This window comes from Plesiomonas sp. PI-19 (assembly GCF_021368255.1).
Classification (GTDB): Bacteria; Pseudomonadota; Gammaproteobacteria; order Enterobacterales; family CAMTGL01; genus Plesiomonas; species Plesiomonas shigelloides.
In genome coordinates this window covers 610,687-726,029 of sequence record NZ_JAJNMQ010000001.1, presented here as the reverse complement: position 1 = coordinate 726,029, position 115,343 = coordinate 610,687, and the positions used below count along the sequence as shown (strand labels likewise).

The following is a 115,343-nucleotide window of genomic DNA, read 5'->3' as shown; positions in this document are numbered from 1 at the left end:
ATCCCGCCGGCTTCCGCGCGTGAGATCCAGCAAAACGGCAAAACTGGCGCCAAAGGGGTGCGTACCGCGCTGACCAAGCATACCGATATCGGCCATCAGCGCAGTAACGGAGCCGGTAATAGCCAGCAACGCGGTAACCGCCAAGAGCAAGCCGGTAAAGGCCGTCCGGCCAATGGCGCATCTGCGTCCACGAAAGGTGCCGCCGCAGCCCCCAAAGGCGCGAACGGACGTAAACCGGTCGGACAGTCTGGCAAGCCAGCACCGCAAAGCAAAGGCGCGTCACACGGAAAAGGCGCGCCGTCTGCAGGCCAAGCACCACGCAATGCCAATGGCGCACGCGCCAATAGCAAGAATGGCAAGTCAGCACCGGCCAACCGTCAAGGTGGTAAGCCGGCCGCTAAAGGTGCCGCTGGTCAACGTCGTCAAGACCGCGCCTAAGCACAGATAAGCCGGAGTTAGCAACAAACTCAGTACACAAAAAAGCCCGCTGCTGCGGGCTTTTTTATTGTCGGCTAGCTTGCGGTTTAACCCGCATGACAGAACACACCGCCAGAGCTTAGGCTCGCACGCGGGTCTGTAATGTGCGTCCGGCAAAGGTGAAATTGAGCACATCCCCCACCAGCAATGGCCCCACCCCTTCAGGCGTGCCAGTTAAAATTACATCCCCCGCTTTGAGGGTAAAAAAACGGCTCATATAACTGATAAGCTCCGCCACTGGCGTGAGCATACGCGCGGTATTGCCTTGCTGACGCAGCTCGCCGTTAACCGTTAAGGAAAACGCCACGGCCATCGGCTCGCTGATATCTGAGGCGGGAATAAAACCCGATACAGGGCAAGAGCCATCAAAGGCTTTGGCCTTTTCCCACGGTCGGCCAGTGCGCTTACATTCGCTTTGCAGCTCGCGCAGCGTCAAATCCAGTGCCAACCCGTAACCAGCAACGCCTAACATTGCTTGCGCAGGAGTGACTTTCTGTAAAGTCGCGCCAATCAATACCGCCATTTCAGTTTCATGGTGCACCTCGCCATACCCTTGCAACAAGGTCAGCGGATGGCGCAAATCACACAGCGCGGTATCCGGCTTCAAAAACAAGACCGGCTCAGCTGCTGCAACACTGCCCATCTCCTGAATATGCGCAGCGTAGTTTTGCCCGACACAAACCACCTTGCCGACCGGAAAATCAATCGGATTTCCCTGCCAGTCCGTATGCTGATACATCATGCCTCCTTAAATGATGTGTCCGTTGCAACCTTACGCCGCATGCATGTCATGCCCACCATGCTTTAACGCTAACTGAACCGATAACAGCGCCGCTTAAGGCGCGACAATCGCATCGGCCAGCATGCCAACGCTGGTGGCAAAATAGTACGAGCGGTTCCAGTGCATCAATGTGCGATAATTGTTGTATACCAGCATTGCTTGGGCGCTGTCATCATCCGGGATCACTAACCACGCTTTTCGCTGTGGATGAGGCAAGGCAGCACCATCCGCTAAACGCACGCCGAGAGCCTGCCACTTGGCCACCGTTTTCCCCTGCTCGGTCTTGGTGCCTGCCAAGGCCGATGATAATCCCGCCGGTAAGCGCACTTTCATCCCCCAACTTTGCTGATCGTTCCAGCCCTCGGTGGCCAGATAGTTGGCGGTTGAGGCAAACACATCCGCCACATTGTTCCAGATATCTTTGTGACCATCGCCATCACCGTCAGCGGCATAGGTCAAAAAGGAGGTCGGCATAAACTGGCACTGCCCCATCGCCCCCGCCCATGAGCCTTTCATCAGCTCCGGTGCGATATGACCTTGTTGCTGAATTTTGAGCGCAGCCATCACCTGTTTGGTGAAAAACGCTTGGCGACGCCCTTCAAACGCCAGCGTAGAGAGCGCCGAAATCACATCTTCGTTGCCAGTATAACGGCCAAAACTGCTCTCTGAGCCCCACAACGCCACGATGTATTGCGGCTGTACACCATATTCACGGCCAATGCGCGTCAGCAGCGGTTGATACTGCTGATACATCTCACGGGCTTTTTTGATTTTGGCCGGGGTCAGGCTTTTTTGCAGGTATTGCGATAAGGTCAGCTTAAATTCTGGCTGGCCGCGATCAGATTGCACCGCACGCTCCAGAAAATACACGTCGGCAAACCCGCGCTCTACGGTCTCCGGCGCGAGCCCTTCGGCAATGGCTTGCTGTTTGAGTTGTTCAATAAAAGGGGCAAATCCTTCGGGAACGGGCATTTGTTCTGCCGATGAGGAATTGGCTTTATCGGCATTGGTGGTGGCCGGCGCGCGCTGTTGGGCCGTATTTTCAGCCGCCGTCGTCGTCGCACAGCCGGATAAGATCAGGCTCAATGCCATAACAGACAGAATCGTTCTTCTCATGTGCAGCCGTCCTCACAGCTCGATGGTGAGCAATATCCGCGGCCGCGAAGAGATCCGACTCCGGCACGCGGAGATTTATGCCTGAATGAATCAGTTCACTGAGTTTTTTCGGCGTCGTCTAGTCGTCGTTTTGTTTTTCAGTGTGATTATTTTCTAAACAATGCTGTTTTAATAAGTTTTCTTTTGGCGGCGGTAACTGTAAATAAAAACCCTGTTCAGTCAGACAGGTTTTCAATTTATTTAAATCGATATTAACAAGACGCTTTGATCCATCCAGAGGAAAAAGCATGACTAATTGCGGCTTTCCAAAACCTCGCAATAATTCCTCAGGAACACGAGAAAAGTCGTCTCTTTTCTCTACATATAAATAGGTTTCTTCGCGTCTTAAACTTTTGTAGATTGCGCACCACATCTCGACTGAATCCCTCATGTTCTCTTGCGTAAGCAGGGTTGTGACTATAACATGTTAAGGATAAATAAATTATATTCTTGTCGTGCCGAATATTGCCAGGACGCACCGGGGAAACGAATCCGACTTATGTCACAACACCTTGTCGATCTGAAGGGAAGCAACTTTACTCTTACGGTGGTTCATCCACACACTTCAGATCCGAATCAACTCAAACAAGCATTGTCTGCCAAAGTGCAGCAAGCCCCTGCTTTTTTTCAGGGCGCGCCAGTGGTGTTGAATGTCGCTGATCTGGCAGAGCAGGCAGACTTTCGTCGTTTAAAGCGAGTGATCCGAGAAGCCGGCTTATTTTTGGTGGGTGTCAGTGGCTGTATTAATGAAAAACAGCGCGAGACAGTCCGCAAAGCGGGTCTGCCTATTCTCACCGAAGGTAAAACCAAAGAGCCAAAGCCCGAAAGCAAACCGGCCCCGGAAGCTATCGAGCCCGAACCCGTGATGACGGCGGTTGCCACCAAGGTCATTAATACCCCGGTTCGCTCCGGACAACGTATCTATGCCAAGAATTGTGATTTGATCGTGAATAACCATGTCAGCGAGGGTGCCGAGCTGATAGCGGACGGTCATATCCATGTCTACGGAATCATGCGCGGACGCGCCGCTGCCGGCGCAGATGGTCGACCAGACAGCAGCATCTTCTGTCTCAATATGCAGGCCGAGTTGCTGTCGATTTCAGGACAATATGCTCTCAGTGAGCAAATTCCGACAGAAGTCTGGAAAAAAGCCACCCGCGTGGTATTACGAGATAATAACATTCATTTTGAAGCCCTTTGATATAGACCCTTTTTGACAAGGAACCCCCTCATGGCACGTATCATCGTTGTAACCTCTGGTAAAGGAGGCGTTGGCAAAACCACTTCAAGCGCAGCCATTGCCACCGGTTTAGCATTGAAGGGAAAGAAAACGGTCGTGATCGACTTTGATATCGGCCTGCGTAATCTGGACTTAATCATGGGCTGTGAGCGCCGCGTGGTGTATGACTTTGTAAACGTCATCCATGGCGATGCCAGCTTGAACCAAGCTCTGATTAAGGATAAGCGCGTCGACAATCTCTACATCCTGCCCGCATCCCAAACCCGTGATAAAGAAGCACTGACCCGTGAAGGCGTCGAAAAAGTGCTGGAAGAGCTGGATAAAATGGAGTTCGAATACGTGCTGTGTGACTCACCGGCAGGTATCGAAACCGGCGCCCTGATGGCACTCTATTTTGCCGACGAAGCCATTGTGACCACGAACCCTGAAGTCTCTTCAGTGCGTGATTCTGACCGCATCTTGGGAATTTTGTCCTCCAAATCCCGCCGCGCCGAAAAAGGCCAAGATCCGATTAAAGAGCACCTGCTGCTCACTCGCTACAGCCCTGGCCGCGTGACCCGTGGCGATATGCTGAGTGTGCAGGACGTGGAAGAGATCCTGCGTATCCCGCTGTTAGGGGTGATCCCGGAAAGCCCGTCGGTGCTGCGTGCATCGAACCAAGGTGAACCGGTCATTCTTGATAAGGAATCTGAAGCAGGTCAGGCCTATCTTGATACGGTCGAACGCCTGCTGGGTACCGAGCGACCTTTCCGTTTCCTTGAGGAAGAGAAGAAAGGCTTTTTAAAACGACTGTTTGGGGGATAACTCATGGCGCTCCTCGATTTTTTCCTGTCCCGTAAAAAACAGACGGCAAGTATCGCCAAGGAGCGTTTGCAGATTATTGTTGCTGAACGTCGCCGTGGCGATAGTGAACCGCACTATTTACCGGCACTGAAGCAAGACATTCTGGCGGTGATTTGCAAGTACGTGCAAATTGACCCAGAACATGTCACCGTTCAGCTGGAGCAAAAGGGTGACGACATTTCCATCTTGGAATTGAACGTCACCCTGCCGGAAGATGCCAAATAAACAGTCGGCAACTGCCGGCTTAGGCCGGCTGTTCCAGTAGCTGTTGCAAACGTTCACCCATCAGAGCACCGCGCCAGCCGGATAACAACTCCGGTTGCTCGTGGTGCTGTCTCTCTTCGGGCGTGTAATTCCACGTCCAGCTCAGCAGCTGGTGAATTTGGCGACGTGACGCCAACAATTCACTGCTCAAGCCGGTCACCCCTTCTTGCTCGGTGATAAACGCCTTCACCCGCTTTAAGGTCGCTTTGTATTCTGGGTTATCCACCAGACGACTCAGCGGCGCAGGACATTCGCTATCCGGCAACGCTTTGGCGGCTTGCACCATTGCTAACATCGTTTTGCCATGAAAACGGATTTCCGGATTTTCCAGCTCTAGGTTATTCAGATCGCTCAACGACTGTGGCATATAGCGCGCCACTTTCCACAAGTTCGCTTCTTTTACTACAAAGTTCAGTGCCAGATCGCGGCGTTCAGCCTCGTGATAACGCCATTTAGCCAGCAACTTGAGCACGGCCAGCTGGCGTGGGCGCAATTGCCACGCATTGCCAATATCGCAGTACAGCTCATCGGGTGGCGTTACGTGCGAACGACGCACCACAATCTGATGACACTCTGCATCCACAGCATCTTGCCAACCGGCTGCGGTCAGTTTTTCTTGTAACCGCTCATACATCGGCAGCAAGTAATACACATCCGCCGCCGCATAGTGACACTGTTTTTCAGTCAGCGGACGCGCCAGCCAATCGGTACGCGCTTCGCCTTTATCCAGCTCAACACCCAAATACTCGGCAACCAATGCACCGAAACCGGTCGAGATGCGGTGGCCTAAGAAGGCGGCCATAACTTGGGTATCTAACATCGGTGACGGCATAATCCCCAGCGCATGCTGGAACACTTCCAGATCTTCGCCGCACGCATGCAAAATTTTAACGACCTGCGGGTTACACAGCAGATCACGCAGCGGGCTCAAATCGGAAATGGCAATCGGGTCAATCAGCGATACATCCTGTCCGTCATACAGCTGTACCAGCCCGAGTTGTGGATGTAACGTCCGGGTGCGTACAAATTCAGTATCAATCGCAACCCGTGATGCTCCGGATGCGCGCAGACAAACCTGCCGCAAGGCTTCATCAGTGGTAATCAGTCGGTAATCCACAACATTCTTCTCTTTAAAACTTTTCAACAACACATAAAGAAAACGCCGGCAGCAGCCGGCGTTTCATCAGTCAGCGGGACATCCAAATTAGGATGCTTTGGCCTGCACACTCACCTCAGCGGCGGCAGGTTCGGCTGTCTGCTGTTCTTCACGCAGTACTCGCCGCAGTATTTTACCCACATTTGTCTTCGGAAGCTCATCCCGGAACTCAACAATTTTCGGGCATTTGTAACCGGTCAGGTTTTTACGGCAAAACGCCATCAGCTCATCACGGGTTAATGACGGGTCTTTTTTGACCACGCAAATCTTCACCGCTTCGCCAGACGCTTCACTCGGTACACCCACCGCGGCCACTTCCAACACTTTCGGATGATGAGCAATCACGTCTTCGATTTCATTCGGATAGACGTTAAAACCCGACACCAGAATCATGTCTTTCTTACGATCCACGATGCGCATAAAGCCTTCATCATCGATACGCACGATATCACCAGTCGCCAGCCAACCATCTTGCAGAATTTCTGCCGTGGCTTCTGGACGCTGCCAGTAACCCTGCATCACCTGCGGGCCTTTAACCCACAACTCGCCAGCTTCACCGTGCGCCACTTCGTGGCCGTCATCATCCACCAACTTGATGTCAGTAGACGGCACCGGCAAACCAATCGCGCCATTATAACCAGCCAGATTATACGGGCAGCCAGCAACCAGCGGAGAACATTCGGTCAAGCCATAACCTTCCAGCAGCTTGGTGCCAGTCAGCTTTTGCCACTGCTCGGCAACGGCGCGCTGTACTGACATTCCACCGCCCACAGTCAAACGCAGGGTACTGAAATTCAGCTCACGGAAATCTTCGTTGTGGATCAGCGCATTAAACAGGGTGTTCACACCGGTGATCGCGGTCACTTTATAACGCGCCAGCTCTTTAACAAAGCCTGGAATATCACGCGGGTTGGTGATCAGCAGGTTACTTCCGCCCATCTCCAAAAACAGCAAGCAGTTCACGGTCAACGCAAACACGTGATACAGCGGCAGCGCTGTGACCACCAGCTCACGGCCTTCTTCCAAAATCGGTGAATAACCGGCTTTGGCTTGCAGTACGTTAGCCACCATATTGCTGTGCGCCAGCATCGCCCCTTTCGACACCCCAGTTGTACCCCCGGTGTACTGTAAAAAGGCAATGTCTTGCGCGGTGATCAGTGGTTTCACGTATTGCTGGGCACGCCCTTTACGCAGCGCACCACGAAACGAAATCGCATCCGGCAAATTGTACTTTGGCACCATCTTCTTGATGTACTTAACCACAAAGTTCACCAAGGTGCCTTTTGCCATCGACAGCTGATCGCCCATGCGCGTTAAGATCACATGCTTGACGCTGGTCTGGTACACCACTTTTTCCAAGGTATGGGCAAAGTTGGAGACAATCACAATCGCCTTAGCACCGCTATCGTTCAGCTGATGCTCCAGCTCACGCGGGGTATACAGCGGGTTAACATTCACGGCAATCAGACCGGCACGCAAAATACCGAACAGTGCAATCGGGTATTGCAGCAGGTTTGGCATCATCAGCGCCACCCGCTCCCCTTTTTGCAGTTTCAGTTCATTTTGCAGGTAAGCGGCAAAGGCACGGCTGCTTTCTTCGAGCTTACGGAAGGTCATCACCTGGCCCATGTTGATAAACGCCGGCTGATCGGCATAACGCTGCACGGCCTGTTCGAACATGTCTACCAGAGATGAGTATTGATCAGGGTTGATTTCAGCCGGCACGTCAGCCGGATAACTGGAAAGCCAAACCTTTTCCACGGTAAGTCTCCTCAATGTATTTTGTTGTATGCCACACCTCAGGAGGAGCACCCCGGGCCGGCCTTACGAATACGGGTATGACGGGTACGTAGGATAAATGCTCTAATAGCAAGACTACTTTACATCGCCACCGCATTATTAACAATGGATTAACAACACATTTTCAAACAGGCGTTTATTTATTGCCATTCGGCGCTCAGCGACCGCCTGTATAGGATGATGGTGTTGCCGTATTTATCAGAGATTCTGCGACAAAGGTCGGAGATAATAGCATGTTGTCGGCAAAGAGCGGTATCTTATGCTGAATTTACATCCGGATATATTCGGTAATGATTTACAGCTGCCGAAAATCGCAGCATTTCATATGACAAATAACCGCGCCAGCCAGACTTTGTGCAAACCCGACTGTGTGCGAACTTTGTACAAAGTCATTATGTGTGAGGACTCTGAACCTGAAGAGCCTCAGCGCGGCATAGCCTACACCCGTTCATCAATCGACGGAGTCCAACGTCGCCCACCTGTACGAGCCAAAGCTAACATTTGCTGATAATGCTGAATGGCGCTTGGTTGGCTATGTTGTGCGTATCCTGTATCAGCGCAGCCCGCCGGAAGCCACTCGCCTTCATACACGCGTACCGCGTCCTCCAACTGCATCGGCACGGGGTGATCATCTGATGGCATAAGCGCGGGGATCGCCCGCACGGCCGCAACCGGAAGATTGACCGCACCTAATCGTTCGACTTGCGGCGGAGGCAATATCACCGATCGCATGTTAATAGCGTCGGTGGCAACAACTTTACTTACGCGGGTTGTGGTTAGCCGGTGCCCTGAGGTGATCCGCATAATGGCCTCCGCGATAACGCGATAGCACACATATTTACTTGATGTAACCCACGGCTATATCAGTGGGCCCATCGCCAACGCCGGCCAGCCACATCGCAGCGTCGATACCCCGCGCGGTAGGTATCTACTATGAGCATAGTGTATGCACTGAGTTGCTGCCTTGCAGCGCACGCCTCACGCTCAAATGTTCTTTGCAACGTGCGCTAATATACTTATCCGCACTCTCTCACCAACTCGAAGTGACTAATACAACCTCTCCGACATGAGCGACAAACCAACCAACACTACACAAACATGAGCGACAACGAGATAAGGGATAAGGGATAAGGGATAAGGGATAAGGGATAAGAACAATAGCGCGCAACAGAGATAACACTCAGACCAAAGTAGCCCAGAGAGACGGCTATACAGATGCCGCATAAACAATACGGCGGCCACCAGGACCGCCGCATACGTAGGGGAGCGAATAACACTCACCCGATAAGACAAGCACCACTCACCGCTTATTCACGGCCCGGCAGCTTTTTCCAGGCCACATTGTTACGCAGGTATACCGGCGCGGCATTCTCGACCGCTACCACTTCACCGCGCTGCCAGCAAGCCAGAGCCTGTGGCAACATATCGCGCGCTTCAGGCAGCAAAATACCGCTGTCGGTCAGTACCACACCGTCTTGCAGGGCCAAGGTCGGATAAACAGTAAAACCGGTACCAGCCGTCGCCCACTGGTGAGTCTCACCCTCAGTGATCACCTGTACACTTTGAGGTTCGAGTACCGCTTCTTCACCCAGTACCTGCCACTCACCATTATCGACACGCAGATACTGGCCCCAATAAACTTCGCCCATACGCGCATCAATCGCCACCAGCACTTGCTGATGTTGCTGTACCCGGTACGCACCTTGCGCCATCGCCAGCAGGTTCGAAACCCCGATCATCGGCAAATCTGCGCCCAACGCCAGACCTTGCGCCACGCCAACGCCAATCCGCACGCCGGTAAAACTGCCCGGTCCACGGCCAAAAGCCAGCGCATCCAGTTGATTCAGGGTCAGGCCGGCTTCAGCCAGCATCTGCTGCACCATCGGTAAAATGCGCTGCGTATGCTCACGCGGACAGACTTCGGAAACGGCATATACCTCTCCGTCTACCCACAGGGCAGCAGAGCAGGCTTCAGTGGCGGTATCTAGCGCCAGAATTCGGGTTGACATCCAGACCTCGGATCAATCAATAACAACGAGCTAATTCAGAGTAGCCCAACATCATACCATAGCGCCTTCAGACCACAGCACTTTCATACCACAGCTTTTCCGATACGGGCGATTGCCCATCCGAACTATTCCCCGTGCGGTGCAATCTGATGCAAAAACGCAATCGCCTGTCCGACATCACGCGAGCGCGGCAACGGCGGCAAGCTTTCCAAAAACACCTGCCCATAAGGACGCGACACCAAGCGCGCATCGCAAATCACTACCACACCACGGTCTTGAGTATCTCGAATCAAACGGCCCACCCCTTGCTTTAAGGTGATCACCGCATCCGGCAACTGCACATCACTGAAGGGATCGCAACCGCGACGCTGGCTATCTTCCATGCGCGCTTTTAATAGCGGATCATCAGGCGCGGTAAACGGCAGTTTGTCGATAATCACGCAAGACAGTGCTTGGCCGCGCACATCCACCCCTTCCCAGAAACTGCCCGTCGCCACCAGTAAAGCATTGCCGTGCTCAACAAAGGTTTCCAGCAATTTTTGCTTGCCGGTTTCCCCTTGCACCAACACCGGTAGACTTAAGCGCGCCCGAAATCGCTCAGCCAAATCACGCATCATCTGATGCGAGGTGCACAGGAAAAAACAGCGCCCTTGGCTGGCCTCAATCACTGGGGTCAGCAAGTTCACCAGCGCCTCCGCGGTATAAGGACGATTCGGCTCCGGCAGAAAACGGGGCACACACAGCAATGCCTGCGAAGGATAATCAAACGGGCTGGTCAGCGTCAGCTGGCGTGCCTTGGCGATGCCCAAGCGCTGGCAATAATGGTCAAAATTCTCCCCCACCGCCAAGGTGGCAGAGGTGAAAATCCACGCCGCCGGATGCAAGCGCATCTGCTCGCTGAATTTGTCCGCCACACTGAGCGGCGTCAGGTTCAAACTAAAATGTCGCCCCGAGCTTTCATACCAGTAACTGTAACCGGTAACATCGGTGTCGCTCAGGCGCTTGAGACGTGCGCGAAACTGCTCAGCCCGCTCAAACGCGGCGTCGAGCAATTTAGAGCGCCCCACCACCAAGCGCAGCACTTCGGCCGCAAAATCCAGCGCATCATTTAAACGTGATAATTCGCGTTGGATCAGCGGATTTTTCAGCGCATCGCGCCAGTTTCCTCGCCCGATGCCACCGTTCAACACAATGCATAAATCTTGCGCGGTCTGGGTTAACCGCTCGGCACACTTGCTCAACTGCGCCACATCGCGCACTTCGAGGTGATAACCGAGCAGCATGTCTTTACCTAAGTCCAGCAATTGGCGCGAGGTCAGTGACTGACCAAAATACTGACTGGCGATATCCGGCAGCTGGTGCGCTTCGTCGAAAATGATCACTTCCGCTTCTGGAATTAACTCGGCAAAACCGGTCTCTTTGACCACCATATCAGCCAAAAACAGGTGATGGTTTACCACCACCACATCGGCTTCCAGCGCACGGCGACGCGCCCGCACTACGTAGCACTCTTGATACTGCGGACACTCAGTACCAAGGCAAGACTCGTTGGTACTGGTGACCATCGGCAGCACTGGGCTGTCTTCGGCCACCGCATCGCAATCGCTCAGATCGCCACTGTCGCTGGATGATGACCAAGTGCGGATCCGCACCAGATCCGCCAGCACCGTTTTATCGGTCAGATGACTTTCCGCCATTTGCCGATCGAGGCGATCCAGACACAGGTAATTGGCCCGCCCTTTGAGCAACGCGACTCGGCCCGTGAAATTGAGCGCGCCTTCGATAGTAGGTAAATCGCGGCGAAACAGCTGATCTTGCAAGTTTTTCGAGCCGGTAGAGATGATGGTTTTGCGCTTGGCAGCCAGAGCCGGCACCAAATAGGCATAGGTTTTCCCGGTGCCGGTTCCCGCTTCCACCACCAGCGCGGATTTGTGCTCAATGGCCTCACCGACTGCTTGCGCCATCTGACGCTGCGGTTCACGGGCGCGAAAGCCCTCAATGTTACGGGCCAGAATGCCATCGTCTGCAAAATAGTTGTCTGTCACGCGCGCCGGCCTGCCATCGAAAATTGAGTGAGTGAAGCGGTCATTATGCCTGTCCGCTGGCGCGGCGGCCAACCGGATCTGTGCAATCTGCTATGCAAAGTGTTATGCAAAATGGGGATATTGGCTTCACTCGCCATCTGGTTAGGGCTCCGTTATCCTTTTTGTCATGTGCTTTTCACGGCACTTTTTATTACGGGACTTTTCATCACTGCACTTTTCGCGACACTGTTAACATCACGTCATACTCTTCCCTATCTGCGTTCGATGTTGTCTATGCGCAGCAAGCCCCAAGAATGCGAAAACATGCCTATCACAAATAACCAGCCTTTCACGCTAGATGCAGCATAAAATACAACCAACTTTGCTGACTCAGCGTGTTATTCACTACAGCAAAATTTACTGTTGCTTTTGGTTGGCGCTTTGGTTTAAGTTGAATTCACACTAAGTCTATCTAGGCATCACTGGCTGTATACATGCTCAATCGATAACAGCAGCGATCATTAACCAGACACGAGATTTCACCATGACTGTTTTCACCGTTCGTAACCACCATCATCACCATCATCCTGATTAGTCTTTCAGGACGCTGGTCCGTGGAAGACGCTCAGAGAGTTCTTCCGGTGGACGACAGTCAAGGTACACAATCCAGCCCCCGGAAGATCACTTTTCCGGGGGCTTTTTACTGTATACGCCAGTGCAAACTGGCCACAGGCAAAACGTCAACGGATGACGTAACGATTTAACGGCCTACTCCGCCGCCAGCTACATCGGAGTAGCCCCGCAATTTATCCAGCCCCGCTTATCGGCGCTGGGACAAAATCAGACTAAAAGGACATTGCCATGCTGAACGCCAACCGACTGCGTATCGCTATCCAAAAATCCGGTCGCCTGAGTGATGACTCGCGCGAGCTGCTGGCCCGCTGTGGGGTCAAAATCAACCTGCAACAACAACGCCTGATTGCCTTTGCCGAAAACATGCCAATTGATCTGCTGCGCGTGCGCGATGACGATATTCCGGGGCTGGTGATGGATGGCGTGGTAGATCTGGGCATCATCGGCGAAAACGTGCTGGAAGAAGAAGTGCTGAGCCGCCAAGCCCGTGGGGAAAACCCGCAATACAGCACCTTGCGCCGTTTAGATTTCGGTGGTTGCCGCCTCTCTTTGGCGGTGCCGATTGATACCCGTTATGACGGCCCAGCCAGCCTACTCAATGCCCGCATTGCCACCTCTTACCCCAATTTGCTCAAGCGTTACATGGATGAGCGCGGCATCGCCTTTAAAAGCTGCCTGCTTAACGGTTCGGTAGAAGTTGCGCCGCGCGCCGGTTTGGCCGATGCCATCTGCGATCTGGTGTCGACCGGAGCCACTCTCGAAGCCAATGGCCTGCGTGAAGCAGAGGTCATCTACCGCTCCAAGGCCACCTTAATTCAGCGCGCCGGTACGCTATCTGCCGAAAAACAGCAATTAGTCGATCGCCTGCTGACGCGGATGCAAGGGGTGATTCAGGCGCGCGAGTCTAAATACATCATGCTGCACGCCCCCACCGATCGCTTGGAAGAGATCATCGCGCTGCTGCCGGGTGCCGAGCACCCAACCGTGTTACCGCTGGCCAATGAGAAAAACCGCATCGCCATGCACATGGTCAGCAGCGAAACCCTGTTCTGGGAAACCATGGAGCAGCTCAAAGCCTTAGGTGCCAGCTCCATTTTGGTGCTGCCAATTGAAAAGATGATGGAGTAACGGCGATGGAAATGTTGAATTGGGATCGCCTGAGCCCCGCAGAGCAGCAACAGGCCTTAATGCGTCCAGCCATCAGTGCCGCGCAAGACATCAGCGCCAGTGTGCGCGACATCGTGCAGCAAGTTCAACAAGGCGGTGATAGCGCCCTGCTGGCCTTAACTGAACGTTTTGACCGCGTGCGCCCTGCAACGCTTGCCGTCAGCGCCGCGGAAGTGGATGCTGCCGAAGCACGCTTAAGCGACGAGATGAAAACCGCACTGCAAAACGCCTATCGCAACATCGCGGCGTTTCACGAAGCGCAGCGTCCATCGGTGGTGCGGGTGGAAACCCAGCCGGGGGTGACCTGCGAAGTGATCACCCGTCCGGTGCAATCGGTCGGATTGTATATCCCTGGCGGCTCAGCGCCGCTGCTGTCGACCACCTTGATGCTCGGCATTCCGGCGCGCATTGCCGGTTGTCCGCAAGTGATCTTATGCTCCCCTCCGCCGATTGCCGATGAGATTTTGTATGTCGCACGCCTGTGTGGCATCAGCCAAATCTTCAATGTCGGCGGCGCGCAGGCGATTGCCGCTATGGCCTATGGCACCGAATCAGTGCCGAAAGCAGACAAAATTTTTGGCCCCGGCAATGCTTATGTCACCGAAGCCAAACGGCAGGTCAGCCAAGATCACCGCGGCGCGGCGATGGATATGCCAGCCGGCCCTTCCGAAGTGCTGGTGATTGCTGACGCCAACGCGAATCCTACTTTTATCGCCAGCGATTTACTGTCACAAGCCGAGCACGGCCCCGACTCGCAGGTGATTCTACTGACCCCAAGCCAGACACTGGCCGATGCAGTAACCGCTGAAGTTGATCGCCAGCTAGCCCTACTGCCGCGCGCCACCATCGCCGGACAAGCGCTGGCTGCCAGTCGGATTATTCTGACCGCGGATCTGGCGCAAGCTGTGGCGATCAGCAATCAATACGGCCCCGAGCACTTGATCATCCAGACCGATTCTCCGCGCCAACTGCTGAGCGCGCTGCACAATGCCGGCTCGATTTTCCTCGGTGCGTGGACGCCAGAATCTGCCGGCGACTACGCCTCAGGCACCAATCACGTGCTACCGACTTACGGCTACACCCGCACCTATTCCAGCTTAGGGCTGGCCGATTTCATGAAGCGGATGACGGTGCAAGAGCTGACCGCCGACGGCCTTCTGGCTCTGGCCCCTACTGTCGAGCGGATGGCGGCAGCCGAAAAACTCGATGCACACCGTCTTGCCGTGACACTGCGCGTCGCCACACTAAACGCTGGCCGCCGTGATAACAACCCGAATGAAGCCGTGCAAACCGCCGATGCCCAAGGAGAAGGGAAATGAGCACCTCATCACTGGAATCTTCCGTAACAGCACCGGATAGCGCGGCTACCTGCGATACCCGCGCAATCGAGACACTAGCGCGGCGCAATGTGCGTGAACTGACGCCCTATCTGTCGGCGCGACGCATTGGCGGTCAAGGTGATGTGTGGCTCAACGCCAACGAATACCCAACCTCACCGGATTATCAGCTAACCGAAGCTAAACTGAACCGCTATCCAGAGTGCCAGCCAGAGCAAGTGCTCCGCCGTTATGCGGCGTATGCCGGTGTTACTTCAGAGCAAGTACTGGTCAGTCGCGGCGCGGATGAAGCCATTGAACTGGTGATCCGCGCGTTTTGTGAGCCGGGGCAAGATGCGGTGATGTTCTGCCCGCCCACCTATGGCATGTACACCGTCAGCGCCGAAACGTTAGGTGTCGCGCGCCGGATTGTGCCCGCCACAGCTGACTGGCAACTGGACTTGCCGGCGATCCGCGCTCAGATGGATAACGTCAAAGTCATTTTTGTCTGCAGCCCGAACAACCCCACCGGCAATCTGCTACGCCGCGAAGATATTGTGCAGTTGTTGGACGATGCCGCCGGTCGCGCCATTGTGGTGGTGGATGAAGCCTATATCGAGTTTTGTCCGCAGGCGACCTGCGTACCGCTGCTAGCACAATATCCGCATCTGGTGATCCTGCGCACCTTGTCTAAAGCCTTCGCCTTAGCCGGTTTACGCTGCGGGTTCGCGCTGGCCAATCCGCCGGTGATTGGTTTGCTGCAAAAGGTGATTGCCCCCTATCCGGTGCCACAACCGGTGGCAGATATCGCCGCCCAAGCCTTGAGCGACGCGGGATTAGACCGTATGCGCACCCAAGTGGCCGACACCTTACGCCACCGCGCCTTGCTTGCCGAAGGGCTGCGCCGCAACCCACTGTGCCGCGAAGTTTACACTGGCGAAGGTAACTGGCTAACCGTTCGCTTCGTTGACGGTGAAAAAGTATTCAAAAGCCTCTGGGATCAGGGCATTATCTTACGTAATCAGGGCAAGCAACCGGGCATGCAAAACTGTCTGCGCATCAGCATAGGAACCGAGGCTGAATGCCGCCGTACCCTGAACGCTATCGACGCGCTGTATCAGCAAGGAGCCATGCAGTGAAAAAGAAAAAATTCCGTCCATCGGTACGCCGTTCCGTACCCGCAGCACAATCGACTGAAAGTCGCACCGAGAATTATCTGTTTATTGATCGCGACGGCACCCTGATCGCCGAGCCGCCACAAGATTTTCAAGTCGACCGGTTGGATAAACTGCGTCTGGAGCCGGCGGTGATCCCCGCCCTGCTCAAGTTACGCCGTGAAGGTTACAAACTGGTGATGATCACCAACCAAGATGGCCTTGGCACCAACAGCTTCCCGCAACCGGACTTCGATCTCCCGCAACAAATGATGCTGGATATTTTCAGCTCACAAGGGGTGGAATTCGACGACATCCTGGTCTGCCCACACTTTGAGCACGACAACTGCAGTTGCCGCAAACCCAAACTGGGGCTAGTTAAACATTATCTGGAAGCGGATTACATCAACCCCGAGCTCTCCTATGTGATTGGCGATCGGGAAACCGACCTACAACTGGCCACCAACATGGGCATCACTGGGATCCGTTATCAAAACGGCGTCACCGGTTGGCCAGAGATTGTGCGCCGCCTGACCCTGCCTCCTCGCCACGCGTGCGTCACCCGTACCACCCGCGAAACCGATATCAAGGTCGAGCTGTGGCTGGATGAAACTGGCGAGAATCACATTCAGACGGGGCTGGGCTTTTTTGACCACATGCTGGATCAGATTGCCACCCACGGCGGTTTTCGGATGAGTGTCAGTGTCGAGGGCGATCTGCATATCGATGATCATCACACGGTGGAAGACACTGCGCTGGCGCTCGGACAGGCGCTGAAAGAAGCACTTGGCAACAAACGGGGCATCGGGCGCTTCGGTTTTGTCTTGCCGATGGATGAGTGCTTGGCGCGCTGCGCGCTGGATCTTTCCGGTCGTCCGTACCTGAAATTCAAAGCCAAGTTTGACCGCGCACAGGTAGGCGACCTAAGCACCGAAATGGTCGAGCATTTTTTCCGCTCACTGAGTGATGCGCTAGCCTGCACCTTGCACCTGAAAACCAAAGGCCACAATAGCCATCACATGGTGGAGAGTCTGTTCAAAGCCTTTGGCCGCACACTGCGACAAGCGATCCGTGTGGAGGGTGATGCCCTGCCTAGCTCAAAAGGAGTGCTGTAAATGCCGCAACAAACGCCACATACCCGGGTCGTGATTGTGGATACCGGCTGCGCGAATTTGGCTTCGGTCTACTTTGCCATTCAGCGCCTAGGCTATGAGCCGCAAATCAGCAAAGAGCCCGACGTGATCCTCACCGCCGATAAACTGCTGCTGCCTGGGGTCGGTACCGCCAACAATGCCATGCAGAACTTAACCCAGCGCCAGCTTCCAGCGCTGATCAAAGCCTGCACGCAGCCGGTGTTGGGGATCTGTTTAGGCATGCAAATCATGGCGGAGTACTGCGAGGAAGGCAGTACTGACACCTTGGGCGTCATTCCGGAAAGCGTGCTGCGCATGACCGACTTTGGCTTGCCGCTGCCACACATGGGCTGGAATCGGGTCTACCCGAAAGCCGGCCATCGCCTGTTCAATAACATCGCCGACGGTGAGTATTTCTACTTCGTGCACAGCTTCGCGATGCCCGTCAGCACCGCGACCATCGCCCAATGCAACTACGGTGAGCCATTCTCTGCGGCGGTACAAAAAGACAACTTTTACGGCGTGCAGTTTCACCCCGAGCGCTCCGGCCGCGCCGGTGCCCAGTTGCTGAAAAACTTTCTGGAGATGTAACAAGGATGATTATTCCCGCACTGGATCTGATCGACGGCAAAGTCGTACGTCTGCTACAGGGTGACTACGCCCGCCAGACCGACTATCAAGCCGATCCCGCCCTGCGACTGCAGGAATATCAGCAACAAGGCGCCCAATGGCTGCACTTAGTGGATCTGACCGGCGCCAAAGACACTCAGCGTCGTCAGTTAGCCCTGATCACGCACCTGATTAAAGCGACGCCCGCGCATATCCAAATTGGCGGCGGCGTGCGCACTGAGCAGGATGTGGCCGATCTACTCGAAGCGGGCGCCGCGCGCGTAGTCGTTGGCTCAACCGCGGTGCGTGATATTGCAGAAGTTAAACGCTGGTTTGCCCGCTTCGGCGCCGAGCGCTTGGTGCTGGCATTAGACGTTCGTATCGGCAGCGATGAAGTCAAACGCGTCGCTATCAGCGGCTGGCAACAAGACTCTGGCCTTGCCATCGAAACCCTGCTGGAAGAGTACCAAACCGTGGGCCTCAAGCACGTGTTGTGCACCGATATCTCTCGCGATGGCACGCTGGCTGGCTCCAACGTGCGTCTGTATCGTGAACTGGCCGCCCGTTTCCCTCAGATCGCGTTTCAATCTTCCGGCGGCATCGGCTCACTGGATGACATTCGTGCTCTTCGCGGCAGTGGCGTACGCGGCGTGATTGTCGGTCGCGCGCTGCTAGAAGGTAAATTCAACACCGAGGAGGCCATTGCATGCTGGCAAAACGGATAATCCCCTGTCTGGATGTACGCAACGGCCAAGTCGTCAAAGGCGTGCAATTTCGCAACCACGAAATCATCGGTGACATCGTGCCGCTGGCGCGTCGCTACGCACAAGAAGGCGCTGATGAACTGGTGTTTTATGACATCACCGCCTCTTCTGATGGTCGTACCGTCGATAAGAGCTGGGTCGCAAAAGTCGCCGAAGTGATTGATATTCCGTTTTGTGTCGCCGGTGGGATCCGTACAGCGGAAGATGCCGCACAGATTCTGGCTTACGGGGCAGATAAGATTTCTGTTAACTCACCGGCTCTGGCCAATCCGGCCCTGATCAACGATCTGGCGGAACGCTTTGGCCAACAGTGTGTAGTAGTCGGAATTGATACTTGGTACGACGAAGCCCTCGATAGCTATCAGGTCTATCAGTTTACCGGTGATGAAAGCCGCACTCGTGCCACTGCGTGGTCTACACTCGACTGGGTGCAAGAAGTGCAACGACGCGGCGCCGGTGAAATTGTGCTGAACATGATGAACCAAGATGGAGTTCGCCGCGGCTACGATATCCGTCAATTACAGCGGGTACGCGAGGTATGTCAGGTTCCTCTGATTGCCTCGGGCGGCGCCGGACGACCGGAACATTTTCTTGAGGCATTCCGCGATGCGGATGTAGACGGTGCGCTGGCCGCATCCGTATTCCATAAGCAAATCATCAATATCGGTGAGCTCAAGGAATTCCTCTTCAAACAAGGTGTGGAGATCAGACTGTGTTAACTGAACAGCAACGCGCAATGATCAACTGGGACAAGGTCGGTGGACTGCTGCCGGCTATCGTACAGCACGCCCAAAACGGCGAAGTGCTGATGCTTGGTTACATGACTCCGGAGGCACTGGGAAAAACCCTGCAAACCCGTCAAGTCACCTTTTTTTCACGTACCAAACAGCGCCTGTGGACCAAAGGTGAAACTTCCGGCCATATTCTGTGGGCCACCCGCATGGGGCTGGACTGCGATAACGACACCTTACTGATCTTAGCCGAACCGCACGGTGCTACGTGCCATCTGGGGACTGACAGCTGCTTTGAAGAAACTGCCGTGGAGCCAGATTTGATTTTCCTCGGCAAGTTAGAATCGATTTTAATGGCACGCAAAACCGTTGACCCACAAACGTCGTACACCGCACGCCTGTATGCCAAAGGCACCAAGCGCATTGCGCAGAAAGTAGGCGAAGAAGGAGTGGAAACCGCACTGGCCGCGGTGGCCGGTGATAAAGATGAGCTGATCAATGAATCTGCGGATTTGTTGTATCACCTGATGGTGCTTCTGCAAGACCAAGATCTGCAGTTGCGTGATGTCATCCGCCGCTTGCGCGAACGTCATAGGTAACGTTCTTCGACTCTGCGGGTATCTATCGACACCGCCTGATACCCGCATTTTATTTTGGCGTAATGCGCTTTCCTCTTTTCCTCTTTTCCTCTTTTCCTCTTTTCCTCTTTTCCTCTTTTCCTCTTTTCCTCTTTTCCTCTTTTCCTCTTTTCCTCTTTTCCTCTTTTCCTCTTTTCAGTTCAGCGTGGCGCAAATTAGCTCCACCGCTAAACAGTTAGCTCAGCCATCCCGCTCTGCACATCTCTTTGCATTGCATCACCATAAGAAAAAGTGTCCGCTAAAAATGCCAGCCCCGTCCTCTGGTGCACGCCGCTAATCACCTACACGGCTGACTCACTGAACTCACGCCCCGATCGTTAGCATGCTTCACTGCTCGGCACAGAATAATCCTCTGCATTTACCGTATTCACCGCCACAAAAAAAGTATTTTAAGTGCGGTTTACACTTTCATTTACAGTGAAAAGTTATTCAAGCTGGATTTTTTATCCCTTCAAGGCAAATACTGCCTTAGCGCACTGTGTCGTGCCGTTTCTTTGACCTATCACACCATGAATTCAAGACAAAAAGTATCAACGAAAGCCGCACCAAGCCTGACATAGAACAAGATGACAGAAAAATCAGACCATTTTCTTATTCTTATCTTACATATCTATATTGCATAATTATGCGAATCTATTTACTATCACCAAAAATAACTCATTATTCAGTTGGATCGCATGAGTATTCAGTTAAATCAGGTGAATTGCTTTTACGGCGAACACCAAGCCTTACACAATATCAGTTTTGAATGCAGCGCTGGCGAGACACTGGTACTGCTCGGCCCGAGCGGTGCCGGCAAAAGTTCGCTGCTGCGGGTATTGAATCTGTTGGAAGTGCCCAAAAGTGGCACTCTGCACATTGCCGGTATGGACTTTGATTTATCGCGCGAACCTGACAGTCGAGCCGTGCGTGAGCTGCGCCAAAACGTCGGCATGGTCTTTCAGCAGTACAACCTCTGGCCACATCTGACCGTGATGGAAAATCTGACTGAAGCCCCGTGCCGAGTATTGGGTTTAAGCAAAGAACAAGCTCAAAGCCGCGCTAACGTGTTGCTGGAACGGTTACGTCTGACGCCGTATGCCGGCCGTTATCCGCTGCATCTATCGGGCGGTCAGCAACAGCGGGTCGCTATTGCCCGCGCCCTGATGATGGAGCCACAAGTGCTCTTGTTTGATGAGCCGACGGCCGCGCTAGATCCAGAGATCACTGCACAAGTGGTCAGCATCATTCAAGAGTTGGCACAAACGGGGATCACACAGGTTATCGTGACCCACGAAGTGGAAGTGGCCAAGAAAGTGGCCAGTCAGGTGATTTACATGGAGCAAGGGCATATCCTCGAACAAGGCAATGCCACCTGCTTCACTCAACCTCAAACCTCGGCCTTTGCCGGTTATTTATCGCACTGAGTTTTCTCTGCGTATTACAAGGAGTTCATCATGAAAAAATTACTGACCGCAGCTCTGCTGACTAGCAGCCTTTGCGCAGGTTTTAGCAGTACGGTAATGGCCGCCGACACTATTCGCTTTGCCATGGAAGCAACCTATCCACCGTTTGAGTCCACCAACGAGAAAAACGAAATCGTCGGTTTTGATGTCGATCTGGCTAAAGCGCTGTGCGCGGAAATCAAAGCGGAATGTACGTTCAGCAACCAAGCATTTGACAGCCTGATCCCGAGCCTGAAATTCCGTCGTTACGATGCAGCCATTTCCGCTATGGATATCACCGAAGAGCGTTTAAAGCAGGTGGACTTCACCAAGCCTTACTATGACAACGCCGCGGTATTCATCGCCCAGAAAGGTAAGTTTGCCGATGCCGCTGGCCTGCAAGGTAAGCGGGTTGGCGTACAAAATGGCTCCACTCACCAAACCTATATCAATGAGCAGATGAAAGATCTGAAATCGGTGCCTTACGGTAGCTATCAAAATGCCGTGATCGATATGAAAAATGGCCGGATTGATGCCGTATTTGGTGACACCGCGGTGATTGCCGAGTGGCTGAAGCAAGATGCCAACCTGCAGCCTGTCGGCGCTCCGGTGACCGATCAAGCTTACTTTGGTAAAGGCTTCGGCATTGCCGTCAACAAAGGCAACACCGAACTGCTGAACAAGCTCAACACCGCGCTGGATACCTTGCATGCCAACGGTACCTATCAATCCATCTACAACAAGTGGTTTAAATAATTAACGATGGCCGGAACAGAATTTCTCCACCTACTCCTGGCGGCGACCGGCATGACTGTCGGTCTGGCACTCACCTCTTTAGTGATAGGGCTGATCCTGGCCCTGTTATTTGCCGTTCTTGAGTCCGTGCGATGGCGCTTCGTCAGTTGGCCTGTCAGTATGCTGGTGACGGTACTGCGCGGTCTGCCGGAAATTCTGGTCGTATTGTTTATTTATTTTGGCTCGACACAGGTGCTCTTCCTGCTAAGCGGCGAATTTGTCGAATTCAGTCCGTTTTGGTGCGGCGCGGTGGCACTGGCCGTGATTTTTGCCTCCTACGCCTCGCAGACACTGCGGGGCGCGCTGAAGGCTATTTCACAGGGGCAGTGGGAGTCTGGCTTGGCACTCGGCATGACGCGTAAAGATATTTTTGTGCGCGTGATCCTGCCGCAAGTCTGGCGTCACGCCCTGCCAGGGCTGGGTAACCAATGGCTGGTGCTGCTGAAAGACACCGCGCTGGTTTCCCTGATTGGGGTCAATGAGTTAATGCGTCAGGCTCAAACCATTGCCACCTCAACGTGGCAGCCGTTTACCTGGTTTGCGTTGGCCGCCGTGCTGTATCTGGTGGTCACGCTCATCAGCCAGTTTTTGCTGCACCGGCTGGATTTGTATGTCACCCGTTTTGAAAGGAGTGCCGCCTGATGTGGGATTATTTGCCAACGTTGTTGCAGGGGCTACAAACCAGCTTATCGCTGACCGTGTGCGCCCTGTTGATTGGTTTTACTCTGGCGGTAGTGATGACTGTGATCATGGCCGGTCGCAAAGGGCCGCTGCGCTGGTTGACTAAAGGCTATCTGACGTTGTTCACCGGCACCCCGCTGCTGATTCAGATTTTTCTGATTTACTACGGCCCGGGTCAGTTTGAAAGCCTGCGTAACAGCGTGCTGTGGCCATTGCTGTCCGAGCCTTGGTTTTGCGCCATGCTGGCCTTAGCGCTCAATAGCGCGGCCTACTCCACCTTGTTGTTCTACGGGGCAGTAAAAGCGATTCCGGCGGGACAGTGGCAATCTTGTAGCGCACTGGGAATGACCCGCTTGCAAACGCTGCGCATTTTAGTGCCTTACGCATTGAAACGCTCTTTGCCTGCTTATTCCAACGAAGTGGTGTTGATTTTTAAAGGCACGTCACTGGCCAGTACCATCACTATCATGGATATCATGGGCTATGCCCAGCAACTGAACGCCCAAACCTACGATACGCTAGCGGTATTTGGCATGGCTGGGGTGATTTATCTGGTCGTGAATGGTTTGCTGACTATCTTGATGCGTCAGATGGAAAAGCGGATGCTGGCATTCGAGCAGCGCTGCTAAATCGCATGCGTTCGCTAGGCTATGTCATTTCGTATCCAATAAACTGAGTTTCATTTATAACGGCATCCTACGAGATGCCGTTTTCTATACTGAAATCCTATCAGCCCAGCCATCCTCGGCTTATCGGCCACCCGCTACATTCTCGCGGCCATTTAATACCATTTAGTCGCTGCCATCTGGCCGGATCAGCCGCACTTTTGTGACAGGTCGGTTTTGTCATACCGAAAAAGCAGGCTAACTTAGCTACAGTCAGAACCCGCGCAAGGACACCAACCTGATGTATTACGTTAAATACGCCTCCCCATTGGGAGAGTTATTGCTGATTGCCGACCGTCATGGTCTGCGCCATTTGTATCTGCCATCGGAAAACCCGCCGCATAATCCGCTGTGGCAAGCGGGGAAAAATCGCCCACTGGAGCAAGCCTGCGACTTTTTGGATGCGTATTTTGCGGGGAAAAAACCTTCAGCCGAGCAATTACTGCTCGCCCCTGTCGGCACTCCGTTTCAGCAACAGGTTTGGCAGCAATTACTGCAAATTCCCTATGCGGGCACCCGCTGCTATGGCGATATCGCCCAGCGCATCGGTAATCCGAAAGCCGTGCGCGCCGTCGGTGGTGCCATCGGCGCGAATCCACTGGCCATCATCATCCCGTGTCACCGCGTCCTCGGCAAAGATCGCTCGCTGACCGGCTACAGCGGTGGGCTACCCATCAAAACCGCGCTGTTGACGCTTGAAGGCGTCACTTGGCGCGAAAAGAAAGCGCCAAAAACAGCGTAAAAATAACGCGTGACGCAATCAATAGCAGTACTGGCCGTGCTCGCCGCAGAGCGGCGAAGATGCCATACCATGCTCAACTTTTTACCAGAGAAAAATTTGCCATAAAAAAACCGCCAATCACTGGCGGTTTTTTGTTGTTCAGCGCGAAGTATTGCAGCATGCGCGTACAAACCTCGAGCGCATAGCGATTGTATTAGCGAAAATGCTTAACAGGCAGATTTCTTCAACAGCCCCAGCACCTCATAGTGCGCGGTGTGCGGGAACATATCGAACAGCTGCATTTGCAACAGCTGATACTGGCCATTGGCCGTCAAGCGCGCTACATCGGCCTGCATACTGACCGCATTGCAGCTGGAGTACAAAATATACTCCGGCGCCATCCGCGACAGGTATTCGCACAGCGCCACCCCGATCCCACGCCGTGGGGGGTTCACCAGCACCAGATCCGGCACCGCATCGCGGCTATGGGCAAAATCCGCCGAATCTAACGCCTGAAACTGCACCTTGTTTAGCCCCAAGGTCGCTGCCGATTTTTGCGCACAAGCAATGGCTTCTGGGGAAATCTCAATACCGGTTAACGCCATGTCGGGCGTGGCGCAGTGCAAGCCAAACCCGCCGACGCCACAAAACAGATCCCACAGGGAATGCACCGGTAACGCACGCACCCAATCACGCGCCGTCGCATACAATTTGGCCGCAACATCGGGGTTGGTCTGGAAAAAGCTACGCGGGCGAATATACAGCGGCACCCGATTAAACTGCTCTTCTAGCGCTTCATCCGCCGTCAGGATAATCTCCTGCTCCCCTTCCATAATGGCCATGTGCACCGGCTGGATATTCACCGAGATCACCCGTAACTGTGGCAACTGCGCTTGCAGCCAGCCCAGTTCACGGCGAATTAACGGTAATTTGCTGTCAGAGCGCAGCACAAAGCGCAGCATGAATTCGCCACTGAGGGTACTTTGCGTTAACAGCAGATATTTAAGCTCGCCACGGCGCCGTGCAATCTGATAAGGCGTTAAACCGGCGCGGCCAATAAATTGCTTTAAGGCGGGGAATAGCGCCTGAAACGCCGCCGGATAGAGCGGACAATCACACAGGTCGACACCATTGCCGGCGGCATCGCAAATGCCCAGCAGCGGACGCTCTACCGCGCCACTGACCACCATTTTAGCTTTGTTGCGAAACGCCTGCTCAGGGCCAGAAACTGCCGGTAACCACTGACCGACCGCAATCGGGGTAAATAACGCCTGCAAGTCATGCTGTTTTTGCTGCAGTTGCTCGGAATAAGGGCGGTCAAGCCAATGACAGGAGCGGCATTCACCGGCCTGAAAGTGCGCACACTGCATGCAAACCTCGCAATCGTATCGGGTGGCGTAAAAATAAAAAGAGGGGCAGAATTCTACCCCTCCTTGCCAATTAGCGCCAACACTGTTGTCAGCGCCCTAGCCTGCGCCGCTCAATACGCCCCCACAGGACGCGCACTATTTTTGTGGCAACAGCATCTCTAAACGACGTCGCTTTTCAGCGCGGGACATCAACCACCATGACAGCAAGCCGATGAGACTCACGGCCAAAATAATCAAGGTCGCCAAGGCGTTGATTTTCGGCGATACCCCCATGCGTACACTGGAGAACACAATCATCGGTAAGGTGGTCGAGCTTGGCCCTGAGACAAAACTTGAGATAACCAAGGTATCCAACGACAAGGTAAAGGCCAATAACCAGCCAGACACCAATGCCGGCGCGATTTGCGGCACCGTGATGACGAAGAACACTTTCAGCGGCGGCGCGCCAAGATCCATCGCCGCCTCCTCCACCGAGCGATCCAGCTCGCGCAGGCGAGCACTGACTACCACCGCCACATAGGAGGTACAGAAAGTCACGTGCGCCAACCAGATAGTCATCGCGCCGCGCTGCTGCGGCCAACCGAGCCACTGCCCCATCGCCACAAACAGCAACAGCAGCGACAAACCGGTGATCACCTCAGGCATCACCAATGGCGCGGTCAGCATAAACGCAAACGAGGTCTGGCCGCGAAAACGACGAAAACGGGTCATCACAAAGGAGGCCATCGTGCCCAACACTACGGCAGCACTGGCCGCTGCGGTAGCGATGGTCAAACTGAGCCAGACCGCATCCATCATCGCCTGATCGGCAAACAACTCGCGATACCAAATCGTTGACCATCCGGCCCACACCGTGACCAGACGTGAGCTGTTAAAGGAGTACACCACCAGCATAATCATCGGTACATACAAAAAACTCAGACCGATAAACAGGATCAGGGCTTTCCAATAGCCTTTTTGTGCCGGCATCGAGCTCATCAGCGCACCTCCTGATTCTGGTGTTTATGGAACCACATGATCGGTAACGCCAACAGCAGCAACATGATAATCGCCACCGCCGAGGCCACCGGCCAATCGCGGTTATTGAAAAACTCCTGCCACATCACCCGTCCAATCATGATGCTATCCGGACCGCCAAGTAGCTCTGGGATCACAAACTCCCCCACCGCCGGAATGAACACCAACATTGAACCCGCAATAATGCCGCCTTTGGTCAGGGGCAAGATCACCGAAAAGAAGGTGCGCACCGGTTTAGCGCCTAAATCAAGCGATGCCTCCACCAGCGAGTAATCGAGCTTTAGCAGCGCGGTATACAGCGGCAAAATCATGAACGGCAAATAGGCATACACAATGCCGATGTACACGGCAAAATCGGTATGCAGCATCGGTAACGGTTGATCGATAATGCCCGCCCACATCAGGATATTGTTAATCACCCCGTTATTTTTCAGCAGACCAATCCACGCGTATACCCGAATTAAAAACGAGGTCCACGACGGCAAAATCACCAGTAACAGTAAAATATTGCGCACCGACGGGCTGCTGTTCGCTATCGCCCACGCCATCGGATAGCCGAGCAGCAGACACAGCAATGTCGAGATCCCCGCGATTTCCAGCGAATGCAGATAAGCATCAACATACAGCGGGTCTTCAATCAGATAGGCGTAATTACCCAGATTAAGTGAGATGGTCAGTTTGCCATCCAGCCATTCAACCAGATCGGTATACGGCGGGATCGCTACCTGCATCTCAGCAAAACTGATTTTGAAAACAATCAGAAATGGCACCAGAAAAAAGACCAGCAGCCAGATATAGGGAGCCGCAATCACCGCGTGGCGTCCGCCCGGACGGTGACGAGAATCGAGCAATTTCATCCCTGTCTCCTTGTTCCTTGCGTCAAGCGGTCAGTACGACACAGCTGTCCGGATTCCAGTACAGCCGCACCTCATCTCCCCACGTCGGCATACCGCGGCGGTAGCGACAATCGTTTTGCAACTGGGCGGTCAAAATCATGCCGCTGTGCAGTCGCACGTGATAAATCGACAAATCGCCTAAGTAAGCGATGTTCACCACTTCGCCCACCGCAAAGTTACAGCCCTCTTCCGGCACATCATCGCACAGAGCAATTTTTTCTGGCCGCAGCGCCACCATCACCGGCACATCCGGGGTGATCTTGACCTCTTGCTCAACTTTCAGTGGGTGCACTAAGCCAGGACTGCGCACGATATAGTGCTCTTCCTGCTCTTCTTGCAACATGCCTTCGAACACATTGATGCTGCCGATAAACTCAGCACTAAAGCGGCTGTTCGGGTACTCGTATACCTCTTCTGGCTCACCAATTTGCACGAATTTTCCGCGGTTCATGATGGCGATACGCCCAGCCATGGTCATGGCTTCTTCCTGATCGTGGGTCACCATCACGCAGGTTGCGCCCACGCGCTCGAGAATATCCACCACTTCCAGTTGCATCTGGTCACGCAGCTTTTTATCCAGCGCCCCCATCGGCTCATCCAGTAGCAATAGCTTTGGCCGTTTAGCCAGACTGCGCGCCAATGCCACCCGCTGGCGCTGGCCGCCGGATAACTGATGTGGCTTACGCTTGGCAAACTCTTGCATGTGTACCAGTTCCAGCATATCCGCCACCCGATTGCGGATCTCCGCTGTCGGTAATTTGTCCTGCTTAAGACCAAAGGCAATGTTCTGCTCCACTGTCATATGCGGGAACAGTGCATACGACTGGAACATCATGTTGATCGGGCGTTTATACGGCGGCACGGCGGACAAATCCTGTCCGTCGAGGAAAATCTGGCCACTAGTCGGCAACTCAAATCCAGCCAACATCCGCAGCAAGGTGGACTTGCCACAGCCTGAGGCGCCCAGTAAGGCAAAAATTTCACCTTTATAGATAGTCAGATCGACATCATCCACCGCCAACGAACCATCGAAGGATTTGGTGAGGTTACGCACTTCCAGCAACGGTGTTTTCAGCTTGGGGGCTTTGTTTTGAGGACGAGCTTGCGTCTCTTTCACTGATGGGGGTCTCCTAGACAACAAAAACCGTTAATGATCCATCATCAACACAATCCGTGTTACATCAGGGGTGATCCGGTGCTTGCAAGGTTTTGCTGCCTGCAAGACACCGGCAATACGCATGTTCAATTGCCATTTCCGCCAGCGCCGCTGTAGCGAAACTGGGCCAGCAAGCCCAGTCGATACGCCAACTGTAGCGCGGCTAAACGTTTGGAATCCGGGTTATTGGCCGCTTTTAACCCGTGTCCAGGAGCGGGTGATCACCCGGTCCACTTTAGGATCTTTAACCGTCAGGGTGAACATTTTGGCCCGCGTTTCAGCGGTCGGGTAAATGCCCTGATCGTTTCGGATCTCTGGTTTTACCAATTCGGTCGCTTTCGCATTCCCGTTGGCGTAGTACACCGCATCACTGACTCCGGCAATCACTTCCGGTTGCAGCAAATAATCCATAAAGGCATAGGCGGTATCGGTGTTTTTCGCATCCGCGGGAATCGCCAGCATATCGAAGAAGGCTAATGCTCCTTCTTTCGGAATGCTGTAGCCAACATTCACGCCGTTGTTGGCCTCTTTCGCGCGGTTGGCCGCCTGCTTCACATCCCCGGCCCAACCAATGGCGACGCAGACATCACCGTTAGCCAAATCATTGATATATTGGGATGAGTGGAAGTAAGTCACGCTCGGGCGCAGTTGCAATAACAGATCATTGGCGGCACCGGAGTAATCTTTTGGATCGGTGCTGTTAGGATCTTTACCCAGATAATTGAGCACGGTGGCGTACACTTCGCTCGGCGCATCTAAGAAAGCCACTCCGCAGCTTTTCAGCTTAGCCAGATTCTCCGGCTTCAACACCAGATCCCAGCTATCGACCGGCGCATTTTCCCCGAGCACCGCTTTGACTTTATCGACGTTATAGCCAATTCCGGTGGTCGCCCACAGATACGGGATCCCGTATTGGTTATCCGGATCGTGTTTGCTCAGCATTTTGAGCAACTCCGGATCCAAATTGGCGTAATGGGTCAGCTTGCTTTTATCCAGCGGTTTAAACACGCCGGCTTTAATCTGGCGCTCCAGAAAACTGGCCGACGGCACCACGATATCAAAACCGGTATTACCGGCCATCAGTTTGCCTTCCAACACTTCGTTGGAATCAAACACGTCGTACACGACTTTCACGCCACTGGCTTTTTGGAAATTCGCCAGCGTATCAGGGGCAATATAGTCAGACCAGTTGTAGACATGCAGCGTTTTCTCTTCCGCCTGCGCAGAAGACAAAACCAGCATGGAGGCCAGGATCGCTCCGACCCATTTAGCCCCGGTGAACTGACGCGCAAACACTGCATTCATTACCAAAACCTCCATGTTAGCCAACAGATTAATAACGCTAAGTAGCATAACGTTGTCTGGATGTTAAGACCATAAGGTGAGGGCAAAACGACAGCATGCAAGACAAATAGCCATTATTGCTCTATCACCTGTGGCGTAAGAGTTAAAAAACAGTGAAATGCAAGGTGGGAAAGGCGGTTTTATAGTAAGTTGTCAGGTATTTACACCGGAGGGTAAAAAACGGATTGCCGCAAAGGATTTGGCATCCCCATTAGCACAAAGAAAGGAATGTGAAGGAAAACGTAGCGCAGCCGACTCATTGAAACGGCGCGGGTCAAGATAATCCTCCACCCGCGCATCTGGCCTTAATGCAGGACTTTATCCTGCTCAGAAAACTCATCTTCCTCTGGGAAAAACAGGAAGCCTTTCAGTTTGACGTTCTCGACAAACAGCTCGATTTGCTGCTGGGTTTGCAGCACAAAACGCTGGAACTGCGCCAGGGTTAAACCGGCACCAGCGGTCAGTGAGTGAGTGACAATGAGTTTTGGTAGATTGTCATCTTGCACATCCACAAAACCATTTACCAGCGAGAACTGAGCATTAATGTCACTGAGCCCCGCCACCAGTGGCAACAAGCCGGTTGGACGCACTTCGGTGGCCGCCGAAAAGACAATAATGTCTTCATCCAGCAAATCAATTTTGGCATCAAAAATCCCGTTGATGTTCTGCATATGCGGCAGGTGCAGAGCCTGACAAGATTCACACTCGAAAAACTCGATCCCTAACTGCAGCAGCCAGGTTTTCAATACGGTCAAATCGGGAACAGGTAAGTTATTCATGCCACACTACACAACAAGTACACGTGAAATTATCGGTGTAGCTTACGAAATGGGCAGTGATTTATCTATGCTCTCACGCAATAATTCGTGTCCTGACGTGAATTGTGGCCAGCCGCCAGCCAATAACGGGCCAATCGCCACGTTTTCCTCGGTCATTTTCTGATGCCGCTTTCTCAAGTCATTCGCCGGTTTAACTGAGCCTTTGCTTATCTGTACTCGAAATTTTCTGATTAACATCTATGCTTGTGTGATGCATCCTGAAAAGGCATCACGATGTGATACGTTGATAATGAAGAAGTACCGGCAGTGCTTATTCGCGGTACGAGGAGGTATGATGGATCTCACCCGCTTTGCGCAAATGGACAGCACCATGTTGATGAGTATCGTTAATATGAAGCTGCGTAATGAGTTCGACAATCTGTACGAGCTGGCTCAGGCCTACGACATTGATGCAGCCGCGCTGTGTGAAAAGCTCGAACACAGCGGTTTTCATTACCATCCGGAGTTTAATCAGTTCCGTTCGGTATAATATTAGCGCAAGACTCCCTGTCGCTGACGCTCTGCGCGGTCACTGATGCTGACCGCGCCACTTAACCGGTCTCATCGCTACCGGTCCTGCCGATGACGCGTCACCTGCTCGGCCAGATAATCCAGTATTTGCCCCGCGACATCTTGCCCCGTAGCGCGTTCAATACCTTCAATCCCCGGCGATGCATTCACTTCCATCACCAGTGGGCCGCGCTTCGAGCGCAAAATATCGACCCCAGCCACATTCAAGCCGATGATCTGTGCGGCGCGCACCGCCATATCGCGCTCCGCGGCACTGATTTCCACCGGTGTAGCACTGCCACCACGATGTAAATTGGAGCGAAACTCACCCGCCTTGGCTTGCCGTTTCATGGCCGCGACCACCCGATCGCCAATCACAAAACAGCGAATATCCGAGCCTTGCGCTTCGGCAATATACTCTTGCACCAGAATATTGGCATTCAACCCCCGAAAGGCATCGATGACACTTTCCGCCGCCTGACGGGTTTCCGCCAGCACCACGCCAATGCCTTGCGTGCCTTCCACCAGTTTCACCACCAATGGCGCACCGCCAACCATTTTGATCAGATCGTCCGTATCCCCTGGCGAGCTGGCAAACCCAGTGATCGGCAGGCCAATACCTTTGCGCGCCAAGCGCTGCAGTGAGCGTAATTTGTCACGCGCACGGCTGATAGAGGTGGAGTCATTCAGCACGTAGCTGCCCAGCATTTCAAACTGGCGCAGCACGCTGGTGCCATAGAAAGTAATCGAGGCACCAATACGCGGGATCACCGCATCGTATACCGGCAAAGGTTGCCCTTGGCAGTGCACTGAAGGCTCATCGGCATTGAGATTGATGTAACAGTGCAACGGGTCAATCACCTCAATGTGAAAACCACGCGCTTCAGCGGCTGCAACCAGCCGCTGGCACGAGTACAAAGAGGCATCCCGTGAAAGGATCGCGATGGAGAGCATTTAGCGGGTAATCCATCCCTGACGATGTAAATAATCCAGCATGAAAGGACGCGACTCTTTACTTAAGGTCGAACAGATATGCTGGCTCCAATTTTGCTGCTTGAGGTTACTGCCACGAGATTGGTAATAATGCTCCATCTCCGCATCGTACTGCGCCAATTTCGCGCTATCCAGCGGCTGATACTGGTTTTCATGCAGCATAATCGACGCCGGTAAGCGCGGCTTTTGCTGCGGATCTTGCGCTGGATACCCCAAACACAAACCAAACAGTGGCAATACATGCTGCGGCAAGTGCAACAGATCGGTGACCGCCTGAATATGATTACGCAAACCGCCGATAAATACGCCGCCCATGCCCAGTGACTCTGCCGCCAGTAAGGCATTTTGCCCCATCAGCGCCGCATCAATGCTGCCGGTTAACAGCTGCTCGGCAAATCCCAACTGCGCTTGCGGGTAAATCTGCTGATTACGGTTAAAGTCGGCACAAAAGACCAGAAACTCGGCCGCCTGTGCCACATAGGCCTGCTCGCCAGATAATTTCACTAGCTGCTGACGCAAGGCGGGATCGGTGATCCGAATAATACTGACCAGCTGCAAAAAGCTGGACGATGATGCCGCACGCGCCGAATCGATAATGGCGTGAAGTTGCTCTGGGCTGATCGGCCGATCCGTAAATTGACGGATCGAACGGTGTGAACAGATCAGATCAATGGTCGGTGTCATCATCATGCTCCTTTTTCTTACGCTCATGCCCAGCACTGTGGTTAAACGTCGGTTTAATCCAGCTGTCTAGCTGACCAAACCAGCCGGACACCAAAAACAACCCAGCCGGTAACATCAAAATCAGTCCGACAATGATCATCGTCGCGGCACTGCCCGTGCCACTGAGCCATGCCGGTAACAGAGAACTTTGTTTGATATCGAGGTAGCCAAGAATAATCAGTAAAAAACCGACCACCTCGCTTATCACAATCGGCCAAGGGAGGACAAATTTAGGTCTTTGAGTCATGTAAAGCTCATCAGTTATTACGGTGCAGGTGCATCATGTTGTGCTAATTGCGCCGTTAACGCAGCGCGCAATTTCTCAATGCGCCGACGGTTACTGCCAAAATCGTAAGGCAACACTTTAGACACAGAACAGATGCAGATACAAGCATGGTGCGTATCCAATAAAAACTCGACTTCGTCTGGTAAGCGCAACAGCCGCGAATGGCTCAACACTTTCAGGTAACCTGGCACATCTTTAATCACGTCAGTACGCGGCCAGTTCACCACTAACTGACGCAGCGCCCGCCACACCACATCGGGCGGCACGGAAAAAGACAATGGGCTGATATAACTGCGTTTATGCTGATCGCTACTGGATACGCCTGCATGCACATTGCTGCATCCGGGCAGACTGGAAGGAATAGTCCGGCTCATCTTCACACTCTCCTTGGCTAACTAGGTGCTCTACTACCTAAGTGCTCTGATAGGCGTACACAGGACTCGCTCACCAGAACAGGTCACTTCATCCCACAACGGGGTTGGTTGGATTCCCTTTCACACGTTGATCCCCTTGCTACTTGAAGCTGCAACGGTGTTGGCTACGTTTGCTCCCCCAATCATATCGTTTGCACAGCGTTTGCCTATGCACATGGGGATTCACTCACATGCCATCTACCTGTAACGCCAAGTCATTTGGGTATAGTCAGGGTATTCAGCTTACTGATAATGCAGGGCAAAAATTCAGAAAGGAAGCTGCGGGCAAAGCAGAATGAAAAGTTGTGGCGGCGCTCTCATCGAGCAGTAAAAGAGGACGGCGAAGCGAAATCATCGAAGAGAAATAAAAGCAATGAATGCAGTGGCGCAGACACGTAACTCGCGCGTATCACTGCATTCATTGAATCTCACGTGGCGTAACGGCAAGCTACGCGGTGACTCAAAGCAACGTAGTTGCAGCTAGCACACCACGTTCGCCTCACTAACGCTTAACGATCGCTGCTGGCGCGCACGACAGGCTCGCCACGGCGCAAGGTCACATGAGACGCCGAGTCCGGCTGCAGCTGAAACTCACTGACCGGTTCACGATTTTGGTTATGGAGGTGCATACTAAATGAAGCAAACGCTGCCACTGGAAGCGCAATCAGCATAAGGGCAATAAAAGAGTCCTTCATTAAGCATTCCTTTTGAGCAAAATTACTAAAACTTACATCGTGCCAAAATTTAACGCAGTCACCGAAAATAACAAGGGACAGCGCACAATATGGCAAATTTCGACTGGACATAAAGACATACACTGCTGTCCATACATGCCAAAACTCAATTTAATAGATAAAACCTATCAAATTAACAGGCGATACCAATTTTATTCAAAATCAATCCGCTGGCATAGTGTCAAACCATATCCAGTCGTTCAAAATCACCGCCTGTCATGATGTACAATGATCACGATGTACAATGACTCTGCGGGCAAGAGACGAATGGCGGCATTGAAGTTTATGCGACAGGGATCTATTTCTGTTAGAGTAACCGGAAGTATTCCATTTAAAATGCTAATTTCGCGTAAACGCCTTGTAACTCAAAGGAGATTCTGAATGTTTGCAGTGATTTTTGGTCGTCCTGGTTGCCCTTATTGTGTCCGAGCCAAAGAGTTGGCCGAAAAGCTCAGTGCTGAGCGCGATGATTTCCGTTTCCGTTATATCGATATCCACGCGGAAGGCATTTCAAAAGCAGATCTGGAAAAGACGGTAGGTAAGCCAGTAGAAACCGTACCACAGATTTTTATCGATCAGAAACACATCGGTGGCTGCACGGATTTTGAAGCCTATGCCAAAGAGCATTTGAGCCTGTACAACGCGTAATTCGCCTCTTCGTATCGTCATAATCGAGTAGATTATTCGTACGCTGCCTCATTGCCGTGAGAACATAAAAAAATGCCCGTAATGGGCATTTTTTGTTTTTGTATCTTGCGTCTATCTTCGCGCCAGACTTATTTATAACGCGCATTAATGTGACACTTTCATGCAGAAAATATTTTCACACGCACTCTTTCCACGCGTATTTACATGCGTACAATTTTCACAGGTAGTTGACAGCTAATTTCCTGATAGGCTATCGATCTCTATTTATGGTTAAATCACGATCAATTTAGCATCAAAATAAATACAATTATTTTACTTTAGTGTGGCTAATATTGGACTGACTGTATTTTTTTTGTGGCGTCTGACTCAACGCGCGACGAGCATGCGATTTGTAGTGCAGTAAAATGCGGCTGCCAAAGACATACAGCAATGTACCCAAACCGCACCAGAATGCGGCCCCGATAAAATACACCACAGTGTCGAGAAAACTCTCGTAACGGGAAAACGCGGCAAGCCGGATCAGCATACACAGCGGTGCCACCACCAGCGCGCCCATCAAGCCATGTAAGAGGCCATGACGACGCGCAAAATGCGCCGATACAATGCCTGGCAGCATAAATAACAACAGCCCCGGATGGCTATGGGGATCGGCAGAATAAGCCGGTTCAGAATATGGATAGTGCATGCCCTGAAAGAAGAAAATCACACAAAATAAAAATCCACCCAGCATGACCACATTCCAGTTCCACTTCAGCATCAGTCGACTCCTTTCGACGAGGGATGGCAGAAAAAAACCATCACGGAATACAGGAATAGAATAAGCAAACCACTAAATGCTGACCAAGTTCAAGACTTATAGCCAAATAGACAAGAAATCTAAAAAAGTTAGATGTAAAATAAAACTCAGATACGGAATTGATAATTATCCTGAGAGTTAACGCATCATTTCATTTAAGTTATCAAAACATTCCGTTCACAATAAGCTGTGTCCTGCCATGCGCTGCATGATTTAACAGGCATTATACATTTACTCTTCAGCCACAGAATTACCATCGTGAATATCGACGTATCAGCATTGCTCAATGGAAATGACATACTGCTTTTGTTTGTCGTACTGGCCCTCGGCCTGTGTCTTGGGAAATTACGCTTCGGCTCTATCCAATTGGGTAATTCAATCGGGGTTCTGGTCGTTTCGCTGCTGCTCGGCCAAATGCACTTCTCGCTTAATGCCGAAGCGCTGAGCCTTGGATTTATGCTGTTCATCTTCTGTGTCGGTATCGAAGCCGGCCCAAACTTTTTTGCCATATTTTTCCGCGATGGTAAGAACTACCTGCTGCTGGCACTGGTTGTGGTGGTCACTGCGCTGATCATTGCCTTTGCCCTTGGCCGCTGGTTAGGCTGGGATATCGGTCTGACCGCCGGTTTGCTCGCCGGCTCCATGACCTCGACCCCGGTGTTGGTGGGGGCCAGAGAATCGCTCCTCAGTGGCTCGCACAATATCGCCGATCCGGCGCTGGTGCGCACCGCGCTGAGTAACCTCAGCCTCGGTTATGCCCTGACCTATTTGGTCGGTCTGGTCAGCCTTATCTTGGCGGCGCGCTATCTGCCAAAATTGCAACGTCAGGATCTGGTGACCAGTGCGCAAGAAATTGCCCGCGAACGTGGCCTTGACCCAGACAGTCAGCGCAAGGTGTATCTGCCGATTATCCGCGCCTATCGCGTGGGACCGGAGCTGGTCGAATGGAGCGGCGGTAAGAACCTGCGTGAACTGGGGATTTATCGACAGACCGGCTGCTATATCGAGCGTATCCGTCGTAATGGCATTTTAGCCAGCCCCGATGGGGATGCGGTGCTGCAAGTTGGCGATGAGATTGCGCTGGTAGGTTACCCCGATAGCCATGCGCGCCTTGACCCGAGCTTTCGCGAAGGTAAAGAGGTGTTCGACCGTGACCTGCTCGACTTACGTGTCGTCACCGAAGAGATTGTGGTGAAAAACGACAGCGTAGTCGGCAAGCGTCTGGCGCATCTGCGTCTGACCGATCAGGGCTGCTTCTTGAACCGCATTGTCCGCTCGCAAATCGAGATGCCAATTGACGACACCATCGTCCTAAACAAAGGTGATGTGCTGCATGTCAGCGGCGATGCCCGCCGTGTTCGCGGCTTGGCCGATCGGGTTGGCTTTATCTCCATCCACAGTCAAGTGGCGGACTTACTGGCGTTTTGTAGCTTCTTCATCATCGGTTTGATGGTGGGACAAGTAACGTTCCAGTTCAGCCAGTTTACCTTTAGCTTTGGTAATGCTGCCGGTTTGCTGTTCTCCGGCATTATGCTGGGCTTCTTGCGAGCGAACCACCCTACCTTCGGTTATGTACCGCAAGGGGCACTGACCATGACCAAAGAGTTTGGCTTGATGGTGTTTATGGTGGGGGTTGGCCTGAGCGCCGGTAGTGGCATGAACAATGAAGTCGACAGCATCGGATTACAGATGATTTTTGGTGGCTTACTGGTCAGTTTAGGGCCGGTCATTATCGCCTATCTGTTCGGTGCTTATGTGCTGAAAATGAACCGTGCAATGCTGTTCGGCGCCATTATGGGGGCCCGTACCTTGGCGCCAGCGATGGAAGTGATCAATACCCTGTCACGCAGTAATATTCCAGCGCTCGGCTATGCCGGTACTTATGCGATTGCTAACGTACTGTTGACGCTGGCTGGCTCCTTGATCGTGGTGTTCTGGCACTGATTTCTACCTTCAATAGTCAGTGATTAAATGCACAAAAAAATCCCGGGACTCCCCGGGATTTTTATTACTGCCAACGACAGCGATACCTTTCAACTTGCACCGCCGGCTTATAGGCTCTTCTTAGGCAGCACGGTCTTCCGCACAAGCTGGATTTGGATGCGGACCATTCACATGGTCGACCTGCACCGCACGGCTACGTAATGCGTCGGCGGCCAACATCTGCTCAGCTTCCGCTTCACTGATAATCGCACTGGCTTTGGCATGTTCCACCAGTTCATTGAGCGCAACTTTACGTGGCAATTTACCGCTACGCTGTGCTTCTGCCAGCTTCAGTTCGATATCACGCGCGCTATACATCGCTAAGAACGCCGACTCCATGATATTAATAGCTTCATCCGGCGCTTGGCCGACAAAGCACAGGTTAGTCAGGCGATCACGCTGCGCCCCTGGCACCATAATCAGTTTAGCTATTTTCAGCGCCGTTTCATCCTGTACCGGCTTGTAACTTACGCCGTACGGGAACACCGCCACCCGAAGCATGGTCGCGACGGCGCGATTGCTGAAGTTTTGGAAGAAGCTATCAAAGGCTTTGCCACACTGATACAAGCAGTATTGCAAACCATACTCAGCCAACGGCAGGTCTTCCTTCAAACGCCCTTCTTGCTCGTAGCGTTTCAGTACTGCAGACGCCAGATACAGATGACTAAGGACATCCCCCAAGCGCGCCGACAGCATCTCTTTACGCTTCAGATCACCGCCCAACACCAACATGGCCATATCTGCGGTCAATGCCAGCGCTCGGCTCATGCGTCCCAGCTGTTTGTAATAGCGGCTCAGTGGACTGCCCGATGGCGCTGAATTTAATTTACCCGCCGTAATACCCTGCCAGAAGGTGCTGAAGAAGTTAGTCACGCCAAAACCGATGTGCTTGAACAGCAACTCATCAAAGGCCTGCAAACCGGCTTTTTCATCGGGGTTGGCTGCCGCTTCCATCTCACCCAATACAAACGGATGACAGCGGGTCGCGCCTTGACCGAAGATCATCAGGTTACGGGTCAGGATGTTGGCCCCTTCCACGGTAATGGCTACCGGAATACCAAAGTAATGGTGTCCCAGATAGTTCATTGGGCCTAACTGGATAGCGCGACCCGCATGGATATCCATGGAGTCATTCAGCAGCTGACGGCCAATTTCGGTCATGTGATACTTGGCTATTGCCGTCACAATCCCTGGGGTTTCACCGGTATCCAACGCTGTCGTGGTAAAGGTGCGCGCCGCTTCCAGCAAATAGGTCAGACCGCCAATGCGCCCCATCGCCTCAGCCACCCCTTCAAAGCGACCAATCGACAGACCAAACTGCTTACGCACATATGAATACGCACCAGTGGTACGGGTAGTTAGATGGCCAATCGCAGTGCCCAGCGCCGGTAACGAAATACCGCGCCCCGCCGAAAGGCATTCCACCAGCATGCGCCAGCCTTTACCGGCATAAGATGGGCCGCCGATAATCCAATCCAGCGGGATAAACACATCTTTACCCCATGTAGGCCCGTTCATGAAGGCCAGATCCATTGGAATATGACGCGCGCCAACCTCGACACCTGGGTGATTGGTTGGGATCAGGGCACAAGTAATCCCGATGTCCTCTTTATCCCCCAACAGGTGCTCTGGGTCGTACATTTTGAACGCTAAGCCCAGTACCGTCGCCACCGGTGCCAACGTGATATACCGCTTGTTCCAGTTCAAGCGAATGCCCAGCACGTCTTTACCGTCATACGTGCCACGGCAAACAATGCCTTTATCCGGAATACTGCCCGCATCCGAGCCCGCTTCAGGGCCGGTCAGTGCAAAGCACGGGATCTCACGGCCATCAGCCAGCCCCGGTAACCAGCGCTGCTTTTGCTCCTCTGTGCCGTAATGCGACAGCAGTTCGCCAGGGCCTAATGAGTTTGGTACCATGACGGTCACCGCCGCAGTGGTACTCTTGCTGGCGATTTTGGTCACAATGGTGGAGTTAGCCAAAGAGCTAAACTGACGGCCACCAAACTCTTTGGCGATGATCAGCGAGAAGAAACGCTCTTTTTTCAGGTATTCCCACACTTCTGGCGGCAGATCGTTTAACTCATGCACGATCTGATAGTCATCCAGCATGTTGAGCAGGGTTTCCACCTGATTATCCAGGAACGATTGCTCTTCGGCTGTCAGCTTGGGTTTTGGCAGCGCATGCAGTTTGTTCCAATCAGGCTGACCGCGAAACAGGTCCCCTTCCCACCAGACAGTACCCGCCTCCATGGCTTCACGCTCTGTCGCAGACAACGGCGGCAGAATGCGCTTGAATACCTTAAAAGCCGGGCCTGAGATATAACGTTGGCGCAGACTGGTCATTATGTTCATCCTTCATAATAGGGTTGGTAACTTCATCATCCGCCGTTGGCGGCTGCGCTGACGGGTTGTAGTAATAATTCAGCGCTATGAATTGGAGCGGCAACGCCGCCAGCCAGATACGGAATGATCCGGTCAATCAGATCACTGATCTGGATATGCTGACCAAAATCGGCCAACGCTATCTCACGCAGAGCCACATTGGAGGCCATGGCAAACACTGCCGTCCCCAGCGTGAAGTGCAAACGCCAAAATAATTCGGCGGTATTCAGTGTTGGATTCGCCCGCTGTACCGCTCGGGTGAATAACGCCAACACATCGCCATAGCGGGTGGTGATAAACCAACGCAAGTGCCCCTGCACATCGGTATATCCTCGCCCTAACAGCTGCATAAATAAGGTGGTGCCCTCTGGCCGTAAGGCGGTCAATTGCAACAGCGGCGCTTTAAAAGCCTGAAAGACCTGCTGCAAACTTGGGGTTTGATCGCTACGTAAGACCGCATCTAACTCCAGCTCCAAGGCCGGCATAAACACTTCCAGATACCGTGCCAGCACCGCACGAATCAGCTCTTTTTTCGAGCCAAAGTGATAATTGACGGACGCCAGATTCACTTCAGCCTCTGCGGTAATAGTCCGCAGTGAGGTGTCATTAAAGCCCTGCTCGGCAAACAACCGCTCAGCGGCATCAAGAATTCGGGCTTTGGTATCGGGCCTGACGGTCATAGTCATACACTCATATTAAACAGATGTTTAAAATCTACATCCCATTAACATTGCAGTCAATGATTTTAAACAGATGTTTTATTTTTGTGTAAACAGCGTACCAATGCCGACAGCAGCAGAAATTTAGTTATTTAAAATCAAATGGTTATTTAGAGTGAAATACCGTTCGATGAGACACACCGCTCGCGTGCAAACACCAAACCCGCCCATTCACGCACAAGCCAACAAAGGAATCAGGGCAAGAGCAAGAGGGAAGGAAGGAAGGAAGGAAGGAAGGAAGGAAGGAAGGAAGGAAGGAAGGAAGGAAGGAAGGAAGGAAGGAAGGAAGGAAGACGCAACATTGTAATGACACCGCACGACAAGCTCGCTACCACCACACCGGAACCGCCGGCCCCAAACCCGCACTAAAGAAACTGAAGAAAAAGACGAAAAAAATGAGATTTTTTGATGCTGACGTGAAACTTCCGATGCAAAGCAGAGTCTGAGTATATGCCACTGCTTTTTCTTTGATGTCCCCTGAGTTTAGAGGATAACCCGGTAACGTAATCTTTGGTTCCCAGTTACCGGGCGTTTTTCTTCCTACTGTTCATCCGTTAACTTTTCCCTCGCTTTTCATCCCTATCAGTTTGATTCTGTTTGTATTGCTTTTGGCTGCACTATTTTAGGTACATGTAATGTTTAGGTACACGTAATGCCAGTCGAGTCGCTGTACCGAATATGCACGGCCATCGCGTTAGCCAATCTCACCCTCTTCGGCATAAATCACATCCGTTAAGACACCCGCACCATTGCCGGCTTGATGCCAGTTAGGCAGCGTGATCCGAATTTGCATCGCGGTGGTGAACTTAATTAGCTCATTATCGGTCAGATGCAAGACCAGATCGGCTAAACCGGGGTTATGGCCTACCAACACCAACTGTTGCACCGAGTCAGGCGTGGCCGTGATCAGCTTTAACAGTTGCGGCAATGTGGCTTCATATAACTCAGGCGCGAGCCGTAATCTGGCTTGCAAAGCCGGTTTGCCTTCTAGCATCAAAGACGCGGTTTGCATCGTCCGTACACTGGGGGAGCAAAGTAACAACGCATCCTCATGAATAAAGGCTTGGCGCTGCGCCATCAATGTGGCTTGGCGTAATCCACGTTTAGCCAGTGGCCGTTGATAATCGGATGCCATATGATGCCGCCATGAAGATTTGGCATGGCGGACGAGTACTAATTCACACGTCATAGCGCCTCATTTATTTAAATTAATGCTATCGTAATCACGAATTATGGTATTTCATGCCACACAAAAGTGACAAAGTGGTTTAATCAATCAGGCAGCATCATGAGCACAGAAAGAGAAGAAAACGATATGCTCTGCAGTAGAATTCTGATCCTTATACCACTAGCCTCGGATTGATTATAACATAACCAAACAACAGCCATATTGATGAAAAACTAACCTTTTGTATTTATATCATGGTATATCGCATTGTTATTTTTTTTGTAACATTTTCAATCAGTGCTGTTTTGTTCCATTCGGAACAACAAGTACGTGATATCTACATGATGTCACGTCTGCATAATGAAATTAATTTATCTTTCCTGAAAATGTACTCGACATTACGCCGAGTAAAAGTGGCTTTTTCAAATTCAGCGGCAATCAGCAATCCTAATTTGCCCATCATCACCGCTGAAGATGGCGTGACCTTAGTGGTCAACCCGCAGCACCATGCGGTTCCCCAGCTTTACGAATCGCTCAATAAAATCAAAAATTTGCTGGATCTTGAAAGTGATAATCACACACATTTATTATCATTAGTGCAGAAAAACGGCCAATATGGGTATTTCACTCCGTATCGTCCTCATTACCAAGCTATCCTGAATTCTTTGGCAAAAGATCCCGAAAGCCTCGGGATTTTAAAAAAATATCATCTAGCCGAAGAGTTTGATGAGAGCCTTTTATTTTGTGATATCCGCACATCCGAAGTTTATAAAGAGGAATATTCACATCAGCAAATGCTCAGTATTTTTATGCCGATCTTTGATAAGAAAAAAGTTTCCGCACTGGCAATTGTTGATTTAAATAGTGATTACATTGCATATAAGATTCGCAAATTTAATAAAGAGAATAATACTTATTTCCAATTGAGTGATAGCAAAGGGATGGCGTTAAATATTCCTTGCATCACCACGCAGGAATACATTTATACCCCGCGCTTTACGCCGGATAGCTGGCATCATCTGCTGTTCAGTTTAGCGATTGCAACGCTCGCGACGTTGTTGTTTAACTCCTACTTTAAACTTAAAGGGGTGGCATTTCGGGATAAACTGACGGGGCTACATAATCGAAGTTATTTCCAACGCAAACAGCACAGCTTACGGCATTGCTATAGCGTGATCCTGATGGATATTGATGATTTCAAAGCCATCAATGATCACTATGGTCACGATACCGGCGATAAAATTTTGCGTGGGATGGCGGAAATTATTCAACGCTGCGCCCGTAAAGATGACTTGCTGATCCGCTGGGGCGGAGAGGAATTCTTATTGGTGCTGTATACCGATAATGTGGTGGTGGCCCAAGAGCGAGCTGAGTTCATCCGGAAAACCATCGCCGAAACGCCGATTAACGGTTTGCGGATCAGCGTGTCTATCGGCGTCAGTGCTTGCACGGAGCAGAGTTTTGAGCTGACCTTTAAACAAGCTGACATTGCCCTGTATCAATCTAAAGCGCTAGGCAAAAATCAAGTCACCTTGTTTCGGGAAAACACAGAAAGCAGCCTCCCTCCCGATGTGAGCCATTGATGCGTCGGCTATCGGCAACGCGAACCGGAAACAGACTGAGTTAGCATTAGAAAAACGCGGCGATCCTGTGTAGAATCGCCGGCGTTTTTCCCTCTTTGAATGATTTGTGAGCGTAATAGCATGCAACAGCCACGTATTGGTTTTGTATCACTGGGTTGCCCGAAAAATCTGGTCGACTCTGAGCGTATTTTAACGGAGCTGCGCACCGAAGGTTATCATGTGGTGCCAAGCTATGATGATGCTGACATGGTGATCGTGAACACCTGTGGCTTTATCGACAGCGCCGTACAGGAATCGCTGGAAGCCATCGGCGAAGCGTTGCATGAAAACGGCAAGGTGATCGTGACCGGCTGTTTGGGTGCGAAAGAAGATCAAATCCGCGAAGTGCACCCAAAAGTGCTCGAGATCAGCGGCCCGCATAGCTATGAGCAAGTGCTGAGCCACGTGCATAAATATGTGCCGAAGCCAAAACATGATCCGTTTACCAGTCTGGTACCGGAAACTGGCGTTAAACTGACGCCACGTCATTACGCTTACCTGAAAATTTCTGAAGGCTGCAACCACCGTTGTACGTTCTGCATCATTCCATCCCTGCGTGGTGATCTGGAAAGCCGCCCGATTGGCTCGGTGTTAGATGAAGCCAAGCGTCTGGTGGAATCCGGTGTGAAAGAGCTGCTGGTGATTTCGCAAGATACCTCAGCCTACGGGGTCGATGTGAAGCACCGGACGGGTTTTTGGAATGGCCAGCCAGTGAAAACCAGCATGCTGTCACTGTGTGAGCAGTTGGCAAAACTGGGCGTGTGGGTGCGTCTGCACTATGTGTATCCGTATCCACATGTGGATGACGTGATCCCATTGATGGCCGAAGGCAAAATCCTGCCTTATCTGGATATTCCACTGCAGCACGCCAGCCCGAAAGTGCTGAAGCTGATGAAGCGTCCGGGCTCTGTGGAGCGCACGTTGGAGCGCATAAAGCGCTGGCGCGAGATTTGCCCAGAGCTGACCTTGCGTTCCACCTTCATCGTCGGCTTCCCGGGTGAAACCGAAGACGACTTCGAGATGCTGCTGGACTTCTTGCGCGAAGCCAAGATCGATCGCGCCGGCTGCTTCAAGTACAGCCCAGTCGATGGCGCAACCGCGAACGACCTGCCGGATCAAATTCCGGAAGAGGTGAAAGAAGACCGCTGGAACCGCTTCATGCAAGTCCAGCAGGAAGTGTCTGCGCTGCGTCTGCAAGAGAAGATTGGCCGCGAAATGCTGGTGATCATCGATGAAGTGGATGAAGAAGGCGCGGTCGCGCGCAGCATGGCCGATGCACCAGAAATCGATGGCGCGGTCTACCTGAACGGTGAAACGAACCTGAATGTGGGTGATATTGTCCGCGTGAAAGTAGAGCACGCCGACGAATACGATTTGTGGGCCAGTCTCGTTTAATCGCCGCTCTCATTTAAGCTCAATCGCTGTTTAGCCAAGCCTAAATGGCATAAAAACCGGCCACCTTACCCAAGGTGCCGGTTTTTTTATTGCTCGCACAGGCACAGCCAACTTAAAACTGCATCTGCGCGGGATCTGGATATAAATAGCTAAAACCCTGTTCACGACAAATCAGGCTGCCATCAATCACCCGCATTTTACCGTTGGTATCCGGCAAAAAGGTTGGTGGCTCGACGCCTAATGAGCGTGAAATCAGCGGATAGAACACAGAGCGGATCGGATGCTCGGGGGCACACAAATTGTAAATACGCCCCTGTGGTAAACGGCATTCCAGCAACTGCGCGACAGCGCGGATGCAATCATCCAGATGCACAAAATTCACCCCTTGCGCACCATCGGTTAGATTTTGCCGTCCGGCCAGAAAACGGGCCGGATGTCGCCCTGGGCCGACCAAACCGGCGCAGCGCAGAATATCGACACGCACACCGGGCAACGCATGCAACCAATTTTCCAGCTCATGCAACGCCCGCGCCGATGCCGTTTCTGGATAGCATCCCGACGCTTCGGTCACCGCCCCTTTGCCGCGGCCATACACCGACGTCGAGCTGACAAAAATAATATGCTGTACTTGCCCTTGCGCTAAAGCGCTATCGACCAAATTCTGCACCGCCGAGATATAAAACAGCTCATCGCAATTATGTCGACCAGGCGGGATATTGATGATCAGCGTTTGAGCCGCGAGCAGATGCGTTACATCGTCATCGTCCGCGTCCAGTTCTGGCGTCAGTTGTAAGCGATAACACTCAATACCGCTTAACCGGGCTGCATCCACGCCATCCTGTGTGGTTTTACTGCCCAGTACATGCTGACCTTGCGCCTGCAGTGCCATAGCCAGCGGCATTCCTAGCCAGCCCAGCCCGATAATGGCAATCTCTTTGCTCATAAATGCCTCACTACAGCATGACCGTGCTGCCCGTATGTACCTGTGTTCAGTGATAACACTTCCCCTACCGGCATGCAAATCCCTCCCTATCGTCAAGTTGTAACACTCTGCGCCAGCCATGAAGTCAGTTATAGTAGGCAGCGTGTCTTCGAATTATGGCAAGAAAATGAAAACGTGTTGTGTGTGTGAGGCGTCAGCCGGGATCCCGTTTCAGCAAATTGATGGCCGCCGCTACTGGCGCTGCCAACACTGTCAGGCGACATGGCTCGATAGCCAGCATCATCTCTGTGCACAGGCGGAGTTAGCCGAATATCAGCTGCATGAAAATAATCTGCACGACAGTGGGTATCGCGACTTTCTCACCCGCATCAGCGAGCCGTTACAAAATCGCCTGCAACCGGGCGCTGAAGGATTGGATTTTGGCTGTGGGCCGGGGCCGTTATTGGCGCAAATGCTGGAAGAAGCCGGTTTTCGCATGCACAAGTATGACCCTTATTTTCACCCCGAACGGGCAACGCTGGCCCGTGAGTATGATTTTGTCACCTGCACCGAAGTGGCCGAGCATTTTTATGCCCCCGCGCAAGAATTCGCGCTTTTGCGCTCACTGGTTCGCCCCGGTGGTTGGCTCGCACTAATGACCTGTTTTCAGACCGATGACAGCCGTTTTGCGAATTGGAGTTATCGCCGTGACCCCACCCATGTGGTGTTCTACAAAGCAGAAACCTTTATGACGCTGGCTCAGATGTGGGGATGGCAGTGTGAGATTCCCCGTAAAGATGTGGTGTTGCTACAAAAGCCGTGGACGGAATCGCCCTCCTGAACTGTCGTATATCATCGGTAAAAATACAAGGTAAAAAACACGAAAAAAAATGCCGCGCAATGCGGCATTTTGATAACGGATATTGATCACTGATAGCAACGAGTTGGCTCGTTTCTCAATAAAGCTTATTCCGTCCAGTACACATCCACTGGCGTTTGGGTCTGGCCCAACACGGCGCGCACTGGCATCTCGTTGACATCATCGCCTTGCAACGCGCGCTCGTAAACCACCCGCTTCGATGCGCCCACCAGATGCAGGTAAATCTGCCGACTGGCCAGCAACGCTGGCAAGGTCAAGGTGATGCGATCCAGTGGCGCAGTCAGCGGCGTCATGCCCATGCACAGCTGACCGGAATACATGTTCAGCGCCGCGGGCAGATTTTCCGCTCCCGGGAACAGTGACGCGGTGTGACCGTCTTCGCCCATCCCCAAAATGACCACATCAAACGGACGCGGCAAATGTGCCAGACGCTCCGCCGTCAGCGCCGCACCAGCAAACGGGGTCAAATAAGCATTCTTCAGACCGCAAAAATGCGCGGACGCCGCAAAACCTTGCAGCAGATGGGCGCGCACCAATTTTTCATTGCTGGACTCATCCTGCACATCCACCCAACGCTCATCAGCCAGCGTGATATACACGCGGCTCCAATCAATGCGTTGCTGGCTCAGCTCGCTAAACAGCGCAATCGGGGTACGTCCGCCGGACACTACCAAACTGGCAGCACCACGCTCATCCACACCCTGTTGCAGCGCTTGAGCGATACGCTCAGCCAACTGGCTATTAAGCGTCTGCGCATCCGCGAACTCTTTAAATACCGGTACCGATATAGCCATCATGTTCTCCTTGCTAGGGGTCAGCGTTGGCTGACCGATAGGCACAGTGTCGTACATCACTGTGCCCACGCTCATTCAAATCAGGCGAATTCGCTCCACGAGCGGTTGTCACGGGTGATCATGGCGATGGATGCCACTGGGCCCCATGTGCCAGCCTGATACGGTTTTGGCGGCTCATTATCGGCAGCCCACGCTTCGATAATGGAGTCAGCCCACTTCCACGCCTCTTCCACCTCATCACGGCGCACAAACAGCGCTTGAATACCGCGCATTGCTTCGAGTAGCAGACGCTCGTAAGCATCGGCAATGTGCTCGCCACTGAAGGTATCGGAGAAACTCAGATCCAGTTTAGTCGTCTGTAAACGGTGCTTGTGATCCAGACCCGGCACTTTATTGAGGATCTGAACTTCAATGCCCTCGTCCGGCTGCAAACGGATGGTCAGCTTGTTCGGCGGCAGATCTTTGTAAGAGTCACTGAACAGGTTCAGAGGAGGGTTTTTGAAGTACACCACAATCTCAGAGCACTTCGCTGGCATCCGCTTACCGGTACGCAAGTAGAACGGTACGCCTGCCCAGCGCCAGTTATCGATGTCCACGCGGATAGAGACGAAGGTTTCCGTGTTGCTGCTCTTGTTCGCGCCCTCTTCTTCCAGATAGCCAGGCACCTTTTGTCCTTGCACAAAACCGGCGGTGTACTGGCCACGCACGGTTTTCTCATTGACGTTGGTGTGGTCAATTCGGCGCAGTGCGCGCAATACTTTCACCTTCTCATCGCGGATACGATCAGAGGTCAGGTCAACCGGTGGCGACATGGCAATCATGGTCAAGATTTGCAACAGGTGGTTTTGCACCATGTCACGCATCTGACCGGCCTTGTCAAAGTAACCCCAACGGCCTTCAATCCCCACCTCTTCGGCGATGGTAATTTGCACCTGATCAATGGTGCGGTTATCCCATTTCGAGGCAAAAATGGAGTTAGCAAAGCGCAGAGCCAACAGGTTCAATACCGTTTCTTTGCCCAAATAGTGGTCAATACGGTAGACCTGCGACTCATCAAAATATTCCGCTACGCCATCATTGATCTGGCGCGAGGTCTCTAAACTGGTACCAATCGGCTTTTCCATCACCACGCGGTGAGGTTGCTTGTTCAGACCAACGGCGGCCAAACCACGGCAAATCGCCGGATAGGTCATTGGCGGCATGGCGAAATAGTTCACCATCACTTGCTCTTTGCTCTCCGCCAGTGCAGCCAACTGAGCAAAATCGGCCTCGTTATTCACATCCAGATTGCAAAAATGCAGACGCTGACAGAGCACTTCCCAAACGGCAGGTGCAATTTCTTCTTTTACAAAGGTTTCCAGCGCATTACGAACAAAGTCGTGATACTCATCCTGACTCCACTCCGCGCGGCCGACCCCGATAATACGGGTATCTTGGTGCAGTAAGCCTGCTTTTTCCAATTGATATAAGGAAGGCAGCAGCTTGCGGCGCGCCAGATCACCTTTGGTGCCGAACAGAACCAAATCACAGGCCTGTGCTTTTGATACCATCTGTCTAGTCCTTAAGCCGTGTTTACCGGCTATGTAATTTTTTTACCACAGCCATGCTAGCCAACTTATTTCGCGCAGTAAACCGCTAGCCGGCAAATCGGATCTGCTGCATCGCGCCGGTCTTGCCGCTCAATAAATCGCTGTCAGCCATAAAAACAACCACTCTCACTGTGCTTTTCATACACGCTATTTTTAGACATCAGTCATATTCTGACGAAAAAATACGATCATTCGGATTTTGCAACGCTGTGCACCCACTACCTCTGGTAGTATATTTTCAGCATATTCCCACGAATCTCGGGGATTACGGATTTCAGTTACATTCCAAACAGCGCGTGGTATCCGCATGAACACACTGGAAAAAATCCAGAAAAGCTTGGAGCATTTTAGCAAATCGGAACGCAAGGTTGCCGAAGTCATCATTGCCTCTCCCCAAACCGCCATTCATTCCAGTATTGCCACATTGGCCAAAATGGCGGATGTCAGTGAGCCGACCGTAAACCGCTTTTGCCGTCGTCTGGATACCAAAGGTTTTCCTGATTTTAAACTGCATCTGGCTCAGAGTCTTGCCAACGGTACCCCGTACGTAAACCGTAACGTGGAAGAAGATGATGCCGCCGAGGCCTACACCGCCAAGATTTTCGAATCCACCATGGCGAGTCTGGAAGTGGCCAAAAACAGTTTAGACACCAGCGCCGTCAATCGCGCCGTGGATCTGCTGACCCAAGCCAAGAAAATCTCCTTTTTCGGCTTAGGCTCTTCTGCCGCGGTGGCGCACGACGCCATGAATAAATTCTTCCGCTTTAATGTGCCGGTATTGTGGTTCGATGATGTGGTGATGCAGCGCATGAGCTGTATGAATGTCAGCGAAAATGATGTCATCGTACTGATCTCACACACCGGTCGAACCAAAAGTCTGGTGGAAGTGGCGCAATTGGCGCGCGAAAATGATGCCACTGTCATCGCCATTACCTCGGAAGGTTCTCCGCTGGCGCGTGAAGCATCATTGGCTCTGACATTGGATGTCCCTGAAGATACCGACGTTTATATGCCAATGGCCTCGCGTATCGCACAGTTGACACTGATTGATGTACTGGCCACCGGCTTTACACTGCGCCGAGGCGCCAAATTCCGCGATAATCTCAAGCGGGTTAAAGATGCACTGCGCGATTCCCGCTTTGAAAAAGGTCCTACCGCCTGATATAAGGGTGCGTGCATGAATGCTTATGCATAATCACTGCACATTTTGCGGTACTTCGCCTTGATGTACCGCAACGGAATCCGCATGAAAGCACTAACGCAAGTTTCATGCAAAGTGCGATAATAAACGGAGTCATCATGCCATCAGGCTATCGTGGATAACCTCCGATTGGCATGCCGGATTATCGCATTCCGCTGACTACGACGAATCTGCTGTCCTTGCCTGGCAGCATCGTATAGCGACTATATAACGGAGTTATCCATGTCAAGAAGGCTCAGAAGAACCAAAATCGTTACCACACTCGGCCCAGCAACTGACCGCGACAATAATCTTGAAAAAATCATTGCCGCCGGTGCTAACGTTGTTCGTCTAAACTTCTCCCACGGCAGCGCTGAAGACCATCTGATGCGTGCCAACAAAGTGCGTGAAATCGCCGCTAAACTGGGTAAACACGTTGCAATTCTGGGCGACCTGCAAGGTCCTAAGATTCGAGTCTCTACCTTCAAAGAAGGCAAAATCTTCCTGAATGTGGGCGACAAATTCCTGTTGGATGCTGATCTGCCAAAAGGCGAAGGCGATAAAGAACAAGTCGGTATTGACTACAAAGGTCTGCCAAACGATGTAGTGCCTGGCGATATCCTGCTGCTGGACGACGGCCGCGTTCAACTGAAAGTGCTGGAAGTGCAAGGCGTTAAAGTCTTCACTGAAGTCACCGTAGGTGGCCCACTGTCGAACAACAAAGGCATCAACAAGCTGGGTGGCGGTCTGTCTGCAGAAGCGCTGACCGAGAAAGACAAAGCTGACATCATCACCGCGGCGAAAATCAATGTTGATTTCTTAGCCGTGTCTTTCCCACGTACCGGTGAAGATCTGAACTATGCTCGCCGTCTGGCGCGCGATGCAGGCTGCAACGCCAAGATCGTTGCTAAAGTTGAGCGTGCTGAAGCCGTTGCCACTGATGAAGCGATGGATGACGTGATCCTGGCTTCTGACGTCGTGATGGTTGCCCGTGGTGATTTGGGTGTTGAAATCGGCGATCCAGAGCTGGTTGGTGTGCAGAAGAAACTGATCCGCCGTGCCCGTAGCCTGAACCGCGCGGTGATCACTGCGACTCAAATGATGGAGTCCATGATCACTAACCCAATGCCAACCCGTGCTGAAGTTATGGACGTGGCTAACGCCGTGCTGGATGGTACCGATGCCGTGATGCTGTCCGCAGAGACCGCAGCAGGCCAGTACCCAGCAGAAACCGTAGCAGCAATGGCGCGCGTATGTCTGGGTGCGGAGAAGATGCCAAGCATCAACGTCTCCAACCACCGTATGGATCGCACCTTCGACAACGTCGAAGAGACCATTGCGATGTCCACCATGTACGCCGCTAACCACCTGCAAGGGGTTACCGCTATCATCGCCATGACTGAGTCAGGTCGTACTGCGCTGATGATGTCCCGTATCAGCTCCGGCAAGCCAATCTTCGCCATGTCTCGTCACGAGTCTACGCTGAATCTGGCAGCGCTGTACCGCGGTGTGACTCCGGTCTTCTTTGATACCCATACTTCTGGCCACGAAGCGGCGCAAGAAGCGGTCTCCGTGCTGAAGGATAAAGGTTTCCTGATGGCGGGCGATCTGGTGATGGTAACGCAAGGTGACGAAATGGGCGCTATCGGTAGCACCAACACCTGCCGGATCCTGCGCGTAGAATAAGACGGTATCCGTCCATCCACAGCGCTTCTCCGTAAGCGCTGTAAAAAAGCCCGCTATAGCGGGCTTTTTATTGCGTTATATGTGTCAATCAGTGCAGTTATTCACGTTTAAACGCAGTTTCGTCTCCATACTCCGCACTCCACCGATATCCACTATCCACAAAATCAGTTACGAATTTTCTCGGCAAAGACTTGTACCGGATCGGTTCGCAGCACATACACCCGCTTTAAGGTGTACGGATTATCGTGTACCTGCACTTTCCCCTGCTCGGTGGTCACCGCCAGACGGTAACCGGCCTCTTTCGCCGCTTTAATCGCGCGGCTGTTATAGCCACCAAACGGATACGACAGGTAATCGGCGTTATGATTAAACTTGGCCAACGCCTTTTTCGAGCGCACAAAATCGCGATAGATATTGTGATAAGACTTAGACAGCAAAATCGGATGGCGAGTCGCCGCGCGTTTATGCAAGAAGTGGGTATGGGATTCAATCTCAAACACATCCGACATCGCATCAATCTCCTGAACACTCAAAAATTGCAGCGTATTCGGATCCCACTTTTGGGGAAAGTACTTGATACGAGACGAGATGATAAACGCCACTGCGTTCAAGTCATACTTTTTCAAGATTGGATAAGCATACTTGTACACAGATTTCAGACCATCATCAAAGGTCAGCACCACCGCCCGCGCCGGCAGATTATTGGTGGCGTGCACATAGCCATCTAACTGCTCCATAGTCAGGGTTTGGTAACCGGCTTGCTTGAGATAAGCCATCTGGTTGTTAAACGCTGCATCCGACGTCGTGGTAGACGTATGGCGGAAATACTTGTTCTCCGCATTCGTCAGCAGATGGTGATAGGTCAGGACGGGGATCCCGTGATCCAACTCGACATCCGAGCTTTTCAGGTACTTGAGCTGATCGGCTAAATTAACCAGATACCAGCTGACATTATTGCTGTCCTGAATCTTACCCAGCACCGGATAACGCAAGTTGCTATTCAGATAGGCAAACACCTTTGGCTGATACGAGATACTGTCATACACCGGCACCCGCGTTTTGGTCAGGATATTTTTCTGGTGTACTTCCATCTCATCACTGGCCTGATCAATGAGGCCATCGAGCAAATGGTCAATCTTGTCTTTTTGCAAAATCCGCACATCGGCAGGCGTAATATCCCCTTGCGCGTTACCAAAGCGTACTTGATATAACCCTGGCTGCTGCACATCCACATCAATGGATTGCCCTTTGTTCAAGGTGGCCACCGGCATGCGCACGCCAGCGATATCCGCTTGGATCACCGTATCACGCAGGGTAACCGCTTTAACATACTGATGGCCCTCCGGCTCTGCCAGTGGCCTAATTTTCGGCTCATTGCTTTCTGCCGCACGGCAGGTAAAAGCCAACATCAATAACACCAGAGCGCCGCTCCGGCTCACCACATTCAACAGCGTTTTCATCGCACCTGATACCACTACAGATCGTCAAATTGACCTATATTTATACTTACCGCATGCCACAGCACATGCAAATAACAAACGCCGATTTTCGTGTCTTATGCTTGCGCGCGGGCACGAATGGTCGGCGTTATCCTGTTCAGCTTGAAATGTTATAAATCCGTTCTGCTGTAAGGCTCAATCTCCCCTTCTCGGCGAGTTTTCAGCAATTTCAAAATCCAGATATATTGCTCCGGATTCGGTTTCACCAAGATCTCAATCTCTTCATTCATACGGCGTGCAGCGACAGCAGGCTCAGCATCTTGCAAATCATCCATCGGCGGACGGATATGCATTTCAAACACGCCTTCTTGGCTGTTATACACCGGGAACAGCGGGATCACGGCCGCATTACACACCTTCATCATTTTACCTAAACCTGGCAACGTCGCTTTGTAAGTGGCAAAAAAGTCCACAAACTCACTTTTTTCCGCACCATGGTCTTGATCCGGTAAATAGTAACCACAGTAACCTTGGCGCACTGAACTTAAAAATGCCTTGATACCGTCTTGGCGCGTATGGAGACGGCCGCCAAAACGCAGACGCACACTATTCCAAATCCAATCGACCAGCGGGTTGCGATGCGGATTAAACATCGCAGCAATCGGCATTCCTTTGGACGCCATAATGATGCCGGGAAAATCAATGGCCCAAGCATGCGGCACCATAAAGATAATGTTCCGACCGGAAGCTTTGACCTGCTCCACATGTTCAAAACCGATAAAACGGGTACGACTGTCTAAAAACGATTTGCTGCGCAAGGCCAGTTCCGCCATGGCCAGCATGACTTGCGCGGCCGTCGCGAAGGTCTTATCAATCAAGACTTCGCGCTCGGCGTCAGAGAGTTCAGGAAAGCAGTAAGACAAATTAATGGCGGCGCGTCGGCGCTGACTTTTCGCTACCCGCCCCACAGCACGGCCTACTTTGCCAGCCAATGCATCACGCACGCGATGGGGTAAAAAAGCCACTAATGCCACCAGCAACAAGCCCAGCCAGACTGGCCAGTAGCGCGGATGCAACATTGCAAGCGTAAACTTCGGTATATGCCCTTCGGCTTTTCGTGTCTGTGTCATGCGGATTCCGGCATTAATAAAAACCGACTTATGATAGGTTGGATCTGTAATTTTGCAATTCTTGTCCGTACTTTTCGGCCTTTTTCTGGGCGCACATTTCGTTCAGACTCACGTTGCCGTTGACGTTATGATCCCTTTACCTTTTATACAAAACAGAGTGACGTCAATTTAGCCTCTCTCGGTAACTGCCTCACTTTTCTGCATTATTACAGTAAAACTTCAACCAATTCGTTACCGCTTTAGAGTAACTATCTTGTGAATTGGACTTTTTCAGCATCAGTCGCCTAGTATGGCGCAGTAAATTTCAGTAACGTTTGGATAAAATTTTTAGGGAGTGGCCTGATGCATTTACGTTCTCTTTCGCTGATCACCGCAGTAGCCCTGCTGGCAGGATGTAATACCATGCAAAATCACATCGAGAATATTGACGGACGTTGGCAACAGACCAACAACTCCGCCGACAGCAAACCTGCCACTCTGGATATCCAGCAAGGTCATTTGGCAGCATTTGCCGGCTGTAACCGCATGATGGGCGCTGCCAGTGTCGAAAATAATCAACTGGTGGTAAAGCAATTGGCCGCCAGCATGATGATGTGTGAGCCACAAGCCATGGAGCGTGAGCAAGCGTTCTCAACCTTCTTGGCCAGCAGCCCGACGATTTCCCTAAAGGACAATCAGCTGACCTTAACCCAAGGTGATACCCGTTACCAATTTAGCGCTCAACCCGCATTAGCTGAGGGCGTAACCAAATTTATCTATGTTGCCGCCGAACGCAAACCGTGCATGGGCGTAGCGCCACAATCTTGCCTGCAGATCCGTGAAGACAGCAACGCGCCGTGGCAAAACTATTACGGCACCATCGAAGGCTTTGAGCCAGAGCCAGGGATCAGCTACCGCCTGCGTATCAAAGAGTTCGAGGTAGCAAACCCTCCAGCCGACGGCTCCTCTAAGCGTTGGGTGCTGGATATGATTGTCGAATCTGCGGTAGTCGACGCCCAGTAATCCTAGTCATCCTCTACGGGCGGCATAGCTTAAGCTCTATATCAGCGGCCTCAACACCAGCCGCCTTAGCAAATCGCGCCATACCGGACTCTTCTGTCGGTATGGTCGTTTTACCAGCAACATGAACAATCATGCAGCCATGCCAGCCTAATTCTGCTCGCCATCTAGCCACACCATTTAACGCACACCGCCTCACTCGCAATCAACGGCACCAAGTATACCAAACAGAAATAGCAAAACTCGAAATTCCGAAAATAGCCGCAAAAAAATAAATGGTTTACGTGCTATAATAGTTTACTGCAATATAATCCCATCAATGCGACTTCGTACTGAATACATGTATTAATTATGTCCTTGTCTGCAAAGCTGTCTGGCCGCTTATCATTAAAACTTGTTGTCACCATTTTATTTCTGACAGCGATCAGTGCGATTTTTGGTGTATCGATGATCATCCAATATCGTAATGAAACCGCGATGATCGAAGATTTAAGCGAGCGTATTGCGTCAACGTGGGCACAATTGGTACGAAATGATCTGAATAATTACCTGAGCGCACCGCCACAAGCCAATGCGGTTATTGCCATCAGCTTAAAATCAGCACCGCATATCAATACACAAAACCTGACCGAAATAACGCCACACCTTTACGACACAATTAGTCGCGTATTTACCAATGTTCCACAGTTAAGTTTTGTCGCCATCGGCACCACTGACGGTAACTATGCCGGCGTCAGCCGTGAAATTGTGAAGAATAAATATACCCTGACCTTAAAAGACAGCACCACCGGCGGGGCATTAATGTTCTACACCGATATGGAGCCAACCTCTGCGGTCTTGAACAAATTTGATATTTACGATCCACGCGTTCGCCCTTGGTATCGCGACTCCGATACCCGCAAAATCTCGCTGTGGACGAAAGCCTATCAAGATTATGATGCCAATCGCGGAGTGACTATCTCCTATTCCACGCCCGCCTACGATAAAGATAATCGTTATATCGGTATTATCACGTCTGATATTAAATTGAATGGATTTAACCGTTTCTTGCGCAACGTGGCCGGACTTGGTAATTCAGTGATCCTGATTTTAAATGAAGAAAATCAGATTATTTCCCATTCCACCGATGAGCTCACCGAGCATAAAAGCAACATTATTGATTTTAGTTCGATGGAAGATCCAAAACTATTACGCCCAGAACAAAGTCAAAATCCCTTAGTGCGTGTCGCAGCACCGCTCATGTCCGTGTCCGACAATCAATCCCACTCATTCACGCTTAACGGTGAAACGTATTTCATCCGCATGATGAGTGTCGGTAATGAACTGAATCTGAAAAATTGGAAAGTTGCCGTTATCGTCGCGGAAAAAGATTTGATTGGTAGCCTGCATGAAGATCGCCGTACTACGATTATTTGGATCCTGTGCATCTTTGCTAGCGGCGTGATTTTAACTTGGTTTGCATTATCAAAAGTCACCACACCAATCTTGAGTGTGGCCCACGCTGCGCGTCTGTTAACGCGCCAACAGTGGTTACCGGTCAAACAAGATCAGTTTGAGCTGAAAGAAATTCGCCTGCTTAACACGGCCTTTAATGACATGTCGCGCTCGCTATCCGATGCATTCCATGAGTTGGAATATAGCATCGAGTATGACGCCAATACCGCGTTGATGAACCGCACCGGCTTTAAAAAATGGCTGAATAACCAGTACGCCGACGATAGCCACACTGCGCCATCACTATCCGGACTGGTGCTGGTCAACATCAACAACACCGATGTGATCAAAAACAGTCTTGGCGATGACAGCCTCAATGAGCTGTATCGTCTGATCAGCGCGCGCTTACAGCAATACATCATAGAACTGGATCTGAGTGTAATTGCCGTTAAAAGTGCTGATCATGAATTTATGCTGGCGTATCTCACGCCGCATGAATATGACTACCACAAACTGATCCACGTGTTTTACGAATCGTTCAAACTGCACAACGATGATGTCTTAATCACGGTGAATCTGGGTTATCTCAATCGCCCCTTTGCTGCAGCGAAATTGCAAGAGGCCTACACCCAGGCCAGCATTGCCCTGTCAGCGGCGCGCAAGCAAGGGGAAAACACCGGCGTTGCCTACGACAAAACGCTGGATGCCAATGTCGGGCTCTCAACCCAAATTCTGACCCACCTCAATTATGCACTCGAGCAAGATGAGCTCTACCTGCATTATCAGCCGATTATTGCCCTTGATAGTGAGCGCATTATTGGCGCTGAAGTGCTGATCCGCTGGCAATCGCCGATCTTGGGCTTTGTCAGTCCGGCGCAGTTTATCCCGATTGCAGAAAAATCCGGCTTGATCCTGCCGCTCGGCTCATGGGTGTTGCAGCAAGCTTGCCACGCCGTGGCGCATAAGATCCGTGAGCAACACTGGCCAGCCAATTTCGAGTTGCACGTTAATCTGTCGGTACGGCAACTGATGCAAGCGGACTTCGTCCAACGGGTGACTCAATGTCTGCACGATGCCGGCCTACCCGCGACAAACTTGACGCTCGAAATCACCGAGTCCATGTTGATTGAAAACTTGAGCTTTATCGATGAGCGGTTACGTGAACTGCGCCAACACGGGATCCGTATCGCCATCGATGACTTCGGTACCGGCTACTCGAGTCTGTCTCACCTGTACAAACTGAGCTTTGATTGCCTGAAAGTCGACCGCATTTTCGTCAGTGGCCTACTCGATAGCCAAAACTGCGCCGCAGTGCTTAATTCGGTGGTGCAGCTGGCGCACGGTTTTAGTGTCCCGATGGTGGCCGAAGGGGTAGAAAAGCGCGAAGAAGCTGAGTTACTGCGTAAAATGGGCGCACAAAAAGCGCAGGGCTACTATTTCAGTCGCCCAGTTCCTCTGGAACAATGGGCTATCGATGATACGACAGGACAACACCGGCTATACATCCTGCCGAATAGCTAACCGCCGGTCTATCAGGGAACAGGAATGACGATGAGTACTGATGCCACTTTCCAACTGCATCCACAACTGGCGGCAGATACCACTTGCCTTGGGCATTATCCACTCAGTGACGTGCTGCTGTGCCGCGAAGGACAACTGCCGTGGATCATCTTGGTTCCGCGCCAGATGGGCATTCGCGAAATTTATGAACTCAGCGACGCCGACCAAATCCAGTTACTGCGCGAATCCAGCGCTGTCTCGCGCGTCATTAACGCGCTTTATCAGCCAGATAAGCTCAATATCGCCGCCATCGGGAACATGGTGCCACAGTTGCACCTGCATCATGTCGGACGCTTTAGTCGCGATCCTGTCTGGCCAGCGCCTATTTGGGGTCGCCTGACCGCCAGCTGGCGCAGTGAAGAGCAGCAACAAGCCGAAATGCGTAAGTTACAACAAGCGCTGGCGGATACCGCAGACTTTATCGCGGCCTAATATTCTGGGTTAATCCAGTTACGCTGTTACGGTTATTCCGTTAAGGCGATTGGATATAACGCAGAGCAGCACATAAAAAAACCGGCCAATCAGCCGGTTTTTTTATTCGCGTTATCCACTCAAGTGACCACAAGCTTCAATGACGCACCACTAGCGCAATGCCCTGTGCATCGAGCCAACGGTAGTACACCTCTTGCGCCGCGCCGCAGCAAGAACCGCCGCACACTTTTTGCTCGTCCTTACTGACCCGCCCTTTACGCATCCATACCTGCAGCATCGCATCAACACCATCTTCGCTGCTGTTCAATTGACGAGCCAGATCCTTACGGGTCATACGGCCATGTTTTTGTAAAAGATCGCGCAGGTCTTGTAAGATCATGCCAATTTCACCTGTTGAGATTGTTGACGGCTTCCCTTAACCCGCATGACTGCAATGGTGATAAGGAATATGCCACCGGTAATGGCCAACCACATCGCACTTTGTGCCGGATGCTGGCTAAAGTGCATGATTTGGTAGAACCACGTACCCACCACATACGCCAGCAGCATGGTCCAGCCCGCTACAAACAGCGCCCAGTTACGGCCAACTTCTCGCACAAAAGCGCCCATCGCCGCCACACACGGGGTATACAGCAGCACAAACAGCAAGTAACTAAAGGCTGCCGCAGGGCCAGCAAAGTTCTGTGACAGCTTATCAAACGTCGAAGTATTCACTTCCTGCGCTTCTGCTGCCGCGGTGCGATCCGAGGTATCACCCACACTGATATCGAGTGGATCGGCCAGATTAATACTGAGCAGATTTTCTGGGATAGTCAGCAGCGCTTCTTTGAACGAGGCAAAGAAGTTGTACTCATCGCCAGCATCCGCCGGTTCACCGCTATACAACGCGTTGAGCGTACCCACGACCGCTTCTTTGGCGAAGATCCCGGTAATAATACCGACCGTGGCCGGCCAGTTATCTTTCTCAATACCGATTGGCGCCAAAACAGGCGTCACATCTTTCGCTACCTGAGCCAACACAGAATTTTCTGTGTTTTGATTACCAAACGAACCATCGGTACCCAGGGAGTTAAAGAAGCCCAAGGCGGCCACGACCAGCACTATAGTCTTACCGGCACCAAACACGAAGTTTTTCAGTTTTTGCCAGGTTTTCAGTCCGATATTACGCAGTGTCGGCCACTCATAATCCGGCATATCCATCACAAAGCTTTCACTGATCCCCGGCAGCAAGGTTTTACGCAGCAGCAAACCGGTAAAGACCGCTACCAAAATACCAATCAGGTATAACGCAAATACCACATTTTGCGCTGATGATGGGAAGAACGCCGTGGCAAACAACGCATATACCGGCAGACGCGCGCCACACGACATAAATGGCGTCATCATCACGGTAAGCAAGCGCTCACGTTCTTGCGTCAGGGTGCGGGTTGCCATGATAGCCGGCACGTTACAACCAAAGCCGATCACCAACGGTACAAATGAACGCCCCGGCAAACCGATTTTCTGCATCAGCTTATCAAGCACAAACGCCGCGCGCGCCATGTACCCTGAGCCTTCTAGAATGGCCATGAACAGATACAAGCAGCCAATGACCGGAATAAAGGTAGCCACGGTCTGAATACCGGCGCCAAAACCATCCGCCAGTAACGTCACCAGCCAAACTGGCAATACGCCATCCAGCAGATGATGCGTGCCGTCGACCAACAGCGCGCCCACCGAGATGTCGAAAAAGTCGATAAATGAGCTACCAATCTTGATGGAGAACACAAACATCAAGTACATCACCAATAAGAAAATCGGCAGCCCCAAATAGCGGTTCAGTACTACCTTATCGATGCGCTCACTGGTTTTGTGACTCACCATTCCCACGTGTTTGCGGGTTTTCTGGCACAGATGATGGATAAAGCTGTAACGCACGTCAGCAATTTGCAAATCGGTATCTACCGCTTGCTCCAAATACCGCAAATGCTGCGCCACCAAGGTCTGGTTTTCCGCACTCAGACGGCCTTCAACCAAACGGTCATGTTCTAACAAGCGCAGCGCAAGTGAGCGACTACTCGCTTGCTCATTCTGCGGACAATAAGGCACCAGCAGTTGCAGGGTATTTTCTACCGCCTCACCATAATCGAGTTGCAGTTTGGTTGGTGCCACACCATTCGCCAGCATATCCACCAGCTCGCGACGAAACTGCATCACCTGCTGATGGTTATGCGCTGAAATAGCAAACACCGGACAGCCCAACATCTGCGACAGCAACGGCACATTGATCTGCTGGCGATTACGCTCCAGCGCATCCGTTTTGTTGATCACCACAATCACCGGACGACCGGTTTCCAACAGCTGCAGTGTCAAATACAGGCTACGCTCCAGCGCAGAGGCATCAACGATGTTCAAAATCACATCCGCCGGCATCGACTCGACCACAATGGTGGCCAGCTGCTCGTCTTTACCGCTATCAACGTTATCACCTGACAGCGAGTACACCCCCGGCAAGTCAGTGATCTGAAGTTGGTGCTCACCGACTTTGCAGTGACCGGTCTTTTTCTCAACCGTCACACCGCTCCAGTTGCCCACTTGCTGGCGCGCACCGGTTAACCCGTTAAAAAGGGAGGTCTTACCGCTGTTCGGATTACCAACGGTTAACAACGAAAAATTCATGCCAAAACCTCAACATCGATGCCTGCGGCAATGGTACGGCGCAGAGCGATATTGACTCCGCAAATCTCAATCTGTAACGGATCGCCCAACGGGGCAAAACGCACTACGTGGATCTCACTGGAAGGCAGCACTCCCAGTACCATCAATTTTTTACGCAATGGGCGATCCAGACGCTGCATATTGACTACGCGCGCCTTGTCTCCCACCTTCAACTCAGCCAACGTCACCATGTTCAAATCGCCAAAAAGATTAAATAAGATATATTATCATTATCATTATTGTACGGGTTTCATAGCAAGCATTTTTTGCCAAAGATCAAACTTTCCCTGCTCAATCGCTATCCATGTCACTCAGCTCTCCACCACGCTCGCTACGATTGTGCAACATGTCTCGCAGAAATTAGCTAAAGGTAGCTGAAACGATAAAACTCATGGTGCACATGCTAATAAATTCGTTACAAAACTGGTATAAACGGTTAAGTCAGAACATTGAGTTACATAAATCTCTCTGTATTAGATATTTTTATGTCCGTTCATGATATCTACCGATTTATCAGAGAGTGTGGCCCCTAGGCCATGCTCCCGGCAGCAAGCGAAGGTGTCATTGGCACCCGTGGCACGTCATCTGGCCTGCCACGTCAATTTTTTTACCTCCTCTTTTTTACCTCCTCTTTTTTACCTCCTCTTTTTTACCTCCTCTTTTTTACCTCCTCTTTTTTACCTCCTCTTTTTTACCGCCTCACCCTCCGTGACAAGACTGTTTTCTCTTTCCTCGCTTTTGGTTGGGCCTAGCCACAGCAATTCACACTCTGATTCTAAGCATTTAAGGCTGAGCAGACTCTCCCCCTGGGATATTCCGACACTTATCCCCACTGAACATCTGTTGTCCGCCGCAACTTACTAATATTGGCCGAGTATTGGTCGCGCCATGCCTGTTTACGACTCTCGCATAACCCGCTCGCCTAGCAAGCACAGATAAAACATGGGATAGAACAAGCAGATAAAAAAAGCCCGCAGAGTCTGCGGGCTTTTTTCATGTAGAGAGATATGCGTAACGGATTGATTAATCCAGCGTCAGCTGTGGCAGGTACTCTTTGGTACGCGCCAAGAAGGCACGACGCTCTTGACCAGCCAAACCGTCCGACATCGGCAGTTTCACCTTCATCGGATCCACCGGACGGGAGTTCAGCAAGAATTCATAGTGAATGTGTGGCCCGGTTGAACGCCCAGTGTTACCCGACAGCGCGACACGGTCGCCTTTCTTCACTTTCTGCCCTTGCTTAACCAAAATCTTGCTCAGGTGCAGGAAACGCGTCTGATACTGACGACCTAAACGGATCACCACATAGTTACCGGCATACGGGTGGTAACCGGCTTTCACCACTTCACCATCACCGATAGACAGCACCGGCGTACCGATTGGTGCCGCAAAGTCAGTACCGTTATGCGGCGCCACACGGCGCGTTACTGGATGCAGACGACGTGGGTTAAAATTCGACGAAATGCGATACTGCTTTAAAGTTGGCAGACGCAGGAAACCTTTGGCTAAGCCCGCACCTTCACGGTTATAGAAGCGGCCATCTTCAGCCTGAATCGCGTAATAGTCTTTGCCGGAGGAGTTCAAGCGTACCGCTTTGACTTCACCGGAGCCGGTCACTTTACCGTCCAAAAACTCACGTGACATCAGAACACTGAATTTATCGCCTTTTTTCAGCTTGCGAAAATCCACCTGCCACTGCAACGCTTTGGTAACCTGCTGAATTTCACGGGTCGACAAACCCGCTGCTTTCGCGCTGGATACGAAGCTACCATCGATAGTGCCTGCAACGCGATCGTTTTGCCACGTCCCTTGCATGGTTTCAACAGAGCGCTTATAAGCACCATTGTCTGCACGATCGTAAACGCGGGTTTCACGATTATTGACCGCCCAAGTCAATTGCTTGAGCAGACCATCATCATCCAGTTTCCAGCTCAGCTCTTGGCCAATCCCTAAACGCTGAACTTCGGGGTTACTTTTTGTCAGTGCATGCACATCCGACATATCAATGCCGTACTGTGTCAGAATGCTGCCGAGGGTCTCACCACTTTCCACGGTGTGCTCATGTACCGCCTCTTCGAGCTTTTTATCCAGATCATCTTTCTCTGGCTCCAGCTCGGGCGCATCATTTGGCATCACCTGATCCAATGGCTCACTTGCCTCCGGCTGCAAATCGCGCTGGGTTTCAATATCCAGCGCAATTTCGCGTTTAAGCGGAGTATGGTTCAACACCGGATTCCACGCGGCAACGGCCAACGTTAATGCGGTGAGCATACCCAGCAGCACTTTATGTAATCGTGGCAGGCCGTTAAGAGCTAGCGATACTGACCTGACAAATTCTTGCACTTTGTTACCCCAATTTTTTTATTTACTCAGGCAACTCGCGTATTGTTGGGAGAGTTGCTCTAAAAACTGCACATAGCTGTCCTTGCCGAGAGAAACTTTCTCACCGAGCGGATCAAGCGTACCTATATTGACTGAGGTGCCGCGCGCGACAGCGTCAATCACTGCTGGTCTGAACTGGGGTTCAGCAAACACGCACGAAACCTGATGTTGTTCTATCTTCTGCTTAATCTCGCTCAATGTTCTAGCTCCCGGCGTGATCACCGGATTGACGGTGAAATGCCCAACATTGTTTAAGCCAGCAAAAGATTCAAAATAACCGTACCCGTCATGAAACACAAAATAACCGTGCTGCTTGACTGGGTTCAGTATGCTACCAATTTTTTCAGGTAAATGGTTAATCTGCGTTTGAAAATATTGCAGATTTGCCTTCACTTTGTCTTTTTGTTCTGGGAAAAGTTCCTGCAAACGTTCAGAAATTGCGACTGCTGTATATAAAGCAATCTCAGGTGACATCCAGACATGTAAATCTGTGGAACCATGATCATGCGCATGACCGTGATCATCACCATGCTCTTCCGCATCTTCATCATTATCGTCAGCATGACGCAATAACGGCATGACCGAAGATAAGTTTTTTACTTTTATTTGCTGATTATTCGCCTTTTCTGTGAGTGGCTTCACTAAAAAAGGCTCCATCTCGTCACCCACCCATACCACTAAATCCGCATTATTTATCCGTTTAATATCGGACGGACGCAGCGCATAATCATGGGGAGACGCACCATTAGGCAGCAAAACTTCGGTATCCGTGACACCATCAGCAATCGCCGCGGCGATAAAGCCTAACGGCCGCACTGATACCAACACCGAGGCAAAACTTTGTATCGGCAGTAACGCCAAAAAACTGAGTAGAAAAATGCGCTTAATCATACAAAAACCTTTCGAGTACCCAATGTAATTTTGTTATAATATAACATCACATTTTTTAATCATACTTATTTTATCGCCACACACCGTGCCGAATAGCGATCACTCAGGTCATACAGACACCATGTCAACACTCATTGAGCTTCATCACATTGATGTCGTTTTGGGTGAGCGAAAAGTGCTGAACAACATTTCGCTCAACATCAAGAAAAACCACATCATTACCCTACTCGGCCCGAATGGCGCGGGAAAATCGACCTTGGTTCGGGTCGTCCTTGGCTTATTGGCGCCGAGCGCCGGACAAATCGTGCGCGCTGGTAATCTCAAAATCGGCTACGTACCACAAAAACTGCACCTCGATGCTACCCTTCCCCTGACCGTGCGGCGCTTTTTGGCGCTGAAAAAGACGGCAAATCCGGAAGAGATGCTAAGCGCAGTCAGTAAAGTGAATGTGTTGCACCTGCTCGAACAACCGATGCAAAAGCTCTCCGGTGGGGAAACCCAGCGCGTGCTGCTCGCACGAGCCCTGATGAACAAACCGGATCTGCTGGTACTGGACGAACCGATGCAAGGGGTGGATGTGAACGGCCAAGCGGCGCTGTACGATTTGATCACCGTCCTGCGCGATGAGCTCGGCTGTGGGGTACTGATGGTGTCACATGATTTGCATCTGGTGATGGCCAAAACCGATGAGGTGCTGTGTCTCAACCAGCATATTTGCTGCTCGGGCGCGCCAGAGGATATCTCGCATCATCCTGAGTTTATCTCGATGTTTGGCCGTCAGCTGCCAGGCAAACTGGCGTTGTATCAACACCATCATGATCACCGCCATGCGTTAAATGGTCAGGTCATCCACACTCATCATCAAGGATGCCGCCATGATTGAGATTTTATTACCCGGCTGGCTGGCCGGTATATTGCTCACCCTCGCCACCGGCCCGCTGGGCTCGTTCGTGGTATGGCGGCGCATGGCCTATTTTGGCGATACTTTGGCGCACGCCTCATTGTTAGGGGTGGCACTTGGCTTACTGCTAGATGTCAATCCGTACATCACTATCTTGGGGTTAACCTTAACCTTAGCGGGCGTACTGGTATGGCTGGAGCATAAACCTCAACTGGCGGTCGATACCCTGCTGGGAATATTGGCGCACAGCAGTTTGTCGCTCGGTCTGGTGACCGTGAGTTTGATGTCTGATGTGCGGGTTGATCTGATGGCCTACCTGTTTGGCGATCTGCTGGCTATCACATGGCAAGATATTGCGTGGATTGGTCTAGGCGCAGCGTTAGTGCTGGGCGTGTTGTGCTGGCAATGGAACGCACTGCTGTCTGTCACCATTAACCCAGAATTAGCCTTTGTGGATGGCATTAACCTCAACCGGATGCGCCTGCTATTGATGCTGACCACCGCGGTGACTATTGGTTTGGCGATGAAGTTTGTCGGTGCCTTGATCATCACCTCTTTACTGATTATTCCGGCGGCCACCGCACGCCGTTTTGCCAGCACGCCTGAGCAAATGGCCTTCACTGCATCACTGTTCGGGATGCTGTCGGTCACCGGTGGCTTGCTGTTATCGTGGTTTTATGACACGCCAGCTGGCCCTTCGGTGGTCATCTGCTCCGCTGCGCTTTTCATGCTCAGCCTGCTGAAAAAACAGCGCGCGTGAGAATCGGTCTTTGCGGTTTAACCGTTGTGCGCTCAAGCGACAGACAAACAATTCGTAAAACAACGCGCAAACAGCATATAAAAAAACCGGCATCACGCCGGTTTTTTTATATCGCAATACAGCTTCTCGGCTCAGGGCATCACGCTTACCAGCCCGTTATCTGACGCAGCGCCTGACCAATATCGGCCAGTGAACGCACGGTTTTCACGCCCGCATCTTCCAGCGCAGCGAATTTTTCATCCGCCGTGCCTTTTCCGCCAGAGATAATCGCCCCGGCATGGCCCATACGTTTGCCTTTTGGCGCAGTAACACCCGCGATGTAAGACACCACCGGTTTAGTGACATTCGCTTTGATAAAGGCCGCCGCCTCTTCTTCCGCGCTGCCGCCAATCTCACCTATCATCACAATCGCTTCGGTTTGCGGATCGTTTTGGAACAGACGCAAAATATCGATAAAGGTTGAACCCGGGATCGGATCGCCACCGATACCAACACAGCTAGACTGACCAAAACCTTCATCGGTGGTCTGCTTAACCGCTTCATACGTCAGCGTACCGGAGCGCGAAACAATCCCGACACGACCCGGCAGGTGAATATGACCCGGCATGATACCAATCTTACACTGACCCGGAGTGATCACGCCCGGACAGTTTGGCCCAATCATGCGCACGCCAGTTTGCTCCAGACGCACTTTCACCTGCAGCATATCCAGCGTCGGGATCCCTTCCGTGATACAGACGATCAACTGGATCCCAGCATCGATAGCTTCCAAGATGGCATCTTTACAAAACGGTGCCGGAACATAAATCACCGAGGCGGTCGCACCCGTCGTTTCGACCGCATCACGCACAGTATTAAATACCGGCAACCCCAGATGATAAGTCCCGCCTTTACCCGGTGACACACCACCAACCAGCTGGGTGCCGTATGCCAGCGCTTGCTCAGAGTGGAACGTGCCTTGTCCACCGGTAAAACCTTGGCAAATAACCTTGGTATTTTTATCAATCAGAATAGACATTATTTGCCCTCCGCTGCATGAACGACACGCTGTGCAGCATCGGTCAAACTGGTTGCTGCGATGATATTCAAACCACTGTCAGCCAGTTTCTTGGCTCCCAGCTCGGCATTGTTGCCTTCCAGACGTACCACCACCGGAATGCTCACGCCCACTTCTTCTACGGCACCAATAATACCGTCGGCAATCAAATCGCAACGGACAATACCGCCAAAGATATTCACCAGTACCGCTTTGACATTATCGTCGGACAGAATAATTTTAAACGCTTCAGTAACACGCTCTTTGGTTGCGCCACCGCCTACGTCAAGGAAGTTTGCTGGCGCGCCACCGTGCAATTTCACGATATCCATGGTGCCCATGGCCAGACCGGCGCCATTGACCATGCAACCAATATTGCCTTCCAGCGCCACATAGTTGATTTCCCACTGTGCGGCATGCGCTTCCCGTGCATCTTCCTGAGATGGGTCTTGCATCTCACGCAGTTGCGGTTGGCGATACAGCGCATTGGAGTCCACCACCACTTTGGCATCCAGACAGTGCAGATTGCCCTGGGCGGTGATCACCAATGGGTTGACTTCAATCAGTGCCAGATCTTTATCCAAAAACAGCTGACCGAGGCCCATGAAAATCTTGGTGAACTGACGGATTTGATCGCCGGTTAACCCGAGCTTAAACGCCAGCTCACGACCTTGGTAAGGTTGTGGACCGCAGATAGGATCAAGCGCCGCCTTATGGATCAGCTCCGGCGTTTCAGCGGCCACTTTCTCAATTTCCACGCCGCCTTCCGTTGACGCCATGAACACCACACGACGACTCGCGCGATCGACGACAGCGCCTAGATACAGCTCTTTAGCGATATCAGTGCAGCTTTCGACCAAGATCTTGTTAACGGGTTGCCCCTTGGCATCAGTCTGGTACGTGACCAGATTTTTGCCCAACCATTTCTGGGCAAACTCACGGATCTCGTCCTTCGAGCGCGCCAGCTTCACGCCGCCCGCTTTGCCACGTCCACCCGCATGAACCTGACATTTTACCACCCAGTGGTCACCGCCAATTTTATCAGCTGCCTCAACCGCTTCATGCTGGCTGCTACAGGCATAGCCTTCTGATACGGGCAGACCATACTGAGCAAACAGCTGCTTACCCTGATATTCGTGCAAATTCATGATGCTCTATCCATGTTAGTTATATTGTCCTAGGGGGTCACCACTGAAACTGGGCCCGGGCTCTTCTCGGGTTCCGGGCCCGATATCGCTTATACGTCCAGAAGTAAACGGGTTGGGTCTTCCAACAAATCCTTCACCGCCACCAAGAAGCTGACGGACTCACGACCATCAATCAAACGGTGATCGTAAGACAGTGCCAAATACATCATCGGCAGGATCTCAACCTTACCGTCTACCGCCATAGGGCGATCTTTGATGGCATGCATACCCAGAATCGCACTTTGTGGCGGGTTAATGATTGGCGTTGACATCAGGGAGCCAAACACCCCACCATTGGTAATGGTGAAATTACCACCGGTCAGGTCGTCCACGGTCAGCTTGCCGTCACGACCTTTCTCAGCCAACACTTTGATGCTCTTTTCGATATCCGCCAGGCTCAATGTATCGCAGTCACGCAGTACCGGCGTTACCAGACCACGTGGCGTAGACACCGCCATGCTGAGATCAAAATAGTTGTGATACACGATATCGTCGCCATCAATCGAGGCATTGATTTCTGGGAAGCGTTTTAACGCCTCAACCACCGCTTTCACATAAAACGACATAAAGCCCAGACGCACACCGTGGCGCTTCTCAAACACCTCACCATACTGCTTACGCAGCGTCATGATTGGCTTCATATTGACTTCATTGAAGGTCGTCAACATTGCGGTGGTGTTTTTGGCTTCCAGCAAGCGTTCAGCGATACGCTTACGTAAACGGGTCATTGGCACACGTTTTTCACTGCGACCGGCCAGCAATGCTGGCGCAGCGGCAACTGCGGTAGGCGCTTGCACAGCCGCTGGCTGGGCTTTGCGCATCTCAGTGACATATTTTTCTACGTCTTCACGCGTAATGCGGCCACCGACACCAGAGCCTTTGATTTTGGCAGGATCCAGATTGTGCTCCGCGATCATACGGCGCACCGCAGGACTTAACGCATCGGAGCTTTCTTCGGTCAACGCGGCAGTATGGCGCTGCGCCGGAGTTGCCACTGGTTCAGACAGTTTGGCGGCGGTCGGTTCACCGGCTACAGCAACCGGACGCACACGACCAATCAGCTGACGACCGGTAACAGTCGCCCCTTCCTCTTCCAGCACCACGTCCAGCACGCCATCATCGGTTGCCGGTACTTCCAGTACCACTTTGTCGGTTTCGATTTCGACGATCACTTCGTCACGCGTGACGCTATCACCCGGTTTTTTATGCCAGGTTGCGATGGTGGCATCGGCAACGGATTCAGGCAGATCCGGAACTAAAATATCTATGCTGCTCATAAAAAATCCTTCGTTATTTGTTCTTATTCCGTGCGCAAGGCATCGTCAACCAGGTTCTTTTGTTGTTGGGTATGCAGTGACATGTAACCGACCGCCGGTGACGCGGATGCCGGACGACCAGCATAATTCAGTGTCGCCCCCGCCGGGATCACCTGACGCAGATTATGCTGGCTGCAATACCAGGCGCCTTGGTTCAACGGCTCTTCTTGGCACCAGACATAATCGGTCACGTGGGCGTAGGCACTGAGCAGTGCACGCACGCTCTCGTATGGGAACGGATAGAGTTGTTCAATCCGGATAATCGCCACATCCGTTTGTTCATTCTTACGACGCTGTTCCAGCAAGTCGTAGTACACCTTACCGGAGCACAGCACCACGCGACGCACCTTAGCCGGATCCAACGCATCAATCTCGCCAATCGCTGGCAGGAATTGTCCGTTGGCCAACTCTTCGAGGCTAGAAACTGCCAGTGGATGGCGCAGCAAGGATTTCGGAGACATAACCACCAGCGGACGACGCATTGGACGAACCATCTGGCGACGCAGCATATGGTAAACCTGCGCTGGCGTTGACGGCACGCACACCTGCATATTTTGCTCAGCGCACAGCTGTAAATAACGCTCTAAACGGGCCGACGAGTGCTCTGGGCCTTGGCCTTCGTAGCCGTGTGGTAACAGCAGTGTCACCCCACACATCCGACCCCATTTTTGCTCACCCGAGCTGATGAATTGGTCAATCACCACTTGAGCGCCGTTGGCAAAATCACCAAACTGCGCTTCCCAAATGACCAGCGAGCGCGGCTCTGCCGTAGCATAACCGTATTCAAAAGCCAGTACCGCCGCTTCTGACAGCACGGAATCCCAGACTTCGAATTTGCCTTGGCCATTATGGATATGCGTCAGTGGCTGATAAATGCTGGCATCGTTTTGGTTGTGTAACACCGCGTGACGATGGAAGAAAGTACCGCGCCCAGCATCCTGCCCAGACAAGCGTACATTCACCGACTCATCCAACAACGTGGCATACGCCAGTGTTTCGGCAAAGCCCCAATCCAGTGGACGCAAGCCTTCGCTCATTTCGCGGCGATCGGCATAAATTTTTTCTACTCGTGGATGCAGTACATGACTTTCTGGGTACTGACAAACACGGCGCCCCAAATCCTGCAAGCGGGATAATTCCACCCCTGCCGGATACGCCATATCCCACTCATGATTCAAGTACGGCGCCCAGTCAACCGAGTGCATCTGCATCGGACGCCACTCTGGCACCACGCAATCGCCTTTATCCAGCGCATCGCGATAGTTGTTGACCATTTCGGTGGCATCTTCTTGCAAAATCAGGCCACTTTCGATGAGTCGATCGGCATAAATCTTACGTGGCGTCGGATGCTTTTTGATCTTCTGGTACATCAGCGGCTGCGTAGCATTCGGCTCATCCGCTTCGTTATGGCCATGACGGCGATAACAAACCAGATCAATCATCACATCACGCTTGAAGGTAAAACGATAATCCAATGCCAAACGAGCGACAAACGCGACCGCTTCAGGATCATCGGCATTAACGTGGAAAATCGGTGCCTGCACCATTTTGGCAATGTCAGTGCAGTATTGTGTCGAGCGCGTGTCTTTCGGGTTCGAGGTGGTAAAACCAATCTGGTTGTTAATCACAATCCGAATGGTGCCGCCCACTTTGTAACCACGCGCCTGCGACATGTTAAAGGTTTCTTGCACCACCCCTTGACCGGCAATCGCCGAATCGCCATGAATGGTGATCGGTAATACCGTGCTGCCTTCATGATCGCCTAGGCGATCTTGGCGTGCACGCACGGAACCCACGACCACTGGATTTACAATCTCAAGGTGCGATGGGTTAAATGCCAGCGCCAAGTGCACGGTGCCGTGCTCGGTGGCAAAGTCAGACGAGAAGCCTTGGTGATATTTCACATCCCCAGTGCCCCAGCCTTCATCATGCTTGCCGGCAAAAGCATCAAACAAGTCCGCCGGTTTTTTACCCAGTACGTTGACCAGCATGTTCAAGCGGCCACGATGCGCCATTCCCAGCACCACTTCACGAGCACCATGCTGGGCTGAGCCACGGATCAGCTCTTTAACCAGCGGGATCATGGCATCGCCACCTTCCAGCGAGAAACGCTTCGCGCCCGGGAAACGCGCCCCAATATAACGCTCAAGACCTTCTGCGGCGGTCAATTCTGACAGGAAGGTACGCTGTTCCAGTGGCGTAAATTCAGGTTTACCTTGTACCGACTCCAGACGCTGCTGAATCCAACGTTTTTCTTCAGTACTGGTGATGTGCATGTACTCTGCGCCCACCGAGCCACAATAGGTTTCATTCAGCGCTTGGTAGAGTGCAGATAACGGCAGACTCTCTTGCCCACAAGCAAAAGAGCCGACATTGAAGACGGAGCCAAAATCATCGGCGGTCAGGTTATGGAATGCAGGGTCAAGATCAGCGACAGGGTCTTGCTTCCACAGCCCCAGCGGATCCAACGTGGCCTGCTGATGACCGCGAAAACGGAATGCGTTAATTAGTTGCAGAACCCGCACCTGTTTAACGTCAGCCTCAGGATCGGCTTGGGTATGACGGTAACGCGCTGGCTCTTGGGCCAGTTTGCGGAAATAGTCGCGTACCCGAGAATGGGGCTGCTCAGCGGCCACACTCACGACAGGCAAGCTATCAAAAATAGCCCGCCAGTTCTCATCTACCGACGCAGGATCTGTGAGGTAATCTTCATAGAGTTGTTCGATATAGGTTTGGTTGGCGCCCGCCAGCGGGGAAGAGTCCAACCAGTCCTGAATGACTCCGTTTTCCATCTTAATCCCTTTTATATATTTTGTTGTTTTGCCGTGGTGTTTTATACCGAAACTCGGTGAACCGACCGGATGTGGATACCCTGACGTTCACCGAGAGCCGGTATGGTGCTCGGACGGGAAACCCGAGCTCTCTTCTTTTTGCTTTCACCGCAGATAGTTAACGTATTCGTTCAACAATTTCAATCAGCGCGCAACATATCACAATCTTTTGTGCGCTTAATCGGCTGAACCGTTCCGTCTATTTACCCTATCCGACTGATGGCTTACCGTACTTAAACCGCTTTTTGCAACAGCATAGACTTAATATGTCCAATTGCTTTGGTAGGATTTAATCCTTTAGGACATACATTAACGCAATTCATAATTCCATGGCAGCGGAATACACTGAAAGCATCATCTAAATCAGCCAAACGCTCTGCTGTGGCGGTGTCACGACTGTCAATCAGGAAACGGTATGCTGCCAGTAAACCGGCAGGACCGACAAATTTGTCCGGATTCCACCAGAACGACGGGCACGAGGTCGAGCAACAGGCACACAAGATGCACTCATACAAACCATCGAGATGTTCACGCTGTGCTGGCATCTGAATAAACTCACGTTCAGGCTGCTGCTTACCATCGTTAATCAGGTACGGTTTGATTTTCTCGTACTGGGTATAAAACTGGCCCATGTCGACAATCAAATCGCGGATCACCGGTAAGCCCGGCAATGGCCGGATCACAATGGTCTGTTGACCACTGCCCGTTAACGCCGATAACGGTGTAATACAGGCCAGCCCATTTTTACCGTTCATGTTAATGCCGTCGGATCCACACACCCCTTCACGGCACGAACGGCGAAAGGCTAAGGTCGGGTCCTGTTCTTTTAACTTGATAAGCGCGTCCAGCACCATCATGTCTCGCCCATCTTCCGTTTCCAGGCGCAACGTTTGCATATAAGGCGCCTTATCGGTTTCCGGGTTATAGCGGTAAATCGAAAACTGCACTTGCATACCCTGACTCCTTATTCCCTTAATAGGTACGTGCTTTCGGAGGGAAGGCCGGACGCAATGTCGGCTCCATGTTAACCTGACGACGACTCATACTGTCGGTGACCGGATTGTACAGAGAGTGGCACAGCCACTGCTGATCATCACGATCTGGGTAGTCAAAGCGGCAATGCGCGCCACGACTTTCGGTACGGAAGTTAGCCGCCAGCGCGGTGGCATAAGCCGTATCCATCAGGTTATCCAACTCCAGACACTCTACCCGCTGGGTATTAAAGTCAGAGGATGTATCATCCAAACGTGCGGTCTTCAGACGCTCACGAATGGTTTTGAGCTCTTCGAGCCCTTCAGCCATCGCCGCACCTTCTCGGAATACCGAGAAATTTCGCTGCATGCAGCTTTGCAGATCTTTACGGATTTGCACTGGGTCTTCGCCGTTACGGGTACTGTTCCAGCGATTCACGCGTGCCAACGATGCCTCGATATCTGACTCACTGGCCGCACGGGCTTCACTTTGCGCCGCCAGCGTTTCACCAAGGTGCAAACCGGTTGCTCGGCCAAAGACCACCAGATCCAGCAGCGAGTTCCCTCCCAGACGATTCGCCCCGTGTACTGATACACAGGCAATCTCACCGACCGCAAACAATCCTTGGATATCGACATCACGCCCATCCGCAGTTTGTCCCACCGCTTGTCCACTGACCTGAGTCGGGATCCCGCCCATCATATAATGGCAAGTTGGGATCACCGGAATCGGCTCATTGACCGGATCAACATGAGCAAAGGTGCGTGACAATTCACAGATACCTGGCAGGCGAGATTCCAGAACCTCTTTACCCAAATGATCGAGTTTGAGCTTGATATGCGGCCCCCACGGACCATCACAACCACGCCCTTCACGAATTTCAATCATCATAGAGCGCGCGACCACATCACGACCGGCCAAGTCTTTGGCATTCGGCGCATAACGTTCCATAAAGCGTTCACCGTGCTTATTCAGCAGGTAGCCGCCTTCACCGCGACAGCCTTCAGTAACCAGCACGCCCGCACCGGCAATCCCGGTTGGGTGGAATTGCCACATTTCCATATCTTGTAACGGCACCCCAGCGCGTACCGCCATCCCGACGCCATCACCGGTATTAATGTGGGCGTTGGTGGTCGAAGCGAAAATCCGCCCAGCCCCACCGGTGGCCAGCACTGTCGCTTTGGCTTTGAAATAGACGGTTTCACCGGTTTCCAAACAAATTGCCGTACAGCCTTGGATCACGCCATCTTGGTTTTTCACCAGATCCAATGCATACCATTCAGAGAAGATGGTGGTTTTATTTTTGATATTCTGCTGATACAGGGTATGCAATAACGCATGTCCAGTACGATCAGCGGCCGCCGCCGTACGCGCCGCCTGCTCACCACCGAAATTTTTTGATTGGCCACCAAAAGGACGCTGATAGACGCGGCCATTATCAAAACGGGAGAAGGGCAAGCCCATGTTCTCCAGCTCTAAAATCGCCTCTGGGCCGGTTTTACACATATATTCAATGGCATTTTGGTCCCCGATGTAATCAGAGCCTTTTACCGTATCGTACATGTGCCATTCCCAGTTATCTTCATGGGCATTGCCCAGCGCCACGGTGATCCCACCTTGTGCCGATACGGTATGGGAGCGGGTTGGGAAAACTTTTGAGATTAGCGCACAGCTCAAACCTGACTGGGAAATCTGCAGCGCTGCGCGCATGCCAGCACCACCTGCACCAATCACGACCGCATCAAATTCTTTTGTTGTTATATTCACCTTAAGCCCCCCACACAATGACGACTGTGGAAATCAGGTACACCATCAGTACCAACACCACCACAAACTGCAAAACCAGACGTAAAGCGACCGGTTTGATGTAATCGGTTAACACCTGCCAAAGTCCAATCCAGGCATGAACCAGCACACACACGGCAGCCAAAATGGTGAACACTTGCGTGATGCCAAAGGTAAAGAAGTTCTTCCAGATCCCGTATGTCATTTCCGGGGCGGAAACGATGAAACCTAATAAATAGAGGATGTACAACGTCATGATGATGGCGGTGGCTCGCAGCAAGATCCAATCTTGCACGCCGCTTCGGCCAAACGCAGTGGCATTCGTTACCATACCAGCCCCCCCGCAAGCAGTGATAAAACGATGGTAATGGCAAAAGCAATCCGCGCACTACGGCTAGCAACCGCCAAGTTTTCTTCACCAAAACCTAAATCCATTAATAAGTGACGTACCCCGCCAACCACATGGTAGGCCAGCGCCGTCAAAATGCCCCACAAAATGAATTTAACAAGGAAGGTATCGGTAATGGCTTGCGCCTGTGCAAACCCTTGCTCAGAGGAGAGCGACAGGGATAACAGCCATAACAAGATCCCCAATGCGATGAAGGTAATGACACCGCTCACCCGATGGAGAATCGAGGCGATTGCGGTTATCGGGAAGCTGATCGTTTTCAGATCAAGATTAACAGGTCTTTGCTTATTCACGGTTCTGCCCACGCCGCTCCATTGAGCTCTGTTTGTTTTCCTTATCTAACCTTCAGGTTATTGAAAGTTACCGGGTAAACAGGAGTCATTTTTGCGTTTCAGCATACCGCCGGGCGAGGTGTGTTGGGTGGTGATACGCCTGCAACGCCAAATCCATTTACATTTAGGCAATACTTTCATTAACCTGAAGACCCGAGCCAAGTATACTTTTCACCATCATTCATTACAATTCAGGAAAGAGTTGTTAATAATTTTTAAACAAACTATGAGACATAGACCGTGTTTTGCTCTTTTTATAAATACAGCAAAGCAAATTGACATGTATGCTAAGCGTCGGTTACAAAATACTCACCCGAATTCGACTGGTGTGCAAAGTTTATCCAGATACCTCTTTTCCTCCCTGTTAAGTTGTGCAACATTGGAAAGAGGAAAATTCGGACTAGCTTGGTGACGTAACGTGCATTGGCTCAACACACCACTGGTAACTCAACCACAAAGCTAGATCTGCATCAGGACAAAAAATAAGAGCAAAGGAGAATGTTATGGCAGAACAAAAAGTCACTCTGCGATTGAGCGACAGTGAGTCCATCGAGTTACCTGTGTATAAAGGCTCATTAGGAAACGATGTGGTCGATGTACGTCCGCTGGGCGCTCACGGCCTGTTCACGTTCGATCCCGGCTTTATGTCCACCGCTGCCTGCGAATCAAAAATCACCTATATCGATGGCGATATCGGTGTGCTGCTGCACCGTGGTTTCCCGATTGACCAACTGGCGAACAAATCTGACTATCTGGAAGTGTGTTACATCCTGCTGTACGGCGAAGTGCCGACCAAAGCGCAGTATGAACGCTTCATCCATACCGTCAAACGCCACACCATGGTGCACGAACAGATCTCCAGCTTCTTCCACGGTTTCCGTCGCGACGCCCACCCAATGGCTGTTATGTGCGGGGTGAGCGGTGCGTTAGCCGCGTTCTACCATGACTCTTTGGATATCAATAACGACGATCACCGCGCCATTGCGGCATTCCGTCTGCTATCTAAGATGCCTACTCTCGCGGCCATGTGTTACAAGTATTCTATCGGTCAGCCTTTCATTTACCCACGCAACGATCTCTCCTACGCCGCCAACTTCTTGTACATGATGTTCGCTACACCATGTGAAGAATATGAAGTCAATCCAGTATTGGCGCGCGCAATGGATAAGATCCTGATCCTGCACGCTGACCACGAACAAAATGCGTCAACCTCAACGGTGCGTACCGCGGGTTCTTCCGGTGCCAATCCATTTGCCTGTATTGCGGCGGGGATTGCCTCGTTGTGGGGACCGGCTCACGGTGGCGCTAACGAAGCCTGTCTGAATATGCTGATGCAAATCGGCTCGGTAGAACGTATTCCTGAGTTTATCGCCCGCGCCAAAGACAAGAATGATCCATTCCGTCTGATGGGCTTTGGTCACCGCGTTTACAAAAACTATGACCCACGCGCCACCGTAATGCGCGATACCTGCCATGAAGTATTGAAGACGCTGAATATCCAAGATCCATTGTTAGATGTGGCAATGGAGTTGGAGCGCATTGCGCTGTCTGATCCGTACTTTATCGAGAAGAAACTCTACCCGAACGTCGATTTCTATTCCGGTATCATCCTGAAAGCGATGGGTATCCCAACCTCAATGTTTACGGTTATCTTCGCGATTGCCCGTACCGTTGGCTGGATTGCGCACTGGAATGAAATGCACAGTGAAGGCAGTGCACTGCGTATCGCGCGTCCGCGTCAGCTGTACACCGGTGAAACCCAGCGTGAATTTCACGCCATGCATGAACGCGAATAACCCTTTCGCGGATACATAATGGCTAGACTGGTTATTGGCCGTACTGAGCCAGTAAATAGCCAGCAAATGTAAACCCATTCTTTCCAAGGCAGCGTTTCGCTGCCTTGTTCTTTTTTAAAACGTCCGACACAAAGATAGAAAAAGAAAACCCCGCATCAGCGGGGTTCGGATGTTCGTAACGCATGAGTTAATAACGCGCATTAATCCATGTACTGGCCGCCGTTCATGGCCAGATTAGAGCCGGTGATAAACCCCGCCTCTGGGGCAGCCAAGAAGGCAACAGAGCGCGCAACTTCCGATGGCTGGCCAAAGCGCTGCACTGGAATTTGCTTGCGGATGCTGTCACGGATGGTTTCATCAATCGCGAGGATCATGTCAGTTTCAATGTACCCTGGAGAGATACAGTTCACGGTGATCCCTTTGGCTGCCGTTTCTTGCGCCAATGATTTGCTAAAACCGTACATCGCCGCTTTGGCCGCCGCATAGTTACACTGACCAAACTGCCCTTTTTGCCCATTAATAGACGAAATGTTAATGATCCGGCCGTACTGGCGCTCCAGCATTGGATTGATCACGGCGCGGGATAAGTTAAATACGCTATCCAAATTAACGGATAACACCTCGTCCCACTGTGCACGGTTCATTTTGCGTAAGGTACCATCACGCGTGATCCCGGCGTTATTCACCAGCACGGCGATAGGCCCGACCGACTCTTCAATATCCATAATCGTACGCTGGCAAGCATCAAAATCACTGACATCAAATGCCTGCAAACGGATATTCAAGCGATCTTGTTCTATTTCTGCGGCAAATGCCTTGGCATTGGCGCCATCCAGACTGGTACAACCGGCAACGACAGTATAGCCATCCGCTGCCATCCGGCGGCAGATTTCACGTCCAATCCCACCTGCACCACCGGTCACTAAACATACTTGCACTTTATCCATCAGCAAGCCCTCTTCCGTGTATCTATATGAAATAAAAAGAGTAAATTTCTTATATGCAATCAATGATTGCCAATGAAATTGCAGGCAGCCTGCAAGGAATCACAGACTACCTTCTGAATATTTCACCATAGTGACCGTATGCACAATGCTTTATATAAAAAGAGACTAGCCAACAGGGTTATCTAGATTAAATCGATACTCTGTTAGCTAATCTATTGATTTGGTTATTATTAAACTGGATTAGGGATATCGATGAAAGTGACATGCAAGCCATAGGCACTGTGCAGCCATTCACCCAGTGCTTTTACCCCGAAACGTTCTGTCGCATGATGGCCGGCCGCAAAGAAATGCATGCCCATCTCACGCGCAATATGCACGGTTTGCTCTGAGGCTTCGCCGCTGATAAAGGCATCGACACCTGCTTCAGCGGCCAGCTCGATATAACTTTGGCCGCCACCGGTACACCAAGCCACGGTGCGGATCAGATCTGGAGCTTGTTCACTGGCACAGTGCAGTGGGGTGCGATTGAGCACATCGGTTAAACGCTCGCTTAGCTGCTGCGCGGTCACCGGTGCGGCAAAACTGCCATGCAAGGCAACCGAGTAGCGGTTATCCGGCTCTAATCCCCCCGCCACTTCGATGCCAAGATGCTGGGCTAATTGGGCGTTGTTCCCCAATACAGGGTGCACATCGAGCGGCAAGTGGTATGCCAGCAGATTGATATCATTGGCCAGCAAGGTCTTCAAACGTTCACGCTTCATGCCTTTGATGACTGGCGACTCGTTTTTCCAGAAATAACCATGGTGAACCAACACGGCATCTGCGTTCAGATCCAATGCTGCATCCAGTAACGCCTGACTGGCGGTGACACCGGTGACAATCGAGTGAATTTCCGAGCGCCCAGCAACTTGTAACCCATTTGGGCAATAGTCGCGGATGGCGCTGACATTCAATTCGCTGTTAAGTATCTGTTCCAGTTCTGTATTTTGCATAGTTTTCTGTCTGTTCTCTCACGTAATGGCATCATAGCATGAAGAGTCACTGCGCTGAGGCCGAAAAGAGGTTACGTGCCATTTCATAGGCGGCCAGCGTTTGCTTTCTGGCATTGGCATGCTCCACCAGCGGCGGCGGATAATCTAAGCTCACCCCTTGCTTGGCAGCCCACGCATGCGGGTTATGTACCCAACGATCTGGCACTGCGGCCAACTCAGGCACCCACTGACGAATAAATTGCCCCTCGGGGTCAAAGCGCTCCCCTTGGGTGGTGGGATTAAAGATGCGGAAATAGGGGGCGGCATCGGTACCGGTAGACGCTGACCACTGCCAGCCGCCGTTATTGGCCGCCAACGAGCCATCCACCAGCTGAGACATAAAATAACGTTCGCCCCAACGCCAATTCAGCAGCAGATCCTTGACCAAAAAGCCTGCGCTGATCATGCGTAGCCGATTGTGCATCCAACCGGTCTGGTTAAGCTGACGCATCGCCGCATCCACAATCGGATAGCCGGTTTGACCGCGTTGCCATGCTTGCAGATGCTCTAGATCAGCAGACCACTCGACATGATCGGTCCACGGGATAAATGGGCGCCCACGGCACAAATCAGGAAATGCCGCCAATAAATGATGATAAAACTCACGCCAGATAAGCTCATTGAGCCAACTAAAAGCACCGCTCTCTGGCTGTAGGTAGGTGTGTGAATGCTCTAATCGCAATCGGTTCAGGCATTGGCGCACCGAAAGCACGCCACACGTCAAATACGCCGAAAGCAAGCTGGTCGCTGGCAGTGCCGGACAATCGCGCTGTTCGTGGTAGTGTGTCACTTGCTGCTGGCAAAAGGTGCGCAGGCGCTGCAACGCTGCCGCTTCGCCAGCCACAAACAATGGGTTGTCCTGACACGGATAGCTAAACGGCGTAACGGAGTCAGCTGGACGGGTGGTCATCCACAGAGCCCGACATGCAGGGGCTGGCAAGCTTGCGGTATCCAGCTGCGCCAATAACCCCAGCAGCGCACGCCGAAATGGCGTATACACCTTATACATCTCACCCTGTCCAGTACGCACAGTGCCAGGTGCGGCCAACAATGCATCATCGCACCACGTCATCGGCAACCTAACACCAAGTAACGCACTGACCTGACTATCTCTACGCTGCTCATTGAGTTCATACTGGCGGTTAGCATACAGGTGCGTAACCCCCTGCTCGTCGACCAGCTGTTGTATGGTTGCGGGTATAGCCGCGAAATCTGGTACTTCACGGTAGAGAAAACCGAGGTTGCGCTGCGCTGCTTCCTGCGCCAACAGGCACAGGTTTTGCCGGATAAATTCGGCTTGGCGCGGCGCCATATCATGCTGCTGCCACTGCGTGGGCGTTGCGATAAACAGCAGCGAGACACGGGCATGCGGATCGGCGCACGCCGCGTGTAACGCACGGTTGTCGGTCAAGCGCAGATCGGTGCGTAGCCACACCAGATGGTGTGGCGTTGAGTGACTGAGCGTCTGATTAACTGCCATAGCGTAGCAACAACGCCTCCGGATAGGGTTCGAAATAGACTTGCTGCGTCAGATAAGGATCGGGATGCTCTTCCAGATAGTGGCGTAATAAGGTTAAAGGCGCCAATAACGGCTGAGTACCACGGCGATAGCGATCGATCAGATGCGATAGCTCTTTACGCTGTCGTGATGAAAGCTGACGACTGAAATAGCCTTGAATATGTTGCAGCACATTGGAATGGTTTTTCCGCGTTGGTCGCTTGCTGAGGGCCTGCATCAGATGATCCCGATAGGCAATCAACAACTCGTCAAACGGCATCGCGTCCAGATCGGCCACACGGCGGCCTAAAGCGCGATAATCGGCTTGCGAATGGGCCATAATCAACAACTTATAACGGCTATGAAATGCCACCAGCTTACCGCGCGTCATCCCCGCCTCACACTGACGATAAAAGTCATGCAGCGCAAAAATGCGCGTCACGAAATTTTCACGCAGCACCGGATCGTTGAGTCGGCCATCTTCTTCTACCGGCAACCACGGCATCTGGCGCATCAACTCTTGCGTAAACAAACCCACGCCGACTTTTTCCGCCCCCTTACCAGCCGCATCGTACACTTTGACCCGCTCCATACCGCAGGTCGGTGATTTAGCGCACACGATATAGCCGCATAAATGACTGAGCGATGCCACTTTCTCACGGGAAAACGCCTGCATTGCCTCGGTCACATTCAGATCTTGGCTGCTGCCGACGAGTTGCACTCCCTCTTCGCCGCGGATCAAACGGATCGCCGGACGCGGACTCGGCATCCCGATCGCCATCTCAGGGCATACCGGATAAAAACGGACATACGGTTTTAGATGATCGGTGGCAAATGGCAAGCGTTTGTGGCCGCCATCAAAGCGAACCGACTCCCCTAGCACACAGGCACTTATGCCTACAGGTATCAGCGTACTCATCAGTTCCCTCTCCATGTGGTTCAGATAGTCACAGTGTATCGCGCAAAATGCGGTTCAACCGCAGAATGTTGACATCAGCTTAACATTTATCGCCGAGCAGCAGAAATGACCATAAAAAAAGCCTCTCATCGCTGAGAGGCTTTCTTGTATCAAATTCGGTGGTCGCTACGCGACAATGCGGTGTGTTAACGCGCGTTGTAAATCACGAAGTTAGTAAAAATCGCGCACGCTACGTTCTGAGCTCGCTAACCAAACTGGCTTGCTGCTGGTTTTGCTCCACACCCGGTGCAGGTAGCTGTAAAAGCGTGCCCGGTTCGGGTGGAAGACCATGACCGGCAACGCCAGAGAACCTGCAATAAGCACCCCAGTGCGGCGCAGAAGAATCTGAGCTAACGAATACTTCTGGTACATCATACTCCTCCCGATAGTTGAACCGTTTCGACTGCGTCTTTGCAGTGTAATCAGGAAAAAGTAAGTTTACTACACATTTTTTAATCAATTGGTGTTTAAAAGCACGAGCATCTGCATCATTCTGTAATTATTTTACATATTTTAGCATTGTGGCTACATATGAAAAACAAAAGGCACAGAGGGAAGTCTGCGCCTTGAGCAACAACAGGGATTATCTAGCCCGTTTACTGTGCGTCCGCCAACACCTTATCGATGATTTGCACGGCTTGTTGCTCAATCAGCGCCAGATGCTCTGGGCCGACAAAGCTTTCACAATAAATCTTGTAGATATCCTCAGTACCGGATGGCCGCGCGGCAAACCACCCATTTTGCGTCACGATCTTCAATCCACCAATCGGTGCATTGTTGCCCGGAGCTCGGGTCAGACGCGCAATGATAGGATCGCCTGCCAGCGTTTCCGCACTCACCATCTCTGGTGACAAACGGCTGAGGATCGCTTTTTGCTGACTATTGGCGACCGCCTGAATCCGCGAATAGCATGGCGAGCCAAATTGCTCGGCCAGTTTCTCGTAATGCTGCTGCGGGTTCATGCCGGTCACAGCCGTGATTTCCGCCGCCAACAAGCACAAGATGATGCCATCTTTATCGGTTGACCACGCAGTGCCGTCAAAGCGCAAGAAGGAGGCTCCGGCACTTTCTTCGCCACCAAAGCCTAACCAGCCTTCATGCAGACCATCAACAAACCACTTGAAGCCCACCGGCACTTCCACCAGACGGCGACCCAGTGCCGCAACCACGCGATCGATCATCGCACTGGAAACCAGCGTTTTACCAACGCCCACCTCTTCGCCCCATTGTGGACGATGACTGAACAGGTAATTGATGGCCACTGCCAGATAATGGTTCGGGTTCATCAGGCCGGTTGGTGTCACGATACCGTGGCGGTCATAGTCAGGATCGTTACCAAAAGCCAGATCAAACTTGTCTTTCAGCGCCAACAGACCGGCCATCGCATACGGCGAAGAACAATCCATCCGGATCACGCCATCTTTATCCAATGACATAAAACGGAATGATGGATCGATCGCATCATTCACCAGCGTCAGATCCAGATTGTAGTGCTCGGCAATACGCTTCCAGTATTCAATACCCGAACCACCCAACGGATCGACACCCAGTTTCAGACCGGCGTTACGGATCGCGTCCATGTCCACGACATTAACCAGATCTTCCACGTACGGCTGCACCAAGTCTTGCTCCAGCAGCAGCTCATTTTGCTTAGCCTGCGCAAACGGAATGCGACGCACCTCCGCCAGATTGCCCGCAATCAGTTCATTGGCGCGCTGCTCAATGGCTTTGGTCAGGTTGGTATCGGCTGGGCCACCATTAGGCGGATTGTATTTGATCCCGCCATCTTCCGGTGGATTGTGGGACGGCGTGATCACGATACCATCTGCCAGCACACCGTTACTGCGGTTGTGGCACAAAATGGTGTAGGAAACCGCTGGGGTTGGGGTAAAGCCATTATTTTCTTGGACGATCACCTGAATGCCATTGGCAATCAGCACCTCCAAAACCGAAATAAAGGCCGGCTCAGACAAGGCATGGGTATCTTTACCCACGATGCACGGGCCTAAGATCCCCTGCTTCATGCGCACTTCAGCAATAGCTTGCGCAATGGCCAGAATATGGGCTTCGTTGAAGCTATGGCGGGCCGAGCTGCCTCGATGACCAGAAGTTCCGAACTGTACCGCATGGGCGGCATTTTTCGGATCCGGCTGCAGAACATAGTATTCAGAAACCAGCTGACCTATATTGATCAGATCGTCTTGCTGGGCCGGTTGACCGGCCCGCGGATGAATTGCCATACGGCGTTACTCCCTAACGCTCAGATGGTGCCGCAAACTTTATCCGTCAGTTCCGCGGGGAACTGCATCGCCGTCATGATCTGCTCGACCATGGCGCGTTTACGACCCGAGTTGGTGTTGGTAATGACCCAATAAGGGGTACCCGGAATAGCTTTTGGCTTGGTGTGGGTGCCGTGCAGCAACAAGGTTGCCTCATCTTCGGCAAAATAAACCCGGGTACGACCGCGCAGCTCTTCTGTAGCGGCAGTAAATCCGCTTGGATCCAGCGAATACAAAGAAGAGAGGATCTGCATGAAACGACCGATCGCTTTAGTCTGGGCGGCATATTCATCTGACAACAGCAGCTCGCGCACGGCCCGTACACGATCGACTGAACACTCTTTTCCAGCATCACGGCTGACCACGATCCCGGCAGGACGTGGCTCGCTGCTCGGGGATAAATTCAGCATGCGACGCAAAATGTCGGAGGCACTTTCTCCGATATGCTGTGTATGACCCGCAATAATACGGTACAGCTCTTCGTCTACTTCAATGATTTTCATGTCGATCCAATGTCGTTCTCTTGCATGAATAACTCGGCGATTATACCTTCTCAGGCCATGATTCTCTATACACCAACTTGGTTTAGCTCATGATCAACTACAAACAACAGGGAGAAGGTCCGGTACTGGTGCTGATCCACGGTCTGTTCGGCACGCTGGATAACCTCGGCTTACTGGCTCGCGATCTGGTTGATGACTACCGGATCATTCAGGTCGAGCTGCGTAATCACGGCCAGAGTTTTCATAGCGCAGAGATGAATTATGAGGCCATGGCCGCGGATGTGCTGCAACTGCTGGATCAGTTGCAGATCCCGCAAGCGAGCTTCATCGGTCACTCGATGGGGGGCAAAGTCGCCATGAAGATTGCCCAGCTCGCACCAACGCGCGTTGAGCAATTGGTGGTACTGGATATGTCACCGGTAGATTACCAAACTCGCCGCCACGATCAGGTGTTCAGCGCCCTGCATGCCGTCGACCAAGCGCGTCCAACGCGCCGTGCACAAGCTGCCGAACTGATGCGCCACCATCTCAAAGAAGAAGGCGTGATCCAGTTTTTGCTTAAATCTTTTGCGCCCAGCGATGAGAGCAGCTGGCGCTTTGCCGTGCGTGAGCTAGAAAACAACTATCCGCAGATTGTCGGCTGGAATGAAGGTACGCCGTTTAATAAACCGGTGCTGTTCATCAAAGGCGAACACTCCCCCTACATTCAAGACAAATTCCGCCCCGATATTTTGCGCCAGTTTCCACAAGCGAAAGCCCATGTGATTCAGGGAACCGGACATTGGCTGCACGCGGAAAAACCAGACGCGGTATTACGCGCAATCCGGCGCTTTCTCAATGCGGATTCCCGTTAACAGGGAACAAGGGCTATGGTATAGTTCCGGCTTAAACTGACGGGCTAAATGGAATTGCCACATGCTTTATAAGCACATGGAAACTATTGAGGCGATTGGCCTTGATTTATTCTTTATTGTCCTCTTCTTTTTTATAGGGATGGCAATTCAGGACGTGCTAAAACGTGGCAATGTTCCCCCGTTTGGCCGCCGCATTGTCTGGCTGGTTTTGTTTCTTGGATGTGCAGGCTTCGTTGCCAAAGGTCTGATCCAGCTCTACTGGGAAGGCGCTGGTATCGGTTGATTCTTAGCAAGAGCAGCACTTGTAGTTCAAATGGCAAAAGAAAATACAGACCGTACCACTCTTGATTTGTTTGCTGACGAACGTCGTCCCGGTCGTCCAAAAACAAACCCGCTTCCCCGGCATGAACAGTTACGGATTAATAAGCGTAATCAGCTCAAGCGCGATAAATCCAAAGGATTACGCCGAATTGAACTGAAAGTCGATAGCCGGGTGGTGGAAGCATTAAACGTGCTGGCTCACGAGCAACAAATGAGCCGCAGTGAACTGATCGAACAAATTTTGCTGGAAAAGTTGGGCTTGGATGCGGAAGAATTCGCGCTAAACCTGACTGACAGCCCGAAATGAACGCTAAGGTATAAGAGAATGGCAAGTGTAGGAATTTTCTTTGGCAGCGATACCGGCAATACCGAAAACATTGCCAAGATGATCCAAAAACAGCTGGGCAAACACCTGGTGGACGTACGTGACATCGCCAAAAGCAGCAAAGAAGACATCGACAACTTCGATCTGCTGCTGCTGGGTATCCCAACTTGGTACTACGGTGAAGCGCAGTGTGATTGGGATGATTTCTTCCCTACTCTGGAAGAAATTGATTTCAACAACAAGCTGGTTGCCATTTTCGGCTGCGGCGATCAAGAAGACTATGCTGAGTACTTCTGTGACGCAATGGGCTCTCTGCGTGACATCGTAGAAGCGCGTGGTGGCGTGATCGTCGGTCACTGGCCAACTGCCGGTTACCACTTTGAAGCGTCTAAGGCACTGGTCGATGACCAGAACTTCGTCGGTCTGTGCATCGATGAAGACCGCCAGCCAGAGCTGACTGCCGAGCGTGTCGAGAAGTGGGTGAAGCAAGTATACGAAGAGATGTGTCTGGCCGAGCTGGATAACTAAATCTAGATAGCGAATGTCTCGCTAACGTCAATCTTGCTGCCCGGCCTCATCATGGGGCAACAGGCATCCGCAATAAAGCCGGCATTTAGCCGGCTTTATTCTTTTCATGCGGCTTATCACCCGTTGCGAAATGCGGCCGATGCGCATCTAACGGCGCGACCACCTCTTCGGTTTTGCACTTACGCCGCACGTACAGGGTGCGGTTCACCCGTGCAACTATCTCGCCCTGCGCATCTTTAATCGCCACCGTAAACTGCGGCAAACATTTCTCACCATTGGCGGTAGCCGCCAAAATCTCTTCATAACGGCCTTCACTGATTTCGAAACTGGCGGTGAGCTTACCCCAGCCAGGGCGGATGAAATCAATGTCTGCCGCTTTATCCCAGACCATGTAATCTGGCCCTAAGCGCCCAATGAGCATCAAGGCATAAATCGGATCGGTCATGGCAAACAGGCTGCCGCCAAACTGACTGCGATTGATGTTTTTATTCCACCAGCGAAACGCCAAGGTCACTTCGCAACAGCGAAAATCACGGTCTAGACGACGAATACGAATACCGGCCCCGAAAAAGGGTGGCCAGAGATTCAACGCCCAACGGAAGATCCACGCACGAAACAAAAAGGCTGGCATGCGGTTTATCCTGTTATCCTTGTCGACAGAGCAAAAACTCTACCAAACAATAACATTTGCGCAACCATTTTGTTTTTATCTGGGATTTACGGTTTTAACTTGGTTACGCACCTCTTATAATGCTAGTCACTCTCATTTCTACTCCGGTCGCCATGTCCGATGTAGATAACCGTCCGGCATAGAGATATCGATAGATAGACATACCCTCTGCCCAGACCAAAAAAATCAGGAACGCTGGATATATGACAGATAATAATACTGCGCTAAAAAAAGCCGGTCTGAAGGTCACGTTACCGCGGCTGAAAATCCTTGAACTGCTCCAGACTGGGGATTGTCAGCATATCAGTGCGGAAGATCTGTATAAAAAGCTGATCGATATGGGTGAAGAGATCGGTCTGGCTACGGTATACCGTGTACTGAACCAGTTTGATGATGCCGGCATCGTCAGCCGCCACAACTTTGAAGGCGGCAAATCAGTCTTCGAACTGACCCAGCAACATCACCATGATCACCTGATCTGCCTTGATTGCGGCAAAGTGATTGAATTTAGTGATGACTTTATCGAGCAGCGGCAAAAAGAGATTGCCCAGCGTTATGGGATCCGTCTGACCAACCACAGTCTGTACCTGTACGGTCACTGCGCCGATGGCGACTGCCGTCAGAACGAAAGCCTGCACGATCCGAAAAACTGATTCGGCGAGCTTATCCTCGGTCAGTCGCTAACTGGATCGCTCTGGTTATCTGGTTATCTGGTTATCTGGTTAATAGTACTGACATAGGCATGACATCACCGCGTCACTCATGATGTTAAAAGACAAGTCACATAAAAAAAGCGCAGTCTAGACTGCGCTTTTTTATTCGCCATCATTGAGCATATTAACCGGCCAAGAGATCAAGACCGGTTAACCCATACTCGCCTTACCGGCTTAGCTTGCGTGATTTAGCCTGCTTGATAAGTATCACGCAGACCCACAGTACGGTTAAAGACCAGATGCTCCGCCGATGAGTCTTTGCTATCTACGCAGAAGTAACCTTCACGCTCGAACTGATAGGCTTTTTCTGCTGGGGCTTGCGCCAAGCTTGGCTCAACCACACCACGGCGGATCACTAAGCTCTCTGGGTTGATGGTCGACAGGAAATCATCTGCCGCTGCCGGGTTAGCCACGCTGAACAGACGGTCGTAGACACGAATTTCAGCTGGCACACCTTTATCCGCAGACACCCAGTGGATCACGCCCTTCACTTTACGGCCATCGGCTGGATCTTTACCCAGTGTATCGGCATCGTAAGTACAGAAGACGGTCTGGATGTTGCCTTCGGCATCTTTCTCAACGCGTTCTGCTTTGATCACGTACGCATTACGCAGACGCACTTCTTTGCCCAGCACCAGACGCTTGTACTGCTTATTGGCTTCTTCACGGAAGTCTGCGCGATCGATAAAGATCTCACGGGTAAATGGCAGCTCACGCGTGCCCATTTCCGCTTTGTTCGGATGCACTGGCGCTTGCAGCACTTCCAGATGACCTTCTGGCAAGTTCTCAATCACCACGCGAACCGGATCCAGAACCGCCATCGCACGCGGCGCGTTCTCGTTCAGATCTTCACGGATACAAGCTTCCAGCGCCGACATCTCCACCAAGTTATCCTGCTTGGTCACACCGATACGACGGCAGAACTCACGGATAGACTCTGGAGTATAACCACGACGACGCAGGCCGGAGATAGTCGGCATACGTGGATCGTCCCAACCGCTCACCACTTGCTCGGTCACCAACTGGTTCAGCTTACGCTTAGACATGATGGCGTATTCGAGATTCAGACGAGAGAACTCGTACTGACGTGGATGGCAAGGAATAGTGATGTTATCCAGTACCCAGTCGTACAGACGACGGTTATCTTGGAACTCCAGCGTACAGATGGAATGGGTGATCCCTTCCAGCGCATCGGAAATGCAGTGGGTGAAGTCGTACATCGGGTAGATGCACCACTTGTTGCCGGTCTGATGGTGCTCGGCAAACTTGATACGGTAGATAACCGGATCGCGCATCACGATGAACGGAGAGGCCATGTCGATTTTGGCACGCAGACACGCGCTACCTTCGGCAAACTCACCGTTTTTCATCTTCTCGAACAGCGCCAAGTTCTCTTCTACGCTGCGATCACGATACGGGCTGTTTTTACCCGGCTCAGTCAGGGTGCCGCGGTATTCGCGCATTTGCTCAGCAGTCAGCTCATCCACATACGCCAGACCTTTTTGGATCAGCTCAATCGCATACTGATGCAGCTGATCAAAATAGTCGGATGAATAGCAGATATCCCCACTCCACTCAAAACCCAGCCATTTCACGTCGTTCTGGATAGATTCCACGAACTCCATGTCTTCTTTTGCCGGGTTAGTATCATCAAAGCGCAGGTTGCACTGACCCTGATAATCCTTGGCAATGCCGAAGTTCAGGCAGATAGATTTGGCATGACCGATATGCAGATAGCCATTTGGCTCCGGCGGAAAACGGGTATGCACGCTGGTATGTTTACCGGACGCCAGATCTTCATCGATGATCTGACGGATAAAGTTAGTCGGGCGGGCTTCAGCCTCACTCATTTTTTTACCCTCACTCGCGGTGATGCAACAACATAACCTAGTATCATCCACAATACCTGTGCTGCAAACAACTGTTGCAGACACAATACTGCACAAAAACCGAAAAAAAACCCGCCATTAGGCGGGTTGAACCGAGCACAACATGCACAAAGTGTGTGAAGACGGCGTTCGCCGCCAAAATCCTCCCGTGGCAAGCGTCGGGGAGGCAATCATGTCCCGTTTAGGAAGTTGGCCAATACCGCTTCCCTTACCGGCGGCCAACCGGTAAGGAAATTTACCGAGGGATAAACCTCAACGCTTATTTAACGCTCTCTACACGGCTAGCACGCTTGCCATCTGGGCTGACAGTACGAACTTGTACTTCACCAGTGACAGTCGGCTTCGCTGCGGCGTCGTAACGCTGCCACGTTTTACCGTTGTCGGCAGAGTATTCAACCGCCAGACCCGGCAACGCGGTGTTTACTTCCAACACGCCTGCTGTCACTACCGCACCCGGTACCGGCAGACGGTACTGCACACCGGCAGCATCCAGCTTCGCCAGCTCACGCTGACCCAACAGGTTGGCAAAACGCGCCCAATCACGGTTCAGCGCTTTGCTGTTCACGTAATGGGTTTCACCGCCTTTGAACTCACGACCCGCCACGTAATCCAGCTCCCAATCCGCTTGGTGCCAAGCACGCTCAGCCAGTGGCAGCATACGTGGGAAGATCATGTATTCCATGCCAGGGTCGGTACGGATACTTTCACTCCAGAACTGACCTTGTACGCCTGTCGCGCCGCCCCACTTCTTATCGCTCTTCGCGTTAAAGTGGTTGCCGTCACGGTCTACTGAGGTTTCCGCGTTTTGTGGCAAGTTGTCTGGCGCGAAACCGAACACTTTACGCTCATCGCTGAAACGGGTTGCCCAGTAATAACCGCTCTCTTTCGGGTTCACTTCGTATGGCATATCGAAGTACACGTAATCTGGGTTAGAGACCACCAGCTCATAGCCTTTGTTCACCCAATCATTGGCTGAATCAAAGCCGCCCCAGTACAGGGTATCCCAGAAGTTCACACCGGTTTTCTTAGTTGCAAAGTCAGATGCGCCGCTGGCATCTTTCAGGCCATCTTGCCACGCCATCATGGTAGTGATGCCATGCTTGTTCACCAACTGGCTGACTTCTTTCGCAAACTGACTTGGCAGGTGTTCAAAATCAGAAACCTTGCCGCTTTCGACCATCTTCTGACATACCGGAGACTTGGCCCACGGCTTATCTTCTTTGCTCTGGTCGATCGTGCCACGCCAATCTACTTTCTCGGCCGCGTTCACATCTTGGAAGCCTCCGCCCAAGCGAATGTTCTTCGCTTCGTCACCACCAAAGTGCCAAGTTTGCAGCGGCATACCGGCTTCTTTGTGCATCGCCGCCACTTCACCGATCACCTTATCGACGAACGCTTGAGACGATTCCAAGCACGGGTTTAGGTAGCTAGTGCGGTTATAGAACTGTACAGACAGCGTGTTAGAGGTATCTTGCGGATCCAGCAGACGATACTGGTTCGCTTCGGCCTCTTTGCCTTCCGCCATCAGTTTCTTGTAGCGCGCTTCCATCGATACGACCGCCGCACGCGCGTGCGCTGGCATATCCAGCTCTGGGATCACCTCGATGTTACGCGCCTTGGCGTACTTCAGGATATCCACATAATCTTGCTTGCTGTAGAAGCCACTACCTTGGTTGTTGCTGTCAGGACCTGAGCCCAACTGAGGCAGCAGACACTGAGTTTCGCTCAAGTCATGGCAACGCTGGCTACCCACGTCGGTCAGCTCTGGCAAACCAGGGATCTCCAAACGCCAGCCTTCATCATCACTCAGGTGGAAGTGGAATTTGTTCAGCTTGTACGCTGCCATTTGATCCAGCAGACGCAGAATGCTTTCTTTGTTGTGGAAGTTACGGCCAACATCGGCATGCATACCACGGTGTTCAAAGCGTGGCATATCCTTCACAGTCACGGTAGCGATGGTTTTGCTGCCATCCATCGGGATCAGTGAAATCAGAGACTGCAAGCCATAGAACGCACCCGCGGCGTCATTACCCACAATCTGCGCGCCTTGTGGTGTTACTTTCAGGGTATAGGCCCCTTCGGTCTGCCACTTACCTTTAAACGCCGCCTTGTTGATTTTCACGTCTACCGGATAAGCATCCGCTGCGCTAGAGGTTGTCACCCCTAACTGCGCCAAACGCTCACTAACCGCGTCCAGTGTTGTTTTTGGCAGAGCCAATGTTTGGATATTGATACCGTTTGCTAAGCTGGCATCGGCTTTACCCACAGTGACTTCCACTGGGGTTGGCAGGATCTGACCACGCAGCTGCTGCGCTGGCAGAACCGGCACATCTTGGTTCTTAGCGTAACGGGTTTGCGCATTCATCAGCACGTTTTTGTCACCGCTGGTACGCTTCCAGTTATCACCGGTGATTGGAGCCGAAAACTCGCTCACGTTTTCAGTGTCAGTATTGCTGATGACTTTTGGCTTAGCATCACCGGCGGTGACATACCAACGTGGCATGAAGTCAGTTTCAAACAGCTGCCAGTACTCGCCAATGATAGGAATTTCAACTACTTCACCGGATTGAAAACCATCGAACTTATCCGTTGGCTCCAGTTTATGCAGGTCACCGGTTACGTGAGAGATCTTGAATTGTTCATTTTCCACCGCCAGGATTTGGCGGATGCTGTGGAAATAGATGGTCCATGCTTTACCGCTGATTTCACCGCCATTGTTGGTCAGTGTAATCGTGGCCTTGTTACACGCCGCCCACTCGGCACCCAGCGCGCCACAGTTGACACCGTTTTCGCCACCGTGGTTATCCAGTACTGCGTACTGCACATTCAACTGGCTACCCATACGGTTAACCAGAGTCTGGTTGCTGTCGCCGCTACCGGCACAACCGGTCAACGCCATCGTGGTCGCGATAGCAATGGCAGATAATCTCAACATAAAACCCCCTAAAACACTCCAAGAGCCTGAAAAAAGATGTGATCAGGCCGTCAAACCCGGCCCCAAAGGGACCGGGAAATCACAACTAAACAAAGATAGAGATAAAACGGATTACGCTTTTACGGTAGGAATGCTGATGTTGCTCAGATCTTCAGTCGCAGGGATGCGCTTCATTTCTGTCGCGATGATTTCAGCTTGTGGGCCCAGAATAATCTGCAGATTGTTCTCACCCAGTTTCACCACACCTTTCGCGCCCAGCGCTTTCAGTACACGCTCATCAGCGATGCTGCGGTCTTTCATGGTCAGACGCAGACGAGTGATACAAGCATCGATAGTGGTCAGGTTGGCATGGCCGCCCAGCGCTTTCAGATACTTTTTCGCCAGCTCTTGGTTGTCAGTGCTGTGCACAGTTTCAACCAGCTCTTCGTCTTCGTCATCTTCACGGCCTGGAGTTTTCAGGTTGAACTTAACGATAGCGAAGCGGAACACGAAGTAGTACACCGCGGAGAAGGCAAAGCCTTGCAGAACCAGCATGTACCACTGAGTGGCCAGCGGGTTACGTGAAGACAGCACCATATCCACCAGACCCGCACTGAAGCCAAAGCCTGCAATCCAATGCATGGAAGCAGCGATGAATACAGAGATACCGGTCAACAGCGCGTGGATCACATACAGAACCGGCGCTACGAACATGAAGGAGAATTCCAGCGGCTCAGTTACACCGGTGAAGAACGCAGCGAACGCAGCAGCCAGCATGATGGACGCAACTTTCTCGCGGTTTTCACGCTTAGCCGTGTGGTAAATCGCCAATGCAGCGCCCGGCAAACCGAACATCATGATTGGGAAGAAACCAGCCTGGTACATACCAGTCACACCCAGCACCGCTTTACCGGCGTCGATAGATGCCTGACCGCCCAAGAAGTTAGGGATGTCGTTAATACCGGCAACGTCGAACCAGAACACGGAGTTCAGTGCGTGGTGCAGACCAACAGGGATCAGCAGACGGTTGAAGAATGCATAGATACCTGCACCTACAGCGCCCATACCCTGGATGCCTTCACCGAAGCTTACCAGACCGTTATAAATCACCGGCCATACGTACATCAGTACGAAGGCAACAGCAATCATCAGGAAAGAAGTCAGGATTGGAACCAGACGACGGCCGCTGAAGAACGCCAGCGCTTTGTGCAGTTCTACAGTGCTATAGCGGTTATACAGCTCAGCAGAGATGATACCGACCAGAATACCGATAAACTGGTTGTTGATCTTACCGAACGCTGCCGGTACCTGATCCATTGGGATACCCTGGATCTGGGAAACTGCCCCCGGAGACAGCAGCGTAGTCAGGACTAAGTAGCCCACGAAACCGGTCAGTGCCGCAGCACCGTCTTTATCTTTTGACATACCGTAAGCAACACCGACCGCAAACAGTACGGACATGTTGTCGATAATTGCCGCGCCAGACTTGATAAAGAACGCCGCCAGTGCGCTGTTACCACCCCAAGCTACCGGGTCAATCCAGTAACCGACCCCCATCAAAATTGCAGCAGCAGGCAAAGTGGCAACTGGTACCATCAATGCACGGCCGACTCTCTGTAAGTATCCTAGAATATTCACGTTGGTATCCCCTATTTCGGTTTCCAAACCTAATTATTTCTGCCTTCCAGCTCTCTACCCGTCGCTACTCAGTTTTGGTTATGAAACGAGTCACACAAGCAAAACTGAATGTTTCCACACACCTTTTATTTGGTATGACCGAGTGTAAGAGTTTTATTTTGCCTCGCAAATTAAAACCACCTTGTTTGTGATCACAATCACCGCAATGGGGTAATAAACAGGCAATTTGCTAGCCAGATCATAAAACTTATTTTATCATCCAAAACATGCTCAGGTTTGCGATAAGCTCACTCACAACACGGTTTTACTCAATTCAGGTTAGTTTAAGAGGTGTACAATGCGCTTAATTCCGCTATCAACAGCCAAGGACGTTGGATTATGGTCAGCCCGTTACATTGCCGACCGCATTAATGCCTTTAAACCCACAGCTGAGCGTCCGTTCGTATTAGGTTTGCCGACCGGTGGTACACCGCTGGCAACCTATAAGCGCTTGATCGAGCTGCATAAAGCCGGTGAAGTGAGCTTTGCTAATGTCGTAACCTTCAACATGGATGAATACGTTGGTTTACCGGAAGATCATCCGGAAAGCTACCATTCTTTCATGCATCGCAATTTCTTCGACCACGTTGATATTAAACCAGAAAATATTAACCTGCTCGACGGTAATGCTGCAGATGTTCATGCTGAATGCCGCCGGTACGAAGAGAAAATTAAGTCCTACGGTAAAATCAATTTGTTTATGGGCGGTGTCGGCAACGATGGCCACATTGCCTTTAACGAACCGGCGTCTTCTCTGGCTTCACGTACACGGATCAAGACCCTGACCGAAGATACCCGTATCGCCAACTCCCGTTTCTTTAACGGTGACATGACTCAGGTACCTAAGTACTCCCTGACTGTCGGTGTCGGCACTTTGCTGGACTCCGAAGAGATCATGATCCTGGTTACCGGCCATGCCAAAGCGCTGGCGCTGCAAGCTGCCGTTGAAGGCTGCGTCAACCACCTGTGGACGATTTCCGCTCTGCAACTGCATCCGAAGTCCATGATCGTCTGTGACGAGCCTTCAACCATGGAGCTGAAAGTCAAAACGGTTAAATACTTCCGTGAGCTTGAAGCGGCCAACATCAACAATATTTAAGAAGGTCATCTATGAAATATGCCCTGACAAATTGCCGTGTTTACTCCGGCTATGACATTCTGGATAACCATGCGGTTATCATTAACGGTGACGTCATCGAGTCAGTCTGCCCGTTGAGCGAACTGCCGGCGGGGATCGCAACCGTCGATCTGGATGGCGCCAACGTCAGCCCGGGTTTCATTGATGTCCAGCTGAACGGCTGTGGCGGCGTGATGCTGAACGATGCCGTGACCGAAGAAACCTTGCATATCATGCAGCGCGCCAACCTGAAATCCGGTTGCACCAGCTATCTGCCAACCTTGATCACTACCAGCGATAGCGAAATGAAAACCGCCATCGCCGTGATGGAAAGCTATCTGCAAGCGCACAAAAACCAAGCGTTGGGTCTGCACCTAGAAGGGCCATACCTGAATATCCTGAAAAAAGGGATTCACAGCCCAGACTTCATTCGCCCAGCGGATGAAGCAATGGTGGACTATATCTGCGAGCACGCCGATGCGGTGACCAAAGTCACCTTGGCGCCAGAACTAGCACCCGCTAGTCTGATTGGTAAGCTGGTCGACTCCGGCATTGTGGTTTCCGGTGGCCACACCAACGCCAGCTACGCCGAAGCCCGTGCCGGCTTTGCTGCTGGCGTGAGTTTCACCACCCACCTGTTCAACGCCATGCCGCCAATCACTGGCCGTGAGCCGGGTATGGTTGGCGCGATATTGGACACTCCAGATGTGTACACCGGCATTATTGCTGACGGTTTCCACGTTTCTTGGTCCAACATCCGTCTGGCGCACAAAATGAAAGGCGAGAAACTGGTTCTCGTGACGGACGCCACAGCTCCAGCAGGCGCTAACATTGACCACTTCATTTTCGTCGGTAAAAAAGTATATTACCGTGATGGGAAGTGTGTAGATGAAAACGGCACTCTGGGCGGCTCCGCACTGACCATGATCGAAGCAGTACAAAACTGCGTCGAGCACATCGGCATCGCACTGGATGAAGCACTGCGTATGGCCACTTTGTATCCGGCACGCGCCATTAACGTGGCAGACCGCTTAGGTCAGATTAAAGCCGGCAAAGTTGCCAACATAACGGTGTTTGATCGTGACTTTACAGTCAAGGCGACCATCGTTAACGGACAGCTTGAGCGGCACTAAACTATGAGCACTGGCGGACAAATTGGTAACGTAGATCTGGTTAAACAACTCAATAGCGCAGCGGTATACCGCCTGATAGACCAGCAAGGGCCTATTTCGCGGATCCAAGTCGCTGATCACAGCCAACTTGCTCCGGCCAGTGTCACTAAGATTACCCGCCAGCTTCTTGAGCGCGGACTGATCAAAGAGGTTGAACAACAAGCGTCAACCGGCGGTCGCCGCGCTATTTCCATCGTCACCGAAACCCGGCCATTCCACTCAATTGCCGTGCGTTTAGGTCGCCGCGATGCCACGATTTCGCTCTACGACCTCAGCAGTAAATCACTGGCCGAAGAGCACTTTATCTTGCTCCAACACGATCAGGCACAGCTGGAAAAAGAGCTGATTGAACTGATTGAGCAGTTTATTGCTACCCACCAGCGTAAAATTCGTCAACTGATTGCCATGTCCATCACCCTACCCGGCTTAGTCGACCCCGACACCGGTGTGGTGGAATACATGCCGCATGTTAGCGTGCAACACTGGCCGCTGGCCGATATCTTAAGTCGCCACTTTGAAGTCAGCTGTTTTGTCGGTAACGATGTGCGCAGTTTGGCTCTAGCTGAGCACTACTTTGGTGCCAGCCGCGATTGCGAAGACTCCATTTTGATTCGTCTGCATCGGGGTACCGGTGCCGGTATTATTGTGCATGGCCAGATTTTCCTCGGCTATAACCGTAACGTTGGCGAAATTGGCCACATCCAGATTGATCCGCTCGGACCTCGCTGTCACTGCGGTAACTTTGGTTGCTTAGAAACCATCGCTGCCAACAGCGCCATCGAACAGCGCGCACGTGAATTGCTGCAAGCCGGTTACCCAAGTAAATTGCTCAATGCTGACGATCTGAATATCTACAGCATTTGTCACGCGGCCAATAAGGGCGATTTACTGGCGGTGGAGCTGATTGAACAAGTGGGCCGCAAACTCGGTCAGGCGATTGCCATTACAGTGAACCTGTTCAATCCGCAAAAAGTGATCATCGCAGGGGAAATTACCGAAGCGCAAAAAGTGCTGTTCCCTGCCATTGAAGCCTGTATTCAGACTCAATCACTCAAAGAATTCCGGCAAAAACTGTCGGTGGTCGCCTCCGAGCTGTATGACAAGCCGACCATCGGTGCGTTTGCCCTCATCAAGCGCTCAATGCTTAATGGTATTTTGCTACAACGTTTGCTGGAACAATAAGCTAACGGCGCAATAATTCACCGCTTTTATCCGGTTGTCATTTTCTCCGTGGTATACTCGTGGGCTGCGCATAACGCAGCCCTACACCTACCTGTGCTAATTCGGAGATGGCATGAAAAAAAGCGTGATCTGTGATATTGACGGTGTGTTACTGCACGACAATACCGCCGTACCCGGAGCAAAAGAATTCCTACATCGCCTGCTCGAGCAAGAAACCCCGCTGGTGATCCTAACCAACTATCCCGTACAAACCGCGCAGGATCTGGCTAACCGCTTTCATTCCGCTGGCCTTGATGTCCCAGAAAGTGTGTTCTATACCGCCGGTATGGCGACCGCCGATTTTCTGCGTCGTCAGGAAGGGAAAAAAGCGTTTGTCATCGGTGAAGGCGCCTTAATTCACGAACTGTATAAGGCCGGTTTTACCATCACCGATATCAACCCCGATTTCGTTATTGTGGGCGAAACCCGCTCCTACAACTGGGATATGATCCATAAAGCCGCGCGCTTTGTGGCTAATGGTGCGCGTTTTATTGCCACCAACCCCGATACCCACGGGCCTAGTTACGCCCCAGCCTGCGGTGCGCTGTGCGCCCCAATTGAAAAAATCACCGGCCGCAAGCCGTTTTTCGTCGGCAAACCAAGTCCGTGGATTATCCGTGCCGCGCTGAACAAGATGCAGGCGCACTCCGAAAACACCCTGATCATCGGCGATAACTTGCGTACCGATATTCTGGCAGGCTTTCAGGCCGGTCTGGAGACCGTTTTGGTGCTCTCTGGGGTATCTAAGCATGCCGATATCGAGACCATGCCGTTTAGGCCGAATCATGTTTTTGATTCAGTGGCTGACATCGATATTTTATAATCACAAACACCGCGCTAACGCGGTGTTTTGTTAAGGGCCTTATCGCCATGCACTAACATTCAATGCAACGGCTTGATTAATCTCTAATGGACAGGTCAGTGTCTCTGACCCTGCAAAGGAACGCATGATAGATTCTCAACTCCTGCTACTCATCAGTATTGCTTTTTTTGCCGGCTTTGCAGTGCAACGTGTCGGCTTACCTCCGCTCATCGGTTTTTTAGTGGCCGGTTTTGGCCTGAATGTCGCGGGTTTCAGTGCCGGTAGCCCTCTGAGCGCTCTGGCTGATCTCGGGGTAACGTTGCTGCTGTTTACCATCGGCCTCAAGCTGGATATCCGGCTGTTGATGCGCCGCGAAGTGCTGGTCGGCGCCAGTGGCTACACCCTGCTGTCATCCTTAAGTGTGGCGTTGGTTTTGACCTTGTTGAAGGTCACCACCTTGCTGCTGGTAATGCAGTTGGATTTTTCTAACGCTCTGCTGCTCGGCTTTGCGTTAAGTTTTTCCTCTACGGTACTGGCCGTCAAAGCCATGCAAGAGCGTGGAGAGCTGCTCAGTACCTATGGCCGATTAGCCCTTGGGATCTTAGTTATTCAAGATCTGTTCGCCGTCATCTTCTTAAGTGCCTCTACCGGTAAATTACCGCATCCGTGGGCGGCGTTACTGCTGCTGTTGCCACTGTGTCGTCCTGTGCTATATCGGCTGCTGGATAAACTCGGCCACGATGAGATTTTGGTGCTGGGTGGCATTTTCCTTGCTCTGATCCCAGGGGCGGCTCTGTTTAGCTGGTGTGGCTTGAAACCGGATCTGGGCGCGCTGATTATCGGGATGCTGTTTGCCGGTCATTCTCGCGCATCGGAACTGTCTAAATCGCTGTTCAATCTGCGCGAACTGTTCTTAATCTGCTTTTTCCTGCAAATCGGTCTTGAGGAGATCCCAAGCTGGCAAGGCTTAGGTATGGCGGTGTTACTGCTGTTTTTATTGCCAGTCAAAGCGGCGCTCTACTATCTGGCCGCACGTCTGTTTCGGTTTCGGATCCGTACCAGCTTACAGCTGGCGATGACCTTGTGTAACTACAGTGAATTTGGCCTGATTGTCGGCGGTATTGCCGTACGCCAAGGGTTACTCAGCAGCAGCTGGTTGGTGGTGCTGGCACTGACGACCGCGCTGTCATTCCTGATTTCTGTACCACTGAACAAGATGACCGATCGCTTGTATGCCATTTTACGCAAGCAGGCGAAACCAGATGAAAACCGCAATCTGCACCCTGATGACCGCCTGATTGACCCCGGCGATGCGCAAATCCTGGTTCTCGGCATGGGGCGCATTGGCTCTGGGGCTTATGATGAGCTGCGCGAGCGTTATGGCGATATTTTGCTCGGTATCGAGTCCAACCCCGAAAGCGTGCTCGCACATCGGCAAAGCGGACGTAACGTAATTCAAGGCGATGCCACTGACCCTGATTTTTGGGAGCGCGTACGACCGCGCGGCAATGTGAAGTTAATCTTGCTGGCGATGCCACACTGGCAAGTGAACCATTTTGCGCTGGATCACCTGCACCATCGTCAATTTACCGGCCGTATTGCCGCCATTGCCGAATACCAAGATGAAGTGGAAAAGCTAACCGGTGACGGTGTCCACGCCGCATTCAATATCTATAACGAAGCCGGTAGTGGTTTTGCTCGCCACGTGATCAGCCATTTATCCACCGATCAACTTTTTGGCCGTTTTGATGAGGATACGATAAAAACGCCAGCGGTAAGGATAACCAATATCTAACTAAACTCATTTATGGATGAAGATTCATCAATCAAGGTCAGAAAAAATGCTTGCAAAAATTCTGCGCCTTGGCACATTGAATGAACAAAACCTGTACGGCTCAGCTCCGATAGGTGAGCCGGTTTAAAAGATCGCAACTGCAAGGAAAGAAAGTATGTGTTCGATTTTTGGTATTTTAGAGCTGAAGTCTGATCCCAGTGAGCTGCGCAAAAAAGCCCTGGAGATGTCCAAATTACTGCGTCACCGTGGGCCAGACTGGTCCGGGATCTATGCCACAGACAAAGCCATCTTAGCGCACGAGCGCTTGGCGATTGTCGATGTGAATAACGGAGCTCAGCCACTGTTTAATGCCGAAAAGACCCACATCCTTGCGGTAAACGGTGAGATCTACAACCACAAAGCGCTGCGTGCCGCGCAGCCAGACTACGCGTTCCAAACTGATTCGGATTGCGAAGTGATTTTGTCACTGTATCAGCAGAATGGTCCTGACTTCCTTGACCAGCTGTACGGCATGTTTGCGTTTGTACTGTATGACGCCGAGCAAGATGCCTACCTGATTGGGCGCGATCATATCGGTATCATCCCGCTGTACATGGGGTATGACGAGCACGGTAACCTGTATGTGGCCTCTGAGATGAAAGCGCTGGTGCCGGTGTGCCGCACCATCAAAGAATTCCCAGCAGGCTCATATCTGTGGAGCAAAGACGGTGAGATCCGCCGTTACTATCAACGTGACTGGATGGAGTACGATGCGGTTAAAGATGCCGTCACCGATCCTAACCAGCTGCGTGAAGCCTTCGAAGATGCGGTGAAAAGCCATTTGATGTCTGATGTGCCGTATGGCGTATTGCTCTCTGGGGGGCTGGACTCGTCGGTGGTCTCCGCCATCACCAAAAAGTTTGCCGCCCGCCGTATTGAAGATAATGAGCAAAGCGAAGCTTGGTGGCCACAGCTGCACTCATTCGCGGTCGGACTCAAAGGCTCACCAGATCTGGCCGCCGCCCAAGAGGTCGCGAACCACCTTGGTACCGTACACCATGAGATCCATTTTACGGTGCAAGAAGGGCTGGATGCGATCCGCGATGTGATTTATCACATTGAGACCTATGATGTGACCACCATCCGCGCTTCAACTCCGATGTACCTGATGGCGCGTAAAATCAAAGCCATGGGCATTAAGATGGTGCTCTCCGGTGAAGGCTCCGATGAAGTGTTTGGTGGCTATCTCTACTTCCACAAAGCGCCTAACGCCAAAGAGCTGCACGAAGAGACCGTACGCAAATTGCTGGCCCTGCACATGTATGACTGCGCCCGCGCCAACAAAGCGATGGCCGCATGGGGTGTGGAAGCGCGCGTGCCATTCTTGGATAAACGCTTCTTAGATGTGGCCATGCGCATTAATCCGCAGGACAAAATGTGCGGCAATGGTAAAATCGAAAAGCATATCCTGCGTGAATGTTTTGCCCACTATCTGCCCGCCAGTATTGCATGGCGTCAGAAAGAGCAGTTTTCTGATGGCGTCGGTTACAGCTGGATTGACTCGCTAAAAGCGCAAGCCGAGCAGCAAGTGACCGAGCAACAGATGGCGACGGCACGTTTTCGTTTCCCTTACAACACGCCAACCACCAAGGAAGCCTACGTATACCGGGAAATCTTTGAAGAGCTGTTCCCACAACCTAGCGCAGCGGAGTGCGTGCCAGGCGGTCCATCGGTGGCCTGCTCGTCGGCTAAAGCCATTGAGTGGGATGAAGCTTTCAAAAATATGGCTGACCCATCCGGTCGCGCCGTCGCCGGTGTACACGTGGATGCCTACAAAGGCGCATAAGCCAAATAGCGCACTGACTTCACGCAATAGAACTCAGTCGCACTAAGTAACGCTCAGCAGTCCGGTCATGGTGTAATCACATCCTTAACATCGGCCGGACTGCATCAACACGCAAGACAGCTCATCGATAGACCAATTCACCCGCCACAACTTACTTAAATCAGCGCAAAAACGGATTTTCACCGTTCAAAATGCTGATTAACGCCTTTCTACATGATTCTTCGCGGCGAAAGTTGATTATCTCTTGACCATTTACATTATCGCGCTAGCGGGTAAAGTGAGAAGAGTGGAAAGTAGCGGTAAATTTGTCATGCCGAGCGCACACTTTTTCTGTGCTCTATCACACGAGTTTTGACAAACAACTGATTAATTTTTAAACTTTTCTTGTTTTTTTTTCACCAAACTGGTTGCAAGACAGGCAAACAGGGTAAAATTAGAAATCTTGGCATAAAAAAGGGTTGACGGTTTTCGCTGGGATACGCATAATGCGCCCCGCAACGCCGATGAGGTGACGCGATAAAAAAGATGGCTATGTAGCTCAGCTGGTTAGAGCACAGCACTCATAATGCTGGGGTCACAGGTTCGAATCCCGTCATAGCCACCATCTTTTTTTAGCGCGGAAGTGGCGAAATTGGTAGACGCACCAGATTTAGGTTCTGGCGCCGCAAGGTGTGTGGGTTCAAGTCCCTCCTTCCGCACCATGTCACTGATTTAGGTATTGCAGATTTACGAGATTGGGGTGTCGCCAAGCGGTAAGGCAGCGGGTTTTGATCCCGCCATGCCCAGGTTCGAATCCTGGCACCCCAGCCATCTCCTTGTTCGTTGAAAAACGGCAGAAGATGGGTGAAACAATACGATGGCTATGTAGCTCAGCTGGTTAGAGCACAGCACTCATAATGCTGGGGTCACAGGTTCGAATCCCGTCATAGCCACCATTTCACTGCGTAAATATTCTTTTGGGGTGTCGCCAAGCGGTAAGGCAGCGGGTTTTGATCCCGCCATGCCCAGGTTCGAATCCTGGCACCCCAGCCAATTTAAGTTGTATTGAATACCCGGATGGGGTGTCGCCAAGCGGTAAGGCAGCGGGTTTTGATCCCGCCATGCCCAGGTTCGAATCCTGGCACCCCAGCCATTCAATACACAGTTTCTGAAATCGTGAAAAACCGATCTTCGGGAGCACAACAGATTAATGGCTATGTAGCTCAGCTGGTTAGAGCACAGCACTCATAATGCTGGGGTCACAGGTTCGAATCCCGTCATAGCCACCATTAATTTGAAACACCTTGTTGGGGTGTCGCCAAGCGGTAAGGCAGCGGGTTTTGATCCCGCCATGCCCAGGTTCGAATCCTGGCACCCCAGCCACATTTTAAAGTGAAACACCTGTTGGGGTGTCGCCAAGCGGTAAGGCAGCGGGTTTTGATCCCGCCATGCCCAGGTTCGAATCCTGGCACCCCAGCCACTCTTCACGAAGTAAAAAGGCCTGCTTTTAGCGGGCCTTTTTGCTATCTGGCGTTCAGCTATTTCTTTCTCCCTTTCTCATTATTTGGGCTAGCCATGACTTGGCTAGGCGCTTCGGGCTGTATTTGAGCGCTGCGCGACACAAAAAAACCGGCGCTCGTGTGAGGTCGCCGGTTAGATAGGTTGTATATCCGTTCTATTTGAAGCGGCAGCAATGTTGGCTACGTTGCCGCAGCGCGCTGCCTTACCATGTTCTCTTCTTACACTGATCTTGTGCTCAGGGCGCTACAGGCCAAGCGCGTAACGCAGTGCCTGACGTTTGAGCACGCCAGACTTATCCGCAACCATCAGCCCGACATTGCGCAGCATACGCAGCGGCGGTAAATCGTTACTGAACAGGCCATAGAACAGATCCATACCCGATTGCATCAGTAAGTTATCCGGTCGACGGCGACACTCATAACGGCGCAGCACCGCCAGAGAGCCAATCTCTTCTTGATGGCTGACCGCACTGTCCAATACCTCCAGCAAGGCTTGCACATCTTTAAAGCCCAGATTGACGCCCTGCCCTGCCAGCGGATTAATGGTGTGCGCCGCATCCCCCAGCAATGCTAGTCCCGGTAACACATACTGCTGCGCATGACGACGCACCAGCGCGAACGCGCCTTTATCTAGCACCTCAAACTCGCCCAAACGCGCCGGAAAGGCTTGGCTGATAGCTTTGTGTAACTGCGCATTCGGCAATGCCGACAGCTGTTTGATGCGCGCCGGTTTGTCATACCACACCAGCGACCCATGCTGACCATACAGCGGCAAAAATGCCCGCGGGCCAGACGGATAAAAACGCTGCCACGTGGTGTCTTGCTGTGGTGCCGCGGTTTTTACCGTGACTAACAGGCAAGACTGACGATACTGCCAGCCACTTAAGCCGATACCGGCTTGGGCACGCACGCGTGATTGCGCGCCATCTGCGCCTGCGAGCAAGCGCGGTAGCCATTGACGGCCATCGGCCAAGGTCAGCCTCCAACGGTTATCCTCGCGCGTAAGGGTAAAGCCTTCGGACTCACACAGTAGCGTCACCTTTGGATGCGCCTGCAACGCTTGCCACAGAGCCAGCTGTATCACGCTGTTTTCCACGATATGACCGAGCTCGGGTAAATTGAGCTCTTGGGCTGAAAAGCGAGTCTGCGCGCCTTCCCACTCCCAGGTTTCTAAGTGGCGGTACGGACAGGTGCGCATGGCCTGAATCTGTGGCCAGACGCCTAAGCGCTGCAACAGCGCGACCGACGCCACACTGATGGCCGAAACGCGCACTTGCGGTGGCAGCTCTGCTGACCAAGGTTCGGGCTCGTGTTGTTCGAGCACGGTAACGCTGAGCCCCTGCTGCGCTGCACCAAGCGCCAAAGCCGCGCCGACCATGCCACCACCGACCACCAGCAGATCCGGTGTAAGCGTATGTTGTTGCCTGTCCATATCCATACCTGACATCTGTAAATATCATCTGTGATTATGCTTACGGTGAAGTGTACCGGATTTGCCCGCCGCACTCAGCGCCGAAGGCCACTGATTCACGAAAAAGTTCACGCCTAACTCAGACCTCGTTTTCCTACACTATGCCTTCACAGCCCCAAAAGCGGCCTTAGGTGCACAGCGGTTAAAAACCGATACGCAAACCAACTGGTCACCGGTCAGGTGAATGAGTAGAATAGTTCGCTTGCATACTGTCTGCCCGCCCCGACGGGCCGGCGTTTCACTTTGTTTTGGGCACTGAGATTCGATGACGAAGAAACTTCACATCAAAACCTGGGGCTGCCAGATGAATGAATACGATTCATCTAAAATGGCCGATCTGCTGGACTCCACTCACGGTTACCAGCTCACTGAAGAAGCAGAAGAGGCAGACGTTCTGCTGCTGAATACCTGCTCCATTCGGGAAAAAGCGCAGGAAAAAGTGTTCCATCAACTGGGACGCTGGAAAAACCTGAAAGAGAAAAACCCAGATCTGATCATCGGGGTGGGTGGTTGTGTGGCGTCACAAGAAGGCGACCATATCCGTCAGCGCGCGCCGTATGTGGATATCGTATTCGGCCCACAAACCCTGCACCGTTTGCCTGAGATGATCAATCGTCTGCGCGGCAATCGCAGCCCGATTGTGGACGTCAGCTTCCCTGAAATCGAGAAGTTTGACCGCCTGCCAGAGCCACGTGCGGAAGGCCCGACGGCATTCGTTTCTATCATGGAAGGCTGCAACAAATATTGTACTTACTGCGTGGTGCCGTATACCCGTGGTGAGGAAGTGAGCCGTCCGGCGGATGATATCTTGCTGGAAATCGCGCAATTGGCCGCACAAGGCGTGCGTGAGATTAACCTGCTGGGTCAAAACGTGAACGCGTATCGCGCCACTAACCATGATGGCAGCGAGTGCACCTTCGCCGAACTGCTGCGTTTGGTTGCTTCTATCGATGGTATCGACCGTTTGCGCTTTACCACCAGCCACCCGATCGAGTTTACTGACGACATCATCGCGGTGTACGAAGACACCCCTGAGCTGGTGAGCTTCCTGCACCTGCCGGTACAAAGCGGCTCCGATCGCATTTTGACCATGATGAAGCGTGCGCACACCGCGCTGGAATACAAATCGCTGATCCGCAAGATCCGCAAAGCGCGCCCAGGCATTCAGATCAGCTCTGACTTTATCGTCGGCTTCCCAGGTGAAACTCAGGAAGACTTCGAGCAGACCATGAAACTGATTGCCGATGTAGAATTCGACATGAGCTACAGCTTTGTCTTCTCTGCACGCCCAGGTACACCGGCAGCCGATATGCCGGATGATGTGCCGGAAGAAGAGAAAAAGCAGCGTCTGTACATTCTGCAAGAGCGCATTAACCAGCAAGCGATGCAGTTTAGCCGCCGTATGCTCGGCACCACACAGCGTATTTTGGTGGAAGGCTTGTCACGTAAGAGCGTGATGGAGCTGTCTGGCCGTACCGAGAACAACCGCGTGGTGAACTTCGAAGGTACACCGGATCTGATTGGTAAATTTGTTGATGTCGAAATCACCGATGTCAATCCGAACTCCCTGCGCGGTAAACTGCTGCGCACCGAAGATGAAATGAATCTGCGGGTCGTCGAGTCACCAGAGAGCGTGATCGCCCGTACCCGTAAGGAAGATGATTTAGGGGTTGGTACTTACGCACCTTAAATCCTCTTAAGCGCTTAACTGACACTGCCCGCGCTGCGGGCAGTAATTTAAGAGGTTGAATTTGAACAAGGTCTATACCCACGAAATTTCCCTGACCCCCGCGGATAACAAGCGTCTGCTGAGTCTGTGCGGCCCGTTTGACGACAACTTAAAACAGCTGGAGCGCCGTCTGGGCGTGGAAATTATCCGTCGAGATAACTTTTTCCAGATCTCTGGCAAACAACTGTGTGTAGAGGCGGTCAGTCAAATCCTCACGCGTTTGTATGTGGATACTGCGCCGGTCCGTGGCGTGATCCCTGATTTGGAGCCGGACCAAATCCATCTGGCCATCACCGAAAGTCGTGTGCTGGAGCAGGTCAATGCTGAGTTGCCGCAATACGGCAAAGAAGTAGTGATCAAAACCAAACGCGGTCTGATTAAGCCACGTACGCCAAATCAAGCCCATTACATTGCCAATATCCTTGGTCATGACATCACCTTCGGCGTCGGCCCAGCCGGTACCGGTAAAACCTATCTGGCGGTTGCGGCCGCAGTCGATGCCCTGGAGCGTCAAGAGATCCGTCGTATCCTGTTGACGCGTCCTGCGGTAGAAGCCGGTGAAAAACTGGGCTTCTTGCCGGGCGATCTGAGCCAGAAAGTCGACCCGTATCTGCGCCCGCTGTACGATGCGCTTTTCGAGATGCTGGGTTTTGAGCGCGTAGAAAAGCTGATTGAGCGCAACGTGATTGAAATCGCCCCGCTGGCTTACATGCGTGGCCGAACCTTGAACGATGCCTTCATCATTCTGGATGAAAGCCAGAACACCACCAGCGAACAGATGAAGATGTTCCTGACGCGGATTGGCTTTAATTCCAAAGCGGTGATCACCGGTGACGTCACGCAGGTTGACTTGCCACGTGGCCAGCGCTCTGGCTTGCGCCACGCCATTGAAGTGCTGAAGGATGTGGAAGATATCAGCTTCAACTTCCTCATGACCGAAGATATCGTGCGTCATCCGGTTGTCGCCCGTGTAGTGCAGGCCTATGAAGCGTGGGATGCACAAGACCAGCGTCACCGAGAAGAAAAGGCTGAACAGCGTCGCCTAGAAGCTTTAGCGCTGTCAGCGCCAGCAGCGACTTCGGAAGTGTCTGAAATTACAGCACTTGCTCCTACCAGTGAGAACGAATAATAATGAGCGTGGAACTCGATCTGCAGATTGCCTGTCAGAATGATACCGGTTTACCGGCCGCCGCTGACTTTCAGCGTTGGCTCGATGGCGCAGTGCTCGGCTTTCAACCGGAAGCCGAAGTTACCATCCGCATTGTGGATGAAGAAGAAAGCCATCATCTAAATTTAACCTATCGCGGCAAAGATAAGCCTACCAATGTGTTATCTTTCCCGTTTGAAGCCCCGCCAGGCATTGAACTGCCGTTGCTGGGCGATCTGATTATCTGCCGTCAGGTTGTTGAAGCCGAAGCGGTAGAGCAACAAAAGGAGCTTTCGGCCCACTGGGCTCATATGGTGGTACACGGCAGTTTGCATCTGCTGGGCTATGATCATATTGAGGACGAAGAAGCCGAAGAAATGGAGTCTTTGGAAACGGAAATCATGCAGGAGATGGGGTATCCCGATCCGTATGCTGCCGAAAAAGACCTGGATTAACTAACTAAATAGAGCACATGAGCGACGACCATTCGCAAAACACTGATGGCCCCAGTCAGAAAAAGGGATTCTTCAGTCAGCTGTTAACCCAGCTTTTTCACGGTGAACCGAAAAACCGTGATGAACTGTTTGAGGTCCTGCGGGACTCCGAGCAGAACGAGCTGATCGATCAGGAAACCCGCGAGATGATCGAGGGTGTCATGGAAATCTCCGAACTGCGTGTTCGCGATATCATGATTCCCCGTTCTCAGATCGTTACCCTGAAGGTCAACCAGTCACTGGATGAGTGTATTGACGTGATTATTCAATCCGCCCATTCACGCTTTCCGGTGATCAGCGAAGACAAAGATCATATCGAAGGCCTGCTGATGGCCAAGGATCTGCTGCCGTTTATGCGCAGCGATGCCGAGCCGTTTGCCATCAGCAAAGTGCTGCGCCCTGCCGTGGTAGTGCCAGAAAGTAAGCGGGTTGACCGCATGCTGAAGGACTTCCGCTCACAGCGCTACCACATGGCTATCGTGATCGATGAATTCGGTGGGGTGTCCGGTCTGGTAACCATCGAAGACATTCTCGAGGAGATCGTCGGCGAGATTGAAGATGAGTACGACGAAGAGGACGATCGTGATATTCGTCAGCTGAGCCGGCATACCTTTGCGGTCAATGCCCTCGCCCCGATTGACGAGTTCAATGACGCCTTTGGCACCCACTTCAGTGATGAAGAGGTCGACACTATCGGTGGTCTGATCATGCAAAGCTTCGGCCATCTTCCCGCGCGGGGAGAGCAGGTCACCATCGATGGCTATCAGTTTAAGGTCACCATGGCGGACAGCCGCCGGATAATTCAAGTGCGGGTAACCATTCCCGACGATGCCCCTCAACCTGATTTGGCTGACTGAGCTGTATGATGCAACTGTTAACTCGCCGGCGGTTTGCGCTACCGCTGGCGGCGCTGTTTGGCGCCTTGGGTACACTGGCCTACTCCCCGTTTGATTTTTGGCCATGTGCTCTGCTGTCTTTGATGGGATTACTCCTGCTGACCTTAAACCGTTCGGCCAAACAGGCTGCGTTGGTTGGGTTTGTCTGGGGGTTTGCCCTGTTTATCACCGGCATTAGCTGGATCAACGTCAGTATCCAGCAATTTGGCGGGTTACCGGTGGCGGTCGGTTGGGTATTGGTGGCATTACTGGCTGCCTACCTGTCGCTCTATCCGGCGCTGTTTGCCGCCTTACTGGCGCGTCTCTTGCCGTATGCCAATGCTGCGCGTTTGGTGTTTGCCGCACCGGTACTGTGGACCTTCACCGAGTTTCTGCGCGGCTGGATGCTCACCGGCTTCCCGTGGCTGCAATTTGGCTATACCCAGATTGATGGCCCACTGCGGGGACTTGGGCCCATCACTGGCGTGCAAGGCATTACCTTTGCCCTGATGCTCATCAGTGGCCTGCTGACGCTGGCGCTGGTGCGTCGTAAGGTGATCCCTGCCGTAGTCGCGGTCGCACTGCCACTCGCGGCATTGCCGCTGGCTAATCTGCATTGGGTGAAAGCCGATGGCGAGCGCAAAATCAACGTGGCGCTGGTTCAGGGCAATATCGATCAGGAGCTCAAGTGGGAGCCAGCGTATCGGATCCCGACACTGCAAACTTACCTCGATATGTCACGTCCGTATCTGCAACGCGGCGATCTGGTGATTTGGCCGGAAGCGGCGATTCCATCACTGGAAACCGAGGAAAATGAGCTGCTGAGCATGCTCGATAGCATCACCCGCAGCAATAAATCGATGCTGATCACCGGCGTGGTGGATCGTAATCCGCAGACCAAGCAGTTCTTTAACACGGTGATTGTGCTCGGCGATCCGCAAGAGACGTATCAATATCCAACCCGTAACCGCTATAACAAGAACCATCTGGTGCTGTTTGGCGAATACGTACCGTTTGAAGGTTTGCTACGCGAAATTGCGCCGCTGTTCAATCTGCCGATGTCTTCATTTAGCCGCGGCGATGACCTACAGCCGGATCTGCGGGCCGGTCAATTCCATCTGGAAACCGCTATCTGCTACGAAATTATTCTGGGCAGCCGGATGCGCGCTAATTTCCTGCAAAATCCAGATACCGATTTCCTGCTGACTGTCTCTAATGATGCGTGGTTTGGTCACTCTATCGGCCCGTGGCAGCATTTCCAGATGGCACGCATGCGCGCTCTGGAACTGGGTCGTCCGCTACTACGCGCCACCAATAACGGCGTCACTGCCGTGATTGATAGCAATGGCGAAATTCAGCAGCAGATCCCGCAATTCAAAACTGCGGTGCTGAGCGCGACCGTGGTGCCGATGCGCGGTGAAACGCCCTATGCTCGGTTTGGTGACTGGCCATTGTGGATTGCATCACTTTTAGCCATCGCAGCGGCGGCGGTTTTACGTCAGCGCCGTTAATAGCAAGTGACGCCAGCTGTGTAGCCACACCTTAAGCAACGCATCTGCGCCATAATGAAAAACGCCGTCCTAGGACGGCGTTTTTGTTGTCTTGAATATCATCAATCCGCGTTACGGCTGAAATGGCTGACGGCTAAACTCGGTACCGCCGCATTTTGGACACACCGGCAACACATCTGGATGGTTGAACACCAAACGATGATGGCAATGTTCGCACACCAGATTCCCCAAACCGACAATCTCGCCGCTTTGGTATACCCCGTGGTGGGTTACATCATCAATCACCTCACGCCATTCCAGCTGGGTTTTATCGGTGATCTCCGCCAACCCCTGCCAGATACTTTCTTTCAGGCTCAGGTAGAACACCCCGTCTTTGAACGCCGCCTTGCTCTCTTCATATGACTGCGCAAACTCCGCCAAGTCACGTTCGATATAAGCATTGATCAGAGCCAACTCATCACGGGTCAGATCGCTGGTTGCATTCAGATAAGCTTCGGTGGTCTCCACCGCCTTATTAATCTGGTGTTCACCGGTTTGCAAATCACGGGTGAAACGCTCGATAAACGCCTGATAGTACTTTGTCCACTTACTCATCATGCCTCCTCAGCCTGCAAGGCTGTACCGGTAGATAGCGGCTTGTTCGCGGCCAGCAACACCACAACGGGCGCTGCTCTATTCAGTGTAATCTGCAAGAAAAGAGTACTCCATCGACAGCAAAACACTAAACTCCGACGGGAAAAGCCGGTTGCTATTGTTGCACCTTGCTTCAATACGTTATTCTATGAGAATTTCTAAGTGTGATACTTAACTAACCCCACAGAATTCTGGATTGTCAGCATGCAAGAGCAATACCGCCCGGAAGACCTTGAAGGCAAGGTTCAGCAACATTGGGATACCAAAAAAACGTTTCAGGTTACCGAAGATGCCAGCAAAGAGAAGTTTTATTGCCTCTCCATGTTCCCGTATCCGTCCGGCCGCCTGCACATGGGTCACGTGCGTAACTACACCATCGGTGATGTGATCTCCCGCTACCAGCGCATGCAGGGCAAAAATGTACTGCAGCCTATCGGTTGGGATGCGTTCGGTCTGCCAGCAGAAAACGCGGCGATCAAAAACAAGACCGCGCCAGCACCGTGGACTTACGACAACATCGAATACATGAAAAACCAGCTGAAAATGCTGGGCTTTGGCTATGACTGGAAGCGTGAAATCGCTACCTGCAAGCCAGAATACTATCGTTGGGAGCAGTGGTTCTTCACCAAACTGTACGAAAAAGGTCTGGTCTACAAGAAAACCTCTTCCGTGAACTGGTGCCCGAATGACCAAACCGTTCTGGCTAACGAGCAAGTAATCGAAGGTTGCTGCTGGCGTTGCGACACCAAAGTTGAACAGAAAGAGATCCCACAGTGGTTCATCAAGATCACTGACTACGCCGATCAGCTGCTGAGCGATCTGGACGGTCTGAACGAATGGCCAGACATGGTGAAAACCATGCAGCGCAACTGGATTGGCCGCTCAGAAGGGGTCGACATCACCTTTGATATCGACGGCATGGATGACACGCTGACCGTGTACACCACCCGTCCAGATACCTTCATGGGCGTGACCTATGTTGGTATTGCCGCCGGTCACCCACTGGCGCAAAAAGCCGCTGAGAACAACCCAGAGCTAGCTGCATTCATCAACGAATGCCGTAACACCAAGGTGGCCGAAGCTGAGCTGGCAACCATGGAGAAAAAAGGCGTGGCCACCGGCCTGTACGCTATCCACCCACTGAACGGCCGCAAGGTGCCAGTATGGGTAGCGAACTTTGTACTGATGGGCTACGGCACCGGCGCAGTCATGGCGGTACCGGCGCACGATCAGCGCGATTATGAATTTGCCACCAAGTACAGCCTGCCAATTGATGCAGTAATCAAACCGGCTGACGGTAGCGAGCTGGATATTTCCGCTCAGGCATACACTGAAAAAGGCATTCTGTTTAACTCTGGTGAGTTCGACGGTCTGGACTTCGACGGTGCGTTCAATGCCGTCGCTGACAAGCTGAACAGCATCGGTAAAGGTGAGCGCCGCGTGAACTTCCGTCTGCGTGACTGGGGTGTGTCTCGTCAGCGTTACTGGGGCGCGCCAATTCCAATGATCACATTGGAAGACGGCACCGTAATCCCAACGCCAGAAGACATGCTGCCGGTCGTGCTGCCAGAAGACGTGACCATGGACGGCGTACAAAGCCCAATCAAAGCCGATCCAGAGTGGGCGAAAGTGACCGTTAACGGTCAGCCAGCCCTGCGCGAAACCGACACCTTCGATACCTTCATGGAATCCTCTTGGTATTACTCACGTTATACCTGCCCGGATTACAACGACGGTATGCTGAACCCAGCAGCGGCTAACTACTGGCTGCCAGTGGATCAGTACATCGGTGGTATCGAGCACGCGACCATGCACCTGCTGTACTTCCGCTTCTTCCACAAGCTGCTGCGTGATGCGGGTCTGGTTAACTCCGACGAGCCAGCCAAGCGTCTGCTGTGCCAAGGCATGGTTCTGGCTGATGCATTCTACTACACCGGTAGCAACGGCGAGCGTATTTGGGTATCCCCAACCGACGCTATCATCACCGAGCGTGATGACAAGGGTCGCATCCTGAAAGCACAAGACCAAGACGGCCATGAGCTGGTGTATGCCGGCATGAGCAAGATGTCGAAGTCCAAGAACAACGGTATCGATCCACAAGAAATGGTGGAAAAATACGGTGCTGACACCGTGCGTCTGTTCATGATGTTCGCCTCTCCAGCCGAAATGACACTGGAATGGCAAGAGTCTGGCGTTGAAGGTGCGAACCGCTTCCTGAAGCGTCTGTGGCGTCTGGCCTTTGAACATCTGGCACAAGGCCCTGTTAGTGCGCTGGATGTGGCTGCGCTGAACGCAGATCAGAAAGCACTGCGTCGCGATCTGCACAAAACCATCGCTAAAGTGAGCGACGACATCGGCCGTCGTCAGACCTTCAACACCGCGATTGCGGCTGTGATGGAGCTGATGAACAAGCTGACCCGTATGCTACAAGAGACCGAGCAAGATCGCG

102 protein-coding genes, 9 tRNA genes, 1 pseudogene and 1 other annotated feature (2 of these 113 only partly in view) are annotated in these 115,343 nt (G+C 52.1%); of the genes and pseudogenes, 57 read left to right on the top strand and 55 right to left on the bottom strand.

Annotated features, from left to right (window positions below; all coding sequences use genetic code 11):
- A protein-coding gene (locus LQ901_RS03355; RefSeq protein ID WP_152136941.1) for a YgiQ family radical SAM protein crosses the window boundary here: on the top strand, nucleotides 1-438 show its 3' end. The gene continues 2,031 nt to the left of window position 1, outside the view; the window shows 438 of its 2,469 coding nt (coding positions 2,032-2,469); its start codon lies off the left edge, out of view; its stop codon occupies nucleotides 436-438.
- 118 nt (nucleotides 439-556) lie between these two features.
- Here LQ901_RS03355 and LQ901_RS03350 read toward each other — a convergent pair whose 3' ends face one another.
- The 3 genes from LQ901_RS03350 to LQ901_RS03340 all read right to left on the bottom strand — a co-directional run bounded on the left by LQ901_RS03350 (nucleotide 557) and on the right by LQ901_RS03340 (nucleotide 2,786).
- Nucleotides 557-1,216, bottom strand: coding sequence for a fumarylacetoacetate hydrolase family protein (locus tag LQ901_RS03350; protein WP_112865961.1), 660 nt, complete (start codon nucleotides 1,214-1,216; stop codon nucleotides 557-559).
- Between the two features lie 96 nt (nucleotides 1,217-1,312).
- Nucleotides 1,313-2,374: a lytic transglycosylase domain-containing protein gene (locus tag LQ901_RS03345; protein ID WP_152136382.1), complete on the bottom strand. Its 1,062-nt coding sequence runs from the start codon at nucleotides 2,372-2,374 to the stop codon at nucleotides 1,313-1,315.
- A gap of 118 nt (nucleotides 2,375-2,492) precedes the next feature.
- On the bottom strand, nucleotides 2,493-2,786 hold the full coding sequence (locus LQ901_RS03340) for a YcgL domain-containing protein (protein ID WP_039045697.1): 294 nt from the start codon (nucleotides 2,784-2,786) through the stop codon (nucleotides 2,493-2,495).
- A 126-nt stretch (nucleotides 2,787-2,912) separates the two neighbouring features.
- On the opposite strand from LQ901_RS03340, the gene minC reads away from it, so the two are divergent.
- The 3 genes from minC to minE are packed head-to-tail and all read left to right on the top strand — an operon-like array spanning nucleotide 2,913 to nucleotide 4,721.
- Nucleotides 2,913-3,614 (top strand): septum site-determining protein MinC, encoded by a 702-nt coding sequence (minC, locus tag LQ901_RS03335; protein WP_036769910.1) that lies wholly within the window; start codon nucleotides 2,913-2,915, stop codon nucleotides 3,612-3,614.
- 30 nt (nucleotides 3,615-3,644) lie between these two features.
- Entirely contained in the window at nucleotides 3,645-4,457 is an 813-nt protein-coding gene (minD, locus tag LQ901_RS03330; protein WP_010864168.1) for a septum site-determining protein MinD, read from the top strand.
- A 3-nt stretch (nucleotides 4,458-4,460) separates the two neighbouring features.
- Nucleotides 4,461-4,721: a cell division topological specificity factor MinE gene (gene minE / locus LQ901_RS03325; protein ID WP_010864169.1), complete on the top strand. Its 261-nt coding sequence runs from the start codon at nucleotides 4,461-4,463 to the stop codon at nucleotides 4,719-4,721.
- Nucleotides 4,722-4,740: 19 nt separating this feature from the next.
- On the opposite strand, the gene rnd is transcribed toward minE, so the two are convergent.
- The 5 genes from rnd to LQ901_RS03300 all read right to left on the bottom strand — a co-directional run bounded on the left by rnd (nucleotide 4,741) and on the right by LQ901_RS03300 (nucleotide 11,770).
- Nucleotides 4,741-5,877 (bottom strand): ribonuclease D, encoded by a 1,137-nt coding sequence (gene rnd / locus LQ901_RS03320; protein ID WP_010864170.1) that lies wholly within the window; start codon nucleotides 5,875-5,877, stop codon nucleotides 4,741-4,743.
- 87 nt (nucleotides 5,878-5,964) lie between these two features.
- Entirely contained in the window at nucleotides 5,965-7,677 is a 1,713-nt protein-coding gene (gene fadD / locus LQ901_RS03315) for a long-chain-fatty-acid--CoA ligase FadD (RefSeq protein WP_010864171.1), read from the bottom strand.
- A 477-nt stretch (nucleotides 7,678-8,154) separates the two neighbouring features.
- Nucleotides 8,155-8,448, bottom strand: a complete 294-nt coding sequence (locus LQ901_RS03310) for a hypothetical protein (RefSeq protein WP_152136383.1) — start codon at nucleotides 8,446-8,448, stop codon at nucleotides 8,155-8,157.
- Nucleotides 8,449-9,023: 575 nt separating this feature from the next.
- Nucleotides 9,024-9,725 carry a tRNA (adenosine(37)-N6)-threonylcarbamoyltransferase complex dimerization subunit type 1 TsaB gene (tsaB, locus tag LQ901_RS03305; protein ID WP_233671969.1) on the bottom strand — a complete coding sequence of 234 codons (702 nt, stop codon included), beginning with the start codon at nucleotides 9,723-9,725 and terminating at the stop codon, nucleotides 9,024-9,026.
- Between the two features lie 125 nt (nucleotides 9,726-9,850).
- Nucleotides 9,851-11,770: an ATP-dependent DNA helicase gene (locus LQ901_RS03300; RefSeq protein ID WP_178018034.1), complete on the bottom strand. Its 1,920-nt coding sequence runs from the start codon at nucleotides 11,768-11,770 to the stop codon at nucleotides 9,851-9,853.
- A gap of 549 nt (nucleotides 11,771-12,319) precedes the next feature.
- Nucleotides 12,320-12,450 (top strand) — a sequence feature (His leader region).
- 160 nt (nucleotides 12,451-12,610) lie between these two features.
- Here LQ901_RS03300 and hisG point away from each other — a divergent pair.
- From hisG to hisIE, 8 genes are all read left to right on the top strand, one after another.
- Nucleotides 12,611-13,510: an ATP phosphoribosyltransferase gene (gene hisG, locus LQ901_RS03295; RefSeq protein WP_233671968.1), complete on the top strand. Its 900-nt coding sequence runs from the start codon at nucleotides 12,611-12,613 to the stop codon at nucleotides 13,508-13,510.
- Between the two features lie 5 nt (nucleotides 13,511-13,515).
- Nucleotides 13,516-14,868: a histidinol dehydrogenase gene (gene hisD / locus LQ901_RS03290; protein WP_152136385.1), complete on the top strand. Its 1,353-nt coding sequence runs from the start codon at nucleotides 13,516-13,518 to the stop codon at nucleotides 14,866-14,868.
- The gene (gene hisC / locus LQ901_RS03285) at nucleotides 14,865-16,004 is read left to right on the top strand and encodes a histidinol-phosphate transaminase (protein WP_152136386.1); all 1,140 of its coding nucleotides are present in this window, start codon (nucleotides 14,865-14,867) and stop codon (nucleotides 16,002-16,004) included. Before hisD ends, hisC begins: the two co-directional genes overlap by 4 nt.
- 77 nt (nucleotides 16,005-16,081) lie before the next feature.
- Entirely contained in the window at nucleotides 16,082-17,134 is a 1,053-nt protein-coding gene (hisB, locus tag LQ901_RS03280; protein WP_233672383.1) for a bifunctional histidinol-phosphatase/imidazoleglycerol-phosphate dehydratase HisB, read from the top strand.
- Nucleotides 17,135-17,743: an imidazole glycerol phosphate synthase subunit HisH gene (gene hisH, locus LQ901_RS03275; RefSeq protein ID WP_010864180.1), complete on the top strand. Its 609-nt coding sequence runs from the start codon at nucleotides 17,135-17,137 to the stop codon at nucleotides 17,741-17,743.
- Between the two features lie 5 nt (nucleotides 17,744-17,748).
- Nucleotides 17,749-18,486: a 1-(5-phosphoribosyl)-5-[(5-phosphoribosylamino)methylideneamino]imidazole-4-carboxamide isomerase gene (hisA, locus tag LQ901_RS03270; RefSeq protein ID WP_112865970.1), complete on the top strand. Its 738-nt coding sequence runs from the start codon at nucleotides 17,749-17,751 to the stop codon at nucleotides 18,484-18,486.
- Entirely contained in the window at nucleotides 18,468-19,244 is a 777-nt protein-coding gene (hisF, locus tag LQ901_RS03265) for an imidazole glycerol phosphate synthase subunit HisF (RefSeq protein WP_010864182.1), read from the top strand. Before hisA ends, hisF begins: the two co-directional genes overlap by 19 nt.
- Nucleotides 19,238-19,855 carry a bifunctional phosphoribosyl-AMP cyclohydrolase/phosphoribosyl-ATP diphosphatase HisIE gene (gene hisIE, locus LQ901_RS03260; RefSeq protein ID WP_064978037.1) on the top strand — a complete coding sequence of 206 codons (618 nt, stop codon included), beginning with the start codon at nucleotides 19,238-19,240 and terminating at the stop codon, nucleotides 19,853-19,855. The genes hisF and hisIE overlap by 7 nt, the downstream gene beginning before the upstream one ends.
- A 49-nt stretch (nucleotides 19,856-19,904) precedes the next feature.
- Here the strand turns inward: hisIE and LQ901_RS03255 are convergent, their stop codons facing one another.
- Nucleotides 19,905-20,048: a hypothetical protein gene (locus tag LQ901_RS03255; RefSeq protein WP_233671967.1), complete on the bottom strand. Its 144-nt coding sequence runs from the start codon at nucleotides 20,046-20,048 to the stop codon at nucleotides 19,905-19,907.
- A 523-nt stretch (nucleotides 20,049-20,571) separates the two neighbouring features.
- Here LQ901_RS03255 and artP point away from each other — a divergent pair.
- The 5 genes from artP to LQ901_RS03230 all read left to right on the top strand — a co-directional run bounded on the left by artP (nucleotide 20,572) and on the right by LQ901_RS03230 (nucleotide 24,201).
- Nucleotides 20,572-21,300, top strand: coding sequence for an arginine ABC transporter ATP-binding protein ArtP (gene artP / locus LQ901_RS03250; protein ID WP_010864184.1), 729 nt, complete (start codon nucleotides 20,572-20,574; stop codon nucleotides 21,298-21,300).
- Nucleotides 21,301-21,330: 30 nt separating this feature from the next.
- Nucleotides 21,331-22,074 (top strand): arginine ABC transporter substrate-binding protein, encoded by a 744-nt coding sequence (locus LQ901_RS03245; RefSeq protein ID WP_010864185.1) that lies wholly within the window; start codon nucleotides 21,331-21,333, stop codon nucleotides 22,072-22,074.
- A gap of 6 nt (nucleotides 22,075-22,080) precedes the next feature.
- On the top strand, nucleotides 22,081-22,755 hold the full coding sequence (artQ, locus tag LQ901_RS03240) for an arginine ABC transporter permease ArtQ (RefSeq protein WP_064978038.1): 675 nt from the start codon (nucleotides 22,081-22,083) through the stop codon (nucleotides 22,753-22,755).
- Complete coding sequence (artM, locus tag LQ901_RS03235) at nucleotides 22,755-23,423, top strand: arginine ABC transporter permease ArtM (RefSeq protein WP_010864187.1); 669 nt, start codon at nucleotides 22,755-22,757, stop codon at nucleotides 23,421-23,423. Before artQ ends, artM begins: the two co-directional genes overlap by 1 nt.
- 277 nt (nucleotides 23,424-23,700) lie before the next feature.
- Nucleotides 23,701-24,201, top strand: a complete 501-nt coding sequence (locus LQ901_RS03230; RefSeq protein WP_064978039.1) for a methylated-DNA--[protein]-cysteine S-methyltransferase — start codon at nucleotides 23,701-23,703, stop codon at nucleotides 24,199-24,201.
- Between the two features lie 206 nt (nucleotides 24,202-24,407).
- Here LQ901_RS03230 and rlmC read toward each other — a convergent pair whose 3' ends face one another.
- From rlmC to LQ901_RS03200, 6 genes are all read right to left on the bottom strand, one after another.
- Complete coding sequence (rlmC, locus tag LQ901_RS03225) at nucleotides 24,408-25,550, bottom strand: 23S rRNA (uracil(747)-C(5))-methyltransferase RlmC (RefSeq protein ID WP_064978040.1); 1,143 nt, start codon at nucleotides 25,548-25,550, stop codon at nucleotides 24,408-24,410.
- 135 nt (nucleotides 25,551-25,685) lie between these two features.
- A complete protein-coding gene (locus tag LQ901_RS03220; protein ID WP_010864190.1) occupies nucleotides 25,686-26,528 on the bottom strand; it encodes an ABC transporter permease subunit in 843 nt (280 codons plus the stop codon).
- Entirely contained in the window at nucleotides 26,528-27,424 is an 897-nt protein-coding gene (gene potH, locus LQ901_RS03215; RefSeq protein WP_010864191.1) for a putrescine ABC transporter permease PotH, read from the bottom strand. The genes LQ901_RS03220 and potH overlap by 1 nt, the downstream gene beginning before the upstream one ends.
- A 22-nt stretch (nucleotides 27,425-27,446) precedes the next feature.
- Nucleotides 27,447-28,580, bottom strand: coding sequence for a putrescine ABC transporter ATP-binding subunit PotG (potG, locus tag LQ901_RS03210; protein WP_233671966.1), 1,134 nt, complete (start codon nucleotides 28,578-28,580; stop codon nucleotides 27,447-27,449).
- Nucleotides 28,581-28,802: 222 nt separating this feature from the next.
- A complete protein-coding gene (gene potF, locus LQ901_RS03205) occupies nucleotides 28,803-29,924 on the bottom strand; it encodes a spermidine/putrescine ABC transporter substrate-binding protein PotF (protein WP_064978041.1) in 1,122 nt (373 codons plus the stop codon).
- A 344-nt stretch (nucleotides 29,925-30,268) separates the two neighbouring features.
- Nucleotides 30,269-30,742, bottom strand: a complete 474-nt coding sequence (locus tag LQ901_RS03200; RefSeq protein ID WP_039045557.1) for a YbjN domain-containing protein — start codon at nucleotides 30,740-30,742, stop codon at nucleotides 30,269-30,271.
- 334 nt (nucleotides 30,743-31,076) lie between these two features.
- Between LQ901_RS03200 and LQ901_RS03195 the strand changes: the two genes are divergently transcribed.
- A complete protein-coding gene (locus LQ901_RS03195; protein ID WP_010864195.1) occupies nucleotides 31,077-31,271 on the top strand; it encodes a DUF4250 domain-containing protein in 195 nt (64 codons plus the stop codon).
- A 77-nt stretch (nucleotides 31,272-31,348) separates the two neighbouring features.
- On the opposite strand, the gene rimK is transcribed toward LQ901_RS03195, so the two are convergent.
- From rimK to LQ901_RS03170, 5 genes are all read right to left on the bottom strand, one after another.
- Complete coding sequence (gene rimK / locus LQ901_RS03190; RefSeq protein WP_010864196.1) at nucleotides 31,349-32,245, bottom strand: 30S ribosomal protein S6--L-glutamate ligase; 897 nt, start codon at nucleotides 32,243-32,245, stop codon at nucleotides 31,349-31,351.
- Nucleotides 32,246-32,968 carry an oxygen-insensitive NADPH nitroreductase gene (gene nfsA / locus LQ901_RS03185; protein WP_084976902.1) on the bottom strand — a complete coding sequence of 241 codons (723 nt, stop codon included), beginning with the start codon at nucleotides 32,966-32,968 and terminating at the stop codon, nucleotides 32,246-32,248.
- Entirely contained in the window at nucleotides 32,952-33,254 is a 303-nt protein-coding gene (locus LQ901_RS03180) for a DUF1418 family protein (protein ID WP_010864198.1), read from the bottom strand. The genes nfsA and LQ901_RS03180 overlap by 17 nt, the downstream gene beginning before the upstream one ends.
- Nucleotides 33,255-33,271: 17 nt before the next feature.
- Nucleotides 33,272-33,667, bottom strand: a complete 396-nt coding sequence (locus tag LQ901_RS03175) for a DUF1499 domain-containing protein (RefSeq protein ID WP_010864199.1) — start codon at nucleotides 33,665-33,667, stop codon at nucleotides 33,272-33,274.
- A 548-nt stretch (nucleotides 33,668-34,215) separates the two neighbouring features.
- Nucleotides 34,216-34,401 carry a hypothetical protein gene (locus tag LQ901_RS03170; RefSeq protein ID WP_039045554.1) on the bottom strand — a complete coding sequence of 62 codons (186 nt, stop codon included), beginning with the start codon at nucleotides 34,399-34,401 and terminating at the stop codon, nucleotides 34,216-34,218.
- A gap of 420 nt (nucleotides 34,402-34,821) precedes the next feature.
- Here LQ901_RS03170 and LQ901_RS03165 point away from each other — a divergent pair, with 420 nt between their 5' ends.
- Nucleotides 34,822-35,088 carry a GrxA family glutaredoxin gene (locus LQ901_RS03165; RefSeq protein WP_010864201.1) on the top strand — a complete coding sequence of 89 codons (267 nt, stop codon included), beginning with the start codon at nucleotides 34,822-34,824 and terminating at the stop codon, nucleotides 35,086-35,088.
- 307 nt (nucleotides 35,089-35,395) lie between these two features.
- On the opposite strand, the gene ybjM is transcribed toward LQ901_RS03165, so the two are convergent.
- The gene (ybjM, locus tag LQ901_RS03160; RefSeq protein ID WP_010864202.1) at nucleotides 35,396-35,845 is read right to left on the bottom strand and encodes an inner membrane protein YbjM; all 450 of its coding nucleotides are present in this window, start codon (nucleotides 35,843-35,845) and stop codon (nucleotides 35,396-35,398) included.
- Between the two features lie 297 nt (nucleotides 35,846-36,142).
- On the opposite strand from ybjM, the gene LQ901_RS03155 reads away from it, so the two are divergent.
- Nucleotides 36,143-37,828, top strand: a complete 1,686-nt coding sequence (locus tag LQ901_RS03155; RefSeq protein ID WP_010864203.1) for an aspartate:alanine antiporter — start codon at nucleotides 36,143-36,145, stop codon at nucleotides 37,826-37,828.
- 120 nt (nucleotides 37,829-37,948) lie between these two features.
- On the opposite strand, the gene LQ901_RS03150 is transcribed toward LQ901_RS03155, so the two are convergent.
- From LQ901_RS03150 to LQ901_RS03140, 3 genes are all read right to left on the bottom strand, one after another.
- Entirely contained in the window at nucleotides 37,949-40,213 is a 2,265-nt protein-coding gene (locus tag LQ901_RS03150; RefSeq protein WP_233671965.1) for an acyl-CoA dehydrogenase, read from the bottom strand.
- 35 nt (nucleotides 40,214-40,248) lie between these two features.
- Nucleotides 40,249-40,932, bottom strand: a complete 684-nt coding sequence (locus LQ901_RS03145; RefSeq protein WP_170919677.1) for a TetR/AcrR family transcriptional regulator — start codon at nucleotides 40,930-40,932, stop codon at nucleotides 40,249-40,251.
- Nucleotides 40,933-41,665: 733 nt separating this feature from the next.
- Nucleotides 41,666-42,160, bottom strand: a complete 495-nt coding sequence (locus LQ901_RS03140) for a histidine phosphatase family protein (RefSeq protein ID WP_052181539.1) — start codon at nucleotides 42,158-42,160, stop codon at nucleotides 41,666-41,668.
- A gap of 320 nt (nucleotides 42,161-42,480) precedes the next feature.
- Between LQ901_RS03140 and LQ901_RS03135 the strand changes: the two genes are divergently transcribed.
- A complete protein-coding gene (locus LQ901_RS03135; protein WP_233671964.1) occupies nucleotides 42,481-43,722 on the top strand; it encodes a GGDEF domain-containing protein in 1,242 nt (413 codons plus the stop codon).
- Between the two features lie 120 nt (nucleotides 43,723-43,842).
- A complete protein-coding gene (gene rimO / locus LQ901_RS03130) occupies nucleotides 43,843-45,156 on the top strand; it encodes a 30S ribosomal protein S12 methylthiotransferase RimO (RefSeq protein ID WP_084976898.1) in 1,314 nt (437 codons plus the stop codon).
- Nucleotides 45,157-45,268: 112 nt separating this feature from the next.
- Here the strand turns inward: rimO and LQ901_RS03125 are convergent, their stop codons facing one another.
- Complete coding sequence (locus LQ901_RS03125) at nucleotides 45,269-46,099, bottom strand: SDR family oxidoreductase (RefSeq protein WP_233671963.1); 831 nt, start codon at nucleotides 46,097-46,099, stop codon at nucleotides 45,269-45,271.
- Between the two features lie 166 nt (nucleotides 46,100-46,265).
- On the opposite strand from LQ901_RS03125, the gene LQ901_RS03120 reads away from it, so the two are divergent.
- Nucleotides 46,266-46,919 (top strand): class I SAM-dependent methyltransferase, encoded by a 654-nt coding sequence (locus tag LQ901_RS03120; protein WP_233671962.1) that lies wholly within the window; start codon nucleotides 46,266-46,268, stop codon nucleotides 46,917-46,919.
- 125 nt (nucleotides 46,920-47,044) lie between these two features.
- Here the strand turns inward: LQ901_RS03120 and pgl are convergent, their stop codons facing one another.
- Both pgl and zwf read right to left on the bottom strand, forming a co-directional pair.
- Nucleotides 47,045-47,752, bottom strand: coding sequence for a 6-phosphogluconolactonase (gene pgl, locus LQ901_RS03115; protein ID WP_233671961.1), 708 nt, complete (start codon nucleotides 47,750-47,752; stop codon nucleotides 47,045-47,047).
- Nucleotides 47,753-47,832: 80 nt separating this feature from the next.
- Entirely contained in the window at nucleotides 47,833-49,302 is a 1,470-nt protein-coding gene (zwf, locus tag LQ901_RS03110) for a glucose-6-phosphate dehydrogenase (protein WP_010864212.1), read from the bottom strand.
- Between the two features lie 346 nt (nucleotides 49,303-49,648).
- Between zwf and LQ901_RS03105 the strand changes: the two genes are divergently transcribed.
- Complete coding sequence (locus LQ901_RS03105; protein ID WP_010864213.1) at nucleotides 49,649-50,503, top strand: MurR/RpiR family transcriptional regulator; 855 nt, start codon at nucleotides 49,649-49,651, stop codon at nucleotides 50,501-50,503.
- Between the two features lie 261 nt (nucleotides 50,504-50,764).
- Nucleotides 50,765-52,207 carry a pyruvate kinase gene (gene pyk, locus LQ901_RS03100; protein WP_010864214.1) on the top strand — a complete coding sequence of 481 codons (1,443 nt, stop codon included), beginning with the start codon at nucleotides 50,765-50,767 and terminating at the stop codon, nucleotides 52,205-52,207.
- 164 nt (nucleotides 52,208-52,371) lie between these two features.
- Here the strand turns inward: pyk and LQ901_RS03095 are convergent, their stop codons facing one another.
- On the bottom strand, nucleotides 52,372-53,667 hold the full coding sequence (locus LQ901_RS03095) for a polysaccharide deacetylase family protein (RefSeq protein ID WP_233671960.1): 1,296 nt from the start codon (nucleotides 53,665-53,667) through the stop codon (nucleotides 52,372-52,374).
- A gap of 149 nt (nucleotides 53,668-53,816) precedes the next feature.
- Nucleotides 53,817-54,776 (bottom strand): lauroyl-Kdo(2)-lipid IV(A) myristoyltransferase, encoded by a 960-nt coding sequence (gene lpxM, locus LQ901_RS03090; RefSeq protein WP_036769922.1) that lies wholly within the window; start codon nucleotides 54,774-54,776, stop codon nucleotides 53,817-53,819.
- 342 nt (nucleotides 54,777-55,118) lie between these two features.
- On the opposite strand from lpxM, the gene LQ901_RS03085 reads away from it, so the two are divergent.
- The 3 genes from LQ901_RS03085 (at nucleotide 55,119) to LQ901_RS03075 (ending at nucleotide 59,201) form a co-directional block, all read left to right on the top strand.
- Nucleotides 55,119-55,778, top strand: a complete 660-nt coding sequence (locus LQ901_RS03085; RefSeq protein WP_064978048.1) for an META and DUF4377 domain-containing protein — start codon at nucleotides 55,119-55,121, stop codon at nucleotides 55,776-55,778.
- A 348-nt stretch (nucleotides 55,779-56,126) separates the two neighbouring features.
- Nucleotides 56,127-58,730: an EAL domain-containing protein gene (locus tag LQ901_RS03080; RefSeq protein WP_064978049.1), complete on the top strand. Its 2,604-nt coding sequence runs from the start codon at nucleotides 56,127-56,129 to the stop codon at nucleotides 58,728-58,730.
- A 24-nt stretch (nucleotides 58,731-58,754) separates the two neighbouring features.
- Nucleotides 58,755-59,201, top strand: coding sequence for an HIT family protein (locus LQ901_RS03075; RefSeq protein ID WP_047709258.1), 447 nt, complete (start codon nucleotides 58,755-58,757; stop codon nucleotides 59,199-59,201).
- A 136-nt stretch (nucleotides 59,202-59,337) separates the two neighbouring features.
- Here the strand turns inward: LQ901_RS03075 and LQ901_RS03070 are convergent, their stop codons facing one another.
- From LQ901_RS03070 to znuA, 5 genes are all read right to left on the bottom strand, one after another.
- Complete coding sequence (locus tag LQ901_RS03070; RefSeq protein WP_010864220.1) at nucleotides 59,338-59,580, bottom strand: FeoC-like transcriptional regulator; 243 nt, start codon at nucleotides 59,578-59,580, stop codon at nucleotides 59,338-59,340.
- Nucleotides 59,577-61,859, bottom strand: coding sequence for a Fe(2+) transporter permease subunit FeoB (feoB, locus tag LQ901_RS03065; RefSeq protein ID WP_152136389.1), 2,283 nt, complete (start codon nucleotides 61,857-61,859; stop codon nucleotides 59,577-59,579). Before feoB ends, LQ901_RS03070 begins: the two co-directional genes overlap by 4 nt.
- Nucleotides 61,856-62,089 carry a FeoA family protein gene (locus LQ901_RS03060; RefSeq protein ID WP_010864222.1) on the bottom strand — a complete coding sequence of 78 codons (234 nt, stop codon included), beginning with the start codon at nucleotides 62,087-62,089 and terminating at the stop codon, nucleotides 61,856-61,858. The genes feoB and LQ901_RS03060 overlap by 4 nt, the downstream gene beginning before the upstream one ends.
- Nucleotides 62,090-62,921: 832 nt before the next feature.
- On the bottom strand, nucleotides 62,922-64,241 hold the full coding sequence (gene mepM / locus LQ901_RS03055; RefSeq protein ID WP_010864223.1) for a murein DD-endopeptidase MepM: 1,320 nt from the start codon (nucleotides 64,239-64,241) through the stop codon (nucleotides 62,922-62,924).
- An 18-nt stretch (nucleotides 64,242-64,259) separates the two neighbouring features.
- Nucleotides 64,260-65,171: a zinc ABC transporter substrate-binding protein ZnuA gene (znuA, locus tag LQ901_RS03050; protein WP_039045545.1), complete on the bottom strand. Its 912-nt coding sequence runs from the start codon at nucleotides 65,169-65,171 to the stop codon at nucleotides 64,260-64,262.
- A 121-nt stretch (nucleotides 65,172-65,292) separates the two neighbouring features.
- Between znuA and znuC the strand changes: the two genes are divergently transcribed.
- Both znuC and znuB read left to right on the top strand, forming a co-directional pair.
- A complete protein-coding gene (znuC, locus tag LQ901_RS03045) occupies nucleotides 65,293-66,054 on the top strand; it encodes a zinc ABC transporter ATP-binding protein ZnuC (RefSeq protein WP_010864225.1) in 762 nt (253 codons plus the stop codon).
- Nucleotides 66,047-66,832 (top strand): zinc ABC transporter permease subunit ZnuB, encoded by a 786-nt coding sequence (gene znuB, locus LQ901_RS03040; protein ID WP_152136390.1) that lies wholly within the window; start codon nucleotides 66,047-66,049, stop codon nucleotides 66,830-66,832. The genes znuC and znuB overlap by 8 nt, the downstream gene beginning before the upstream one ends.
- A gap of 145 nt (nucleotides 66,833-66,977) precedes the next feature.
- Here the strand turns inward: znuB and sucD are convergent, their stop codons facing one another.
- From sucD to sdhC, 8 genes are all read right to left on the bottom strand, one after another.
- A complete protein-coding gene (gene sucD, locus LQ901_RS03035; RefSeq protein WP_152136391.1) occupies nucleotides 66,978-67,850 on the bottom strand; it encodes a succinate--CoA ligase subunit alpha in 873 nt (290 codons plus the stop codon).
- The gene (gene sucC / locus LQ901_RS03030) at nucleotides 67,850-69,016 is read right to left on the bottom strand and encodes an ADP-forming succinate--CoA ligase subunit beta (RefSeq protein WP_010864228.1); all 1,167 of its coding nucleotides are present in this window, start codon (nucleotides 69,014-69,016) and stop codon (nucleotides 67,850-67,852) included. Before sucC ends, sucD begins: the two co-directional genes overlap by 1 nt.
- An 89-nt stretch (nucleotides 69,017-69,105) precedes the next feature.
- Complete coding sequence (gene odhB, locus LQ901_RS03025) at nucleotides 69,106-70,332, bottom strand: 2-oxoglutarate dehydrogenase complex dihydrolipoyllysine-residue succinyltransferase (protein ID WP_064978052.1); 1,227 nt, start codon at nucleotides 70,330-70,332, stop codon at nucleotides 69,106-69,108.
- Between the two features lie 23 nt (nucleotides 70,333-70,355).
- On the bottom strand, nucleotides 70,356-73,163 hold the full coding sequence (gene sucA / locus LQ901_RS03020; RefSeq protein WP_010864230.1) for a 2-oxoglutarate dehydrogenase E1 component: 2,808 nt from the start codon (nucleotides 73,161-73,163) through the stop codon (nucleotides 70,356-70,358).
- 272 nt (nucleotides 73,164-73,435) lie between these two features.
- On the bottom strand, nucleotides 73,436-74,155 hold the full coding sequence (locus LQ901_RS03015) for a succinate dehydrogenase iron-sulfur subunit (RefSeq protein ID WP_064978053.1): 720 nt from the start codon (nucleotides 74,153-74,155) through the stop codon (nucleotides 73,436-73,438).
- Between the two features lie 19 nt (nucleotides 74,156-74,174).
- Nucleotides 74,175-75,941: a succinate dehydrogenase flavoprotein subunit gene (gene sdhA, locus LQ901_RS03010; RefSeq protein ID WP_036769931.1), complete on the bottom strand. Its 1,767-nt coding sequence runs from the start codon at nucleotides 75,939-75,941 to the stop codon at nucleotides 74,175-74,177.
- A 1-nt stretch (nucleotide 75,942) separates the two neighbouring features.
- On the bottom strand, nucleotides 75,943-76,290 hold the full coding sequence (gene sdhD, locus LQ901_RS03005) for a succinate dehydrogenase, hydrophobic membrane anchor protein (protein WP_010864233.1): 348 nt from the start codon (nucleotides 76,288-76,290) through the stop codon (nucleotides 75,943-75,945).
- Complete coding sequence (gene sdhC / locus LQ901_RS03000; protein WP_064978054.1) at nucleotides 76,284-76,673, bottom strand: succinate dehydrogenase cytochrome b556 subunit; 390 nt, start codon at nucleotides 76,671-76,673, stop codon at nucleotides 76,284-76,286. The genes sdhD and sdhC overlap by 7 nt, the downstream gene beginning before the upstream one ends.
- 530 nt (nucleotides 76,674-77,203) lie before the next feature.
- Here sdhC and LQ901_RS02995 point away from each other — a divergent pair.
- A complete protein-coding gene (locus LQ901_RS02995) occupies nucleotides 77,204-78,496 on the top strand; it encodes a citrate synthase (protein ID WP_010864235.1) in 1,293 nt (430 codons plus the stop codon).
- 200 nt (nucleotides 78,497-78,696) lie between these two features.
- Here LQ901_RS02995 and phbB read toward each other — a convergent pair whose 3' ends face one another.
- From phbB to seqA, 7 genes are all read right to left on the bottom strand, one after another.
- Complete coding sequence (gene phbB / locus LQ901_RS02990; protein ID WP_039045541.1) at nucleotides 78,697-79,443, bottom strand: acetoacetyl-CoA reductase; 747 nt, start codon at nucleotides 79,441-79,443, stop codon at nucleotides 78,697-78,699.
- 230 nt (nucleotides 79,444-79,673) lie between these two features.
- A complete protein-coding gene (locus LQ901_RS02985) occupies nucleotides 79,674-80,435 on the bottom strand; it encodes a Nif3-like dinuclear metal center hexameric protein (protein WP_010864237.1) in 762 nt (253 codons plus the stop codon).
- Between the two features lie 46 nt (nucleotides 80,436-80,481).
- Entirely contained in the window at nucleotides 80,482-81,954 is a 1,473-nt protein-coding gene (gene phrB, locus LQ901_RS02980; RefSeq protein ID WP_064978055.1) for a deoxyribodipyrimidine photo-lyase, read from the bottom strand.
- Nucleotides 81,944-82,891, bottom strand: a complete 948-nt coding sequence (locus tag LQ901_RS02975; RefSeq protein ID WP_064978056.1) for a 2-thiouracil desulfurase family protein — start codon at nucleotides 82,889-82,891, stop codon at nucleotides 81,944-81,946. Before LQ901_RS02975 ends, phrB begins: the two co-directional genes overlap by 11 nt.
- A 210-nt stretch (nucleotides 82,892-83,101) precedes the next feature.
- Complete coding sequence (locus LQ901_RS02970; RefSeq protein ID WP_010864240.1) at nucleotides 83,102-83,302, bottom strand: YbfA family protein; 201 nt, start codon at nucleotides 83,300-83,302, stop codon at nucleotides 83,102-83,104.
- 224 nt (nucleotides 83,303-83,526) lie between these two features.
- Complete coding sequence (pgm, locus tag LQ901_RS02965) at nucleotides 83,527-85,170, bottom strand: phosphoglucomutase (alpha-D-glucose-1,6-bisphosphate-dependent) (RefSeq protein WP_010864241.1); 1,644 nt, start codon at nucleotides 85,168-85,170, stop codon at nucleotides 83,527-83,529.
- Nucleotides 85,171-85,190: 20 nt separating this feature from the next.
- Nucleotides 85,191-85,712 carry a replication initiation negative regulator SeqA gene (gene seqA, locus LQ901_RS02960; RefSeq protein ID WP_010864242.1) on the bottom strand — a complete coding sequence of 174 codons (522 nt, stop codon included), beginning with the start codon at nucleotides 85,710-85,712 and terminating at the stop codon, nucleotides 85,191-85,193.
- Nucleotides 85,713-85,801: 89 nt separating this feature from the next.
- Between seqA and LQ901_RS02955 the strand changes: the two genes are divergently transcribed.
- The 4 genes from LQ901_RS02955 to fldA all read left to right on the top strand — a co-directional run bounded on the left by LQ901_RS02955 (nucleotide 85,802) and on the right by fldA (nucleotide 87,740).
- Nucleotides 85,802-86,566: an alpha/beta fold hydrolase gene (locus tag LQ901_RS02955; RefSeq protein ID WP_233671959.1), complete on the top strand. Its 765-nt coding sequence runs from the start codon at nucleotides 85,802-85,804 to the stop codon at nucleotides 86,564-86,566.
- A gap of 61 nt (nucleotides 86,567-86,627) precedes the next feature.
- Entirely contained in the window at nucleotides 86,628-86,849 is a 222-nt protein-coding gene (locus LQ901_RS02950; RefSeq protein WP_010864244.1) for a DUF2788 domain-containing protein, read from the top strand.
- A 30-nt stretch (nucleotides 86,850-86,879) separates the two neighbouring features.
- Entirely contained in the window at nucleotides 86,880-87,194 is a 315-nt protein-coding gene (gene ybfE, locus LQ901_RS02945; RefSeq protein ID WP_010864245.1) for a LexA regulated protein, read from the top strand.
- 18 nt (nucleotides 87,195-87,212) lie between these two features.
- A complete protein-coding gene (gene fldA, locus LQ901_RS02940; protein WP_010864246.1) occupies nucleotides 87,213-87,740 on the top strand; it encodes a flavodoxin FldA in 528 nt (175 codons plus the stop codon).
- Nucleotides 87,741-87,825: 85 nt separating this feature from the next.
- Here fldA and LQ901_RS02935 read toward each other — a convergent pair whose 3' ends face one another.
- Complete coding sequence (locus LQ901_RS02935) at nucleotides 87,826-88,371, bottom strand: DUF4442 domain-containing protein (RefSeq protein WP_082935549.1); 546 nt, start codon at nucleotides 88,369-88,371, stop codon at nucleotides 87,826-87,828.
- Nucleotides 88,372-88,613: 242 nt separating this feature from the next.
- On the opposite strand from LQ901_RS02935, the gene fur reads away from it, so the two are divergent.
- Nucleotides 88,614-89,063 (top strand): ferric iron uptake transcriptional regulator, encoded by a 450-nt coding sequence (gene fur / locus LQ901_RS02930; RefSeq protein WP_010864248.1) that lies wholly within the window; start codon nucleotides 88,614-88,616, stop codon nucleotides 89,061-89,063.
- Nucleotides 89,064-89,311: 248 nt separating this feature from the next.
- On the opposite strand, the gene glnS is transcribed toward fur, so the two are convergent.
- The 3 genes and pseudogenes from glnS to nagE form a co-directional block, all read right to left on the bottom strand.
- Entirely contained in the window at nucleotides 89,312-90,973 is a 1,662-nt protein-coding gene (gene glnS, locus LQ901_RS02925) for a glutamine--tRNA ligase (protein ID WP_064978059.1), read from the bottom strand.
- 298 nt (nucleotides 90,974-91,271) lie between these two features.
- Nucleotides 91,272-93,947, bottom strand: a complete 2,676-nt coding sequence (locus LQ901_RS02920) for a beta-N-acetylhexosaminidase (protein ID WP_084978178.1) — start codon at nucleotides 93,945-93,947, stop codon at nucleotides 91,272-91,274.
- Between the two features lie 114 nt (nucleotides 93,948-94,061).
- Nucleotides 94,062-95,564: pseudogene (nagE, locus tag LQ901_RS02915) on the bottom strand (N-acetylglucosamine-specific PTS transporter subunit IIBC); the annotation flags it as partial.
- A gap of 337 nt (nucleotides 95,565-95,901) precedes the next feature.
- Between nagE and nagB the strand changes: the two are divergent.
- The 15 genes from nagB (at nucleotide 95,902) to LQ901_RS02840 (ending at nucleotide 104,994) form a co-directional block, all read left to right on the top strand.
- Complete coding sequence (gene nagB / locus LQ901_RS02910) at nucleotides 95,902-96,702, top strand: glucosamine-6-phosphate deaminase (RefSeq protein WP_010864252.1); 801 nt, start codon at nucleotides 95,902-95,904, stop codon at nucleotides 96,700-96,702.
- Between the two features lie 11 nt (nucleotides 96,703-96,713).
- Nucleotides 96,714-97,853: an N-acetylglucosamine-6-phosphate deacetylase gene (nagA, locus tag LQ901_RS02905; protein ID WP_039045535.1), complete on the top strand. Its 1,140-nt coding sequence runs from the start codon at nucleotides 96,714-96,716 to the stop codon at nucleotides 97,851-97,853.
- Between the two features lie 3 nt (nucleotides 97,854-97,856).
- Nucleotides 97,857-99,074, top strand: a complete 1,218-nt coding sequence (locus LQ901_RS02900; protein ID WP_010864254.1) for an ROK family protein — start codon at nucleotides 97,857-97,859, stop codon at nucleotides 99,072-99,074.
- 112 nt (nucleotides 99,075-99,186) lie between these two features.
- Entirely contained in the window at nucleotides 99,187-99,936 is a 750-nt protein-coding gene (locus LQ901_RS02895) for an HAD-IIA family hydrolase (RefSeq protein ID WP_010864255.1), read from the top strand.
- A gap of 124 nt (nucleotides 99,937-100,060) precedes the next feature.
- On the top strand, nucleotides 100,061-101,710 hold the full coding sequence (locus LQ901_RS02890; RefSeq protein ID WP_064978063.1) for a cation:proton antiporter family protein: 1,650 nt from the start codon (nucleotides 100,061-100,063) through the stop codon (nucleotides 101,708-101,710).
- Between the two features lie 154 nt (nucleotides 101,711-101,864).
- Nucleotides 101,865-103,535, top strand: a complete 1,671-nt coding sequence (asnB, locus tag LQ901_RS02885) for an asparagine synthase B (RefSeq protein WP_064978064.1) — start codon at nucleotides 101,865-101,867, stop codon at nucleotides 103,533-103,535.
- A 527-nt stretch (nucleotides 103,536-104,062) separates the two neighbouring features.
- Nucleotides 104,063-104,139 (top strand) — tRNA-Met (locus tag LQ901_RS02880).
- Nucleotides 104,140-104,151: 12 nt separating this feature from the next.
- A tRNA-Leu gene (locus tag LQ901_RS02875) sits at nucleotides 104,152-104,236 on the top strand.
- A gap of 34 nt (nucleotides 104,237-104,270) precedes the next feature.
- A tRNA-Gln gene (locus tag LQ901_RS02870) sits at nucleotides 104,271-104,345 on the top strand.
- A 48-nt stretch (nucleotides 104,346-104,393) separates the two neighbouring features.
- Nucleotides 104,394-104,470, top strand: a tRNA-Met gene (locus LQ901_RS02865).
- Nucleotides 104,471-104,492: 22 nt separating this feature from the next.
- Nucleotides 104,493-104,567: transfer RNA gene (locus LQ901_RS02860), tRNA-Gln, on the top strand.
- Nucleotides 104,568-104,592: 25 nt separating this feature from the next.
- Nucleotides 104,593-104,667, top strand: a tRNA-Gln gene (locus LQ901_RS02855).
- Nucleotides 104,668-104,726: 59 nt separating this feature from the next.
- Nucleotides 104,727-104,803: transfer RNA gene (locus LQ901_RS02850), tRNA-Met, on the top strand.
- 19 nt (nucleotides 104,804-104,822) lie between these two features.
- Nucleotides 104,823-104,897 (top strand) — tRNA-Gln (locus tag LQ901_RS02845).
- 22 nt (nucleotides 104,898-104,919) lie between these two features.
- Nucleotides 104,920-104,994, top strand: a tRNA-Gln gene (locus tag LQ901_RS02840).
- 284 nt (nucleotides 104,995-105,278) lie between these two features.
- On the opposite strand, the gene ubiF is transcribed toward LQ901_RS02840, so the two are convergent.
- Nucleotides 105,279-106,466: a 3-demethoxyubiquinol 3-hydroxylase gene (gene ubiF, locus LQ901_RS02835; protein WP_112866420.1), complete on the bottom strand. Its 1,188-nt coding sequence runs from the start codon at nucleotides 106,464-106,466 to the stop codon at nucleotides 105,279-105,281.
- Between the two features lie 304 nt (nucleotides 106,467-106,770).
- On the opposite strand from ubiF, the gene miaB reads away from it, so the two are divergent.
- The 5 genes from miaB (at nucleotide 106,771) to lnt (ending at nucleotide 112,261) form a co-directional block, all read left to right on the top strand.
- Nucleotides 106,771-108,195 (top strand): tRNA (N6-isopentenyl adenosine(37)-C2)-methylthiotransferase MiaB, encoded by a 1,425-nt coding sequence (miaB, locus tag LQ901_RS02830; protein ID WP_039045532.1) that lies wholly within the window; start codon nucleotides 106,771-106,773, stop codon nucleotides 108,193-108,195.
- 61 nt (nucleotides 108,196-108,256) lie between these two features.
- The gene (locus LQ901_RS02825) at nucleotides 108,257-109,363 is read left to right on the top strand and encodes a PhoH family protein (protein WP_233671958.1); all 1,107 of its coding nucleotides are present in this window, start codon (nucleotides 108,257-108,259) and stop codon (nucleotides 109,361-109,363) included.
- Nucleotides 109,363-109,836: an rRNA maturation RNase YbeY gene (gene ybeY, locus LQ901_RS02820; protein WP_112866333.1), complete on the top strand. Its 474-nt coding sequence runs from the start codon at nucleotides 109,363-109,365 to the stop codon at nucleotides 109,834-109,836. Before LQ901_RS02825 ends, ybeY begins: the two co-directional genes overlap by 1 nt.
- Nucleotides 109,837-109,853: 17 nt before the next feature.
- On the top strand, nucleotides 109,854-110,732 hold the full coding sequence (corC, locus tag LQ901_RS02815) for a CNNM family magnesium/cobalt transport protein CorC (protein ID WP_010864262.1): 879 nt from the start codon (nucleotides 109,854-109,856) through the stop codon (nucleotides 110,730-110,732).
- A 5-nt stretch (nucleotides 110,733-110,737) separates the two neighbouring features.
- Nucleotides 110,738-112,261 (top strand): apolipoprotein N-acyltransferase, encoded by a 1,524-nt coding sequence (gene lnt / locus LQ901_RS02810; RefSeq protein ID WP_233671957.1) that lies wholly within the window; start codon nucleotides 110,738-110,740, stop codon nucleotides 112,259-112,261.
- 111 nt (nucleotides 112,262-112,372) lie between these two features.
- On the opposite strand, the gene LQ901_RS02805 is transcribed toward lnt, so the two are convergent.
- Nucleotides 112,373-112,855: a zinc ribbon-containing protein gene (locus LQ901_RS02805; RefSeq protein ID WP_039045530.1), complete on the bottom strand. Its 483-nt coding sequence runs from the start codon at nucleotides 112,853-112,855 to the stop codon at nucleotides 112,373-112,375.
- A 243-nt stretch (nucleotides 112,856-113,098) separates the two neighbouring features.
- Here LQ901_RS02805 and leuS point away from each other — a divergent pair, with 243 nt between their 5' ends.
- Nucleotides 113,099-115,343, top strand: the 5' portion of a protein-coding gene (gene leuS, locus LQ901_RS02800) for a leucine--tRNA ligase (RefSeq protein WP_233671956.1). The gene runs 341 nt beyond the window's last position; only the first 2,245 of its 2,586 coding nucleotides appear in the window; its start codon is at nucleotides 113,099-113,101; the stop codon falls past the right edge of the window.

Coding starts and splice junctions, on each gene's coding strand:
- LQ901_RS03015 (WP_064978053.1), bottom strand. CDS start 74,155: ATGCAAGTGCAGTTTTCGATTTACCGCTATAACCCGGAAACCGATAAG.
- LQ901_RS03310 (WP_152136383.1), bottom strand. CDS start 8,448: ATGCGATCGGTGATATTGCCTCCGCCGCAAGTCGAACGATTAGGTGCG.
- LQ901_RS03060 (WP_010864222.1), bottom strand. CDS start 62,089: ATGGTGACGTTGGCTGAGTTGAAGGTGGGAGACAAGGCGCGCGTAGTC.
- lpxM (WP_036769922.1), bottom strand. CDS start 54,776: ATGACACAGACACGAAAAGCCGAAGGGCATATACCGAAGTTTACGCTT.
- tsaB (WP_233671969.1), bottom strand. CDS start 9,725: ATGTCAACCCGAATTCTGGCGCTAGATACCGCCACTGAAGCCTGCTCT.
- LQ901_RS02955 (WP_233671959.1), top strand. CDS start 85,802: ATGATCAACTACAAACAACAGGGAGAAGGTCCGGTACTGGTGCTGATC.
- LQ901_RS03080 (WP_064978049.1), top strand. CDS start 56,127: ATGTCCTTGTCTGCAAAGCTGTCTGGCCGCTTATCATTAAAACTTGTT.
- LQ901_RS02995 (WP_010864235.1), top strand. CDS start 77,204: ATGGCAGAACAAAAAGTCACTCTGCGATTGAGCGACAGTGAGTCCATC.
- LQ901_RS02985 (WP_010864237.1), bottom strand. CDS start 80,435: ATGCAAAATACAGAACTGGAACAGATACTTAACAGCGAATTGAATGTC.
- znuA (WP_039045545.1), bottom strand. CDS start 65,171: ATGATTAAGCGCATTTTTCTACTCAGTTTTTTGGCGTTACTGCCGATA.
- rlmC (WP_064978040.1), bottom strand. CDS start 25,550: ATGCAGTGTGCGCACTTTCAGGCCGGTGAATGCCGCTCCTGTCATTGG.
- hisG (WP_233671968.1), top strand. CDS start 12,611: ATGCTGAACGCCAACCGACTGCGTATCGCTATCCAAAAATCCGGTCGC.
- glnS (WP_064978059.1), bottom strand. CDS start 90,973: ATGAGTGAGGCTGAAGCCCGCCCGACTAACTTTATCCGTCAGATCATC.
- asnB (WP_064978064.1), top strand. CDS start 101,865: ATGTGTTCGATTTTTGGTATTTTAGAGCTGAAGTCTGATCCCAGTGAG.
- ubiF (WP_112866420.1), bottom strand. CDS start 106,466: ATGGACAGGCAACAACATACGCTTACACCGGATCTGCTGGTGGTCGGT.
- zwf (WP_010864212.1), bottom strand. CDS start 49,302: ATGGTATCAAAAGCACAGGCCTGTGATTTGGTTCTGTTCGGCACCAAA.
- LQ901_RS03135 (WP_233671964.1), top strand. CDS start 42,481: ATGATGTCACGTCTGCATAATGAAATTAATTTATCTTTCCTGAAAATG.
- LQ901_RS03105 (WP_010864213.1), top strand. CDS start 49,649: ATGAACACACTGGAAAAAATCCAGAAAAGCTTGGAGCATTTTAGCAAA.
- LQ901_RS03140 (WP_052181539.1), bottom strand. CDS start 42,160: ATGACGTGTGAATTAGTACTCGTCCGCCATGCCAAATCTTCATGGCGG.
- LQ901_RS03120 (WP_233671962.1), top strand. CDS start 46,266: ATGAAAACGTGTTGTGTGTGTGAGGCGTCAGCCGGGATCCCGTTTCAG.
- hisC (WP_152136386.1), top strand. CDS start 14,865: ATGAGCACCTCATCACTGGAATCTTCCGTAACAGCACCGGATAGCGCG.
- LQ901_RS03085 (WP_064978048.1), top strand. CDS start 55,119: ATGCATTTACGTTCTCTTTCGCTGATCACCGCAGTAGCCCTGCTGGCA.
- seqA (WP_010864242.1), bottom strand. CDS start 85,712: ATGAAAATCATTGAAGTAGACGAAGAGCTGTACCGTATTATTGCGGGT.
- hisH (WP_010864180.1), top strand. CDS start 17,135: ATGCCGCAACAAACGCCACATACCCGGGTCGTGATTGTGGATACCGGC.
- sdhD (WP_010864233.1), bottom strand. CDS start 76,290: ATGGTAACGAATGCCACTGCGTTTGGCCGAAGCGGCGTGCAAGATTGG.
- artP (WP_010864184.1), top strand. CDS start 20,572: ATGAGTATTCAGTTAAATCAGGTGAATTGCTTTTACGGCGAACACCAA.
- ybjM (WP_010864202.1), bottom strand. CDS start 35,845: ATGCTGAAGTGGAACTGGAATGTGGTCATGCTGGGTGGATTTTTATTT.
- ybfE (WP_010864245.1), top strand. CDS start 86,880: ATGGCAAAAGAAAATACAGACCGTACCACTCTTGATTTGTTTGCTGAC.
- sucA (WP_010864230.1), bottom strand. CDS start 73,163: ATGGAAAACGGAGTCATTCAGGACTGGTTGGACTCTTCCCCGCTGGCG.
- LQ901_RS03220 (WP_010864190.1), bottom strand. CDS start 26,528: ATGAGCTCGATGCCGGCACAAAAAGGCTATTGGAAAGCCCTGATCCTG.
- LQ901_RS03170 (WP_039045554.1), bottom strand. CDS start 34,401: ATGAAGGACTCTTTTATTGCCCTTATGCTGATTGCGCTTCCAGTGGCA.
- LQ901_RS03245 (WP_010864185.1), top strand. CDS start 21,331: ATGAAAAAATTACTGACCGCAGCTCTGCTGACTAGCAGCCTTTGCGCA.
- LQ901_RS02935 (WP_082935549.1), bottom strand. CDS start 88,371: ATGCCAGCCTTTTTGTTTCGTGCGTGGATCTTCCGTTGGGCGTTGAAT.
- phbB (WP_039045541.1), bottom strand. CDS start 79,443: ATGGATAAAGTGCAAGTATGTTTAGTGACCGGTGGTGCAGGTGGGATT.
- odhB (WP_064978052.1), bottom strand. CDS start 70,332: ATGAGCAGCATAGATATTTTAGTTCCGGATCTGCCTGAATCCGTTGCC.
- pgl (WP_233671961.1), bottom strand. CDS start 47,752: ATGGCTATATCGGTACCGGTATTTAAAGAGTTCGCGGATGCGCAGACG.
- minD (WP_010864168.1), top strand. CDS start 3,645: ATGGCACGTATCATCGTTGTAACCTCTGGTAAAGGAGGCGTTGGCAAA.
- LQ901_RS03145 (WP_170919677.1), bottom strand. CDS start 40,932: ATGACCGTCAGGCCCGATACCAAAGCCCGAATTCTTGATGCCGCTGAG.
- artM (WP_010864187.1), top strand. CDS start 22,755: ATGTGGGATTATTTGCCAACGTTGTTGCAGGGGCTACAAACCAGCTTA.
- hisD (WP_152136385.1), top strand. CDS start 13,516: ATGGAAATGTTGAATTGGGATCGCCTGAGCCCCGCAGAGCAGCAACAG.
- rimK (WP_010864196.1), bottom strand. CDS start 32,245: ATGCTCTCCATCGCGATCCTTTCACGGGATGCCTCTTTGTACTCGTGC.
- artQ (WP_064978038.1), top strand. CDS start 22,081: ATGGCCGGAACAGAATTTCTCCACCTACTCCTGGCGGCGACCGGCATG.
- LQ901_RS03075 (WP_047709258.1), top strand. CDS start 58,755: ATGACGATGAGTACTGATGCCACTTTCCAACTGCATCCACAACTGGCG.
- miaB (WP_039045532.1), top strand. CDS start 106,771: ATGACGAAGAAACTTCACATCAAAACCTGGGGCTGCCAGATGAATGAA.
- hisA (WP_112865970.1), top strand. CDS start 17,749: ATGATTATTCCCGCACTGGATCTGATCGACGGCAAAGTCGTACGTCTG.
- nagB (WP_010864252.1), top strand. CDS start 95,902: ATGCGCTTAATTCCGCTATCAACAGCCAAGGACGTTGGATTATGGTCA.
- LQ901_RS03165 (WP_010864201.1), top strand. CDS start 34,822: ATGTTTGCAGTGATTTTTGGTCGTCCTGGTTGCCCTTATTGTGTCCGA.
- LQ901_RS02920 (WP_084978178.1), bottom strand. CDS start 93,947: ATGTTGAGATTATCTGCCATTGCTATCGCGACCACGATGGCGTTGACC.
- nagA (WP_039045535.1), top strand. CDS start 96,714: ATGAAATATGCCCTGACAAATTGCCGTGTTTACTCCGGCTATGACATT.
- LQ901_RS03200 (WP_039045557.1), bottom strand. CDS start 30,742: ATGAATAACTTACCTGTTCCCGATTTGACCGTATTGAAAACCTGGCTG.
- LQ901_RS02895 (WP_010864255.1), top strand. CDS start 99,187: ATGAAAAAAAGCGTGATCTGTGATATTGACGGTGTGTTACTGCACGAC.
- sucC (WP_010864228.1), bottom strand. CDS start 69,016: ATGAATTTGCACGAATATCAGGGTAAGCAGCTGTTTGCTCAGTATGGT.
- nfsA (WP_084976902.1), bottom strand. CDS start 32,968: ATGACACCGACCATTGATCTGATCTGTTCACACCGTTCGATCCGTCAA.
- LQ901_RS02900 (WP_010864254.1), top strand. CDS start 97,857: ATGAGCACTGGCGGACAAATTGGTAACGTAGATCTGGTTAAACAACTC.
- minE (WP_010864169.1), top strand. CDS start 4,461: ATGGCGCTCCTCGATTTTTTCCTGTCCCGTAAAAAACAGACGGCAAGT.
- LQ901_RS03340 (WP_039045697.1), bottom strand. CDS start 2,786: ATGTGGTGCGCAATCTACAAAAGTTTAAGACGCGAAGAAACCTATTTA.
- sucD (WP_152136391.1), bottom strand. CDS start 67,850: ATGTCTATTCTGATTGATAAAAATACCAAGGTTATTTGCCAAGGTTTT.
- LQ901_RS03180 (WP_010864198.1), bottom strand. CDS start 33,254: ATGACTCAAAGACCTAAATTTGTCCTCCCTTGGCCGATTGTGATAAGC.
- znuC (WP_010864225.1), top strand. CDS start 65,293: ATGTCAACACTCATTGAGCTTCATCACATTGATGTCGTTTTGGGTGAG.
- LQ901_RS02950 (WP_010864244.1), top strand. CDS start 86,628: ATGCTTTATAAGCACATGGAAACTATTGAGGCGATTGGCCTTGATTTA.
- znuB (WP_152136390.1), top strand. CDS start 66,047: ATGATTGAGATTTTATTACCCGGCTGGCTGGCCGGTATATTGCTCACC.
- hisF (WP_010864182.1), top strand. CDS start 18,468: ATGCTGGCAAAACGGATAATCCCCTGTCTGGATGTACGCAACGGCCAA.
- LQ901_RS02805 (WP_039045530.1), bottom strand. CDS start 112,855: ATGAGTAAGTGGACAAAGTACTATCAGGCGTTTATCGAGCGTTTCACC.
- LQ901_RS03095 (WP_233671960.1), bottom strand. CDS start 53,667: ATGAAAACGCTGTTGAATGTGGTGAGCCGGAGCGGCGCTCTGGTGTTA.
- LQ901_RS02890 (WP_064978063.1), top strand. CDS start 100,061: ATGATAGATTCTCAACTCCTGCTACTCATCAGTATTGCTTTTTTTGCC.
- LQ901_RS02970 (WP_010864240.1), bottom strand. CDS start 83,302: ATGTACCAGAAGTATTCGTTAGCTCAGATTCTTCTGCGCCGCACTGGG.
- potH (WP_010864191.1), bottom strand. CDS start 27,424: ATGAAATTGCTCGATTCTCGTCACCGTCCGGGCGGACGCCACGCGGTG.
- LQ901_RS03125 (WP_233671963.1), bottom strand. CDS start 46,099: ATGAGCAAAGAGATTGCCATTATCGGGCTGGGCTGGCTAGGAATGCCG.
- LQ901_RS03230 (WP_064978039.1), top strand. CDS start 23,701: ATGTATTACGTTAAATACGCCTCCCCATTGGGAGAGTTATTGCTGATT.
- rimO (WP_084976898.1), top strand. CDS start 43,843: ATGCAACAGCCACGTATTGGTTTTGTATCACTGGGTTGCCCGAAAAAT.
- LQ901_RS03345 (WP_152136382.1), bottom strand. CDS start 2,374: ATGAGAAGAACGATTCTGTCTGTTATGGCATTGAGCCTGATCTTATCC.
- LQ901_RS03150 (WP_233671965.1), bottom strand. CDS start 40,213: ATGACCAGTCTGCGCCAACGTTATATCTCAGGCCCGGCTTTTAAGGTA.
- LQ901_RS02975 (WP_064978056.1), bottom strand. CDS start 82,891: ATGAGTACGCTGATACCTGTAGGCATAAGTGCCTGTGTGCTAGGGGAG.
- LQ901_RS03195 (WP_010864195.1), top strand. CDS start 31,077: ATGGATCTCACCCGCTTTGCGCAAATGGACAGCACCATGTTGATGAGT.
- potF (WP_064978041.1), bottom strand. CDS start 29,924: ATGAATGCAGTGTTTGCGCGTCAGTTCACCGGGGCTAAATGGGTCGGA.
- corC (WP_010864262.1), top strand. CDS start 109,854: ATGAGCGACGACCATTCGCAAAACACTGATGGCCCCAGTCAGAAAAAG.
- pgm (WP_010864241.1), bottom strand. CDS start 85,170: ATGGCAATTCATCCGCGGGCCGGTCAACCGGCCCAGCAAGACGATCTG.
- pyk (WP_010864214.1), top strand. CDS start 50,765: ATGTCAAGAAGGCTCAGAAGAACCAAAATCGTTACCACACTCGGCCCA.
- LQ901_RS03070 (WP_010864220.1), bottom strand. CDS start 59,580: ATGATCTTACAAGACCTGCGCGATCTTTTACAAAAACATGGCCGTATG.
- phrB (WP_064978055.1), bottom strand. CDS start 81,954: ATGGCAGTTAATCAGACGCTCAGTCACTCAACGCCACACCATCTGGTG.
- fur (WP_010864248.1), top strand. CDS start 88,614: ATGACAGATAATAATACTGCGCTAAAAAAAGCCGGTCTGAAGGTCACG.
- LQ901_RS03350 (WP_112865961.1), bottom strand. CDS start 1,216: ATGTATCAGCATACGGACTGGCAGGGAAATCCGATTGATTTTCCGGTC.
- feoB (WP_152136389.1), bottom strand. CDS start 61,859: ATGAATTTTTCGTTGTTAACCGTTGGTAATCCGAACAGCGGTAAGACC.
- fldA (WP_010864246.1), top strand. CDS start 87,213: ATGGCAAGTGTAGGAATTTTCTTTGGCAGCGATACCGGCAATACCGAA.
- minC (WP_036769910.1), top strand. CDS start 2,913: ATGTCACAACACCTTGTCGATCTGAAGGGAAGCAACTTTACTCTTACG.
- LQ901_RS03175 (WP_010864199.1), bottom strand. CDS start 33,667: ATGAGCCGGACTATTCCTTCCAGTCTGCCCGGATGCAGCAATGTGCAT.
- lnt (WP_233671957.1), top strand. CDS start 110,738: ATGATGCAACTGTTAACTCGCCGGCGGTTTGCGCTACCGCTGGCGGCG.